Source organism: Pseudomonas trivialis, from assembly GCF_036864995.1.
Classification (GTDB): Bacteria; Pseudomonadota; Gammaproteobacteria; order Pseudomonadales; family Pseudomonadaceae; genus Aquipseudomonas; species Aquipseudomonas trivialis.
Genome location: NZ_CP142151.1, coordinates 1145884 through 1261226 on the forward strand (window position 1 = coordinate 1145884; position 115343 = coordinate 1261226).

A 115343-nucleotide genomic window follows, 5' to 3' on the forward strand; every position below is an offset into this window, starting at 1 on the left:
CGTGGAATACCGGGAAAAACCGGACAACCTGTCATTTGCCCGCGAAAGCGATTGGGCGGATCTGTTTGTCGGCTACTTTCCCAACAAGCATGTGTCGGTGGTGCTGGCCTACGCGCGCCTCGGCGAAATCGCCACGCTGGCTGACCAGAACGGCACCTATCTGTCAGTGCAGGGGAGTTTCTGATGCGCTTTCTACCGGTTGTACTGGCAGTGCTGCTCAGCGCCTGTGCCCAGCAACCGCCCAGGGATGACAGCCTGTACCGCGACCTGGGCGCGATGCCCGGCATTACGCGGATTGTGGAAGGCATGCTGCTCAACGTGGCCCGTGATCCGCGTATCGTCGAGCACTTCCGGCGCGTCGATATCCAGCGTTTGCGCAACAAACTGATCGAGAAATTCTGCGTGGAGGCGGGCGGGCCGTGCACCTACACCGGGGATAGCATGGCCGAGACCCACAAGGGCCAGAACGTGACCCGCAGTGACTTCAATGCGCTGGTGGAGGATTTGATTGCGGCGATGGACAAGGAAGGCATCGCCGTACCGGTGCAGAACCGCCTGATTGCGCGGTTGGCGGCATTGCGCGGTGAGGTGATCGAGCACTAGCCTGCGCTGTTGCACAACAAACTGGAGACGCTGTGGCAAGCCCGCTCGCCACAGGGATGGGGGTTGTGCCTGAAACTTCTCACATTGAGTGTTTATGCCCCATTAAAAAGGCGGCTACCTGTTGAGGGTAGCCGCCTTTTTATGACCGCCCGTGCCGCTTAATCAGGCAGTTTGAACGCCATCACGTAGTCGCCTTGCTTGGTGCCCAGGGAGCCATGACCGCCGGCCATGACCAGCACGTATTGCTTGCCGTCCTTGCCGGTGTAGGTCATCGGTGTGGTCTGCGCGCCGGCTGGCAGGCGACCTTCCCACAGTTGCTTGCCGTTTTTTACGTCGTAGGCACGCAGGTACTGGTCGAGGGTGCCGCTGAGGAACGCGACGCCGCCGGCAGTGGTGAAGGTTCCGCCCAGGCTCGGTACGCCCATGGTCAGCGGGATCGGAATCGGCGAGCTGTCACGCACGGTGCCGTTCTTGTGCATCCAGATGGTCTGGTGGTTGGTCAGGTCGACCGCGGCCACATAACCCCACGCCGGTGCCTGGCACGGCAGGCCCAGTGGCGACAGCAGTGCTTCGAGGATCACGCCGTACGGCGCGCCTTTGTTCGGCTGCACGCCTTCGGTTTCGCTGACGCGCGGGCCTTGTTTGGCGATCTCGGCGGCCGGGATCAGCTTGGATTTGAACGCCATGTAGCTGGGGTTCACAAACGCGATCTGACGCACCGGGTCGACCGAAATGCCGCCCCAGTCGAACACGCCGAAGTTACCCGGGTACACGATCGAGCCCTGCAGCGATGGCGGGGTGAACGGGCCGTCGTAGCGCATGGATTTGAAATCGATGCGGCACAGCATCTGGTCGAATGGGGTCACGCCCCACATGTCGCGCTCTTTGAGCGGCGGCGGCATGAAGTTCAGCTCGGATTTGGGCTGAGTAGGGGAGGTGCGATCACCTGCCACTGCGCCTTGCGGCACCGCCACTTCGTGGATCGGCACGACCGGCTGGCCGGTCGCGCGGTCCAGCACGTAGATGCTGCCTTGCTTGGTCGAGGCCATCACTGCCTGCTTGACGCCGGCTTCGGTCTTGACGTCGATCAGCGACGGCTGGCCACCCACGTCCATGTCCCACAGGTCGTGGTGAGTGAACTGGAAGCTCCATTTCACATGGCCGCTGTCGATGTCCAGGGCGGTGAGGCCGGAGGCGTATTTCTCGGATTCGTCGGTACGGTCGCCGCCGTACTGGTCGGGCATCTGGTTGCCCATCGGCAGGTAGAGCATGCCGAGTTTTTCATCCACGGCGAACATGGACCACATGTTCGGCGAGTTGCGCGTGTAGGTCTGGCCTTCGGCCAACGGGGTGGTGTCGTCCGGGTTGCCGCTGTCCCAGTTCCACACCAGCTTGCCGGTGTGCACGTCGAACGCGCGGATCACGCCGCTTGGCTCGTCCGTCGAAACGTTGTCGGTGACGTGGCCGCCGATCACTACGAGGTTTTTGGTGACCGCCGGTGGCGAAGTGGAGTAGTAACCGCCTGGCGCGAAGCTGCCGATGTTGGCGCGCAGGTCGATCTGGCCTTTGTCGCCGAAGTCTTCACACATCTTGCCGGTGTCGGCGTTGAGGGCGATCAGACGAGTGTCGGCGGTCGGTACGAAGATGCGTTTCGGGCAGGCCGTCGGCGCGGCGGCCGGGCTGGCGCTGCCGGTGGGGCTTTGCTCGGAGGCGTAGGCGGCGTCATCGTGATACGACACGCCACGGCAGGTCATGTGCGCCCACCCCTTGAAGTTCTCGGCGCCCTGGCTGCTGATCTTCGGATCGAAGCGCCAGATTTCCTTGCCGGTGTCCGGGTCCAGGGCAATGACCTGGCTGTGCGGGGTGCACACGTAGAGCATGCCGTTGACCTTGAGCGGGGTGTTTTCCGCAGTGGTCTCGCCCGGATCACCGGCGCCCGGGATGTCGCCGGTGCGGAAGGTCCACGCCGGCACCAGCTTGTGCGCGTTGGCCGGGGTGATCTGCGCCAGTGGCGAGTAGCGATCACCGAAGGCCGAACGGCCGTAGGAGTTCCAGTCCCCGTCGGCCTGGGCGGGTGCGGCGTTGGCCATGCCCGGCACTGCGTCGCGGTCGAGCTGGCCTTTCTTGACCATGACACCTGGGGTGGTGAACTGGCTGGCCAGTGCGGCGGCACCCGCCAGCACCACGGCCACGCTCAGCGCGCCGGTGCCCAGCGGCGCAGGTTGACCACGCAGCAACGGACGGCGAAACCACGGCAGCAGCATGACCAGACCCAGGGCGAACAGCAGCGCCAGGCGCGGCACCAACTGCCACCAGTCCAGGCCGACTTCCCACAAGGCCCACACGGTGCTGGCGAACAGCACCAGCGCGTAAAGACCCAGCGCCGCGCGGCGGGTGGCCAGCAGCAGGACGCCGGTCAGGATGAGGCCGATACCGGCCAGCAGGTAGTACAGCGATCCGCCGAGCATGCTCAGCTTGACGCCGCCGGCCAGCAAGGCCAGCCCCATGATCAGCAGCAAGACGCCAAGCAGCCTGGGCAGCAGGCGGCTTGGGCTCGAAGCACCATCAGTGCTCATAGTGTGTTTCTCCGTCACGTTGGAATAATTATGTAACCCCGCGCTTCACTGTAGATGACGATTCGACGCGGGCTTGGTTCAGGGTTTTTTTGCTATTTCTGGGGAACGCGAGGCTTATCCACAAGCGGACGATAGATTCCCCATACGCAGGCCGATTTAAGACAGCGCTGTCTTTATGCTTGGGGACTTTCGGCGAAAGGGGATGACCGGGAGGTGAAGCGTTTCAGATTGTTGCGAAGGATAATGCGGCGGGGCGTTTTGAGAAAGCGTAAATCGCAAGATGCATCATTTCAGATTTGGTAACAGTGACTGAATGTCGCGGCAAAAACTTAAGGGGTTAGCGGGCTCATGTGGGAGGGAGCAAGCCCCCTCCCACAGGGGAACTGCAGTGCGGGCGTTAGAAGATGGTACGCACGCCGACCTGCACACTGCGCCCCGGTGCCGGGGCGATGTCGCGCAGGATCGAGCTGGCGTAGCGCACGGTCTGGTTGGTCAGGTTTTCACCGTTGACGAACGCCAGCCATTGGCTGCCCCCCATGTTGAAGTGGTAACCGGCGCTGGCGCCCAGGGTGGTGTAGCCGTCGGTGCCGCTTTCGTTGTCCGGCACGCGGCCCTGGCCGGCGGCATGTTCCACGTCGATGCGTGCCTGCCAGCGGTCCAACTCCCACAGCAGGCCGCTGCTCATGCGTAATGGCGCAATGCGCGGCAGGGCTTCGCCGGTGTCGAGGTTGGTGGCTCGGGTGTAATCGCCCGACAGTTCCAGAGCGAACTTGCCGTAGGCGCTTTCGCCGAGTTTCCAGTGATCCTGGGCTTCGAAGCCGGCGAAACGGGCACGCACGCCGGAGTAGGTGTACTCGGGGATGCCGCTCGGGTCGGCTTCGCCTTCGTCGTTCAAGGTGCGACCGGTGCCCAGCAGGCCGATGTAATTGGAGAAGTGGCTGTAGAACACACCGAAGCTGCCCTTGTGGGTGCCGTTGTCGAAGCGCAGCGCCAGGTCGCTGGACACGGCCTTTTCTTTCTTCAGGTTGGCGTCGCCCAGTTCATAGGTGCCGGTGGCGACGTGGGCGCCGTTGGCGTACAGCTCGTAGAAGGTCGGTGCGCGCTCGGTGTAGCCCAGAGTGGCGGCCACCGACCAGATGGGGGTCAGCGTGTACACCGCGCCCGAGGACAGGCTGCCGGCGGTGAAATCGTTGCTATTGTCGGCTGCGGCAAAGCGTGCGTTGCCCTTGGCATCGGGGTCGACGCTGGTGTGTTCCAGGCGCCCGCCGAGGCTGAGTTTCAGGCGCTCGGTGGCTTGCAGCTCTTCGAGAATAAACAGCGCAGCGGCATTGGTGTCGGTCTGTGGCACGAAGGCTTCTTCGCCCAGTGCGGAGAACTCGTTGCGCGTTACCTGGGCGCCGACCACGCCGTCGAGCGGGCCGATGGGCTGGTGGCGCGCTTCGACGCGGGCCTCGTAGCCCTTGTTCTTGAAGATTGTTCCAGTCTCGCCACCCTCGATTTCGCGGTGCTCGTAATCGGTGTAGCCCGCGTCGAGTTTTACCGAGGTAAACGGGCCTTGCAGGTTGCGGATCTCGGAGGCGAAGGCGTAGTGGTCCTGCTTCATGCGGATACGCACCGCCTGTTCGGCCGGAGAGCCGTAATTGGCGTCGTAAGTGCTGTAGGACAGCCCGGCATAACCGTCGTCCCAGGTGTAGGAACCACCCACGGCACCGCCGTCCTGGCGCCCGTCGCTGTTGCCCAGTCGCCCGTCTTTGCCAGGGCCGTCCTCGCTGACCGGCGCGTGGCGGCTGCGTGCGAAACCGGGGATCTTCAGGTCGTCGAATTCCCGTGCGTTGGCGTCCAGGTGCAGCGCGAAGGCACCGTTGCCGGCTTCCAGTTTGCCTGCGCTGCTGCGGGTGGTGTCGGCGCCGCCGTAGCGCAACTCGCCGGCACCGTGGATGCCTTCGATGGCTTCGGTGGGGATGCGATTGTCGAAGGTGTTGACCACGCCGCCGATGGCGCTGCCGCCATACAACAGCGCCGCCGGGCCGCGCACGATTTCAACGCGCTCGACATTGACCGGGTCCAGCGGCACCGCGTGGTCGTAGGACAGTGACGAGGCATCCAGCGCGCCCACGCCGTTGCGCAGAATGCGAATGCGGTCGCCGTCCTGGCCGCGGATGATCGGCCGACTGGCGCCCGGCCCGAAGTACGAAGACGACACGCCCGGCTGCTTGTTCAGGGTTTCGCCAAGGCTGCCTTTCTGTTGCAGGGTCAGGTCATCGCCTTCGAGCACGGTGGTGGGCGAGGCGAGCTGTTGGCTGCCCAGCGGGTTGCCGGTGATGACCTGGGGTTGCAATTCAAGGGCGTGGGCTTCAGAGCAGATCAGCAGGGCGGCAGCGAGTGGGGTCAGGCGCCACAGAGAGCAGAGAGACATCGTACATTCCTTGGTAAAACGTTTGATATTTGTAGTTACAATATAACATCTCTTTTTTCGCCGGGAAGGGGAACTTTTTACCTGGATCGGCGCGGTGGTAAGGTGTGCCCCCTCGTGATCATTTCCCTGATAGGCCCCGCATGACCGCAACACACAACGACCCACTGCACGGCGTGACCCTGCAACACGTCCTCACTACCCTGGTGGAACACTACGAATGGTCGGGCCTTGCCGAACGTATCGATGTGCGCTGTTTCAAGAGCGACCCGAGCATCAAGTCGAGCCTGACGTTCCTGCGTAAAACGCCGTGGGCGCGGGAGAAAGTCGAAGGGTTGTACGTCAAGCTGATGCGCACCAAACGTCCGCTGGACTGAGCCGATGAAGCGTTTCATTGCGGCGGCGGCGCTGGCCGGTTGGGTGGGGCTGGCAATTCAGCAGTACCTGATTTTCCATTCGCGCTGGGAGACCGGCGCCAGCCTGTTGGGTGGGCTGGTCAACTTTTTCAGTTTCTTCACGGTGCTGACCAATACCCTGTCGGTGGTGGTGCTGAGCTATGCGCTGGTACCTCGGAGTGGCGCCGCCAAACGTTTTTTCCTGGCGCCCAGGGTCAGCAGTGGAGTCGCCGTGAGCATCGTCTTCGTGAGCCTGGCTTACAACCTGCTATTGCGGCATTTATGGAGCCCGCAAGGCTTTCAGTTTATCGCCGATGAACTGCTGCACGACGTGATGCCGCTGCTGTTCTTTATCTACTGGTGGCGCTGCGTGCCCAAGGACTCATTGCGTTTCAAGCACATTGCGGGTTGGGTGATCTACCCACTGGTGTACTTCGGCTATGTGCTGCTGCGCGGGGATTTGCTGGGACAGTATCAATACCCGTTCATCGACGTGGGCACGCTGGGTTATCCACAGGTGTTTGTGAATGCCGCAGGCATTCTGGTGGGGTTCGTGCTGGTCGCGCTGGTCATGGTGGGGCTGGGCAAGTATGCGAAGACTTGCGCGAACTGATGTGGGCTTGTTGTGGCGAGCGGGCTTGCACCGCGTTGGGCTGCGAAGCAGCCCCAAAACCAGGCTCTACGCACTATCAGTCACATTGCGCTGTCCTTGATTGGGGGCGCTTCGCACCCCAACGCGGGGCAAGCCCGCTCGCCACAGAGTTACAGCGTCGAGGCTTTCACATGGCCTGGCTCAGGCTTCGTCGCTGCCTTGCGCGCGCCAGTAGCCGGGGACCTTGAGGAATTCTTCGTTGACCTGATGAGGTTTGTGCTGGTCATGGTGGGGCTGGGCAAGTATGCGAAGACTTGCGCGAACTGAGGTGGGCTTGTTGTGGCGAGCGGGCTTGCCCCGCGTTGGGCTGCGAAGCAGCCCCAAAACCAGGCTCTGCGCAGTGTCAGGCACACTGCGTTTTCCTTGATTGGGGGCGCTTCGCACCCCAACGCGGGGCAAGCCCGCTCGCCACAGAGTTACAGCGTCGAGTCTTTCACATGGCCTGGCTCAGGCTTCGTCGCTGCCTTGCGCGCGCCAGTAGCCGGCGGCCTTGAGGAATTCTTCGTTGACCTGATGAGGTTCGTGTTAGTCGCGCTGGCCATGGTGGGTTGGGTAAATATTCAAAGGCTTGCACGAACTGAGGTGGGCATGTTGTGGCGAGCGGGCTTGCCCCGCGTTGGGCTACGTAGCAGCCCCAAAACCAGGCTCTGCGCAGTGTCAGGCACACTGCGTTTTCCTTGATTGGGGGCGCTTCGCACCCCAACGCGGGGCAAGCCCGCTCGCCACAGAGTTACAGCGTCGAGTCTTTCACATGGCCTGGCTCAGGCTTCGTCGCTGCCTTGCGCGCGCCAGTAGCCGGGGACCTTGAGGAATTCTTCGTTGACCTGATGAGGTTTGTGCTGGTCATGGTGGGGCTGGGCAAGTATGCGAAGACTTGCGCGAACTGAGGTGGGCTTGTTGTGGCGAGCGGGCTTGCCCCGCGTTGGGCTGCGAAGCAGCCCCAAAACCAGGCTCTGCGCACTATCAGTCACACTGTGCTGTCCTTGATTGGGGGCGCTTCGCACCCCAACGCGGGGCAAGCCCGCTCGCCACAGAGTTACAGCGTCGAGTCTTTCACATGGCCTGGCTCAGGCTTCGTCGCTGCCTTGCGCGCGCCAGTAGCCGGCGGCCTTGAGGAGTTCTTCGTTGACCTGGTGGGTGTCCAGCAGCACGCGACGCAGTTGGCGCGATAGCCTGGATTCGGTGGCGACGAAGCAGTACAGCGAGCCATCCGGCAGCGTCAGCTTCTGCACCGTATCCAGCAAGTCATTGCGGCCACGTATGACCCAGATCACTCGTACGTCCGCCGCACTTTGCAGGGCCTGCTGCTCCGCTTCATTCTCGATTTCAATCACCGCCAGCACCTGGCGCCCGGCCGGCAGTTCTTCAAGGCGTCGGCCAATGGCCGGCAGTGCGGTTTCGTCGCCGATCAGCAGGTAGCTGTCGAAGATATCCGGCACGATCATCGAACCCCGTGGCCCACCGATATACAGGTGCTGGCCGACCTTGACCTGCTCGACCAGGTGGAAGCGGGGCCATCGCCGTGCAGCACGAAGTCGATATCCAATTCACCAATGTCCAGGTCAAAGCGTCGTGGCGTGTAGTCGCGCATGGCCGGCTGCGGGCCGTCGCCCTTGATGCTGAACGTCGGGCTTTCCAGCGCGGCCTGCTCGGCGGCGTTCTGCGGGAACAGCAGCTTGATGTGATCGTCGCTGCCCAGGCTTACGAAACCCTCCAGTTCAGGGCCGCCGAGGGTGACGCGGCGCATGCGCGGGGTGATGTCGACCACGCGCAGCACCTCGAGACGGCGACGTTTGATTTCATGGGTCACGCGATGGATGGCTTGGGTATTCATTGGTCCTTCCCGTCGGCAATGGCTTGCGCGGTGCGGTTGAGCAGCGCCGCGACACGTTCGATTTCTTCCGGGCTCCAGCGCCCGTGGTGCGAATGCAGGGCATGGCGCACGTTGTGCACCGCCTCATGGATCTGCGGCGGGCGGTCCTGGCCACGCAATGAACGCTTGCTCACGTCGATGCGCATGCGCACGCCGTCCAGGGCCACCGCTTGCTCACTCAGGAAGAGACGACCGGCGTCGGTGATTGTGTAGCGTTTTTTTCCGCCCTCAGCGTCGCCGCTGATCAATTCGCTCTCTTCGAGAAAGGTCAGGGTGGGGTAGATCACACCGGGGCTGGGGCTGTAGGCGCCGTCGAACAGACCCTCGATACGGCGGATCAGGTCGTAGCCATGGCACGGCTGTTCGGCGATCAGCGCCGGCAGCAGCAATTTCAGGTCACCGGGTGCGAACACGCGGGGGCCGCGGCCCCCACGTTCGCGGCCTGGGCGTCTCTCAAAGCCGTCGCGGCTGTCGTGGTGGGGATGATGATGCTCTTTCATGTGTCTGCTCTCCGTCATGGTTAGATACAACTTAAGATATATCTTGAAACAGAGGCAAGCTGTGCTGACGGACGGTCACGCTGCCCCTCAGGCACATTCATATCTGGATACGCGTTGTTTAGTTCATCTTGGTGCAACTTGTAATACCGTTCTTACAGTCGCTATTAGGTACTAATAGTTCTTGATAACTTCAAGTAGTCCATTTCTTACAGTCAAATTCAAAGTTTTGGCAAAGTGCCAGTTTTTTCCCATAAGTTGTATTGACTTTCGACTACTCGAGTAAGCGAAAGCACCTGCTTACTTCCCACAAGTAACTCGGGATACTTCTCCGGCGCTGATCGAGCGCCCTGTTGTCAATGCAACTTGTTGGAAACACACGGAAGCCTTTCCGTGTCACTGGTCCTCAACGCCCGTAGTTCACGAGCAACGGGGCCGGGCTCCCTTACTGGCAATTTTATTAGATGGATATGTGCAATATGAAAACCAAAATGAAAACCGCGCTGTTGGCTATCGGTTTGTTGGCAGGTTCGGCGTCTGTTCAGGCGGCTGATGGAACAGTAACGTTCACCGGTTCAGTGCATTCGGGCGCTTGCTCCATCAAGCCTGAGTCCGTCGATCAAACCGTTCCGCTGGGTGCCATCGCCAAGCATCAGTTGCAGTCGGGAGGTCAATCCAACCCTCGACAGGTCCTGATCAAACTCGAAGGCTGCGATTTGTCCGGCCTCACCGACAACACCGTAACCACCACCTTCACCGCAGCACCGTCGACTGTGGTGCCGGGTGCGATCGGTACCGTCGGCAGCGCCGGCGGCGTGGGCATCATGATGAGCCACGGCGGCAGCCTGGTTGAGCTGGGCAAGCCTACCGCGCCGCAGATCATCAGCACGGGTGACAACACCCTGGAATTCGGTGCCTACGTGAAAGGCGCCGCCACCGACCCGATCATTCCGGGTGATTTCAGCGCCGTCACCAACTTCACCCTGGCTTACCAGTAAGTCTGTTCCCCCGCCGCAGCGGGTGCGGCGGGGAACCTGGCGGGAGATAAAGGTGAAAACATTCATAAGTCTCGCTGTCGCCTGTTCCCTGATGAGCTTCACCAACCCTGGCATCGCGGCGTCCCAGGGCGAAGGGATCGTCACATTGGGAGGGCAGGTGATGGACTCGGCCTGCGGGCTGGAACTGGCCAGTCGTGATCAAACCATCGAAATGCCGGCCGAGCCTGTCGGTCGTCTGCTGCGCAATACGCAGGGAAATCCTCATCCCTTCGAGCTGCGCCTGATCAATTGTTCGTTGAGTCGCCCCGATCCATTCCGCCCTGGCGCGAGCCTGCCGGATTGGGAGCACCTGCGCGTGATGTTCGACGGTGCCAGCGACATGGGCGGGCGCTCTTTTGCGTTGTTTGGTGAATCCCAGGGCGTTGCGCTGGATATCACCGATGCGGACGGTCACGGCAGCGTTCCAGGTGAAGCCTTGCCGCGCAAACCCTTGGTCGAGGGCGACATGACCCTGCACTTCACGCTTCGTCTGGTGGGTAACGGGCGCCCGATAGTTGTCGGGCCTCATCGTGCCGCTGTGCGGTTCAAGTTGGAATACTTTTGAAGAATGATGGGTTGCTTGCATGTGGAATACGTCGAAGGTCAGAAATACGCTTCGCCCCAGTCTCTTTGGCGGGTTGATGACACTGGCAGGATCAGCGCTGGGGGCCGGGGACATCGAGTTCAATACCGACGTTCTTGATCTGAGTGATCGTACCAATATCGACTTGTCTCGGTTTGCACGCAGCGGGTTTATCCTGCCGGGCACCTACTCGATGGTCGTGCAGTTGAATGGCCAGTCTATTCCTGAGCAATCGGTGGCGTTCCATGCCCCGGATGATGATCCGAAGGGAAGCCAGGCCTGTTTATCCGCAAGTCTTGTCGAGCAGTTGGGCCTCAAAGCGGCCGCAGTGGCCAGGTTCACCTGGTGGAAAGGCGGCGAGTGCCTGGATCCGCAAAGCCTGCCCGGCATGGAAGTCAGTGGCGACCTGGCCACCTCCACGCTGAGCATCAGTTTGCCCCATGCCTACCTTGAGTACAGCGCCATCAACTGGGACCCGCCCGCGCGTTGGGACGAAGGCGTTCCAGGGCTGTTGGTGGACTACAACCTGACGGCACAGTCCAACTACCGGAGAAACGACGGCACCCGAAACAACCTCAGTGGCAACGGCACTGTCGGCGCCAATGCCGGGGCCTGGCGCGTGCGCGCCGATTGGCAGGGTCGGGTCGAGCGCGCCAACGAAGGCGCGTATGGCAATCAGAAGCTGGAATGGAGTCGTTTCTACGCCTACCGCGCCATTCCTGCACTGAAGGCGCGGCTGGTGGTGGGCGAGGACTACCTGTATTCGGACCTGTTCGACAGCTTCCGCTTTACCGGGGCGTCGCTCAATTCGGATCAGAGCCAGTTGCCGCCGAACCTGCGCGGTTACGCCCCCGAAGTGATCGGGGTGGCCAAGACCAATGCCAAGGTCATCATCAGCCAGAAGGGCCGCGTGCTCTATGAAACCCTGGTGGCCGCCGGCCCGTTTCGTATCCAGGATCTTCACGATGCGGTGACGGGTTCGCTGGATGTGCGGGTTGAAGAGCAGGACGGTTCTGTGCACAGCTTCAAGGTCGATACCGCCGGCGTGCCTTATCTGACGCGGCCCGGACAGGTACGGTACAAGCTGGCGGCCGGGCGACCGACCAACCTTCATTACGGCTCTGACGGCAACATGTTCGGCACCGGGGAATTCTCCTGGGGTGTCAGCAACGGTTGGTCGCTGTTTGGCGGCGGCATGACGGACAACAATTATCGCGCGCTGTCCGTCGGAGCCGGTCGCGACCTGCTGGCATTCGGCGCTGTGTCGGTGGACGTCACGCAGTCCCGCGCCCAGCTCTGGGGCGATACGCTGACGGGCAAATCCTACCGCCTGCAATATTCCAAGAACTTCGAGGAGTACGACAGCCAGGTAACGTTCGCCGGTTACCGCTTCTCCGAGAAAAACTTCCTGAGCATGAGTGAATACCTGGACGCCCGCCATTACGGGTTGAACGGCGAGCGCGCCGGCGGACGCGGCACGCTCAATGAACACGGTGAATACGTCGAGAGCTGGAAGCCGATCGGCGGCAGCAAGGCGCTGTATACGGTCACGGTCAACAAGCAGTTTCGTGATCTTGGCGCTACGGTCTATGCCAGCTACAACAAGCAGACCTACTGGAGCCGGCCGGACACCCAGCGCTGGAACCTGTCGCTGTCGCGCTACTTCAACGTGGGCAGCGTCAAGAACATGAGCCTGTCGCTGAACCTGTACCGCAGCCAGGAATACCAGCACCAGGACAACGGCATGGCGCTCACGGTGAGCCTGCCGCTGGGGCGCACCGGCACCCTGGCGCTGGATTCCAACCGGGCGGGTGGCAACAACACCTTTTCATCGCGCTACAGCGACCGCATCGACGAGCGCAACAGCTACCAGTTGAGTGCCAGCAACCGTTCGGCCAGTGCGTACTTGAGCCACATGGGCGATCAGGCCGACATCGACCTCAGCGCCAGCACGCAGGAAGGCGATTACCGCACCCTCAGCGTATCGGCTCGCGGCGGTGGCACGCTCACGGCCCAGGGCGCGGCGCTGCACCGTACCGGCAGCACCGGCGGCACGCGGCTGATGGTCGATACCGGTGGTGTGCCCGATGTACCGGTGCGCGGCTACGGCTCGCCGACGCGCAGCAATGCGTTCGGCAAAGCGGTGATTTCCGATATCAGCAGCTATCAGCGCACGGCGGCGAGTGTCGATCTCGAACGCTTGCCGAGCAACGTTGAAGCCATGCAGTCGGTCACTCAGCTGACGCTTACCGAAGGGGCCATCGGCTACCGATCCCTGGATGTGATCGCTGGAGCCAAGGCGATGGCTGTGCTGCGCCTGGCCGATGGCAGCGCACCGCCGTTCGGCGCCACGGTGAAAAACGTCAAGCAGCAGGACACCGGCATCGTCAATGACGACGGCAATGTGTACCTCAGCGGCATCCAGGTCGGGGAGTTGATGATCGTCAGTTGGGGCGGACGCGAGCGCTGCATCCTCACGCTGCCCGCCGTCCTGCCCGACGATGGTTTGACCGATGCCCTGCAACTCGGCTGCCGCCCGGTAGCCGCTGAACAATCCTCACCCGAGCCAGCCGCGCTGCCCGGGAAGCACCTCGACATGGAGAACACCGCCACATGATGCTCACTACGCGTTTCACCCTGCTGGCCCTGGCGTTACTGGCCTTGAGCAACAGCGCCTTCGCCGCCGTTGGCCTGGACCGCACCCGCGTGATTTTCGACGGCGGCAAGGAGGCCACCAGCGTCAATATCACCAACAACAATACCCAGTTGCCCTACCTGGCCCAGGGCTGGATCGAAGATGAAAGCGGTAACAAGATCACCTCGCCGCTGATCGTGCTGCCACCGGTGCAACGCCTGGAACCGGGCAAGCAGAGCCAGGTGAAAGTGCAGGCACTGCCGGCGGTCAAGTCGCTGCCGCAGGACCGCGAGACGGTCTACTACTTCAACCTGCGCGAGATTCCGCCACGCAGCGAAAAGGCCAACACCCTGCAGATCGCCCTGCAGACCCGGATCAAGCTGTTCTACCGACCGCAAGCGATCATGCCCAGCCAGCAGGACTTGTCCAACCCCTGGCAGCAGAAGCTGACCCTGACCCGCGAAGGCGAACATTACAAGGTCAACAACCCGACGCCGTATTACGTGACGCTGGTGGATGCACGCAGCACCAAAGAGGGTAAAACCCTGCCCGGCTTCGAACCGCTGATGGTGCCGCCCAAAGGCGCGCTCACCCTGGGGCCGACGGCTCAGTCGCTGGGCAATGCGCCTTACCTGGCCTATGTGAATGACTACGGCGGCCGCCCGGTGCTGGCCTTCACCTGTGCCGGCAACACGTGCACGGTCGACGTGCAAGCGTCAACGCCCACTCAGTAATGCCTGCCGCTGGAGAACGTCATGAAGTCGCAACGTATCAAGGTGCTGGGCGGGCTGTTACTGGCCCTTACGGGGGGCGCGCAGGCCGAGGATATCGAGGGCATGCACGGGATGTTGAACATTCTCGGGTCCATGCACGAGGCCCCTTGCAGTCTGGAGATGAGCTCGATCCACCAGACAGTCGACCTGGGCGCAGTGTCGACCAGCCAGTTGCAGCGGCCCGGCGACCAAGCGCCAGCCAAGGCCTTTCAACTGCGTTTCCTGGATTGCCAGCGTAGCGAAGGCAGCATCCGTAGTGAACGAACCGGCAACCTGACCTGGAGTGCTTTTCAACCGGTGGTGTCGGTGGCGTTTGTTGCGCCCGCCGATGCCGATGATCCACGCCTGGTCAAGGTGCAGGGCATCAGCGGAGTGGGTCTGCAATTGACCGATGCGCTGGGCCGCGATGTGCAATTGGGGCAACGGGGCGAACCCCTGTTGCTGCCGATGGGCAACAGCACGCGCACCTGGCAGGTTCGGCCCACGCGCACTGCCGCGCCGTTGAGCAGCGGGGCTTTCAAGGCCGTGGTGGATTTCAGGCTCAATTATGAGTAAGGGCAGAACAATGGCTAAGTTAATCGGCGCTGGCGCCATGCTGGCGGGAGGCTGCCTGTTGTGGGCAGTCAGCCAGGGCGTGCAGGCCAACACCAACCTGATCATCCGCGCGGTGATCATTGCGCCGCCGCCGTGCGTGATCAACGGCGGCGGCACCCTGGATGTACCGTTTGGCAACGACCTGCAAACCTCACGGGTAGACGGTGTCAACTACCGGCGCAACGTGCCGTACACCGTCACCTGTGACTCGCCATTCAGCAATGCGTTGACGCTGGAACTCAGGGGCACCGGAGCGGCCTTTGACAGCCGCGTGCTGTCGACGCGCAAACCCGATCTTGGCGTCAAGCTGTTCGTCAATGGAGGCGATTGGCCGTTGAATACGCGGGTGAATTTCACCCATCCCAATTTCCCGCAGGTGCAGGCAGTGCCGGTCAAGCGCGCGGGCAGCCGGCTCACCGGCGGCGCCTTCGATGCCGCCGCCACTCTGGTGGTGGATTACCAATGAGTAAGCAAAAAGAGAAACGATCGATGACCGGTTGGCCGCCGCGAGCCTTGCTCGCCCTGTGCACCCTCGGCCTGGGCAATGGCGCCTCGGCCAACTTGACGTTCAGCGGAACGCTCAACGAGCCGCCGCCATGCACCATCGATGCCGGCAACACCATCGAAGTCGATTTCGGCGACGTCGGCATCAAACGTATCGACGGCGTGAAATACCGCCGAGGGCTCGGCTACACCATCAGTTGTGGCACCGACACGTTGCCCTGGGAACTGCGGTTGAGCGTTAACGGCACGCCGACCGGATTCGATGGCGCAGCGGTGCAGACCAGCGTGCCGTCGCTGGGGGTTCGGGTGTTTCAAAACAACCAGCCATTTGCGCTCAATAAACCGATGGACATCAACCTGTCGTCGCCACCGACCCTGGAAGTGGTGCCCGTGCAGCAGCCAGGTGCAATTCTGGCGCCGTCCAGGTTTACCGCGGTGGCCACGCTGCTGGCCGAGTATGAGTAGGAGTGAAGTCTATGCGACATCCAATACTTGAAAAGGCCGGGCTGACGCTTCTGCTCGCGTGCGGTCTGCTGCCCACTGCGCAGGCAGCGGACAACCTCAGCTTCAAGGGCAACCTGGTGGAAGAGGCCTGCACGATCCGCCCCGGCGACGAGGCGATCACCCTGGAACTCTGGGACCTGACCAGCAAGTACCTCTACCTCAACACGCGTTCGGTGGGGAAGGGCTTCCAACTGCACCTTGAGGACTGCGACACCAGCGTCGGCAACACGGTCACCATCACCTTCGGTGGCCGGGAAAACCGCGAACTGCCCGGATTGCTCGCACTGGACAGCGGCAGCGGGGCGTCAGGTATCGGGGTGGGGCTCGAGACACCGGCCAGCAAACCACTGCCGTTGAATGCCATCAGCGACGAACAGGTGCTGACCAACGGCGCCAATGTCATCGAGCTAAAGGCCTACGTAAAGGGCGAACCCAAGGCCATCAGCGACCAGACCATCGGGCATGGCGCGTACACGGTGACCTCAACGTTCACCCTCGATTATCCCTAGTGCGTGTCTGGTTGAGGAACAATGCGAGATGAAGATGAATCGACTCTATGAAGTCTCGGTGCTATTGACGCTGATGGGCGCCAGCATGGCGGCGAAAGCCGTTGACTGCCGGGTGAACGGTGGAGGCTGGTCCTCGGTGGGCGGTGGCCAGAATGTAAACCTGCAGGTGCCCGTCAACGTTCGATTGGACGCTGTCCAGAATCGAATCCTGCTCGAAGGTGCGCGGCTCGAATGCCGGTACACCCCAGGCCCCCAGACACCCTCCAGGGGAGAGGACTATTGGGCAACCGGCAGTGGATCTGGTGCGCCCTGGACACCGGGGCCGAAATTCTTGCGGGAGGCTACCGGCTTGCGCATCAATGGGTCGTATCAGAACAACCCGGTCCCATCGAATATTCGGGTGGCGACCCTGCCCGATAACGCGGTGACCTACCCGATCAACGTGACCCCCTACATATTGATGCGTAACAGTCCGGGGAGCCCCATCGACATCCGGATCGGCGACAGCCTCGGGTTATTGCGGCTTACCCAAACCAACAATGCCGGGGGTGGCTATACACAGCTCACGGTCACCTACATTGCCAACAACAACTTCACGGTGTCCCCGTCCACCTGCACGATCAACAACAACAACCCCATCGTGGTCGACTTCGGCAGTGTGCCTCAGCGGGCCATCGGCACCGATCCGCTGACCAGCTCTATCGTCAGCAACCGCAGGCTGACTTATTCCTGCCCGGACGGAGGGATCACCACGCCCATCACGATCACCTACAAAGGCACCTCTTCGTCATTCGACTCACGTCTGTTGATGACGACCAACCCCAACGTCGGCACGGCGATGGTCCGCGCCGGCGCTGCGGTCCCGGTGAATGGCTCGTTCCTGACGCGCATCACCAACAGCGTTGGCGGCGACGACGTGACGTTTTCGCTGGTGCGTCGCAATGGCTCGATACCCGCCGCCGGAGCCATCAGCGGCAGCGGGGTGCTGGTGATGGGTGTGCCATGACCCGCCACACAGTCAAATCTTACAGAGAGAGCACCATGAAACGCGGCTATGGAAAGGCACTTGCGCTTCTTGTCCTGTTGGGCGCCGCCACGACTGCGCACGCCGTCGATTGCCGGGTCAACGGCGGGCCCTGGGTCAACGGCAACCCCAACCTGCAGGTGCCCGTGACGGTCACCCTCAGCTCCGACCGCACGCGGATCATGCTGGAAGGTGCCAGGCTCGAATGCCGCTTTACCGCCGGTGCCGGCCCGGCATGGGGCGAGGACTACTGGCGCTCGGGCAGTGTGGCAGGCACGCCCTGGTCGCCCGGGCCCAAGTTTGCCGGAGAAGGAACCGGATTACGCATCAACGGGTCGTTCTACAACACGCCGGTGCCCGGTGGTATTCATCTGGCCACGATGCCCAACAACGGGGTGGGTTATCCGGTCAACATCACGCCCTATATCGTGATGCGCAACAGCCCGACCAACCCGATCAATGTTCGAGTCGGCGACAACCTCGGCCTGTTGCGTCTCACCAGTTCGAACAACTACGACGGTACACGGCCGCAGCTTACCGTGACTTACTCCGCCGCCAACAATTTCGAGGTCTCGCCGTCCACCTGCACCATCAATAACAACAGCCCGATCACGGTCTACTTCGGCACCGTGCACCAGCGCTCGATCGGGATCGACCCGTTGACAACCACCGCTGTCAGCAACCGCCGGTTGAGCTATTCATGCCCGGACGGTGGGATCAACTCACCCATCACCATCACATACCGGGGCACCCGTTCGTCCTTCGATTCGCGCCTGCTGCTGATGAGCAACCCGGACGTTGGCACTGCCATGATCCGCGCCGGTGTCCCGGTTCAAGTGGGCGGTTCGTTCCTCACGCGCATTACCAACAGCAGTGGTGGCGACGATGTGACCTTTGCGCTGACCCGCCGCAACGGGTCATTGCCTGCCGCTGGAGCCACCAGCGGCAGCGGGGTACTGGTGATGGGGGTGCCATGAGTCAGCGGCAACCGTTCTCAGCGTGAACGGTTGCTGCGTCCGCTCGCCTGGGTGAGTGCGCGTCGTGTTAGGCGGCGCATCCATTCCTGCCGGTCGTAGCCCTGGTTATTGAGCAGTCGGTTGTAGCGTTCAGTGTCCATTGCCTGCTCGGTAAATACCTCGCTTTCGGGCACGTGCGCTGCATCTGCGAGGTCTTTGAGCGTTTCCCGCAAGCGCTCGTGTTCGGGCGTTGGCAGGGCATCGGCATTGGCCCATTGTGGCTGGATCTCCTTGAGATCATCCAATGCCAGAAAGCGCTCGTTGTACTCGCGGTCGTTATCGCGATATTGGTTCTCATAGGCGGCCTGCAGATGTTGCTCCCACCAGGGATGAAGCAACATCTGGTTGACCAGACCGTCGCCTTCCGCCTGCTCAAACACACGGGTGTAGGCGTGGTCGATCTGTGACGAGCTGACATTGGCGGTGAGCCTGTAGAGCATGTGATCATTTATCCAGGGCAGGTCCAGGCGGCCAGCGAGGGAGGTCTGGTAGGCCAGATGAACATCGACTTCATCAATCTCGCCGGGCACCCCTTCGCGTATATCCGAACTGAACCGCTGCCCCAGGCCCCCTTCGGATTTCGGCAGGAGTCGCGTGGCGATATCCTCGCCGACAACCCGGGCCAGTAGCTTGAAGCGCGCGCTGCCTTTGGCCAGGGTGACGAGGCGGCTTTCGAGCTCAGTGGCGCTTGCAGTGTCACGCATGATCTCGCTGGCCATCACTTCAATTCCCATTTCATTGAAGATCTGCGTCGCAGCGTCGGGGCACAGGCCGGGAAAGCTGGACATCTTGAACAGATGCTCACGCAACGGCGTGTCCGCGTGTGCCGCCCGCAGTACGCGCCACACCTGTTGCCTGAGCAGCGGCGTGTTGGTGATGAAGCGCTGTCGGTCGGCTCCGGTTTGAAACACGTCATCAATCTTCAACCCTGCAATGACCTCGAAAAAGCCCTGAGAACCATGCTCTTTTTCCAGCGCGCCCCATAATTCACCAGCCTTCTTGCGCTCATCGGTCTCCAGGCCCTGGAGCCAGAAATCGTTGGTTCCCTGGGGCTCATAAGTGCGGTTCGGGTCCAGGCCGGCAGCCTCGCGAAGGGCTTCGTAACGTACGCGGTCTTCGTCAATCAGGGTGGCGCGATCCAGGCGTGCGCGTGCCACGATTCGCGCCTGGAGGGAACCCGCTTGCACCTGCGGCAAACGCTCGATCCGGGTGCCGTGCAGGTCAAGGATGAAGTCTTCGTTGCGCGGCTGTGCGAATAGCCCTGCCGGCCAGGTGTCGATGGGCGTGTTTGCGAGGTAAAGCCGGCGCAGGCCGGGCATCCCACCGATGTCGGGGATCTGAATCAGAGGGTTGTTGTTCAGGTCGAGGCTTTTGAGGTGTCGCAGTGTGTTCAACGTGGCTGCGTCCTCGCCGGACAGCTCAAGACGGTTGCCGGACAGTTTCAGGTCTCTGAGGAAATGCATCTGTTGCAAGGCCTCGGGTACCCGCGTGAGGCCGTTATCGGCCAGGCTGAGCCCACGTAACGAAGGGAAGAGTTTCAGGAAGTCACTGTGGGCCAGGTTAAAGCCGCAATTGTTGCTCGTCAGTACCGTCACGTGGTCGAAATTGGCGCTCAAGACCGGCAGTTCGGGGGGCATGGTGATACCGTCGAGGTTCAGCACGGCCCCTCGCTGAACGTGGCCCCAACTGTCCGTGTACTCGGCGAACCGATCACCCCAACAGCGTTCGAGCCGTCTGGCCAGGTGCTTTCTCGAATGACGAATCTGCCGATCCGACAGGGGATACGAGTGGGTATTGATGGATGACTTCTTCCAGTTGTACAGATCGACGTGCAGTTGCTGTTTTTCCTCCGTCAGCCTGTTCAGCGTGTTGCGTAGATCAAACGGCGGAATTTCGTCCAGGAAGACATTCAGCCGTGCTTCGCTCATCTGCGGGAACAGCAGTTGCAACGTCATCCGTGCGTGTTCAGGGTTGGTCCAAGGCTGCGCGTTGGTGCAGCGGCTGTACACCGGGCCACCCAGCAACTCGCTGGTTTCCCGGCTCTGGATAACGGGCACCGGCGCTTCGGCGAGGACCACGCGGCGCTCGGCCAGGGATTCAACGTGTTGTTTGATCCACTGCTTGAGCGCGGCACCATCGCCAGGTTTAACGCCCAGTGCTTCACGCTGATCAGCCGGCAGTGCGAGCAGAATGGCCTGATACAGGTCAGTGCGTGGCGCGCTGCCGGGCTCGTGCACTTCATATCCCTGCGCGTTGCGAATCAGCACGCGCGTTGTGCTGCCCGTCGACGGCCCGGCTGCACACCGCAGTGGGCCGGTGGCGGAGTTTTCGCGGATTTCGATACGCAACTGGCCAAAGGTGTCGCTGTAGAACTTCAGCGCGTTCAGCGCCATGCGCTCTGTGGCCGTCGGCAGTGGCGAGGGGCGGTCCAAACCTTCGAAGGCCAGGACTGATTGGTTGGCAAACGCCAGCTCCCGGGCCCGGTTGTGCAGGCGCAAGGGGAGTTGTCGTTGGGCTAGCGCCTGCTTTTCTTCGGCGGTGGCACTGGCGTGCACGGCACGTGCGGTATTCGAATCCAGGTGCTTGAACGGTTCGCGCAAGGTGGCAAGGCTGGGGTCGTCGGTTATATCGCGAATCCGGTACACCGTGTCTGCGATGTCGGCGGTGTGGCTGAGTACATGGTTGGCCAGCTTTTCGCGCAGTATTTGTACGCGAAACTCCTTCGCGAAATTACCTTTGAGCAAGCTGCGGACGTCCGCTTCATCGAGAAACGCCAGCACGTGTTCCGGCAAGGTGCCGGACAAGGCCTGGGACAGGCTGAGGTTGAGTGTCTCGGCCTGGGTGGCTTTCTGGTTGCCATGCGTGAGCGCTGGCCCTGTCAGATCATCGTTGAGATACACCTTCAAGGCTTTGGACTCGGGCCAGCCGGGCAGTTCGGTGATGTGCTGTGGGAACCAGTCCATCGATGGTCCGTCCGGCAGGGCGTCGCCTGTGCGCACCCTGCGGCTGATGGCTTCGGGAAAGGCCCGGGCTTCCAGGCGTTCCAGGCTGCCGGCCAATAGCGTTGGCATGCGTTCATTGTTGCAGTACATGGCGCGTAGCACGCCTTCGTGGGTGCCGCTGGTAACACGCAGGTCGGCCAGTTGTTGGTCGGTAAAGTCCTTTACCCGTGGGCCGAGACGCCGCATCAGGGTCTGGTTGTCCCAGCTTTGCGGCTGTTCGCCCTCATGCATAAAAGCCCCATCGCCATTGAATAAAATGCGCGGTCGGTAAGCGTCCGGGCGGCTGGGGTGCACGATGCGATGTTCATCCAGCTCGGCATCGTGGCGCACCTCGAAGTGCTGGTCTTGCAGCGGCGTCAGGGCGCTTTCCGCCGGCACGTCTGCCGGGGATTGTGCGTAAGGTGAAAGGTCCGGGTTCCACAGCTTGACCTTGCCTTCACTCGTTTGTACGGGGTGCAAACCCTCGACAAACGACGACAGCTTGAGCGCTTCAAAGGCTTTCCCGGCCGCGCCAAACAGGGCGAACTGGGCCACGGCGTCAGTCACGCCCAACAAGTGGTCGACGGCCTGCGCGCCATGGCCCTGAGCCCAATCGAGCAGCCCTTCGAAAACGTCGTTGCACACCTGGTAAACGCTGCAGACCAGCATCATCTGGCCCAATACTGGCACGAAGGGCGTGGCCACCAGCAAGGCCGCGTTGAGTACGTCCGAGACGATCTGCTCCACGTTGTCCCACCAGGCCCAGCGGGCCAGCCGGTCGGCATAGGCGCTGGACACCGCCAGCTCCCGGGCATCGTTGACGATCTTGTTCAGCTTGACCCGGTACAGGTAGAGCCAGGGAGTGTCCTGCTCAGGGCGGGCGGCGCGGTTGGGATGGTCCAGGCTGATGTCCAGCAGGCTGAATACCAGATTGGTACCTGACGTCACTTTCGAGAAAAACGCGCCGCGCTCGGCGTGTGCTACAAACTGGCTGAAAAAAACCTGATAGGCAGACCCACTGCGCAACTGGCCGGTGAGTGCTTCGGCAAAAGCCTGTGGCGAAGGGTATTGCTTGAGCGGATGCTCGGGGTCTTGCGGGACCCAGGCGATCACACGCCCGGCGCTTGAGTGTGGTTCCGGCGACGTGGCGAACACCATGATGCCGGCCAGTTGGATGCCGCCCACCTTCAACGTGTAGCACGCCAATGGGCGGCCATTGAGTGACAGGCCCACGGGGTGGTCGATGAATCCGAGCAACGCCTGATGCGCGTCGCTCGGCAAGTGCGTGTGTTGCAGGGCCAAATGGGCGCTGCTGCGCAAATCGGCCTTGAGCTGGCTGAGCACTTCGTGGCGCACGACGCTAGACAGGGCCGGTTGATCAAAGCCCAGGGCGCTTCTGAGTCGAGCCTGGTAATTGCCACCGATATCCAGCGTTCGACACACCGACTTGAACCCTTCGACGGTCAAATTCTGCCCGTTGCGACGATGACGGATCGACAGGATCTCGCGTTGGCCGCGAGCGTCTTCAGGGCCCAGGAAGGCGTGATCGACGAAGGTATCGCTGGCGGCGAAGTTGTGCAGGCTCATGTCCAGCAGTGAGACGGTTTTGCTTTGTATGCCGCCCTTGATATCGATCACCCACCAGGCCTTCGGTGCCTCCACATACACCCGTAGCCAGGTGTTGCGTACATCGATCTCGCCGTAGTCAGGCAGCAGGGCACGCTTGAGTTGCCGTTCGGCAAAGGCACGCAGGTCATTGAGTGCGCCGAGGCGTTTATCCAGCGGCGCCTGCGCGTGCCAATGGGCGGCGACGGCGCTGTTGAGCTGTCGATGTTGCTCGGGCGTGGCGTTGGGGTAAGGCGCCAGGTTGGGAAGGCTGTTGCGTTTGAGCGCCTGTATTCGCGCAGGGGTGGCCTGTCTGACCCAATTGGGCAGGGCGTTCTGGATCAGTTCGAAGTGACGGCCCTGGAACGGGGGTGAGTTGATCGGCATGGTGTGAACCTGAATAAGGGAGTGGAAACTCCCTGAGTCTATTCAGTGTCCTTGCCCGAAATAGCCTAGAAAAATACAGGTTTCTGTGCCCTGAAATATGCGCAGGCGTGTCTGTTCAACGCGCTATGCAGAGTGTCTGCGTCCCCGGTTGCAGGTACGGCGTGAGCATCGGCGCCATGCCCTTGAGCACCTGCACCGGCAACGCCGAGGTAAAGGTGAAGTGCTGCGCCGTCGCGCCAGGCACGAACGCGGTGAGGGTGCCGAAGTGGTGCTCGCCGATGTAGAACACAAAGGTCGCAGTGCGGTTGATCGATTTGGAACTCAGGATGCGCCCGCCGGCACCCATGGCTTCGATGCGGTTGTCACCGGTGCCGGTCTTGCCGCCCATGGCCAGCGGTGTGCCGTCAGCCAGTTTGAAACTGCCGGCCACGCGCTTGGCGGTACCGGCGTCCACCACTTGCGACAGGGCGCCGCGCAACGCGCTGGCGACTTCGCTGGGCATGACCCGTTTGGCGCGGTCGGGATCGTTGGTCACGCGGGTTTCGTAGGGTGTGCCGACGGCAAATTGCAGGCTGTCGATGCGCAACACCGGCAGGCGCACGCCGTCGTTGAGGATGATCCCCATCAGGTCGGCAAGGGCTGCGGGGCGGTCGCCGGAGCTGCCGATGGCGGTGGCCAGCGACGGCACCAGGTGATCGAACGGGTAGCCCACGGCCTGCCAGCGCTGGTGGATGTCGAGGAAGGCTTCGATCTCCAGCATGGTGCGAATACGGCTGTCGCGGGCGCTCTGGTGACGGCTCTTGAACAGCCAGCTGTAGACTTCCTGGCGCTCGAATTCGCTGGCCTTGATCACCTCGGTGAACGTCGCCTCGGGGTGGTTGAACAGGTAGCCGAGCAACCACAGGTCCAGCGGGTGCACCTTGGCAACGTAGCCCTGGTCCGGCAGGTCGTAGGCGCCGAGACCGTAGCTCTGGTAAAGCGTGGCCAGGCGCTGGTCACTGAGTTTGTCGCCGGTTTTGAGGTGCGCGCGCACAAAGCTGTTGAAGCTTTCCTGGCTGGCGCGGGGCAGCAGGTAGCGGTGCACGGCGGCCAGGCGGATGGCGGTGGGGTGCAGGCTGTCCATGAACGTGTCGAGCCGCGCCTGGGTGTCCTTGTTGCGGTATTTTTTCCAGAACTTGAGCAGAAACGCGCTGCCTTCACGGTCGGCAAATCTGGCCAGGTATTCCTGGCGACGCGGGTCGCTGTCGTCCTTGAGCAATTGCGCGCTGGTGCTCTCATTGGCGTAGGTGACGTAGCGCACCACGTCACGCATCAGGCGGATGAATGGCAGGTTGATCGACTCGCGCAATGCATCGCGCAGGGTCGGGTTGCGGCCGTTATCTTCGTTGCGAAAGTTGTGAAAGCGGTGCAGGCCGCCACCGGTAAAAAACGCCTCGCCGGGATTGGCCGAATAGGTGCGGTCGAGGGCCGCGTCGAGCATCTTCGACAATGTGCGCTCGGGGTTGCGTATCAGGTAATCCAGGGCCCAGCGCGACAATACATCCTGTTCGGCCACTGCGACTTTTTTCAGCACCGCGGCCGATTGCGTGGCATGGCGCCCGTGCAATTCGCTGATGATCTGCAGGTAGGTGGTCAGCAACCGCAGCTTGGCGGTGGAGCCCAGTTCCAGCTTGCTGCTCTGATTGATGTCGAAGGGCTGGTCGGTGTTGTCCGTTTGCACCCGCACGCGCGCACCGCCTGGTGTCAGTTCGAACAGGGTAAAGCTGTAACGCACCTGTGGCGTGCTTTGCGCGGTGAGCAGGCGCGGGCCGAGCAGGCCGATCTGCCCGGCGAAGGCCGGGTCGGCCAGGCGCTTGAGGTAGTCGGTGGTCTGGGTTTGCAGGTCGTATTGCAGGGTGCTGGTGGCGGCCAGGTCGAGGCGGTCCAGGTCGTACAGAGGGAGGTCGAGCAGGCTGGCCAGGCGGTTGCGCGCTACGGTAATGGCTTTGTTGGTTTCCACCGGCTGCAGCGTCGGTTGCTGTTGCCAGTCGCGGTAGGTGACATGCCCGGCGAGTGCGGCCGCGGCCAGCGCAGGGTCGATCACCTTGCTCTGGGCCAACAGGCGGATATGGCTGTCGGTCAATTGCGCCAGTTCGTCACGGCCCTTGTTCAGATAGTGCGAGGGGCGCCGCTGGGCGATCATCAGCGACAGCACCTGGCGCAGGGCCAGGCCTTTTGGCGCAAGGTCCTGCGGTGCATCGTCAGCCAGCAGCGCATTGACCTGATTGAAGTCGGCGCCGAACCACACCCGCAAACCTTCGGCCATGCCATGCACTTCACCGTGCCCCGGCACGGCCGAGAGCGGCACGGTGTTGAGGTAGTCGCGCACGATGTTGCGGCGGCTGCCCAGGGTATCTGGCCCCGGTTGGTAGGCCCGCACACTGGCGGACATCATCTGGCGCAGTTTCTCGCTGCCCGACGCAGTCAGGCCGTCGGGCGAGTGGCGGTACTTTTCCAACTGGGTGGCGAGGGTGCTGCCGCCGGCCGTTTGCCCAGGCAGATGCAGGAGCCTGGCTAGCTGTGACCAGGCGGCCTTGGCGAAGCGTGGCCAGTCCACCGCCGGGTTGGCCGTTGGGTGTGCGGGGTCGAGCAGGTCGCGGTCTTCGATGAACAGCAGGCTTTGCACCATCAGCGCAGGGATCGCGGTAAAGCTGGTGTACAGCTGCTGCGGGTAGCTGAAGCTGTACAGCGGCGCCGCGCGGCAATCGGTAAGACTCAGGCCGGCCTGGAGCTTTTCGACGTAGGGCACGTACAGCCCGCGCTGGGCGTAGTTCATCAATGGCGCAGAGAAACGCGCCTGGGCCTCGATGAGGTAATTGCGCTTGAGCAAACGCGGCAGGAATTCGTCGAGGGCGCTGTAGCCCAGGCGCTGATCAAACGGGCCGGCGCCAGGGTACACAATCGCGTCGCTGGCGCCGGGTTCCACGCGATAGCTCAGAGAAGCGGCGAACGCGCTCAGGTGCGCAGCTTGCAGGCGCGAGCTGTGCATCTCCCTGACGGCGGCCCAGGACAATGCCAGCAGTGCGACCAACAACACCAGCCACCACCATCGCTTTCGCGAACGGTGGCCTTTCGGCAATGGCGGTTGATCCGTGCTGTCGTCGAGTACCGCAGCTTTTTTCGAATCGGTTTGCCATAACGCGCCCATGGTCGATTGATCCATTCCCTCAGATTGATCGGACTTGGGTGAAGCGTAGTCGCTGGTGGCGCTGTGTGAAAAATTACTCCTGGCGCGTTCAGTTAAGCGCAGATCCCCTGTGGCGAGCAGGCTTGCCCTGCGTTGGGCTGCGCAGCAGCCCAAAACCAGCCTGCGCGTAGTATCAGGTATACCGAGGGTTTCCTGATTAGGGGCGCTTCGCGCGCCAACGCGGGGCAAGCCCGCTCGCCACAGGGCCTGGGTTGCCGGGCAGCTGGAAGAAAGGCGGGTCCCATTGTTTAACGCTTTGAAGCAGGCAAGTCTGTCTCGTAGAATTCTTTTTTATCCAGATTTATCGCTGAATTTTGTCGCTTATAGAGTGAAAATACCCTCATGCGGGTTTTTATACTGCACGCCCCACCGGTCTTGCGATGCAACGCCGGTGGATCAATCCAATAACAAGATGAGGTTGTACCCTTATGCCTGTCGGCAACCCCCTGCCCCCTGGCGAGACCGTCCAGAACGGCCCGCTCAAACGTGAACTGGGCGAACGGCACATTCGCCTGATGGCCCTTGGCGCCTGCATCGGCGTCGGCCTGTTCCTCGGCTCGGCCAAGGCCATCGAAATGGCCGGCCCGGCGATCATGCTCGCCTACATCATCGGCGGTCTGGCGATTCTGGTGATCATGCGCGCCCTCGGCGAAATGGCGGTGCACAACCCTGTTGCCGGTTCGTTCAGCCGTTATGCCCAGGATTACCTCGGCCCGCTGGCGGGCTTTCTTACCGGCTGGAATTACTGGTTTTTATGGCTGGTGACCTGCGTGGCGGAGATCACCGCCGTGGCGGTGTACATGGGCGTGTGGTTCCCCGACGTACCGCGCTGGATCTGGGCGCTGGCGGCGCTGGTGAGCATGGGCACCATCAACCTGATCGCGGTAAAGGCCTTCGGCGAATTCGAGTTCTGGTTCGCGCTGATCAAGATCGTCACCATCATTGCGATGGTGATCGGCGGCGTCGGCATCATCGCGTTCGGCTTTGGCAATGACGGCGTGGCGCTGGGCATTTCCAACCTGTGGGCCCACGGCGGCTTCCTGCCCAACGGCGTGCAGGGCGTGTTGATGTCGTTGCAGATGGTGATGTTCGCCTACCTGGGCGTGGAAATGATCGGCCTCACCGCCGGTGAAGCGAAGATCCCGCAGAGGACCATCCCGAATGCCATCGGCTCGGTGTTCTGGCGCATCCTGTTGTTCTACGTCGGCGCGTTGTTCGTGATCCTGTCGATCTACCCGTGGAATGAAATCGGCACCCAGGGCAGTCCGTTCGTGATGACCTTCGAGCGCCTGGGCATCAAGACCGCCGCCGGCATCATCAACTTTGTGGTGATCACTGCCGCGTTGTCGTCGTGCAACGGCGGCATCTTCAGCACCGGGCGCATGCTTTACAGCCTGGCGCAGAACGGTCAGGCACCGGCCGCTTTTGCCAGTACCTCCAGCAACGGCGTGCCGCGCAAGGCGTTGCTGTTGTCAATGGGTGCGCTGCTGCTGGGCGTATTGCTCAACTACCTGGTGCCGGAAAAAGTCTTTGTGTGGGTAACCTCCATCGCCACCTTCGGCGCGATCTGGACCTGGGTGATGATCCTGCTGGCGCAGCTCAGGTTTCGCCGGGGCCTGAGCCCGGCTGAGCGCGACGGCCTCAAGTACCGCATGTGGCTGTTCCCGCTCAGCTCGTACCTGGCACTGGCGTTTCTGCTGCTGGTGGTGGGCCTGATGGCGTACTTCCCCGATACGCGCATCGCACTGTATGTAGGCCCGGTTTTTCTGTTGCTGCTGACGGTGCTGTTCCACGTATTCAAGCTGCAACCCAAACCGGGCGGACACAGCGCCTTGCGTTCTACGTAAACCGGCCGCCGGAGCCTGTACGCAGGCTCCGGCGGCATCGGCTCAGGCGCGTTGCAATGCCGCCTGTGTAGCGAGTGTGAGTTGGCGCACCAGGCGGTTGTGCTCGTCCTTCTCCAGGTCGACCAGGGACTGGCGTCGCTCCAGGTAGATATCCGACTGTTTATCGGGCAGTTCCCTGTTCAGCGTTTCGACTTTGTACTGGATCGTGTCCTTGATGGTATTGAAAGGCTCCGGATGACTTCTGGCCAGGTATTCGATCCAGAAGCCTTCCATCAACAACCATTCCTGCAGGGCCGGGCTTTGGCCCATCAGGCGCAGTTTAGTGCGTGCACCATCAAGGATCTGCGAAGTCACGTAGCTGTCGACGCTGTACAGCAGCTCCAGGCGGCTAAAGGGCAGGTTGAATTCCGTGGCCAGTTGGGCACGAAAGTAAATGGTGGTTTCGGCCGGGTCGACATGCTGACCGGCAGCTTCGCGTGCGTGGATGAATGCATCGGAAATCAGATCCAACTGGTTCAGGTAGAAATGCCCGGTGGACAAGGCAATCAGAGCCCTGTCGCTGTCGTAGCTTCGAGGTTTCATCTTTGCCTCATGGATGAGGTGTTCAAGCTCCATGTTGGTGAAAGCTAGCAGGACGCTGTCACCACAGTTCCCGGCGCCGTAGGTGTTCAGACACACCTTGTTGCGCAGTTCGGTGGAATCGGCCATGGCCAGCAACAAATTCCAGACCCGAGCGCTCAGCGCTTGCCTTGATTCCTTCGAAGCCGTGTAGGCAATGGTTTTCGGCAGGTCACGCAGCACCTGGAACACGTCGTCGGCGCGTACCTCCTCGTTGGCTTGCAACTGTTTCCACATTTCTCTACAAGCCTCATGTTGGGCTTTGGGGATGTCGACCAGCCAAGGATCAATGGCCTTAGCGCTCTGCGCAACGTGCGGCACGCTGTGCGGGCTTCGTCCGCGAATACCCAGGCTGCGTTCATGGTCTGCAATTCGTTGGCGTGTGGCCCGGGTAAGCGGATTGCCATGGAGGAGGGTGTTGACGGGGGTCATTGACCCCTGCGGGTTGGTGAACACCTCGTCGGGAATGGTCTGGATGAGGTTGTGCTCCAGATTCAGCGTCAGCGAGTCAGAAGGTAGCGCTCCGGTCGGCCACTGGCGGATTTGTGTATCGGTGAGGTCCAGGACGTTCAACTGGCTGAGTCGGCTGACGTCCGGTGCTCTGCCGAGCACGTTGTAACTCAAGTCAAGGTGCCTCAGACCGACCATGTTTGCCAGGCGAGCCGACGACTCTGCGGTCAGGATGAGATTGTTGAAGGGCAGGCGCAGGTACCGAAGTTGAGTCATGTCGGTGACGGCCGTGGGCAGATCCACCAAGTTGGCCCTGATGCTCATGGAGACGAGTCCGGGGAGCTGTCTCAACAGGCGATCGGTGTTAACCGGATAGGTGTGCGCCGTCAGTGACAGATGTTCGATGTGTGCCAGCCCCGTCACCCCAGAGAAGACAGTGGTTGGGGGAAGACCGCTGGCACCCAGATCCAGATGCAACCCGTGCATATGACCAAGATCATTGTAATAGTAACGCGGACGTTCGCGCCGCCAGGCACTTCGGAACTCGCTGGCGATGGTACGACGCCGACGCTGGTGGATGCCGGCAGGGCCTCTATCATCAATCGCCTGGTGGGTTTCCGACCAGCGGGTCAACGCCGTGTCCATGCTCTGGTACTCCGCCTGAAGCCGGTTCACCTCGATCAGCGCTTCGGATTCGCTCCTGTTCAATGTGCGAATAAATACATTGGCCTCACTATTGCTCATGCACGGGTACAGCTCTTGTACCCTGGAGATCAGGTCTGGTGGACGGTTTGCGCCAAATGGCCAGCGCCCGCTCCAGACCGGATAGGCCAGAAACGAGCGGTCGACCTGCATCGGCGGTTGCATCCAGGGTTGCAGGTGCGGCAAGTCGAGCAACCCTTTGATCTCAACCCGGCGACCCAGCGCCAGGGCAACTACCTGTTCGCGCCACGCCGACACGCCCTCATTCTCGGTGATGCCCAGTGCGGTCTGTTCAGCAGCCGACAGGAACTGCGCCAGCGCATTCAGCACTGAATGAACGCGGGCGCCCATTGGCATATCCGAGGTGTCATAAGCCTGGTAGCCCTCCTGGGTCCTGCCCAGTTTGCGGCGCACGCTCGCGTCCAAGTGCCCCGCGCTTTCCAGCAACGCCCCTTTGTGATCGTCTTGATGAACATCCACGCGCAGCTTTTTTGGCCAATCCGGCAAAAACTTGAGCAAATGCAACGTGATTTTGTCGCTGTCGGCATTGGCGCAGGACGGCAGGTAAAGCCCCTCATAGGCACGGTTCAAGCGCAAGTCGTGGCCCGACAGGCGAGCCTGTTCCGACAGACGCAATCCCACCTGATTTTTTTCATGCAGCTGGTTGAGTTCCCAGGGCGTCGCATGGTCGAGAATAGCCTTGACGGTACTGGTAGGCAGATTCGGATGTTTGGCCTTGAAGCTTTTTTCTTGTGCGCAGCCACCGAGCTCGCTGTGTGCGTAGATTGAATTGAACACCTGAGTGTGCTCAGGCTCTGTGAACGCGACGATTTTTTTCACCAGTTTGAACAGGCGATCATCGTGGGACGTGGGGGTTTCGCCCAGCAAACCCTGGCAAACAGCATCGTTCCTGATCACCGTGCCGAGCAGTTTGCCGCCGTTGTACTCCTGCTGCGTCACCGTGATCATTTTGGCATCTGCCGGGGTGTCGGCCGGGTACTGTTGGAGCACGCGCTGCTGGCTGTCGACAATTTGCAGCACATGGTCGGCGGGCCAGCCGCGGATCCCGTTCAGTATCAGCAATTGCAGCGCCGGTCGCGCATGAGCGGAGGTGGGGTTGGCGCGCATTGCCTTGATGAACAGTTGGATCTGCTCATCGATCTTGAAGCGTTTGCAAGTGTCGGCCAGTAGAGGGGGCGCGGGGCGTCCCGAGCAATGGACCTGACGCAAGTGCCTCGGGTGATGTATCGGTCAGGGCCATGATTTTTCCGGCCATGTCCTGAGTAAAGGCGTAGGTTTGATTGCCCAGCCGGTAAAGCAGGCTGTGGTCGTCCCAGGTCATGGGGTTTTCACTGGACAGTCGCCAGGCGCCTTCGTGATTGTGCTCCAGGGTAGGTGTGTTGACCCCGGTTTTTTTCGGATGGACCAGGCTCCATTTTTGCCGGCTTTTGTCAAAGACCACCTCATACAACGAACCGAACAATGGCAGGTAGTGCTTGGCGTTGATCGAGTAGAGACCGTTGTGCTCGGGTGCCTTGCCAGTCAGCAACTGCGAGCGCTGTTCGTATTGCATCAGGGAACGGTCGGCCAGGCTGACGAGGCCTTGCGGATTGCGCCGGGCAACCATGGCGTCGCCCAGAGTCTTGCGTAAACCCTTGGCGTCGCTGGCGCCACTCATGCCCAGCAAGGCGTGTTCATGGGGCTGCAGCACCGAGGCGATGGCCAGGTAGAAGCTGTCGGCCACCGGCGACACCGGGATCTCGCCGCCGTTGCGCATGTCGTAGGCCCGGTAGGCACCCTTGCCATAGTGACGCAGCTCAACGGTAAGATCATCGGGGCCGGTGGAGGTGTAGGTTTCTGCGGCCGCAATATCGTTGATCACGAAAGGGCGCTTGAGTGTCTGACTCATAAACGACGAAGCGAACTCCCGCGCCCATTGGTCGGTATCTTCGGCAAACTCACGGGGGTGATACAGCGCATCGATTATCGCGTCGATCCGCAGTGCGGTGCGCTGGCGGTCGAGCACGTCGCGAAACTCCAGCGGCAGCGTGCCGTTTTGCAGGTAGTCCTGCTGTTGGCGGGGCGTCAGCGGTTCCTGTTCCAGCAGCCGTTGGAAATTAGCGGCAGATAACGGGCGGTTGAGGTCGCGCAGTTTTTTCAGCAGAGGGGTAACTGCCACCTGGGGCGGTGTCGTCTTGTGCGGCAAGTAGCGGCGGGTTTCGGTTGGAGCAGTGAGGTCCGTGTTCTCATGACCCGCATAATTGACGGCAGCACTGAACAGCTTGTGGCGCTCCTTGCCTGCCAGCTCCGCAACCTCGCTACGCAGGGTGCTGATGCGTTGATCTTCGGTGTGCGTGAGGCCATCTTCCTTGCCCAGGGTCGATGTGCCGGGCTGTTGCCTAATGATCAGGCGCATCACGGAGTCCTGGGTGCCAGCGGGCAACGCCTGGTTGTCCACATCGGTATAGCGGCCATCTTCTCGACGTGTGAGGCTTACGGTATGCGGGGTGGCGGATAGCTCGGCGGATGGGCTGTAGCGCTCGATCAACACGCCTTGCTCATCCTTCACGTTCAGCACGCAGTCAGCTGGCCAGTTGGGCAATTGCGTCAACAACCCGAACACCAGGGCGTCACCATGAGGCGGCAGGTAGCCTGGCTCGTTGAAACGCTCGATGATCAGTTGGATCGCCCAGTCAGCCTGCAGGCGGCGGACGCCCTCAATCAGGCCCAATGGTGCTGGCTGTGCGCTCCAGACAGCATCAAGGTCGGCACGGCTGGTGGCGGTGCCGCGTAGCATCTGTTCCACGTTTGTGTCGGGGATGATTGAAGAACCATTGGGCAGCATACGTTGCAGCAGTTGGCTGTCGGACAGCGTGTGGGCGTTTTTCAGGTCGAAGACCCACGCCTGCACGGTGGGCTCGAACACGATGGCCGGCATATAACTGTCGCTATTGGCGTGCTTGAGGACATATCGCATGCTTTTCGGGTTGTGGCTGACCTCGGCCATCACGGTCTGGTTGCCCTCTCGCAATTTGGCGTAGGTTTTGTCTCCCACGGTATAGAGACCCAGCGCATCGGGGCTGCGACCATCGAGCAGCTTTGGATGTGGGATTGCGTAGAGGCGCGCGTCGGGCCTCCATAATTCATCGACTCCGTCCGTGCGCGTGATCTTGCGCGGGTTGCCGAGGGTTTTCAGATAGCCTTGCATCCGCTGGCTGTGGGCACGGCTGGCGGTCTTGATAAGGTGGCCGCTGACCACCAGATCAGCGACATCCGACATGGCGGAGGCGAAGCTGCCGGGCTCTCCTGCTATGGCGGCAACCAGGCCCTCACCAATGCTGTAGGTCATGCTGCCCAGCACGGCCAGTTGCATGATCCGGTTCATCCCGGTGACACCTCCGGGCATGGGGGTCATGAGCACTTGCAGGATTTCGCCAGCGAGCGCCGCCGCTCCGTCCCTGAGCGCTTGCCAGTCCGCGTCGGAACGGGTGGTTGCGAGCGTATCGAGATCGGACTGGTAACGCTGGATATGGTGACTGGTCAGCGCGTCAGTGAGGGACACTGAAACGCCCGCCTTGAGGTCCCTGGAAAAACGCACGTTATCCAACGTACGCGCTGGGAATGCCTGATGAAACCCGTCGTATAAATGTTCGGCGAGCCAGTTCAAGCCTTCCGGACGTATGTTGTTGTTCAGCAGGGCGATGAAGGTCGGCAGGCCTCTGAACGGGAGTTGTCGGGATAGCCAGCCAAGGTCGTTCTTCTGATGGCTGTCTTTGAGCTGTTGCCGCAGGTCGACTTCCGCAGCCTGGGTATCAATGTGATAACGGAATGCACCACCTGGTCGAAACGGGAAATATGACACCACTCCCAGGCTTGCAACGTGAATCAGCAACAGTGGCAGCGGCACCGCGCTGGCGACCAGGCTGGGGGGCGGCGCGTTCAGGCGGTACGTATCGAATTTAAGTGGCGCGTCGGTCGCCGATACAGCATTGAGCAGCGCGTCATACATCTGCCGGGTGAGACCCGTGGTGCTCCGTGCGCGCCAGGTGTCCAACAGCTCGAACTGCAACGCTGCCTTTGTGGCGCTGGCGAACAAATTGCGCAGTTTGCCGTTAAGGGCCAGCCCCAACCTGATGCGCTGCTGCAATTGCGCGCCGAGGTCCAGCTCACGGGTAATCCTGACGAAAGCCGAGGTGTCCAGCGGTTCTCCGGGGCCGCTGATGGTACTGGCCTCGACCAGGCTGTACCCGGAGTCCTGGCGAATGGAGTGGGTAAAGCCAAAGTTAAGGCACGCGGCTTCCCAGAGCGTCATGCTTTTGGTGTGCAGCTTGAAGCGCGCTTCGTCGTAAGCGCGGCGTGGCCGGTTCCCCACCGGGGTTGGGGCTGGATCCCATGGGAACGGTAGCTCGCGTTTTTCCATGTAGGTGGTTTCGATCCGGTATTGCTCCGGGTCCCGGCCATCAAGGCTGGCACGCAGTTGCGCCAGGCCCTCGGTCTTGAAGGCTGTGATCAATACATTCTTTTCGGTTTCCAGGGCGACGAGCGCTTTCTGCGCTTCGCGCTGCAGTCTGATGTAGTCGTTTTTTTCCTGCGCACTCAGGCTGTGCATGGCTTGTTCGACATTGCGCTGGATCTGCTCCAGCGCCTGTTGCTGAGCCCAGTCGTCACTTGATTGCAGGTAGGGGGAGGGACCGAGGAGGTTGTAGACGGTCATGTGCATTAGCCTTTCACGAAAAGTGGAAGGCTAATGGGAGCATGCGCTGTTTTGCTGTCGGGCCTAACTATGTAGCCGTTGCCGGGGCAACGCAGATTGGCTCAAATGCTTGTTGAACTCCAGCCAGGCGCCCAGCATTGCCATCAACCCGGCACCCACCAGCGCGGTGAAAATCTGCATGGCAAAGGCATCGCCGGCCAGGGCGTTGATCATGTCCGCCAACGGTGCCAGCAGCACACCCAGACAGAACACTTCCAACGAAAAGCGCCCCGTGCGGCAGGTCTGCCGGGCCAGCCAGTTTTGCGTCCAGGCGCGCCCTGGCAACAGCTTGGCGGTGACGTAGAGCCAGGGCGAGAAAATGCACAAGGCGCACCGGTGAGAGGTCGGTTTTGCTGATCGGGTACAGCAGGTCGCTGAGGGCCGATGGCATCCACGCATCGTGGACCTGCGGCCAGCGCCAACTGAGCGTGATCACAGCTGCCAGCAGCGCATACAGCGCCGCAGCCACGAACAAAGGCTGGCGCAGCAGCGCCCGCGTCTCGGGCTGGCGCGGCCGTTGTGCGTATATGGCCGCTGCGCCACCGAGCACAAACAGGAACTGCCAGGTCACCGGGTTGAAGTACCACACGCCGTCGGCAATCGCCCGAAGGTTCCAGCCCATCCATGGCGCCAGCAGGTACACCGTGGCCGAGGCGGCGACTACCCACCAGGTATTGCGCAGCATCAATGGCAATATCAGCGGCAAGCCCGCCAGCAGCACGATATACAGCGGCAATGGGTCCATCAGGTTGGGCTTGAAGCGCAACAGCAATTCATCGGTGAGCGCCTGTTGAGGATGGGTGACGAAGTGCGTCAGGCCCATCTCCTCCACCAGGTCACGGGTTTCCACATGGCTGTTGGCGAAAAACACAATGCCCATCAGCATTGCCAGCAGGAAGATATGCACCACGTAGAGCACCCAGGTGCGCCGCAGGATCTTCAGGCTGGCCATCCAGTAACCTTCGCGCTGCAGCACCTTGCCGTAGGCCAGCACCGAGGCGTAACCGGCCAGAAACACGAACACTTCGGCGGCGTCGCTGAAGCCGAAGTTGCGCAAGGTGATTTGACCGAGAGGATTGTGGGGGACGTGATCCCAGAAAATGAAGATCAACGCCAGGCCCCGAAAGAAATCGATGCGCGGGTCGCGTCCGTTCAGCATGGCAGCGGGCTCTATGAACAAATTGTTTGGGACAGGCACGTGGCAGGCTGGTGCACGCCGTGCGTCGGGCGGGCGCAGGTTGGCGGTATTTGTAAGCAATTGCAAAGTCTGGATATTACTGAATGTCTCAAACGCTTCGCCTCGTTCGCTTCTCTTCATGAAAACCCAACTAAACTCTTCACTGTCCGCCAGGAGGCAGTTGCCCAGACCGTAAGGAGCGCACACCGACGATCCGAGGTATTGCATGGGAGAGTCCGTTACGTTCACCGAGGCCGAGCGCCCGGTGGTGCTGTTGATCGATGCCCACCCCGACGTGCTGCAGCGCCTCACGCAGTTGCTGCGCCTGGAGCCTGTTGCGCTGCACAGCGCAACCTGTGCCGTCGAGGCCCTGGCCATTCTTGCCCGCCATCCCGTCGACCTGGTGATGAGTGCCGCGCGCCTGCCGGACATGGACGGCGCCTCGCTGCTGGCGCATATCCATCAGGCATACCCGCACACCGTGCGCATTCTGTTGACCGGTGAAACCGACCTGACTCTGATCGTCAAAGCCATCAACGAAGGCGAGATCTACCGCTACCTGAGCAAGCCCTGGAAGGATGAGGAACTGCTGCTTGCCCTGCGCCAATCCCTGGCCCACCAACACTCCGAGCGTGAACGCGCGCGCCTGGAGCAGTTGATCCAGCAGCAGAACGAAGAGCTGAAACAGCTCAACGCCTCCCTGGAAAAACGCGTGGCGGCGCGCACCAGCGAGCTGCAGCAAACCGCCGACATGCTCGACCTGGCCTATGAAGAGCTCAAGCACAGCTATGCCACCGGCACTGAAGTGTTTTCGCTGCTGGCCAACCTGCGTCTGCCGCGCGCCAAGCAGACCAACCGGCAAATCATCGAACTGGTGCGCACCTGGTGCGTGTCCCACGGCGTTGATAGCGCCAGCAACCGCGACCTGACCATGGCCGCCGCGCTCTACAACATTGGCAAACTGAGCTGGAGCGACAGCATGACAGCCGCGCCCTCGGACCTGCTGCACAGCACCGACCGCGAACGCTATCGGGCCTATCCCGGCCAGAGCGAGTCGCTCCTGATGACCCTGGAGCCCATGAAAGATGCTGCGCGGCTGATCCGCCATCACCAGGAACGCTGGGACGGCAGCGGGTTTCCCGACCACCTCAAGGGCGATGCAATTCCCGCGGGCTCGCGTTTGCTCAAGCTGGCGGTGGACTTTATCGAGCTGCAAAAGGGCCTGATCCTGGAGCGCCAGATGAATAGTGACGAAGCGTTGCTGTACATCCGCAAATACGCCGGGCGGCTCTACGACCCCAATCTGGTGGAAGATTTCGTGCGGGTCTGCGCCACCTACCTCAATGACGTGACCCTGGGCGATCCCAACGTCAAGGTGCTGGGCACCCGCGAGCTGGAAGAGGGCATGGTGCTGGCGCGCAACCTGAATGCAGACAACGGCATGTTGCTGCTCAATGCGGGCAAGTCGCTCAATTTGCCGTTGGTGGACAAGTTGATTGCGTTCGAGACGATGGAGGGTGCGCGGTACAGCGTGTTCATCAAGGCTGAGCCCGATTGAGGAAATGCGGGAGGCTATGGGCAGCTGAATTGTTGTGGTGAGGGGGCTCGCGAGGTGGCTTAGGGGGCCACCCTTACGGCGGGTCACTTTTGTAAAGTCCGGAAGCCGGCCCAGACGAAAGTAACCAAAAAGCCTGCGCCCCAACACTCGCACCTCGCCCAGGCTCGGTGTGCCCGAACGCAGGCGTGTTTGACGGGGCGCCTCAGATCAACATCAAGAGCGCGGCGACCTGAAAGCCGACCGGTATGGAGGAGTGTGAGCGCGGTCAACTGTGGGAGCTGCGGTGCGACGATTCGACTTGCCTGCGAAGGCGTCGGCCCGGCAAACGTTGATGCTGTTGACCCACCACTTTCGCTGGCAAGTTGCACCGCAGATCCCCTGTAGCGAGCGGGCTTGCCCCGCGTTGGGCTGCGCAGCAGCCCCAAAACCAGGCTCTGCAGAGTGTCAGGTACACCGCGTTTTCCTTGATTGGGGGCGCTTCGCACCCCAACGCGGGGCAAGCCCGCTCGCCACGAAACGCCCGCTCAGGCAGAAAGCCCTCCTGAATTTGCGATAAAGCCCTGGGCCATGTGATCCTTGCGCCTTTGCATTCAAGGCAGCCTGTCCATGACCTCAACCATTCGCATCGCCGCCGCCCTCCTGATCGGCAGCGACGGCCAGACCCTGCTGGTGCGCAAGCGCGGCACCCAGGCCTTCATGCAACCGGGTGGCAAGATCGACGCTGGTGAACAACCCGTGCAGGCCCTGGCCCGTGAGCTGTTCGAAGAGTTGAACCTGCGCATCGAGCCGGATGCCGCCGTCTACCTTGGCCACTTCTCGGCACCTGCTGCCAACGAGCCAGGCTTCACCGTCGAAGCCGAGCTGTTTCAGGTGAATATCGATGTGGCCGTAACGCCCGCCGCAGAAATCGAAGAAATCCGCTGGATTGACCCCACCGGCGATGGCGGCCTGCAACTGGCACCGTTGACCCGGGACCTGATCCTGCCGTTTTATCGCGCCGCGCTCACCGCATGATCCTGCGCCCGCTGCAGGCCCAGGACGCCGAAGCCTACCGCGCGTTGATGCTGCAAGCGTACGGCGCCTATCCCCAGGCGTTTACCTCCAGCGTTGCCGAGCGTGCGGCGATGCCTCTGAGCTGGTGGGAAAAACGCCTCGACAACCCGCTGGACCGGCTGCTCGGCGCTTTCGCCGGGGACATGCTTGCAGGCATTGTCGGCCTGGCGTTCGAGCCTCGGGAAAAGGCGCGGCACAAGGTGACCTTGTTTGGCATGTACGTGATCGAGGCGTATCAGCAGCAGGGCCTGGGCCGTCAGTTGGTGGAGGCGGCGCTGGCTGAAGCGCGCCGGCATCCTCGTCTCAAAGTGATCCAGTTGACCGTCACCGCCGGCAATGACGCTGCGTTTGCGTTATACCGGCGCTGCGGCTTTATCCAGTACGGCCTGGAGCCTCTGGCGGTGCGGGTGGGCGTGGAGTATTTCGACAAGATTCACATGTGGCGTGAACTCAAGGCCGAGTAAGGCCGTGGTTATCACACCGCTCAATGTGGGCGCTGGCCTCATTGTGATGTTCAGCGCACGGCGCTCACGCCATCCAGCGTGGAAAACGACGTGTCCTTGGCCGTCAGCAGAAAATCGCGCATATACGGTGCGTCCAGCATGTCGGCGCGCACCCCCGCATACAGCGTGGCAAACAAGCCTTTCTCGCCCAGGCGCTTGGCTTTCACATAACCGCGCGAGCTGTATTCATGCAGCGCCCAATGGGGCATGCCGCACACGCCACGGCCGCTGGCGACCAGTTGCATCATCATCACCGTCAGCTCCGAGGTGCGCACTTGCGCAGGCTCCACGTCGGCGGGCTCCAGAAAGCGCGTGAAGATGTCCAGGCGATCGCGCTCCACCGGGTAGGTGATCAGGGTTTCGCTGAGCAGGTCTTCGGGCACGATGTACGACTTGCCGGCCAGCGCGTGCTGGTTGGCCACTGCCAGCATCGCTTCGTAGGTGAACAACGGCACGTAGGTGATACCCGGCAGTTCCAGCGGGTCGGACGTCACCACCAGGTCAAGGTCACCCCGGGCCAGCGCCGGCAGCGGCGCGAAGGCGAAGCCCGAGGCCAGGTCCAGCTCGACCTCCGGCCACGCATCGCGAAACTGGTCGATGGTCGGCATCAGCCACTGAAAGCAGCTGTGGCACTCGATGGCCATGTGCAGGCGCCCGGCGGTGCCACCGGCCAACCGTGCAATATCGCGCTCGGCGCCGCGCAGCAGCGGCAGGGTGGCGTCGGCCAATTGCAGTAGGCGCAGGCCGGCGCTGGTAAAGCGCAGCGGCTTGGTCTTGCGCACGAACAACTGCATGCCCAGGCGCTCCTCCAATTCCTTGAACTGGTGCGAAAGCGCCGACTGCGTCAGGTGCAGGCGTTCGGCGGCTTCGACCAGGCTGTCGGCTTCACGCAGGGCGTGCAGGGTCTTGAGATGACGGATTTCGAGCACGGGCTTTCCATGAAGGTAATTTGAGACAAACACACATAGAGTGAGTTTGTCTCATGTTCCCATGGGTGTCGACCGTGATCTGGCTTACAGGTTTTTGAAATGCTCAAGAAACAGGACTCGGCTGATGTCGCCGCGCCAGATCGGCGCGTGGCCGGGCTGCTGTTTTTGCCATTCCAGCCCCAGACGTCGTTGCTCCGGCAGTTTCAAATGCGCCTTGACGACGTCGTCGAACGGCGCTGTGGCCGAGTCGTAATGCGCATGGACATACCACAGCACCGGTTCATTCGGCCGGGTCAGGTCATGTACGGCGTACTCCTGAAGAAAGTCGGTGCGACCGTCCTGGCGTTTCCCATTGGCGATACGCTCTGCCAGCTTGCTCAGGCGGATCGCTTGCCGATCATCCTTATGGGGCGCAAGCAGGTAAGCGAGGAAGCCGCCGGTAGGCTGTTTGCTGCTCATCGATTGTTGGACACGCAGTTGCCGCCCGGCCACGGTCAACTCAGCGGCCTTGCTGCGCAGTTGGCCGATGATCGCCTCGTCAGGGGCCACACGCCCGATCCGATTGGCGCGGACGGTCAACTCCGCGGCTTCGCTGACCAGCATGTGCTCCAGGTTCACAGGGCTCATGTTCTGTTGCGCGTAGCTCTGGACTTTGCTCCGGTAGGTGTCCACGGCGTTGAGCCGGGACTGCGCTTCATTGACCAGTGTCGAGTGCGCAAGATTGAGTTCGGGGACCGGCGTCGATGGCTTGGGTGCGGCAAGGCGGGCCCGATTGGAGTGTGGATCAAGGTGCCAGGTTTCGACCTGACCTGTAGGCGCTTCGACGATGTATTGGCGGGTGCTGGTAGTTGGGTTGATGGCTTCGGTGCCCACCAGCAATCGATTTTCTTCGGTGGTAAAGACTTTGAGCGCCGGGTCTCGAGCGCGGCCGGGCCTGATGCCGATATCTTTTTGAGCAAGCTCGATCATTTTCTCCACGTCATCGAGCAGTGTGCTCAGGCGAGGCTGATCGAAGTGCTGCGGGTATCCCAGATTCCAGGTTTTCAGATCGCGACTGAAGTGCTGGTAGTCCTGAATACAGGCCTCGAGCATGGCCAGGCGTTGAGTGCGGGTGGCGGGTGAGCGGTCGAGGAGGAAGTGAAGGTTGAGCGCGCGCGAAATATTGACATGGCTATCGAGTGTCTGTCGGAACAGATAGAACCAGGACACCTCATTGATGCCGTCGTAGCGATTGAAGCTTTCCAGACTGAAACTGAGTGTGACGTGACGACGATAATCGGTGCCGAAATTGGCGTTCAGTTCTGCGAGGTCTGCGTCCAACGTTTTGTAAGCACTCAGCGTGCCTGCGTCAGTCTCGGTGAACTTGAAGTCACGGTCGTGCATGATTTTCTGATGCCAGGTGTTGGCCGTCTGTGCGCACTGTTCCACCTCATCGAGCGCCTCGCGAATCCTGAGGCTGATGGCCTTGCGTCGCATGGCGTGATTGATCAGGTCGCCAGCCCGGACTCGTTCCAGGGTCAGCGTGGTGAACTGCTCGATGGGCGCCAGCATCTCCTTTCGCGCATAGTTGGCAAGCTCGATGTTGTTTCTGACGATGCTTGCAGCGTTCGCTCGGCGCATGCCCTGATGAACGGTGATGGCCTGACGGCCGGCTGGCCGGGGCAGTTGAGCGAGTGCGCGGTCGTGCTCAAGGGCAAGCTCGATTGATTCGCGCAGGGACTGGCGCAGGTCGGTCAGAGCGGCGGATTTGCCCTGGGACTGGGCGTTCAAGTACAGCACTTCCAGGCGTTTTGTCCTGTTGAGCTGGTGGCTGACGCGCCGACCAAGGGCCATGGCTTCACCTTGCAGACGCAACTGCTGGCGCCACGCGCGATCAGTCCACCAGAGGGGTAAGCGTTCACGAATCGTCAGCGGCCAGACGGGATCGAGGCGGTCTGCCAGATGCCCGAGCACGCCGCCGCCGCCAGCGAGGCCACCGTTGACCAGGGTGCCGTAGACCGCGCCGTGGGTGTTCCAGTCGCCAGTCTCATCGAGCACGATGGGCTGTTTGTAGGTTTTGGTGCGAGTCCCTTTCAAGCGCAACGTGTGCAGGCTCTGATCCAGTTCAACCTCACAGATACGACCCTGGCTGAGCATGAAATCCCCTTGCGCGTGGCGATAGATGTTGCGGTAGATCCCTTCGCTGTGAGGTTGCAAGCCGTGCAGGGAAATCGGTTGTTCGTACTCGTACCCGGCGAAGCGTTTTGCGATGGCCGACGACTTGCGCAACGACGGCGGCGAGAAATTGGCCGCGCTGCGGCCGAGCCGATCCAGCTGATGCAGGCGAACCTTGGGGCGGGCCGCACTGGAGGAGACACCCAGCCCCGTGCCCAGATCGACGCCGGCGTCGATCAGCGCGTGCAGGCTGGATGCCAGCGCGTCGATACCCTCCTGAACATCGCCGCGCAGGAACGCCGCGACAGCCATGTTGGCTTGCACCCACGCGTCATACAGGCCTATAGCCGTGCCGACAAACGGCACGAATCCCATGGCCAGTTTTATGAAATACATCGCCTGCGCACCTTTGCCCGCCGATTCGCGCAGACGCTGTGCGCTGTTGGAGCGTGATGTAGTGCGATGAGCTTCCAGCAGTTGGCCCATATGCACATTGAGCAGGTTTTTCGAAAGAGAGGTGGAGGCTGGCCAGGCAACGCCGACACCGATGATGGCATCGTAGTGTTTGAGCAGCGCCTGCTTGATGCGGTGAGCGTGTAGCTCGGTTTTACCACCCAGTGCCCGCCCCGCCAGGTACTGGTGCATTTCTTCGCGAAAGCACCAGTTGAACAGGGCTTTTCGGGCCGCTTCCAGGGTGTCGAAACGGTAGAAAAACCGACCGTCGACGCGGTCGGGCAGGTACAAAAGGGTAACGCCGCTGTTCAATTCCTCGATAAAGGTCACGCCCAGCAGCGTTGAACTGAGACCCTCTGTGTCGCTGCCTCCCACCGTAAGGAATGCCGGTTTGATCACGATCCGGCGGTTGCCCTGGCGCCAGGCCTGGTCGGTGCTGGCGTCGATGGCGATGTCGAGTATCTGCAGCGCGTCGTCCTTGAGGTGCCCGCGTACCTTGGCAATGCTGCGTTGCAGTTTGAGCAGCAACCGCCAGTTTTCCAGCAGGGTTTCCTGCTGGTAGGCGTCACTGAAGGAGGGGGCGACAGGCGTGCCCAGGAAAGTTCGGGTGATCAGGTCTTCATATTTCTGCGCGACGTCCAGTTGCGCGATGATCCGTTTGACGTAGGGGGCGGTGATGCCCGTGAGCAGTCGCTGGCGCTCGGCTTCATCGTCGTTTATCACCTCGACCTTCATGAACTCCAGGCGGTCCTTGAGTGTGTCGTCAACGGTGAACAGGGCGAGTTCGTGCAACTTCAGCGTGCTGCGTACGGTACTGGCCCTGTTCACGGTGCGCGGTGAAAACGAGCCGGGCGCGCCTGAACCCAGCAGCGGTTGCTTTTCAACCGTCACCGGAAGGTCAAGCGTGAGTGTGAAGGGCTTGAGCAGCGAGAAATCCTCACGCAGACGCTGGTCGACCTGGCCCTGGCTGAAGCGGCTGGCGGACGGCAGATCGCGTTGCACCAGTACTTGCGATCGGCGCAATGCATCCACACTGGCCTTGATCATTGGCCTGAGCTCGGCTGCTTGCGCGTCGGACAGTTCATTGACCCATTGCGGCCGCTGTTCGGCCAGCGTGACGCTGCGCTGTTGTTCGACCAGTTGCGCATAGGCAAGGTCTCGCGCGTCATGGCGGTGCACCTGCCATTCGAGCCTGCATTTTTCCGGCAGCGCCTGCAGCTCGGCCGCGCGTTCGCGCAGCACGGCTGGGTCGGCGTCGGTTTGTATCAACAATGCGGCTTTTTGTGAGCATTGATGGGTCTGTGACTGCAGACCGTAGTCGAGCGCCTCGCGCAGCACCTCGGTCAGTTGCAGGCTCAGCTCGGCATCATCCGGTTGGATGTTGAACAGCGCGGTGTGCAGCGTCTCTCGTGAGGCGAAGCGTTGCAGCCCGCCTGACCGGCCCGGCCACCAGAGCAGCACACCGTGGTCGCTTGACGGATCTTGCAGGTCAGCCGCATCAACGATTGCCAGCAGCCCTCGCAACTCCTGATGTTGCACCACGGTCTCGCCATATTCACCGTTGGTGCTGCGCTTGCTCACGAGCAGGCGGCAAGCCGCAACCGGCAGGGTGCGATCCTGGCGGTCGGGGTGGTTCAGAACGGCCTGCAGCCTCAGGTATTCGTCGTTGCTGATCTGCTTGAGCAGTCGTTGTATCTCGGCTTCAGCGCGCAGGCCTTTGACGCGCGCGGTATAGAGTTCGCTTTTTGCTCGTGAGGCAGTTTTGTGCAGGGTCTGCAACTGCAGGCCTGTCTTGTTTTCCAGCAGTGAGGTCAGTGCGCTGTCGGCCGAATTTTGTGCCGCGCTCAAGTCATCAATGTGGGGCTTGAGCCTGTGCAGGGGGTCGGCCTGCCCTGGGTCCAGTAAGGTTTCCAGGGCCAGGCGCTGCTGCTTGAGCGTGGCCAGGCGTGTCGCCAGCGGCAGGTCGGCGCTGAGTAAACCGAAAGGTGTGGGTGGGATGCCGCTCTCTTCGTCGGCCCCTGCCGTGACCGGTGAATCAGACGGCGCCGGGAAGAGCCCATCGTCGCGCAGCTGTCGGTAAGTCAAATCAATGGCGTGCATCGCGTTCGCACCTTGTGTGGCGAAGTCTGTGCCGCTGTTTTGGGTCAATGCTGCCAGCAGGCGGGCCTCGGCGTCGGCGAGCCAGGCCTCCATTGCGTCGGTAAAGGGGTTTTCGATCAACTCATAGTCGATCTCCGACGCTGGCCTCGGGCGGTCCGATGCAATCAGTTGGCCTTGTTCGGCCAGCATCCAGCTTTCCAGCGCGTTGCGTTCCCTGAAAATCTGTAACACCGGTTGCCTGAAGGGCGTGTACAGCAACTGTGCGGTGAGGGGGACGGTGTCGATGGTCAGCACCAGTGCCGCGTGCAGAGGGACGCAATGGCCGTCGGCCCACTTGAAGCGCAATCGCTCGGCGTAGACGGCCCTGTCGGAGTCCTCGGGCAAACCCAGTTTGGCCAGAGCCGGTTTGAGTTGCTCGGTACTCAGTTGCCCGAGGGCGAATGCCACTTGGGCGGCGGCTTCGAAGTGGCCTTTATACAGCTGGTTGGCACGTGTGCGTCGCGACACCGGCGTGTGTGGCGCGCGGTCATCCCAGTAGCGTTTCCAGCCATGGGTGATGAAACCCCGCAGGTCCAGCGCGTCCAGGTGCTCAAGCATTTCGCTGGCCGTCAACGCAAACAAGGGATGGGTGCTGCGCAGGCCCACCACAATGAAGTCCTGGTTAATGGAGGCCGGCATCTCAGGGCGTTGTTGCATCAAGGCAAGCGCGTTGTTCAAGTTGATGAAGGGTTTATCCGTGCTGCGCAGGCCAACCGTGTCGCCGTCCAGGTCCAGGTTTTCCAGGATTAGTTGCGCCACCAGACCTTGGGGGAGGGAATGGCGTGCATGAGATCGAGCATTGCCTGACGGCAGTCTGCCCAGCGTTGCAGGGCTGAGAGCAACAGGCTGTCGTCAACCCACAGACGTCCCAGGAGGGAGTCGTAGTTGAAGTCATCCAGGTACGTCGCCGGGGTCATTGGGGGATGTTCGTGGGGCATGATCAGCGGGCCTCGTCGGGAGGAGCGGGCTGCTCCTCTTGCAAAGTCGCCATTGCACGGGAATTTGCGATGCGTCAGGCGGTATCCCTGTCTGGCATCCGGCGTAAATGACCGCTGGGCACTCTTCATCAAACTGTCATGCAACTGTGGCAGCGCGCTTGAACAAACTTCATCAGACTCGCGCTCTACTGGGGTTCTGCGTTTCGGTGTTTTCCATGCGTGTGTTGCTTTTACTGGCCGCTCTTTTATTCGGCCTGCCGTCTTTTGCGGCGTCTCGATGCGATGTCAATGTCCCGACCCAAACTGTCGATCTGGCGCAGGTGAGCATCGCCTACCAGAGCATCGGCCGTGCGTCCGACCCTGCCTTGCTGCTGGTGATGGGCCTGGGCGGGCAGTTGATCCACTGGCCTGACGAAGTGGTGGTCGCCTTGTGCGAGCAAGGCTTTCGGGTGATCCGTTATGACAACCGTGACGTCGGCCTGTCTACCTGGCGCCAGGCGCCGGCCAACGCCAACCTGACCTTCGAGGTGCTGCGCTACAAGCTCGGCCTGCCGGTGTCGGCGCCTTATACGCTGACGGACATGGCCGATGACGCCCTGGGCTTGATGGACGCCTTGCAGGTCCAGCAATTTCACGTACTCGGCGCGAGCATGGGCGGCATGATCGCCCAGCACCTGGCGGCCATGGCGCCGCAACGCGTGGAAAGCCTCACGCTGATCATGACCAGCTCCGGCGCCGAAGGCCTGCCGGCGCCGAACGCGGCACTGGTGCAATTGCTGGCGCGGCGCAGCGCGCCCAACCGCGAAGTGGCGCTGGAGCAGCAGGCGGACCTGCTCGCGGCCCTGGGCAGCCCGAACGTGAAGGATGATCGCCAGGTGTTGCTGCATCAGGCTGCGCTGTCCTATGACCGCGCTTTCAACCCGGATGGCGTGAAGCGCCAGATCATGGCCATCCTCGCCGAACCGAGCCGCGTGCCGTTGCTCAACCAACTGCGCGTGCCGACGCTGGTGGTGCACGGCACCGCCGACCCGCTGTTGCCGGTGATGCACGGCATCCACCTGGCTGCGCATATCCAGGGCAGCCAGTTGAAGTTGATTCCGGGCCTGGCCCATCGTTTCCAGGAAGCGTTCAAGGCGCCGCTGCTGGCGGCGGTGCTGCCGTATCTGCAAGCCCATCGCGAAGATGTGGCGCACTGGGCGCAGATCGATGCGGTGGCGCCTTCGAAGGTGCTGTGACATTGGTGTATCGTGCAACCTTTCCGGCACATTTTGCCTGCGAGGTTGCCTGCCATGAGTACTCCCCTGAAAATCGATTTCGTCAGCGACGTGTCCTGCCCCTGGTGCATCATCGGCCTGCGCGGCCTGACCGAAGCACTGGACCAGCTCGGTGCCGAGGTGCAGGCCGAGATTCATTTCCAGCCGTTCGAACTCAACCCGAACATGCCTGCCATCGGGCAGAACATCGTCGAACACATCACTGAAAAATACGGCTCCAGCGCCGAAGAATCCCAGGCCAACCGCGCGCGTATCCGCGACATGGGCGCCGCGTTGGGCTTTGCCTTCCGCACCGACGGCCAGAGCCGTATCTACAACACCTTCGACGCTCACCGCCTGCTGCATTGGGCCGGCCTTGAGGGCTTGCAGTACAACCTCAAGGAGGCGCTGTTCAAGGCTTACTTCAGCGATGGTCAGGACCCGTCCGACCATGCCACCCTGGCGATCATCGCCGAAAGCGTCGGCCTGGACGTGCAGCGCGCCGCCGAGATTCTCGCCAGCGACGAATACGCCGCCGAGGTGCGCGAGCAGGAGCAGCTGTGGATCTCCCGTGGCGTGACCTCGGTGCCGACCATCGTGTTCAACGACCAATACGCCGTCAGCGGCGGCCAGCCGGCCGAAGCCTTCGTCGGGGCGATTCGCCAGATCATCCAGGAAGCCAAGGGCTGAGTCCTTGGGCGGCGATCAGTCGAATTTATAGCTGATCGCCGTCTGCAACTGGCCCTGGTCGACATGACCGGTTTGCTTGACGAGGCTGCTGTTGGCCGCCGAGCCGACCAGGTGCACCCAGCTGGCGCTGGTCAGCAGCGACCAGTGTGCGGCCAGGGGGAATTCGAAGCTCTGTGTCAGTGTGAGGTTCTGGAACCCCGCACTGGCGTTATAGGCGCGGATCCCTGAAGCGGCCGACTCCCTGGCATCCACGCCGAAAAAGGTCTGGGTCTGACGCGCATCGGCATAGTGCGCCATCAGGCCGGTGCTGCCGATAACGCCGCCCAGCGGGTAGCCCAGCTCACCGCCGAGCTTGCCGAGCACGCCACCCTGTTCGTGACCGCCGCCGACGGCCTGGCCCACTTGCGCATACACGCGCCAGAAATCGGCCGGGGCGTACTGGACGAAGCCACCGATTTCGGCCATGTCCGGCACATCGCGTAGGCCGCGCAACGGGCCATTGCTTTCCCGGCCCTGCACGTAATTGACATAGGGGCCGGCGCTGATGCCCTGGCTGTTGAGTGCGCGCCAGGTCAGGCCGTCATCGGTGTCCAGGCTGAGCGTGCCCCAGTCCAGGTCGAAGTAGGGAATGGGGCGCGCTTCGTAGTGGTTGCCGCTCGGGTCGTGGGGCTGATAGGCAAGGCCCGCGCCGACTTCACCGCTGATGCCGGCGGCCAGCACCGCGCTGGAAAACACCCACGATAAACCGGCCAGTACAGCCGTCGTAACCTGGCGCATGGTGCGCACTCCTTGATCGGAACATGCGCGCATTCACGCGCGAAGGGCTGCTGCGGCGCAAGCACTCATCTTGTTTGTAGCAAGCTACAAAAATTGTAGCTTGCCGGGTACAAAACCCTCGCCAGAATCCGCCGAAAGCCCGGCCCCGTTGGGTTTTGTTCACTTGGCACATTCCCTGCTCTATCCCTGGTGCAAGCGCACAGTGCGCGCTCTCACAAGGTACGACGCAGATGATCCACTGGCATATCGTGTGTGACTTCGACGGGACCATCACCCCCACCGACGTCATCGACAACGTCCTCCAACGCTTCGCCGGGCCCGAGTGGGAAACCATCGAACAGGAATGGCTGGACGGACACATCGGTTCACGCGAATGCCTGAGCCGCCAACTGGCGCTGATCAAGGCCACGCCCGCCGAGCTGCTGGCGTATTTCGACAGCGTGGAGATCGACCCGGACTTCCCGGATTTCGTCGATCACGTCATGGGCCTGGGCGCGACCATCGAAGTGGTCAGCGACGGCATCGAACAAGGCATCGCCCGCATCCTGTCACGCAATTACGTGACCCTGCTGCCGATCCTCGCCAACCGCCTGCGCCAGGTCGACCAGAACAGCTGGCGCATCGACTTCCCTTACTCAAGCGACGCCTGCCGCGCCGCCTCCGGCAACTGCAAGTGCAAGTCCACGCCGGGCAACAAGCGCGTGCTGGTGATTGGCGACGGCAAGTCGGACATGTGCGTGGCCGCCACCGCCGACTTCGTGTTTGCCAAGGGCAGCCTCGCCGACTACTGCGTCGCCCACCACATTCCCCATGCGCGTTTCGACACCTTTGCCGAAATGCCCGCATTGCTCGCGCAATTGCCCCAGGGCATCGCGGCCAACGCCACCTCCTTTACTGCTGCCGACAACCAGGAACTCTTCCACCATGTCTGATATCCGTATCGCCACCGCCGAAGACCAGATTCTTCTGGATAAAGAAGCCAAGTACTGCTCCTACGGCGACACCGTTCACTACATCGAGCCGCCACGCATTTTCAGCCGCTGCGAAGGCTCCTACGTGTGGGACACCGAAGACCAGGCCTACCTCGACCTGCAGATGTGGTACTCGGCGGTGAACTTCGGCTACGCCAACCCACGCCTGAACAACGCGTTGAAGCAACAGATCGACACCCTGCCGCAAATTGCCAGCCAGTACCTGCACAAGGGCAAGATCGAGCTGTCGGAAATGATCGCGGTCGACGCCAAGAAGAAGTTCGGCCTCGACGGTCGCGTGCACTTCAACGTCGGCGGCTCGCAGTCCATCGAAGACTCGTTGAAAGTGGTGCGTAACGCCTCCAACGGCAAGAGCCTGATGTTCGCCTTCGAAGGCGGCTACCACGGGCGCACCCTCGGCGCCTCGTCGATCACCTCCAGCTTCCGCTACCGTCGCCGCTACGGCCATTTTGGCGAGCGCGCCAACTTCATCCCGTTCCCGTACCACTTCCGTGGCCCCAAGGGAATGACCAAGGAAGAGTACGGCAGCCACTGCGTGCAGCAATTCGCGCGTTTGTTCGAGACCGAATACAACGGCGTCTGGGATCCGAAAACCAACCAGTGCGAATACGCGGCGTTCTACGTCGAACCGATCCAGGGCACCGGCGGCTACGTGATCCCGCCGATGAACTTCTACCGCGAGCTCAAGCATGTGCTGGATCAGCACGGCATCCTGATGGTGTCCGACGAAATCCAGATGGGCTTCTACCGCACCGGCAAACTGTGGTCCATCGAGCACTTCGACGTGCAGCCGGACGTGATCGTGTTCGGCAAGGCGCTGACCAACGGCCTCAACCCGCTGGGCGGCATCTGGGCCCGTGAAGAGTTGATCAACCCGAAGATCTTCCCGCCGGGTTCCACGCACTCCACCTTTGCCTCCAACCCGCTGGGCACGGCGGTGGGCCTGGAAATGTTCAAGATGACCAATGAAGTCGACTACGGCGCCATGGTCATGAACAAGGGCAAATACTTCCTCGAAGGCTTGCAGGACCTGCAGAAGCGTTTCCCGATCATCGGCGACGTCGACGGCCTGGGCCTGGCGCTGCGCTGCGAAATCTGCGGCCCGGATGGCTTCACCCCGGACAAGGCGACCCTGGACTACATGGTCGAGGAAGGCATGAAGGGCGACATGGTGGTGGACGGCCGCAAACTCGGTTTGATTCTCGACGTGGGCGGCTACTACAAGAACGTGATCACCCTGGCACCGTCGCTGGAAATCAGCTACCCGGAAATTGACCTGGGTCTCAAGCTGCTCGAGCAACTGCTGGTGCGGGCCACCCAGCGGTGAACGGCGCAGGGATCGACCTCGGCGAAGGTACTGCCGGCTTCGTTCTCGGTGACGGTCCGGTCGGGATCCTGTTGATCCATGGCCTGACCGGCACCCCGACGGAATTGCGCCAGGTCGCCAAAGGCCTGGTCAAGGCCGGTCACTGCACAGTGTACGTGCCGACCCTGGCCGGGCACTGCGGTGACAACAGCGACCTGCAGGCCACCGGCTGGCGTGACTGGTACGAAGGCGTGCGCAGGGCTTTCGTACAGATCAAACAGCGCCATGCGCAGGTGTTTGTCGGCGGCCTGTCGATGGGCGCGGTGATGTCGATGTACGTGGCCGCCGAGCACCCAGGCCAGGTGGCCGGCCTGTTGATGTATTCCACGACCCTGAAGTACGACGGCTGGAGCATCAGCAAGCTGGCGTTTCTGTCGCCGTTGCTGATGAAGATTCCGTTCGGCGTGCATGTCTGCCGCTTCGAAGAGAAGCCGCCGTACGGCATCAAGAACGAACGCCTGCGGGCCGTCGTGGAACGCCAGATGAAGGAAGGGGAGAGCAGCGAGGCCGGCCTGCTGACCATGGAGGGCATCACGGTGCGCGAGCTGCACCGCATGAACGCCGTGGTCAAAAAACGCATGCGCGAAGTGATGGTGCCGGCGCTGGTGCTGCATTCCATCGAGGACGACATCACCAGCCGCTGGAACGCCGACTACGTGGAGCGCCACCTCGGCGGTCCGGTGACCAAGATCCTGCTGGACAACTGCTACCACATGATCACCGTCGACCTGCAATACCGGCGGGTAATCGAGTTGAGTGCTCGGTTCGTTGAACAACACACGGCGATCAAAACCAATCTGGTCAATGTGGGAGTTGGCTTGCCTGCGATTGCATCACTGCGGTCTGCCTGATCCACCGAGGGGCCTGTATCGCAGGCAAGCCAGCTCCCACATGGGTTCGGTGCTCAGTACACAAATAAGGGAAATCCGTGATCACCACGCAAGCCTTCTCGACCATCCGGGCCATCCAGCGCAGTGCCTGGAACGACTGTTTTCCGGGGGCGCTGGAGGATTGGGACTATTACGTGGTGGTGGAAAACGCCGCCATCGCCGATTTCACATGGCGTTACCTGGCGGTCTATGAAGACGGCACGCTGGTGGCGGTGGCGGCCGCATTCATCACCCGTTATCGCCTCGACACTACGGTTTCGGGCGCCGGCAAGCGTTTTACCGAACGCCTGGAGCGACTGTGGCCGGGTGTTTTGCAATTGCCGCTGTACGCCATCGGTTCGCCGATGGCCGAGCACTGTGACGCAGGCATTGCCAGCCGCGTGCCGCCGGCAAGGCGCCCGCTGTTGCTCAAGCAGTTGATCAAGGCCGCGCGCCAGGATGCCAGTGAGTTCGGTATCAGCCTGGTGGCGATCAAGGACGTTGCCTCACAGGATTCACAATGGGCCGCGAGTTGCCGCAGTGCAGGTTTCAAAAGCATGCCGGGCCTGCCGGGCGGGGTGTTGAAGGTGCCCTACGGCTCGGTGGACGCCTACCTCGGCTCGTTGTGCAAGTCGACCCGCAAGGACCTGCGCCGCAAGCTGCGGGCGCCGGGGCCGCGCCTGGAGTGGCGGCGCAACATCGATGATGTGCTGCCCGAGGTCATGCGCCTGTACGATGCCACGCTCAGCCGCGCCGACCTGCAATTCGAGCGCCTGCCGGCCAGCTACTTCACCGGGCTGCTCGAACGGATGCAGGGGCGGGCGGTGTGTGTGCTGTATTGGGTGGGCGAACACCTGGTGGCGTTCAACCTGATCCTGGTGGACGAGCACCGGCTGATCGACAAGTTTTTCGGGCATGACAGCGAGTTCGGTCGCGAGTACAACCTGTACTTTCGCAGCTGGCTGACCAATGTCGACTATTGTATTGCGCACCGGATCCCGCTCTATGAGTGCGGTCAGGAAGGCTATGCCAGTAAACTGCGCCTGGGTTGCGAGTTCCAGGGCAGGCATTTGTTCTTTCGCCATCGCAACCGGGTGGTCAACGTGCTGCTCAATCTGGTGAAAGCGTTTCTTCGACCGGACCGTTCCGACCCCGCCATGGCTGCCGTGATAAGCGAAACCTGATGATCAACAAGACCCGCCAGAAAGCCCGTCCATTTGCCATTTCGCGCTGGAGTGTCCAGCGCAAGCTGGTGCTGGCGTTCTGGCTGGTCAGCGTTATTCCAACGATGATCGCCGCCGAACTGGCCGCGACCACGCTGTCGCAGATTTTCGACAGCAACGTGCGCATCTGGCTGCAGGAGTCGACCAAGATCGTCAAGGACGAGATTGGCGATATCCTTCACGACAACGCACGCATGGCCAAGCTGTTCCTGCGCTACACCAGCCCGCCGTCGAGCCCGCAGGCGGCAAGGCACGACCGGCTGACCGCCGACATCGCCGATGCCACTGATATCGATGTGGTCGCGCTGATCCGCAGCAGCGACCAGAAGGTGGTGTTCAGCACCGCGTCCGAAGACGTGGTCAGGCAGATCAACCTCACCAGCAAAGCGGTCCTGCAAACCGTCAAGGTGGCTGGGGTGATGACCGGTCTGGTGGTGTCGACCTTCGAAACCAACCGCGATGGGGTGGACTACCAACTGCTGGTGGCCACCTACCTGGACAGCAGTTTCCTCACCAGCGTGGCCGACGTGCATTCCCTCGACCTGCGCCTGTACCTGGCCAACCCCGAGGGCTTTTCGGAAATATTCTCGACCCAGCGTTTCGACGATCATCCGTTGCGCATCCCGGCAAATATCGAAACGGCCATGCGTGCCAGCCGCCAGCCGAGCGAGCAGTTCACCAGCAACTACAGCGGTTTGTACTGGCCGATCTTCAATGATGCCGGCGAACTGCAGGGCGTCATCTTCAGCGGCTTGCTGCGCCACACCAGCCTGGTGGGGCTGGTCAATCAGAGCAATTTGTTCGTGCTGATTTTCCTGCTGAGTTCGGCGCTGTCGCTGGCCGCCGGTGTGCTGGTGTCGCGGCGCCTGACCCGGCCGCTGCGCGACCTGTCCGAGGGCGTCGATGCCGTGATCGCGGGGGATTATCAGCACCGGGTGCGGGCCAGCGGCGGTGACGAACTGGCGCAATTGAGCAGCACCTTCAACCACATGACCGAGCGCCTGGGCGAGCTGCATCACCTCGAAGCCCAGTTGCGCCGGCGCGACCGGCTGCATGCCCTGGGCGAGGTTGCCATGGGCCTGGCCCACGAAATCCGCAACCCGCTGGGCATCATCAAGACCGCCACCCAACTGCTGCACCGCCGCGTCGACCTGCCGGACAGCGACAAGCGTCACCTGGAATACGTGATCAACGAAGTCAGCCGTATCAACGAGCTGATCACCGAGTTTCTCGACTTCGCCAAGCCCAACCCGCCGCTGCGGGTGCAGCAGGCGGCACGCCCGCTGGTGGAGGAAATCCTCGGTTTTTGCAGCCCGGAACTGACCACCCACAACATAGATGCGCGCATCGACGACCAGGCGCCCGGTGCGACGCTGTATGCCGATGCCAAGCAGCTCAAACAGGCCTGCCTCAACCTGATCCTCAACGCCATCGACGCGATGCCCGACGGCGGCCGCTTGACCCTGGGCATTCGCAGTCAGGGCGGCAATACGGTGATCAGCATCGCCGACACCGGCCAGGGCATTGCGGCGGATATGATCGAGCGCATCTTCACGCCCTTTGTCACCACCAAGGCGTCGGGCACGGGCCTGGGCCTGGCCAAAGTCTATTCGATCATGGAAAGTCACGACGGCAGCATCGAATGCACCAGCGAGAAAGATGCCGGCGCCACCTTCAGCCTGTACATTCCGGCTGACGGTGAAGACGACGGCGACGATGAGGAAGGTCATGACGCATAACGTATTGGTGGTCGACGACGAGCCCAAGCTCTGTGACCTGCTGTCATCCGCCCTCAGCCAGAGCGGCATCCAGGTGTTCACGGCGGGCAACGGCCTGCACGCGCTCAAGGTATTGGAACAGGAAGACATTGACCTTGTGATCAGTGACTGGCGCATGCCGGGCATGGACGGGCCGGCGCTGCTGGCCGAAATCCGTGTGCGCTACCCGCAGGTGCCGGTGATCGTGATGACCGCCTACAGCACAGTCAAAAATGCCGTGCAGTCGATGCGCAACGGCGCCTACGACTACATTGCCAAGCCGTTCGATATCGACGAGCTGGATATCACCGTGGCCAAGGCCCTGCAGTTTCGCGACATCACCCGCGACAACGCGCGCCTGCGCGCCGAGCTGGACGAACATGCCCAGTTCGACAGCCTGGTAGGCGACAGCCCGGCGTTTCGCCAGGTGCTGCAAGCGGTGGATTCGGTGCGCGACAGCACCGCGACCATCCTGCTGACCGGCGAAAGCGGCACCGGCAAGGAAATGGTCGCCCGTGCCATCCACAAGCATGGCAGCCGCGCGGACAAGCCATTCGTGGCGGTCAATTGCGCGGCCATTCCCGAAGGGCTGCTGGAAAGCGAGATGTTCGGCCATCGCAAGGGCGCCTTCACCGGCGCCGTGGCGGACCGGGTCGGACGCTTCATGCAGGCCGACAAGGGCACGCTGTTTCTCGACGAAGTGGGCGACATGCCCCTGGCGCTGCAGGCCAAGATCCTGCGTGCCCTGCAGGAACGGGTGATCGAGCCGGTGGGCGATCCGCGCGAGCGCAAGGTGGATGTGCGGGTGATTGCCGCCACCAATAAAAACCTGCTGGAGGCGGTGGCCAGGAAAGAATTTCGCGAAGACCTGTATTACCGCCTCAACGTCTTCCCGATTCCGCTGCCGTCGCTGCGCGACCGCGCGGAAGACATCGCGCCGCTGGCCCGTCACTTTGCCCACACCATCAGCGCGACGGCCGGCAAACGCATCACCGGCTTCAGCCCCGAGGCGTTGCAGGCGATGGCGGCGTATCACTGGCCGGGCAACATTCGTGAGCTGCAGAACTGCGTCGAGCGGGCGACGATTGTGGCGGCATCGCCAGTAATTGAAGATATCGACCTGCCGGGTTACCTGTATGCCTCAAGGCCCACCGAGACGGTGCTGCGCAGCGACGCTCCGGGCGTGCCCCAGGATCTGGATGCGGCGCTGGCGGAGGTGGAGAAGGGCTACATTCTGGCTGCGCTGCAGGAGAGCAACGGTGTGCAGGCCGCAGCGGCGGCGAAGATCGGGATTTCCGAAAGGAGCTTCTGGTATCGGCTGAAGAAGCTGGGGATTCAAGTGGACAAAATAGTGCGCTGAGAGGGGTTTCCTGTGGGAGCGGGCTTGCTCGCGAAAGCGGTGGATCAGTCAGCACTTGTATTGGCTGACACGCCGCCTTCGCGAGCAAGCCCGCTCCCACATGGTTGACGGCAGTGTGTCAGGTGTGAACCCTGACCCATACGCTCACCAGCAGCGTTGCCGCCATCAGCCAGGCGACAGTGGCGACGGCCAGCGAGGCTTCAAGACGCATCCGATCCACCATCACATACAGCGTGGCCAAATACACAAAATAAGGAATGATCGACCACATCCCGAACAGGATGGTGGTCTTCAAGTCGTCCACCGACCGGCCCTTGCCGACGATGTAGTGGGCGATCAGCGCAAAGGTCGGGAACAGCGGCACCAGGCCTGCGATGTAATAGTTTCGGGTCTTGGCCAGTGCGGCGAGGATCAACACCACCGCCGCGCCCAGGGCGGCCTTCAACAATAGATCCATCAGTGGCTCAACCCGTATTTTTTGACCTTGTCGAACAGCGTGGTCTTGGCCATCCCCAGTTCCTGGCTGGCCTGAGTCAGGTTGCCGCCGCTGCGCTGCAGGGCATCGGCGAGCAGGTTGCGCTCGAAGGCTTCCACCGCTTCGGTGAAGGCCAGCCCATGGTTGCTGCCGCCCGCGCCGGACTTTTTGAAGGCCGGCAGGCCCAGGGCGAAGCGTTCGGCGACGTTGCGCAGTTCGCGCACATTGCCCGGCCAGTCGTGGCTCATCAGGCTCGACAGGGTCTGATTGTCGAGGTCCGGTACGCTGCGGTCGAAGCGCAGGGATGACTGCTGCAAAAAGTGTTCGAACAGTTGCAGGATGTCTTCGCGACGCTCGCGCAGCGGCGGCAGCTCCAGGGTGACCACGTTGAGCCGGTAATACAGGTCGCTGCGGAACAGGCTGGCGCGGCTCAGTTCGTCGAGGTCGGACTTGGTGGCGGCGATTACCCGGCAATCCACCGCCACGCTCTGGTTCGAGCCCAGGCGTTCGAGGGTGCGTTCCTGCAATACCCGCAGCAACTTGATCTGCAGGTTGATCGGCATGCTTTCCACTTCATCGAGGAACAGCGTGCCTTCATGGGCGTGTTCGATCTTGCCGATGCGGCGTTTGCCTGCGCCGGTGAAGGCATTTGCTTCGTGGCCGAAGATCTCGCTTTCGAACAGGTTCTCCGGCAGGCCGCCGCAATTGAGCGCGACGAACTGATGGGAGTGGCGCCGGCTGAAGTCATGCAGGCAACGCGCGACCAGTTCCTTGCCGGTGCCGGTCTCGCCTTCGATCAGCACATTGGCCGAGGTGTCGGCGACATTGGCGATCAGTTCGCGCAGGTTCTGCATGGCCGGCGAACGCCCGATGATGCGGCCTTCCAGCGAGTCGCGCTCGGCCAGCTGGCGACGCAGCGCCCAGACCTCCCGCGCCAGAGCGCGCTGCTCCAGGGCGCGGCGGGCGACGTCGACCAGGCGTTCGGGGGAGAACGGTTTTTCCATGAAGTCGTAGGCGCCATTGCGCATGGCGCCGACCGCCATGGCGATGTCGCCATGCCCGGTGATCAGCACCACCGGCAGGCTTTTATCCAGCGCCTTGAGGCGCGCCAGCAGTTCCAGCCCATCGATGCCCGGCAGGCGAATGTCGCTGATGACGATGCCGGCGAAGTGTTCGCCGACGCGTTCGAGTGCCTCTTCGGCGCTGCCAACGCCGACACTGGCAATGTCTTCCAGCGCCAGCGCCTGTTGGCAGCCGAGCAGCACATGGGGGTCGTCTTCGACGATCAGCACGGTGAGGTCTTGGGGCGTGATATTCATGTCGACTCAGTGGGTTGAGTGCCCGCCAGTGGCAGGCTCAGGACAAAGGCCGTGCCACCACTGGCCGGGTGTTCCACGGCAAGGTTACCGCCGGTGGCCGCCGCGAGGCTGGCCGAAAGGGTCAGGCCAAGGCCAAGGCCCTGCTCGCCGGGTTTGGTGGTGAAGAACGGTTCGAACAAATGCTTGCGCGCTTCGGCGTCGACGCCGTGGCCGTTGTCGCGCACCCGCAGGCGGTATTTACCGTCGCTGCTGCTGCCTTCCAGCCACAGTTCGGGCATCGGCTGGGCTTGCATGGCATCCAGCGCGTTGCCGATCAGGTTGACCAGGATCTGCTCCAGGCGCGTCTGGTCGATCTGCAACTGCACGGCGGCGAAGTCACGGTGCACGCTCAGCGGCAGGCTGTCCAGGCGCGCGCCGAGCACCTGGAATGCAGCGTCCACCGCCTTGCTGAGGCTGGCCTGGCTCTGGTCATCGCCGCGCCGGGCAAACGAGCGCAGGCTGGCGGTGATGCGGCCCATGCGGTCGATCAGCTCGTTGATGGTCTTGAGGTTGGCGCTGGCGGTGTCCAGCGCGCCTCGCTCAAGGAAGCGCACGGTGTTGCCGGACAAGGTGCGCAGCGCGGCCAGGGGCTGGTTCAGTTCGTGGGCGATGCTGGTGGACATCTGGCCGATGGCTGCCAGCTTGCCGGCCTGCACCAGTTCATCCTGGGCGCGGCGCAGGGTTTCTTCGGCCTGGCGGCGCTCGCGAATCTGGCCCTTGAGCCGTTCGTTGCTGGCGCGCAGGTCGGTGGTGCGCTCGGCGATCCGCCGTTCCAGCTGGCTGTTGGCTTCCTGCAAGGCTTCCCGCGCGGCGAGGCGGGTGGCGATCACCTTGCGCCGCTCGTTCCAGGCGATCAGCAGGAACGCCACCAGCCCGAACGCAACCGCCACCAGGATGCCCTGGTTGATCGCGGCGCGGCGCAGGTCGTTGAGCGGGGTGAGCAGGGTGAAGTTCCACGGCGTATCGAGGAGCGGGCGGGTTTGCGCCAGGTAGCTCACCTCGTGGGCGTCGTTGACCACTTCACTGTTGGCCGGGAAGGTCAGTTTTTCACTGACCTCGTTGAGGCGTTCGCGGGCCAGGGGTTCGAGTTCGTTCAGTGTCGCCCAGTAATATTGCAGGCTGTGGGCCAGGCGGTCGCGGGTGTCATCGCTCAGCGGGCGCACGGCCTTGAGGCGCCGGGCCGGGTCGCTGGAGAGGATGATGATGCCGTTCTCGTCACTGACGAACGCTTCCAGGCGCGCGCGCTGCCAGCGTTCTTCCAGAGCTTCGAGGCGCACCTTGACCACGGCCACGCCGATGATCTTGCCGTGTTCTTCCAGACCGTGGGCCAGGTAGTAGCCGGGTTCGCCATTGGTGCTGCCGATGCCGTAGAAGCGCCCGGGCTGGCCGCGCACGGCATTCTGGAAGTAGGCACGAAAGGACAGGTCTTCACCCTGATAACTGTCGGCATCGCGCCAGTTACTGGTGGCCAGCACACGGCCGGTGGTGTCCATCACATAGATGGCCCGACTGCGACTGCGTCGGTTCAGGCCTTCGAGGTAATCATTGACGGTCTTGCGGGTTTCCTGATTCGGCTCGGCCAGCAGTTTGGATACGCTGGATTCCAGCTCCAGCAGGCTGGGCAGGTAGGTGTATTTGCCCAGTTCACTCTCGACTGTGCGTGCGTGCAGCTCAAGCTGACGCTCGCCGGTGTCGCTGAGGGTACGGATGCCGTAGTACTCACTGATCCAGAAGCCGATGAAACCCAGGCCGATCATCAGGGCGACGACCAGTGGCGGCAGGAACAGTTGGCGTATCAGACGAGGTTTCACGGCAAGTGATGGCGGTGCGGCGCGAAATTGGTTGGGGTCGCATTTCATCACAGATGCCTTGGGTCAACCAGTTGTGCTTACGGTGCTTGCCCGTTGGCGAGCGGGCTGGTTGTGGCGAGCGGGCTTGCCCCGCGTTGGGCTGCGAAGCAGACCCAGTTCAGGCGCCGCGTCTATTCAGATAGCCGTGGTGCCTGGTTTGGGGACGCTGCGCGTCCCAACGCGGGGCAAGCCCGCTCGCCACAACAGGTGCGCTCACAACAAATAGCCACACTCACAAAGTGATGCAGTACTTAGTGCTGCAGGATTTTCTCGAGGAAGTGCTGCGCGCGTTCGGAGCGGGCGCTGATGTCGCCGAAGAATTCCTCTTTCGGGCAGTCTTCGATGATCTTGCCGGCGTCCATGAAGATCACGCGGTCGGCCACTTTGCGCGCAAAACCCATTTCGTGGGTCACGCACATCATGGTCATGCCTTCCTGCGCCAGCTGTACCATCACGTCGAGCACTTCGTTGACCATTTCCGGGTCAAGGGCCGAGGTCGGTTCGTCGAACAGCATGACGATCGGGTCCATGGCCAGCGCGCGGGCAATCGCCACACGTTGCTGTTGCCCACCGGAAAGTTGGCCAGGATGCTTGTGGGCGTGTGCCGACAGGCCGACCCGCTCAAGCAGTTGCAGGCCCTTTTTGGTGGCCTCTTCCTTGCTGCGGCCCAGTACCTTGATTTGCGCGATGGTCAGGTTTTCGGTGATGGTCAGGTGCGGGAACAACTCGAAGTGCTGGAACACCATGCCCACCCGCGAGCGCAGTTTGGGCAGGTTGGTCTTCGGGTCGGCAATGGAGGTGCCGTCGACGACCACGTCGCCCTTCTGGAACGGTTCCAGTGCGTTCACGCATTTGATCAGGGTGGATTTGCCCGAGCCGGATGGCCCGCACACCACGATCACTTCGCCTTTCTTAACCTCGGTGCTGCAATCGGTCAGCACCTGGAAGTCGCCATACCACTTGTTGATGTTCTTGATAGAGATCATACAGCAAACCTTTTTGCAGACGCTTGACCAGCAGCGAGGCGGAAAAGCTGATGATGAAGTAGACGACACCGGCGAAGATCAGGAACTCATTGGAGCGGCCGATGATGTCGCCGTTGGAGCGGGCGGAGTTGAGGAAATCCACCAGACCCACGGTGTAGACCAGCGAGGTGTCCTGGAACAGGATGATCGACTGTTGCAGCAGCAACGGGGTCATCTTGCGGAACGCCTGGGGCAGGATGATCAGGCGCATGGTCTGGCCGTAGGTCATGCCCATCGCTTGTGCGGCGGCCATCTGGCCCTTGGGGATCGACTGCACGCCAGCCCGCACGATTTCGCAGAAGTACGCGGCTTCGAACATCATGAAGGCCACGACGCAGGAGGTGAATGCGCCAATCGGTGTGTCTTCGCCGGTGATCCAGCGCAACACGAACGGCACCGCCAGGTAGAACCAGGTGATCACCAGCAGCAGCGGGATCGAGCGGAAGTAGTTCACGTAGGCGCCGGCAACACGCGACAGCAGTTTGCTCGACGACAGGCGCATCAGCGCCAGCACCGTACCCAGCGCGATGCCGCCGATGACGCCCATGACCATCAACTGCAAGGTCATGACCATGCCGTTCCACAGGCCCGGGATGGCGGGGATGATACCGCTGAAATCAAGTTCCATTATTTGCCCCCCACGGAGATCAGGCCGGGCACGGCGACTTTCTTCTCGACCACGCGCATCAGCAGCATCAGGCTCATGTTCAGGGTGAAGTAGATCAGCGTGGCCAGGGTGAAGGCTTCAAACAGGTTGGCCGAGAATTCGGCGGTCTGTTTGGTTTGCGCCAGCAGTTCCATCAGGCCGATCAGGGACGCCACGGAGGAGTTCTTGAAGACGTTGAGGAATTCGGAGGTAAGCGGTGGAATGATGATGCGGTAGGCCTGGGGCAGCAGCACGTTCCAGTAGATCTGCGGCAGCTTGAAGCCCATGGCGCGGGCCGCGGATTCCTGGCCGCGTGGGAGCGCCTGGATACCGGTGCGCACTTGTTCACACACACGGGCGGCGGTGAACAGACCCAGGCACACAACGACGCTGAGGTAGGCCGAGGTGGTCGGGTTGAGGTCCTGTTTGTACCAGTCCTGCAGGGTTTGCGGCAGCAGGTCGGGTATCAGGAAATACCAGATGAACAGCTGAACCAGCAGCGGCACGTTGCGAAACAGTTCGACGTAGCAGGTCGCGATGCCCGCCACGAGGCGGTTTGGCACAGTGCGCATGACGCCCAGAATGGACCCCAGCAGCAAGGCGATAATCCATGCCACGACGGCGATGGCAATGGTCCAGCCCAGGCCTGCGATGTACCAGTCGAGATAGGTCTCGCTGCCAACGCCGGTGGACTTGAAGAACACGCCCCAGTCCCAGTTGTAATTCATTAGGGTCTCCCCTCGAAATCGATCGATGTACAAGCACCCGCTTGGGGAAAGTCCATTCCCGCCCGACATTGAATGCCAGGCACACGCGATCGGCTCGGAAACCGCCAGGTCGAGTGTTCCAAAAATACTGCCAGCAGGTAGTAACAGATGCCTGAGGGAGGGTGAGCTCCCTCAGGCGATAAGGTTAGTTCAGTGTCAGATTTTTACGTCGGGCGCTGGCTTGTCGCTTGGGTTGGCGATCAGCTCTTTAACCTTGTCGCTCATCGGGAAGTTCAGGTTCAGGCCTTTGGGTGGGATCGGGCTTTCGAACCACTTGCTGTAGATCTTGTTGATCTCGCCGGATTTGAACAGGCCGACGATGGCGTCATCCACGGCTTTCTTGAAGGCCGGGTCGTCCTTGCGAACCATGCAGGCATAGGCTTCGAACGATTGCGGCGTACCGGTGATGACCCAGTCGTCCGGCTTCTTGGCCTTGGCTTCTTCACCGACCAGCAGCGCGTCGTCCATCATGAACGCAACGGCGCGGCCGCTTTCGAGCATCTGGAAGGATTCGCCGTGGTCCTTGGCGGAGATGACGTTCATGCCCATCTGCTTGTCGGCGTTCATCGCTTTGATGATGCGCTCGGACGTGGTGCCGGCGGTGGTCACGACGTTCTTGCCTTTGAGGTCGGCGAAATCACCGTAGGACGGCTTGCCATCCTTGTCTTTCTTGACCAGCAGGCGAGTGCCGATTTCGAAGATATTGGTGGTGAAGTCGACTTGCTGGGCGCGTTCGGCGTTATTGGTGGTGGAGCCGCATTCCAGGTCCGCGGTGCCGTTCTGGATCAGCGGGATACGGGTTTGCGAGGTGACCAGGTTGTACTTGGCCTTCAGGTCGGGTTTGTTCAGGTCTTTTTTCAGGGCTTCAACGATAGCCAGCTGAATGTCGTGGGAGTAGCCCACAGGTTTGCCCGAACCATCCGCGATGTAGGAAAACGGAATGGAGCTGTCGCGGTGCGCGAGTGTGATGGTGCCGGAGTCGTTGATTTTCTTCAGCGTGCCGGTGAGTTCGGCGGCGAACACTGGAGTGCTGATCAGAGCAGCAGCGATAGCTGCGCCCAGGATATGGGGAACGATGCGCATCAATACTTCCTCGACATTTGTTTTTTTTATGAAGCCGGATAGGCGGCTCTCTTGTACGGCGAATGCCCATAACGGCTGCTGGGAGGCCCTGGGCAATCGTTGGGAAGTGTAGAGCATGAGTCGTGCCAGTCAGCCGTTAAAAGATTAACGCGCTGATTTGTATAGGAATTAACTTTATGTGACAGCGGATTTGCCATGTTTGAGTACGGCAAACCGAATGGGGGAGGGAGGTAGTGTTCGGAAAACCGAATGGTGTGGGAGCGAGCAGGCTCGCCCCCACACACGTCAGGCGGCTTCGATCTTGCGGTTTTGCTCGACCTTGGACAGATAACGCTGCAGCTTTTCCTGTTCTTCCGGCGTAGTGAACAGGCCAAGTTTGGTGCGGCGCCACAGCACGTCCTGTGGCTGGGTCGCCCATTCTTCGGCGCACAGGTAATCGACTTCGCGGGTATACAGGCCGCCACCCAGGTGTTCGCCCAGGTCTGCCAGCGACTGCACGCCTTCCAGCAGACGCCAGGTGCGGCTGCCGTAGGTCACGGACCAACGGCGGGCGATTTCGCCTGGCACCCAGTCGAATTTCTTAAGAATGGCGTCGGCCAGCGCTTGCGGCGTGGTCATGTCCTCACCGCCCGGCAGGCTGGCGGTGGCGGTCCAGCTTGGGCGCATCTGCGCGAAATAAGGTGCCAGTTGGGCCATGGCCGACTCGACCAGCTTGCGATAGGTGGTCAGCTTGCCGCCGAACACCGACAGGATCGGCGCCTCACCGGTGCCGCCGGACAGCGACAGGGTGTAATCGCGGGTGATGGCCGATGGGTTGTCCGACTCGTCGTTGCACAGCGGGCGCACGCCGGAGTAGGTGTGGACGATGTCGTCGCGGCTCAGTTGTTTCTTGAAGTGCGCGTTGACCACCTTGAGCATGTAGTCGGTTTCGCCTTCGGTCACTGCCACCTTGGCCGGGTCGCCGGTGTATTCACGGTCGGTGGTGCCGATGATGGTCAGGCCGTTCAGGTACGGAATAGTGAAGACGATGCGCTGGTCTTCGTTCTGCAGGATGTGTGCGTGGGCGCCTTCGTAGAGTTTGGGCACGATCAGGTGGCTGCCCTGGATCAGGCGGATGCCGTACGGCGAATCCAGCTTGAGGTCGTCGCGGATGAACTTGGCGACCCATGGGCCAGCGGCATTCACCAGCGCCCTGGCACGAATCGAGAACAGGCTGCCGTCGGCGCGTTCCATGTTCATTTCCCACACACCCTGGCTTCGGTGTGCGCTGACACAACGGGTCTGGGTGTGGATATGCGCACCTTTCTCCCGTGCCGCCATGGCATTGAGCACCACCAGGCGGGCGTCGTCGACCCAGCAATCGGAATATTCGAAGCCCTTGGTGATTTCGCTTTTCAGCGGGCTGTCGGCGCCGAAGGTGAGGCTTTTGGAGCCGGCGAGCTTCTCGCGCTTGCCCAGGTTGTCGTACAGGAACAGGCCGGCACGAATCATCCACGCTGGGCGCAGGTGTGGGCGGTGGGGCAGCACGAAGCGCATCTGCTTGACGATGTGCGGCGCCTTGGCCAGCAGTACTTCACGTTCGGCCAGCGCTTCGCGCACCAGACGGAACTCATAGTGTTCCAGGTAGCGCAGGCCACCGTGAATCAGCTTGCTGCTGGCCGACGAGGTATGGCTGGCCAGGTCGTCCTTTTCGCAAAGGAATACCGACAAACCGCGCCCGGCTGCGTCTGCTGCGATCCCGACGCCATTGATGCCGCCACCGATTACGGCAACGTCATAGACTTCTGCAAGGGGTGGAGCAGGCAAGGTAGAAGGGTTCATCGGCTGGCCTCGCAATCTTTTCGTATTGGAATTCGAACATTAATGTTCATTTGCGAAAATGGTAGCTGATAAACGCGGGCACAGCCAGTCGACTTCGATTGAAAAAACTCATCGAAGGGCAGGGGAGGGGAAATTTGTGAACATTAGCCTGGGGAAGGGCTTAACGAAAAGGTGACTCTCGGATTGTCATCGGGAGCAAGCCCCCTCCCACATGTTGACCACATTCCTTCTATTGGAAACGGGTCAAGTGTGGGAGGGGGCTTGCTCCCGATGGCGGCAGTCCTGGCGCTACACCACTTCCAGCCTGACCTTGTGCTCATTTAACAACTGCACCAACGCCGGCACCGGCTGCTGATCGGTCACCAAGCAATCCACCAGACTGATCGGCCCCAGGCGAATCATGGCATTGCGCCCGAACTTGCTGGAGTCCGCTGCCAGGATTACCTTGCGCGCATTGGCAATGATCGCCTGTGACACCCGCACTTCCTGGTAATCGAAGTCCAGCAGGCTGCCGTCTTCGTCAATCCCACTGATACCCACCAGTGCGAAGTCGACCTTGAACTGGTTGATGAAATCCACACTGGCCTGGCCCACTACGCCGCCGTCACGGCGCACGTTGCCGCCGGTCAACAACACGTCAAAGTCATCCTTGGCGCTGAGCATGGTGGCGACATTGAGGTTGTTGGTGATGATTTTCAGGTGGTTGTGATTGAGCAGCGCACGGGCGATGGATTCGGTGGTGGTGCCGATGTTGATGAACAGCGAGGCATGATCGGGGATTTGCGCGGCGATGGCTTCGCCGATGCGCTGTTTCTCGTCGCGCATCTGGTCAGCCCGCATGGCGTAGGCGGTGTTTTCGACGCTGGAATCATAGGCTGCGCCGCCGTGGTAGCGGCGCAACAGATTGGCATCCGCCAGTTGGTTGATATCGCGGCGGATGGTTTGCGGGGTGACAACGAACAACTGCGCCATTTCCTCGATACTGACGTAGCCGCGTTCGCGGACCAGTTCGAGGATTTGTTGCTGGCGGGGAGGCAGATTCATGGGGCGTCCTTTGGGCTGCCATACAAAAGTGGCCCATGATGACGCAGGAATCCGCTCCCTGCCAGTTACAACCCCAATAGGGATCGGCGCCCGGCTTATTCGGCGCCTTCGTGCGGCTCCCAGTCGCGGGTGCGGCTTACCGCTTTCTGCCAGCCGGCGTAGAGTTTCTCTTTGGCGGCTTCATCCAGTTGCGGTTCGAATTCGCGCTCGATCACCGCTTTGCCGCGCAGTTCGTCCAGGCTGCTCCAGAAACCGCAAGCCAGGCCCGCCAGGTAAGCGGCGCCCAGAGCCGTGGTTTCGCGCATTTGCGGGCGCTCCACCTGGGTGCCGAGGATGTCAGCCTGGAACTGCATCAGGAAGTTGTTGGCCACTGCGCCACCGTCCACGCGCAGGGCCTTGAGACGTTCGCCCGAGTCCTGCTGCATGGCGTCGAGCACGTCGCGGGTCTGGTAGGCAATCGATTCGAGGGCTGCACGAATGATGTGGTCCACGCGTACGCCACGGGTCAGGCCGAACAGCGCGCCACGGGCATACGGGTCCCAGTACGGCGCGCCCAGGCCGGTGAAGGCGGGCACTAGGTACACGCCGTTGCTGTCCTTGACCTTGCCGGCGAAGTATTCGGTGTCGGTGGCGTCGGCGATGATTTTCAGTTCATCACGCAGCCATTGCACGGTCGAGCCGCCGTTGAATACTGCGCCTTCGAGGGCGTAAGCCACTTCGCCACGCGGGCCGCAGGCGATGGTGGTGAGCATGCCATGCTTGGATTTGACCGCCTTGTCGCCGGTGTTCATCAGCAGGAAGCAGCCGGTGCCGTAGGTGTTCTTGGCCTGGCCGGGCTCCACACACATCTGGCCAAACAGCGCCGCTTGCTGGTCACCGGCGATGCCGCCGATGGCGATGCCGCTTTTGGTGCGGCCGTAGATTTCCGACGACGACTTCACTTCTGGCAGCATTTCGCGCGGTACGTCGAGAATCTCCAGCATCTTCGCATCCCATTCCAGGGTGTGGATGTTGAAGAGCATGGTGCGCGAGGCGTTGGTGTAGTCGGTGACGTGGGTTTTGCCGCCGGTAAATTTCCAGATCAGCCAGCTGTCGATGGTGCCGAACAGCAGTTCGCCGTTGCGCGCACGCTCGCGGCTGCCTTCGACGTTGTCGAGGATCCACTTGAGCTTGGTGCCGGAGAAGTACGGGTCGGTGACCAGGCCGGTGGCGTCGTTGATGTATTGCTCATGGCCGTCGCGCTTGAGCTGTTGGCAGATCTCGGTGCTGCGGCGGCACTGCCAGACGATGGCGTTGTAGATCGGGCGGCCGGTGTTCTTGTCCCACACCACGGTGGTTTCACGCTGGTTGGTGATACCGATGGCGGCGACCTGGTCATGGTGCAGGCCGGCCTGTGCCAGGGCTTCGACCATAACCGCGCTCTGGGTGGCGAAAATTTCCATTGGGTCGTGCTCGACCCAGCCGGCTTGCGGGTAATGCTGGGTAAACTCGCGCTGGGCGGTGCACACCACGTTGGCGTCACGATCGAAGATGATCGCTCGCGAACTGGTGGTGCCCTGGTCGAGGGCAATGATGTAGTTCTTATTCTGAATGTCGGTCATGTCAATTGCCTTGTACGAAAAAGGGAAGTCGGAAGTCAGCCTGGACCGCAAAGGGCAGAGGAACAGGCTGGCGCTTTCAGGAAATACGCGTGTTGCCGTTGACAGCCGTGTCAGGTGTTTCAGCTGTAGCAGGGACAGCGCTCGGCAGATGGCGGGCGATCAGCCCGCGGTAGGCCGCAGCACCCAGGCATGCGCCGACAATCGGCGCGAAAATCGGCACCAGGAAATAGGGAATGTCGCGACCACCGGTGAAGGCTATTTCACCCCAACCGGCGAAAAAGGTCATCAGCTTGGGCCCGAAATCCCGCGCCGGGTTCATCGCAAAGCCGGTCAGCGGGCCCATGGCGCTGCCGATCACCGCAATCAGCAGGCCGATCAGCAGGGGGGCGAGGGCGCCGCGTGGCAGGCCGTTGTTGTCGTCGGTCAGGGCCATGATCACGCCCATCAGGATGGCGGTGATGACCATTTCCACCAGGAACGCCTGGGCCGTGCTCAACAGGGCATGAGGGTAGGTGGAGAACACCGAGGCCAATTCCAGGCTGGCTTGGGTGCCGCGCACCAGATGGTGGGTTTGTTCGTAATCGAAAAACAGGTTGCTATAAAGCGTATACACCAGCGCCGCGGAACAGAAGGCACCGGCGACCTGGGCGAGGATATAGAAAGGCAGTTTGCGCTTTTCGAAATCGGCAAACAGGCACAGGGCAATACTGACCGCCGGGTTGAGGTGGGCCCCGGAAATACCGGCGGTGAGGTAGATCGCCATGCTGACGCCGATCCCCCAGATGATGCTGATTTCCCATAAACCGAAGCTGGCACCTGCGACCTTGAGCGCAGCGACGCAACCGGTACCGAAGAAGATGAGCAGCGCGGTGCCGAGGAATTCGGCCATGCATTGGCTCGAAAGTGAAGGCTGTTGAAGAGCAGTTGTCATGGAAAACCTCATTTGTTGTTCTTGTCTGGCGTACGGCCTCGTTGGGCCTTGCGCGATTTTCACCAATGACGAGGATCCCCATCCAAGCCACGGCTTACTGCTTGAATACTGCGGAAGCCATTCCTACAGTATTCGGAAACGAAAAAATATAGACAAGAATGACGGCTGTCAAAGGTCGAAAGTGAACTATCAGTCATTTTCCAACTATTTGTCTGATGAATGATCATGCTTGTGACAGCATTTATTGGTGCAAGCGTGGGCCGCGCTAGAGCGTTTTACGTGGGCTTGGCTTAACATCGGCCATCTGTTTGCCCGACCGGAGACATCATGACCCCTGCATTGGACCTGCTGAAGAAAGTTCGTGCCGAACATCGCATCCACAGTTACGAACACGATCCCAAGTCGGCGTCATATGGTCTGGAGGCCGCAGAAAAATTGGGTCTCGACCCGGCGCGGGTGTTCAAGACCCTGCTGGCCAGCACTGAAAAGGGCGAGTTGCTGGTGGCGGTGGTGCCGGTCGTCGGAAGTCTGGACCTCAAGGCTCTGGCGCAGGCGGCGGGAGCGAAAAAAGTCGAAATGGCCGACCCTGCGGCGGCGCAGCGCGCTACCGGCTATTTGCTGGGGGGGATCAGTCCGTTGGGGCAGAAAAAGCGGTTACGCACGTTTATCGATGTGACGGCGCAGCCGCTCGAGACGATTTTTGTGAGTGCGGGGAGGCGAGGGCTGGAAGTGGAATTGACAGCTTCGGCGTTGGCTGAAAACACCCAGGCCACCTTCGCACCGATTGGCAGAATATGATTTCGGGGCACTGAACATCCAAGGTGGGAGCGAACTCCCTTCCACTTTCAGAGTGCTGCCTGAAACAGCACCAGATGTTCTGCCGCAACCCGAATGCCTACATCCACGCCCACCTGATGGTCCGCATGGCTGGGGAAAATCGACTCCAGTTGCGCGCCCGTCGGCAACTGCAGACGGTAGAGCGTCGAGGCGCCGAGGAAGGTCTTGCCGATAATCCGCGCTTTGAGGGCGCTGTCCGGCGCATGGACGATATCGTCCGGGCGCAGCAATACATCCACCGCTCCACCTGCAGAGCCAGGTGTAGGCACGATTGCCGCGCAGCTCACCCAGTTCGGTGCGCACGGACTCCGGCGAACTCAATTGGCCACGGATGAAGTAACCCTGGCCGATAAAGCTGGCGACGTAAGGGGTCTGCGGTTCGTGATAAAGGTTGTAAGGCGTATCCCACTGTTCCAGCCGGCCTTCCTTGAACACGCCCACCTGATCGCTCACGGCAAACGCTTCTTCCTGATCATGGGTGACCAGAATCGCACTGGTGCCGCGTGCCTTGAGAATCTCGCGCACTTCATGGCTGAGCTTGCGCCGCAGTTCGCCATCGAGGTTGGAGAAGGGCTCATCGAGCAACAGCAGTTGCGGCTCCGGCGCCAGGGCGCGGGCGAGGGCGACGCGTTGTTGCTGGCCGCCGGAGAGTTCGTGGGGGAAGCGCTTGCCCAGGTTCTTCAGGTTGACCAGTTCCAGCAGTTCGGCAACCACGCGGTCTTTGTGCGGGTGCTTGCGTATGCCGAATGCAATGTTGTCGGCCACGCTGAGGTGGGGAAACAGGGCGTAGTCCTGAAACACCATGCCGATACGACGTTTCTCCGGGGCCAGGGTGAAACCGGCGCTGGAGATGACTTCACCGGCCAGGCTGATTTCACCTTCGTGCACCGGTTCGAACCCGGCAATCGCTCGCAGCGTGGTGGTCTTGCCGCATCCCGAGGACCCGAGCAGGCAACCGATATCACCGGCGTTGAGGTGCAGATTGAGGTTCTGCACCACCCGTTGATCGTGATAGCCGCATGCCAGATTGCGCAGGTTCAGCAGTAGGGGCTGGCTCATGCGTGGTGGTACGACGGCGGCACAAGAAATTCGAGCAGGGCCTTTTGCGCGTGCAGGCGGTTTTCGGCCTGGTCCCACGCCACCGAGCGCTGATCGTCGAGCAGGTCAAGGCTGATTTCCTCGCCACGGTGCGCCGGCAGGCAATGCATGAACAGCACGTCGGGCGCGGCCAGGTCGAGCAGGGTGCGGGTGACCTGATACGGCGCGAAGCGGGCCAGGCGCTTGGCGGTTTCTTCTTCCTGACCCATGGAGGTCCACACGTCGGTACTCACCAGATGCGCGCCGGCCACGGCTTCACGCGGGTCGCGCACGAGGGTGACGCGGCTTCCGGCTTGTTCGAGGAAGCGCGCGTCAGGCTCGTAGCCTTCAGGGCAGGCAACACGCAGTTGGAAGTCGAACTGGATCGCCGCTTCTATATAGCTGTTGCACATGTTGTTGCCATCGCCGACCCAGGCCACGGTCTTGCCTTTGATGGAGCCACGATGCTCAAGGAAGGTTTGCATGTCGGCCAGCAACTGGCAGGGGTGCAAGTCATCGGATAGGCCGTTGATCACCGGCACCCGCGAGTTGGCGGAAAATTCGGTCACGGTGCTGTGGGCAAAGGTGCGGATCATCACGGCGTCGAGCATGCTCGACATGACGATGGCGCTGTCGGCGACGGTCTCGCCCCGGCCCAGTTGCGTATCGCGCGAGGACAGAAAGATGGCCTGGCCACCCAGTTGAATCATGCCGGCTTCGAACGACACGCGGGTGCGAGTCGATGACTTCTCGAAAATCATGCCGAGCACGCGGTTTTTCAAAGGCTCGAACAGTACGCCGCGGTTACGCAGGTCTTTAAGCTCAATGCCTCGACGGATCATGCCGACCAGCTCTTCGGGCGTGCAATCCATCAGGGAGAGAAAGTGCCTAGCGCTCATCATTAACTACCTTTTGCAACAGACCGCAGATACTCAAAGCCTTGTTTATTGTGACAACGGGCGAGACCTGCGGCGAAAGCCGCACGGGGCGACGAAATAGGGGAAGGCGCGATCTTATAATTAAATGTCGCGTCTTACCAATAGGGCTACGGTTTTTAAGGGTGTTCAGCGAGGCGTCAAAGCGCGTTTGAAGACAACTTCCTGACAGCAGCGGGCCATTTGTACACTGGCGTCGTAACCTTTTGCAATGCGCGGTGGCGGGGCCAGGCCAGGCTGCGTCGGTTTTCTGCGACGATGCGTGCACCGTTGAAACATTTGCTCACTCTCTCGGCCATGGCCTGGCCTGATGCCAGTCGATTCATGCCGCGAAGGTTGCTGGTGCCAAGGTTCCCGGCGGCCCATAGTTGCCCCAAAGCCCCTATAAAGAGACTGGCCATGACCAAGACTCTCCACCACCGTGCCTGCCATCTGTGTGAAGCCATTTGCGGTCTGACCCTGGAAACCACCCAGGCCGACGACGGTAGCCTTGCGATCACGTCCATCAAGGGCGACGCCCAGGACAGCTTCAGCCGTGGGCATATCTGCCCCAAGGCCGTGGCGTTGCAGGATATCCAGAATGACCCGGACCGCCTGCATCAGCCCATGCTGCGCGTCGGCAGCCAATGGCAACCGATCCCGTGGAAAGACGCCTTCGCGCTGGTGGCTGAACGTCTGTCAGGCATTCAGGCACGTCATGGCCAGAACGCGGTGGCGGTCTACCAGGGCAACCCCAGCGTGCACAACTATGGGCTGATGACCCACAGCAACTATTTCCTGGGGCTGTTGAAGACGCGCAATCGGTTTTCCGCAACCTCAGTGGACCAGTTGCCCCATCATCTCACCAGCCACCTGATGTACGGCCATGGCCTGTTGTTGCCGATCCCGGACATCGACCACACCGATTTCATGCTGATCCTCGGTGGCAATCCGTTGGCCTCCAACGGCAGCATCATGACCGTGCCGGATGTGGAAAAACGCCTCAAGGCCATCCAGGCCCGGGGCGGCAAAGTGGTGGTGGTCGACCCTCGGCACAGCGAAACCGCGGCGATAGCGGACCAGCATCTGTTCGTGCGGCCCGGCGGTGATGCGGCGCTGCTGTTCGGCCTGCTTAATACTCTGTTTACCGAGAACCTGACCCGTACCAGCCATTTGCCGGTAGCCGGCCTTGAGGAGGTGCGCCGCGCCATTGCCGGGTTTACCGCCGAGGCCATGAGCAGCCAGTGTGCCGTGCCCGCTGAACAGATCCGCCAGCTGGCACGTGATTTTGCCGCCGCGGACAAGGCGGTGTGCTACGGGCGCATGGGAGTGTCGACCCAGGCGTTCGGCACGCTGTGTCATTGGCTGGTGCAGTTGATCAACCTGGTGACCGGCAATCTGGACCGGGTGGGTGGCGCGCTGTGCACCACGCCGGCCGTGGACTTGGTAGCGTCCACCGGTGGCGGGCATTTCAATCGCTGGCAGAGCCGCGTATCCGGGCGTCCGGAGTATGGCGGTGAATTACCCGTGTCGGCCCTGGCTGAAGAAATGCTCACGGCAGGCGAAGGGCAAATCCGCGCGCTGGTGACGGTGGCGGGCAACCCGGTGCTGTCCACGCCCAATGGCCGCCAGTTGGAGCAGGCGCTGGAGGGGCTGGAGTTCATGGTCAGTGTCGATCTGTATATCAACGAGACCACGCGCTATGCCGACCTGATTCTGCCGTCCACCTCGGCCTTGGAGAATGATCACTACGACACCACGTTCAATATGTTCGCGGTGCGCAACGTCACCCGTTTCAATCGCGCGATCCTGCCCAAGCCGGCGGGCGCTCTGCATGACTGGGAGATTTTCGTCGGTTTGGCCAAGGCCTTTGCCGCGCAGGCCGGCGTGGCGCTCAAGCCGACGATGGCGCCGGCGCAGATGATCGATGCCGGCCTGCGCGCCGGGACCTATGGTGATGCATCCGGTCACAAGCTGTCGGTGGCGATGCTGGCGGACCACCCCCATGGGCTGGACCTGGGGCCGCTGTCGGCCAACCTTGCTGCACGCTTGAAAACCGCGGATGGCAAGGTGCAGGCGGCCCCGGCGGTGATTCTTGCGGACCTGGTGCGCTTTGCGGCACAGCCGGCGCCTGTGGCTGACGAGCTGCTGCTGATCGGCCGTCGCCATGTGCGCAGCAACAATTCGTGGATGCATAACTATCATCGGCTGGTGAAGGGCAAGCCGCGGCACCAGTTGCACATGCACCCCGAGGACCTGGCGAGCCGGCAGTTGACTGATGGCCAGCGCGTGCGCGTCAGTTCGCGCATCGGCATGATCGAAGTTGAAGTGCTCGCCAGTCTGGAGATGATGCCTGGGGTGGTCAGTCTGCCCCACGGTTGGGGCCATGGCCGCCCGGGCGTGCGGATGACAATTGCCAGCAGCCAGCCGGGAGCGAGCGCCAATGACTTGACTGACGAGCGGCAATTGGATGAATTGTCCGGCAACGCCGCATTGAACGGAGTGCCAGTGCAGGTAGCGGCCGCATAAGGAGCCTGAGCATTGTGCCGGGATTTTGCGTTACAATGCGCCACCGTGCCGACCTGTGAGTCGCAAAGTTCCAGCCGAGGTGTTCCATGGATATCATCGAAACGATCAAAGAGCAGATTGCCAATAACACCATCCTGCTTTACATGAAGGGCGCACCGAACGCGCCTCAGTGCGGTTTCTCCGCGAAGGCATCCCAGGCCATCATGGCGTGCGGCGAGAAGTTCGCCTACGTGGATATCCTGCAGAATCCTGAAATCCGCGCCAACCTGCCCAAGTACGCCAACTGGCCTACCTTCCCGCAACTGTGGGTAGCTGGCGAACTGGTCGGCGGCAGTGACATCATTACTGAAATGGCAGCGGACGGTTCGTTGCAGGCGCTGGTCAAAGATGCAGCAGCCAATGCGGCGGCCAAGACCGACGCTTGATTGGCCCGCAATAAAAAGCCCCGCTTCTCGAAAGAGAGCGGGGCTTTTTTGTACCTGCGTGGTGTGGGTTATTCGCCCATCTGCGACTGCAGGTAATTCTCCAGGCTGACTTTGACGATCAGACCCAATTGGGTTTCCAGCCAGTCGATGTGCTCTTCCTGGTCTTCCAGAATGTCTTCCAGAAGCTCACGGCTGCCGAAGTCACCGTGGGTTTCGCAGTGGGCAATGGCGGCCTTGAGGTCGCTGTGGCTCTTGCGCTCAAAGCCCAGGTCGCTGTTGAGCATTTCCTGGGTGTGTTCGCCGATGTTCAGCTTGCCCAGGTCCTGCACGTTCGGCAGGCCTTCCAGGAACAGGATGCGCTTGATCAGCGCATCGGCGTCCTTCATGGCCTTGATCGACTCTTTGTATTCACGCTTGCCGAGCTTTTCCAGGCCCCAATCGTCGTACATGCGGGCATGCAGAAAGTACTGATTGATCGCGACCAGTTCATTGGCAAGGATTTTGTTGAGTTGCTGGATGACTGAGATGTCGCCTTTCATGACTGGGGTCCTGCCCTGTAATAGCTGTGTATAAGGCAGAGTTTGAGCGGCGAAAACCCTAGTGTCAAACCTAAGTTATTGAATAATAAATGAAAATTAATCGGAATAAGAATGTTTGTGTTCCGCGTCTTGGCGCTAACTAATTGAATTACAGGCATAAAAAAACCGGACTCCAGGTCCGGTTTTTTAAAACACGCCTATTTAAGCGTGTGTAAATTCTGCTGAGTAGGGGAGCGCGCTCTGCGCTGTCTGCAGTTGCGTCAGCGTTTCCCGTACCACTTGCTTGGCGAGGCAGGCACATTTACCACACTGGCTGGCAACGCCGGTGGTTTCGCGCACTTCCTTATAGCTGCAGCAACCTTCATAGATTGCTTCGCGGATTTGTCCGTCGGTGACGCCAGTACAAAGGCACACATACATAGGGAGAACCATCGCGGTGTGAGGCTTGAATGCGTTGGATCTTAATGTTAACGAGAATGATTGTCAAAGTACATTCACAGGGTATTTCCCGGCGCGGCGCCCGCACTGACGAACGGTTTTTTCAGTGTATGATGCTCGGTCTTCACGAAGCGTGACTGCGTCACAGGTCTGTCGCTTGAACGCGGCAGACTAAAGGCCGGTCCTGTTACTTCAATCTTCACCCTTAACATCAGGAGATACCCAATGAGCGTACTCGTCGGCAAACAAGCCCCGGATTTCGACGTACCTGCCGTGCTCGGCAATGGCGAAATCGTAGACAGCTTCAAGCTGTCTGAAGCCATCAAAGGCAAATACGGCCTGGTGTTCTTCTACCCGTTGGACTTCACCTTCGTCTGCCCGTCCGAGCTGATCGCTCTGGACCACCGCATGGACGATTTCAAGGCGCGCAACGTTGAAGTGGTTGCCGTGTCCATCGACTCCCATTTCACCCACAACGCGTGGCGCAACACGGCCATCAACGATGGCGGCATCGGCAAAGTCAAATACACCATGGCTGCCGACATGAAGCACGAGATTGCCAAGGCCTACGACGTTGAGTCCGAAGGCGGTGTGGCGTTCCGTGGCGCGTTCCTGATCGACGACAAGGGCGTTGTGCGCTCGCAGATCATCAACGACCTGCCGCTGGGCCGTAACATGGAAGAGCTGATCCGCCTGGTCGACGCGCTGCAGTTCCACGAAGAGCACGGTGAAGTCTGCCCTGCCAACTGGAAAAAAGGCGACAAGGGCATGACCGCTTCCACCGAAGGTGTTGCGGCTTACCTGACCGAGAACGCCGGCAAACTGTAAGCCGAAGTCGAGGTACAAAAAAACCGGCCTGTGAGGGCCGGTTTTTTTATGCTTGGGAGATGGTTTTTGTGGGAGCCGGCAAGCCCACTCCCACAAGTTTCAGTCGCCGAAGTCTTCCCAACCGCCCATCTGCTTCCAGCGGTTAACGATGCCGCAGAACAGCTCGGCGGTCTTCTCGGTGTCGTAGCGCGCCGAGTGGGCCTCGCGGCCGTCAAAGTCGATACCGGCGGCCTGGCAGGCCTTGGCCAATACCGTTTGACCATAGGCCAGGCCGGCGAGGGTGGCGGTGTCGAAGCTGGAGAAGGGGTGAAACGGGTTACGCTTCATGTCCAGGCGCGCCACGGCGGCGTTGAGGAAGCCCAGGTCGAAGCTGCTGTTGTGGCCAACCAGGATCGCGCGTTTGCAGCCATTGGCTTTCAACGCCTTGCGTACTCCACGGAAGATATCGGTCAGCGCCGCTTCTTCACTGACCGCCATGCGCAGCGGATGGTCGAGCTTGATTCCGGTGAACTCCAGGGCGGCAGCTTCGATGTTCGCGCCTTCGAACGGCTCGACGCGGAAGAAATGCGTGTGTTCCGCAAACACGAAACCCTGCTCATCCATGCCGATGGTGGTGGCGGCAATTTCCAGCAAGGCGTCGGTGGCGCAGTTGAAGCCACCGGTCTCTACGTCGATGACAACCGGCAGATAGCCGCGAAACCGCTCGGCCATCGGATGGCGAGAGCCGCCACCGCTGTGCTCGTGTTCGTCATCGTAATGGTCTTCACTCACTTGCTTTCCTCCAGCAGGCGCCAGCGCAGTGTTTCACCGGCGCGCAGCGGGATTACGGTCAGCTCGCCGAACGGCAGGCTGACAGGGGCAGTCCAGTCTTCACGGACCAGGGTGATGCGGTCGGTATTGGCCGGCAGGCCGTAGAAGCGCGGGCCGTTGAGGCTGGCAAACGCTTCGAGCTTGTCCAGCGCGTTGCGTTGCTCGAAGGCTTCGGCGTACAGCTCGATGGCAGCAAATGCGGTGTAGCAACCGGCGCAGCCACAGGCGGCTTCCTTGGCGTGCTGGGCGTGGGGCGCCGAGTCGGTGCCAAGAAAGAACTTCGGGCTGCCGCTGGTGGCGGCGTCCAGCAAGGCGACCTGGTGGGTGTTGCGCTTGAGGATCGGCAGGCAATAGAAGTGCGGTCGAATCCCGCCCACCAGCATGTGGTTGCGGTTGTACAGCAGGTGATGGGCGGTGATGGTCGCGCCGACGTTTTCCGAGGCTTCGGTGACGAACTGCACGGCATCAGCGGTGGTGATGTGCTCGAACACCACCTTGAGGGTCGGGAACAGCTCGACCACGCGCCGCATGTGCTCGTCGATGAAGATCTTCTCGCGGTCGAACACATCCACGTCGCCACGGGTGACTTCACCGTGGATCAACAATGGCATGCCGACCTCTGCCATGGCTTCGATGGCCGGCAGAATCTTGTCGATGCTGGTCACGCCGGAGTCGGAGTTGGTGGTGGCGCCCGCCGGATACAGCTTGGCTGCGTACACAAAACCGCTGGCACGGGCTTCGCGAATTTCTTCAGGCTGGGTGCGGTCGGTGAGGTAGAGCACCATCAACGGTTCGAAGTGGCTGCCGGCCGGTCGTGCAGCGAGGATGCGCTGGCGATAGGCGTCGGCTTGCGCGGCATTGCGCACCGGAGGTACCAGGTTGGGCATGATGATGGCGCGGCCAAACGTGCGCGCTACATCGGCCACGGTGTGGGGTAACGCAGCACCATCGCGAAGATGAATATGCCAGTCGTCGGGACGCAGCAGGGTCAGGCGGTCGGACATTGGGGATTCCAGGCGGGTCAATCTGGTGGGAATGCTACCGGAAAAGACTGTTGCAGGCACTCGCTATCAAGTTTTGCAGGATGCGACCGATAGCTGGGGGTATGCCTTAACGACGTATGACGCCTTGATGTGTTGTAGAAACCAGTGGAGCCGCCCGTGCGCCAGCATTATCTAGCCCTGCTCAGTGTGTTCGCCAGCCTGCCTGCAATGGCCCTCACGTTCCAGACACGTCTGGAGAATATTGAGTGGAAGGTGGAAGGCGATCAGTTCGAGTGCCGCCTGACCCAGCCGATCACCGATTTCGGCTCGGGTGAGTTCGTGCGCCGTGCCGGCGAGCAGGCGACGTTTCGCCTCAAGGCCTATAACGGTGCACTCGGCGCGGGCTCGGCGACGCTGCTGGCGGCCGCTGCACCTTGGCAGCCGGGGCGCGGCGACATCAATCTGGGCGCGGTGCGGGTCGGCAGCGGCGATGTGCTGTTTAACAGTTCCCAGGCCCAGGCCGGGCGCCTGTTCACTGGCTTGCTGGAAGGGCGCAGCCCCACTGTGCGTCATTACGGGCGCGAGGGCGGCTACTCGGAGGTTCGCCTGTTGCCGGTGAAATTCAACAAGGCCTACAACGACTATCAGGTGTGCACCGCCAAGCTGTTGCCGATGAATTACGACCAGGTCAAACAGACCGAAGTCGGTTTCCCTGGCGGTGGCGTTGAACTGGACTCCGCTGCCAGGCAGAAGCTGTCGGTGATTCTTGCGTACCTCAAAGCCGATCCCACGGTTAACCATTTGGAGTTGAACGGTCACTCCGACAACAGCGGTAATCGCCTGACCAACCGCGACGTATCGCGCCGTCGTGCCCTGGCGGTGATGGACTACTTCAAAGCCAATGGCATCCCGGAGTCGCAGATCACTCTGCGATTCCACGGTGAAAGCTACCCGCTGGCGCCCAACACCAACGCGGCCAACCGCGCGCGCAACCGTCGTGTGAACATTCAGCTTGAACGCGTGGCGGCCCCCGAAAAACCGGCACCGCAGGCTACCGCTCCAGGCAATCCGGCACACACTTCATAAGGTGCGACCCTCGGTCGCGCCGTCGACATAATCTGTCGCTTTATCTTCATTTGCTGTCGCGCCCCTGTAAATTCACGGTTTTGATCGGTAGAATCGTCGCCTTTCCGTACAACCCCGTGGAGTGATGGCATGGCCGACGTAAACAAGGTCGTTCTCGCGTATTCCGGCGGCCTGGACACTTCGGTGATCCTCAAGTGGCTGCAGGATACTTATAACTGTGAAGTGGTGACCTTCACCGCTGACCTGGGTCAGGGCGAAGAGGTCGAACCGGCACGTGCCAAGGCGCAAGCCATGGGCGTGAAAGAGATCTACATTGACGACCTGCGCGAAGAGTTCGTCCGCGATTTCGTCTTCCCGATGTTTCGCGCCAACACCGTCTACGAAGGCGAGTACCTGCTGGGTACTTCCATCGCACGTCCGCTGATTGCCAAGCGCCTGATCGAAATCGCCAACGAAACCGGCGCCGACGCCATTTCCCATGGTGCGACCGGCAAGGGCAACGACCAGGTGCGTTTCGAACTGGGCGCCTACGCCCTCAAGCCAGGCGTGAAAGTGATTGCACCGTGGCGTGAATGGGACCTGCTGTCCCGTGAAAAGCTGATGGATTACGCTGAAAAGCACGCAATCCCGATCGAGCGCCACGGCAAGAAGAAGTCCCCGTACTCGATGGACGCCAATCTACTGCACATCTCATATGAAGGCGGCGTGCTGGAAGACACCTGGACCGAGCACGAAGAAGATATGTGGAAATGGACCGTCTCCCCGGAGAACGCTCCCGACAAGCCGCAATACCTGGAGTTGACCTACCGCAACGGCGACATCGTCGCGCTGGACGGCGTCGAGATGACCCCGGCCACCGTGCTGGCGACCCTCAACCGCATCGGCGGCGAGCACGGTATCGGCCGTCTCGACATCGTCGAGAACCGTTACGTGGGCATGAAGTCCCGTGGCTGCTACGAGACGCCCGGCGGCACCATCATGCTGCGTGCCCACCGCGCTATCGAGTCCATCACCCTGGACCGCGAAGTGGCTCACCTCAAAGACGAACTGATGCCCAAGTACGCCAGCCTGATCTACACCGGCTACTGGTGGAGTCCTGAGCGTTTGATGCTGCAACAGATGATCGACGCCTCCCAGGCCCACGTGAACGGCGTGGTGCGTCTGAAGCTGTACAAGGGCAACGTGATCGTCACGGGTCGCAAGTCCGAGGAGTCGCTGTTCGACGCCAATATCGCCACCTTCGAAGAAGACGGCGGCGCCTACAACCAGGCGGACGCGGCGGGCTTCATCAAGTTGAACGCACTGCGCATGCGCATCGCGGCCAATAAAGGTCGCAAGCTGTTCTGAGTGTTCCAGGTAATCTGAAAAAGGCCCCTTATTCAAGGGGCCTTTTTTTGACCGGAATTAATGTAGAGCGAACATGCTGTTTACTTATGTTTAAGATTGTTTGCTATTAAACACGGCACCCCCTGATTTACGCCTCCTGTTCTGAAACTTCACAGGGACGAATGAATTGTTTACACCTGAGCAGGAACTGTTTCTTACAGAAAAATCACTCAAAGAAGTACAGCGTGAATGTAATGCGCTGAAATTTCTGTAGGAATTTTAAGGTGTGGACACCTATGTTGAATGGAACTGAATCAGAGGGAGTGTTTTCACCTGTGCGATCTCGTGAATGCCACAAGCAAGGGGCATTTCCTGAAAGTCGCGTGCGCCACGTTTACAGCCGCCCCTTTAATCGGTGCGTATTTCACTCAAAATATGTAGGGAAACGGAAAGGTCTGAAAGGCTGCATAAAATCGAATGCATCCTCATTGTTGTTTTTTTGTAGGCTGATTCCGATATCGTTGTGGCTTGGGTCTCTGCTTGCTGTTGCTCGGGGGGGAACACTATGCCAACTAGGAAACGACTAGGCTATTGTGTTTGCTCTGAATAATTCGAACAGCGAAATTGGACTTTCTTATGAATAAAGTGCTGATCGTGGATGATCATCCGGTGATTCGTCTTGCTGTGCGTATGCTGATGGAACGTCATGGTTATGAGGTCGTTGCAGAGACCGATAACGGTGTCGATGCGTTGCAACTTGCGCGGGAGCATATGCCGGACATTGTCATATTGGATATTGGAATTCCCCAGCTCGACGGGCTGGAAGTTATTTGCCGACTGTCTTCCAGCAAACAGCCATCGCCGTTCAAGGTGCTGGTGCTCACCTCGCAGGCGCCTGGCCATTTCTCCATGCGCTGCATGCAAGCCGGGGCGGCGGGTTACGTGTGCAAGCAGCAGGACCTGACCGAGCTGCTGAGTGCCATCAAAGCGGTGCTTTCCGGCTACAGCTACTTCCCGAACCAGGCATTGAACTCGGTGCGCTCCACCATCGGCAACGCCAGTGAGGCTGACATGGTCGAGCGCCTTTCCGGGCGCGAGATGATGGTGTTGCAACAGTTGGCTCGCGGCAAGACCAACAAGGAAATCGCAGACGGCATGTTCCTCAGCAACAAGACCGTCAGTACCTACAAGACGCGCCTGCTGCTCAAGCTCAACGCGCGCTCACTGGTGGACCTGATCGAACTGGCCCAGCGCAACGGGCTGGTCTGAGGCACGTAATGCCCTGCTATACCGGCAGAAAAAAGCCTCCGTAAGGGAGGCTTCTGGCCGTTTTCGGTTACATCAGAGGTCGAAGTCGTAGTCGGCCAACTGTTTTTGCAAGCGTCGCTCTTCCAGGAGGTTGTCGATGGTGCGGCGTTTGCTCAAATTGGTCTTGGCCACCTCAACCACAGGCGTCTCTGCCACGTCGTCATCCGACTCAACGAGATCGTCGTCCACTTCCAGTTGTTCTTTGCCAGTGCTCATAAGGTTAACTCCGGGCTAAGACTGCCGTTGGCGCTCCTTATAACGATAATCCACGGGCGGGTAAAAAAGATTTTTTCAATCGTCGAATCAATAAAACCAATGATTGCTCAATCGTCGGAGGTTTTTTCCTTGTACTCACACAGGTCTTCGATGCGACAGCTGCCGCAGCGTGGCTTGCGTGCCTGGCAGACATAGCGCCCGTGCAGGATCAGCCAATGATGGGAATCGAGCAGATACTGTCTGGGCACAAATTTCATCAACTGCTTTTCCACTTCCACCACGTTTTTCCCGCGGGCAATACCGGTGCGGTTGCTGACCCGAAAAATATGCGTATCCACCGCCATGGTCAGTTGCCGGAACGCGGTGTTGAGCACCACGTTGGCAGTCTTGCGTCCCACGCCGGGTAGGGCCTCCAGGGCCTCGCGGGTTTGTGGCACTTCACCGCCATGCAGTTCCATCAGCATCCGGCAGGTCGCAATCACATTTTTTGCCTTGCTGTTGTACAGGCCGATGGTCTTGATGTATTCGGACAAACCTTCAACACCCAGCGCATGGATCGCTGCCGGCGTGTTTGCAACGGGATACAGCCTGGCCGTGGCCTTGTTGACGCCGACGTCCGTGGACTGCGCCGAGAGAATCACCGCAATCAGCAACTCGAATGCCGATGAATAGGCCAGTTCGGTCTTGGGTTCCGGGTTGTCTTCGTGAAGCCTGCGGAAAATTTCCAGGCGTTTGGCGGCGTTCATCGGGCGGGTGTTCCTTGCTGGGGGTCAGCGTGATGTTGAGGTTGGTTCAAACAGTGCGGCCAGTGCGCGTTCCGCCGCCTCGAATTGCTGCTGCAGGATGATCAGTTGTGACTGCTGTTCGAACGTTGGCGGGTGACCGAACGCCTTCAGGGATTTATGCAGCTGCGCACGACTCATCGCGACGCCGACTTTGGCTTTTTTGACGGCCGCGTCAGCGGCATCGATAGGTTTTGGGGTGGCAGGGAGCGGCCGCTGGACCCGCGCCAGGCGTTCGGCAATCCGGTGTGTGTCTTCCCGCTTCAGGCGTGCGTTGCGTTGTTCAAAGCGACGCCGCGCCCGGTCGCGCTTGATGCTGCGCAGATGGCGTTGATGATCGTTGGCCGCGAGGTCGCCGACAATCGGCAGCGCGGTGGTCAGGGGACGCATTTCGATGCAATCGACCGGACAGGGCGCCACGCAAAGGTCGCAGCCTGTGCATTCATCGATGATCACGCTGTGCATCAGCTTTGCGGCGCCGACAATGGCATCCACCGGGCACGCCTGAATGCATTTGGTACACCCGATGCACTCGGCTTCGCGGATATAGGCAACCTGTGCCGGGGCTTCGCCACGGGCCGTGTCCAGCTCCAGCACCGGCACATTCAGCAGGCGTGCAAGCCCAACGACCGTCTCCTGTCCGCCGGGCGGGCACTTGTTGATCGCCTCGCCCAGAGCGATTCCCTCGGCGTAAGGCTTGCAACCCGGGTGCCCGCACTTGCCACATTGGGTCTGCGGTAACAGCGCGTCGATACGTTGAATCAGGCTCATGCGTTGAAACCTGTCATCACTACTTGATGCGCTGTCCCGGCTTGGCGCCGCTGTCAGGACTCAGCAGGTAGATTTCCTCACCACCAGGGCCGGCGGCCATCACCATGCCTTCCGAGATGCCGAACTTCATTTTCCGCGGCTTGAGGTTGGCGATCATCATGGTCAGGCGCCCATCGAGCTTGGATGGGTCCGGGTACGCGCTCTTGATACCGGAGAACACGTTACGCTGCTCGCCACCCAGGTCCAGCGTCAGGCGCAGCAGTTTGTCGGCACCTTCCACGGCTTCGGCCTTGAGAATCAGTGCCACACGCAGATCCACGGCGGCAAAGGCGTCGAAGTCGATTTCCGGTGACAGCGGGTCCTTGGCCAGTTCGCCGTTGCCGGCGGGGGTAGATGCACCCGTGTCGGTCTGGCTGGCGATCAGGTCTTCTTTCGAGGCGTCGGTCATGGCCTGGACTTTCACCGGGTCGATGCGGGTCATCAGGGGTTTGAACGCGTTCAATTGATGATCAGCCAGCAGTGTGGCGTGATCGTTCCAGGTCAACGGCGCGACGTTGAGGAACGCCTCGGCATCGGCCGCCAGCAACGGCAGCACCGGTTTGAGGAAGATCACCAACTGGCGGAACAGGTTGACGCCGGTGGCGCAGATCGCCTGCACTTCAGCTTCTTTGCCTTCCTGCTTGTTCAGCGACCATGGCGCCTTGTCGGCGATCCACGCGTTGGCGCGGTCGGCCAGACCCATGATCTCGCGCATGGCGCGGGCGAAGTCACGGGCTTCATAGGCTTCGGCGATGCCTGGCGCAGCGGCCAGGAAAGCCTCGGTCAGCTCAGGCGCGGCGTTGTCTGCCACCATGACGCCGGCATTGCCCTTGTGGATGAACCCGGCGCAGCGGCTGGCGATGTTGACGACTTTGCCTACCAGATCTGAGTTGACCTTCTGTACGAAGTCCTCCAGGTTCAAGTCGAGATCATCGACGCCACGGCCCAGCTTGGAGGCGTAGTAGTAACGCAGGTATTCCGGCGAAAGATGGTCCAGGTAGGTGCGCGCCTTGATAAAGGTGCCACGGGACTTGGACATCTTCTGGCCATTGACGGTCAGGTAGCCGTGTACCGCAATGCCGGTCGGCTTGCGATAACCCGAGCCTTCGAGCATCGCCGGCCAGAACAGGGCGTGGAAGTTGACGATGTCCTTGCCGATGAAGTGGTACAGCTCGGCGGTGGAGTCTTTGGCCCAGAAGGCATCGAAGTCCAGGTCCGGCGTACGGTCGCACAGGTTCTTGAAGCTGGCCATGTAGCCAATTGGCGCGTCCAGCCACACGTAGAAATACTTACCCGGCTCGCCCGGAATTTCGAAGCCGAAATACGGCGCATCGCGGGAAATGTCCCACTGTTGCAGGCCGGCATCCAGCCATTCGGCGATCTTGTTGGCGACGGCATCCTGCAGGGTGCCGCTGCGGGTCCAAGTCTGCAGCATCTCCTGGAAATCCGGAAGCTTGAAGAAGAAGTGCTGCGAGTCCTTGAGCACCGGCGTGGCGCCGGAGATGGCCGACTTCGGATTCTTCAGGTCAGTGGGGGCGTAGGTGGCGCCGCACTTCTCGCAGTTATCGCCGTATTGGTCATCGGTGCCGCATTTCGGGCAGGTGCCCTTGATGAAGCGGTCGGCCAGGAACATTTTCTTTTCCGGGTCGAAATACTGGGTGATCGAGCGCGTATCAATGTGCCCGGCATCACGCAGTCTCGTGTAGATCTGGCTCGACAGCTCACGGTTTTCTTCGGAGTGGGTCGAGTGGAAGTTGTCGAAATCCACCAGGAACTCGGCAAAATCGGCGCTGTGTTCAGCCTGCACGTTGGCGATCAATTGTTCCGGGGTGATCCCTTCCTTTTCGGCGCGAAGCATGATGGCCGAACCATGGGCGTCGTCCGCGCAGACATAAATGCATTGGTTGCCGCGATGCTTCTGGAAGCGCACCCACATATCGGTCTGGATGTACTCAAGCATATGGCCAAGATGGATGGAACCATTGGCATAGGGCAGGGCGCTGGTGACGAGGATCTTGCGTGGCTCGGACATGGGGCTCGGCTACTTGATGAAACGGAGGTCGGCCACTATAAAGCGCCGGGCGATTTATTTCACCCCGTGGCGCTGTTTCAGTCTCTTGCGCACAGCCGAAAGCATGCCGTTGAGCGGCCGGAACGGTTAGGATAGCCGCCTGTTTCAGTCAGTCTTTTTTCGGGAGTAGCCCATGAGCGCCGTCAATCGCGCAGCGGTGGAAGCCGTTCTTCGCCAGTACACCGACCCCTACTTGAACCAGGATCCGGTGAGTGCCGGTTGCGTACGCGCTATCGAGGTCCGGGGTGAGCAGGTGACCGTTCAGTTGGAACTGGGCTATGCCGCAGGCCTGTTCAAGCGCGGCTGGGCGCAGATGCTGCAGATGGCCATCGAAGGCCTGGATGGCGTGCGCACAGCCACGGTCGACATTCAGTGCTTGATCGCGCCGCACAAGGCCCAGGCGCAGATCCCTGGCCTGGTCAACGTCAAGAATGTCATCGCCGTGGCGTCTGGCAAGGGGGGCGTGGGCAAATCGACCACCGCTGCCAACCTGGCCCTGGCTCTGGCCCGTGAGGGTGCTCGGGTGGGTATTCTCGACGCGGATATCTACGGCCCCAGCCAGGGCGTAATGTTCGGTATCGCCGAAGGCACGCGGCCGAAGGTCAAGGACCAGAAGTGGTTTGTGCCGATCGAGTCACTGGGTGTGGAAGTCATGTCCATGGCCTTCCTCACCGACGACAACACGCCGATGGTGTGGCGCGGACCAATGGTGTCGGGCGCGTTATTGCAATTGGTCACCCAGACCGCCTGGGGCGACCTGGACTACCTGGTGATCGACATGCCGCCCGGCACAGGTGATATCCAGTTGACCCTGGCGCAGAAAGTGCCGGTGGCTGGCTCGGTCATCGTCACTACGCCCCAGGACTTGGCGCTGCTTGACGCCAGGAAGGGCGTGGAGATGTTCCGCAAGGTCAACATCCCGGTACTGGGTGTGGTGGAAAACATGGCCGTGCACATCTGTTCCAACTGCGGGCATGCCGAGCATCTGTTTGGCGAAGGCGGCGGTGAAAAGCTGGCGAGCCAATACGGCGTCGAGCTGCTGGCCTCGTTGCCGCTTTCGATGAGCATTCGCGAGCAGGCCGACGGCGGCAAACCCACCGTGGCAGCAGAACCCGACGGTCAGATTGCCATGGTTTATCAGGAGCTGGCGCGTCATGTCGGGGCGCGCATCGTATTGCAGGAAGCGGCAGCGCCAGCAATGCCGACCATTACGGTCAGCGACGACTGATCCTCACACTGCAGGCGCGAGCACGCTCGCGCCTGCACAACTACGCTTCAAGCGTGTCTTTTCGCTTTTACGCAATCGCTGGTGTAAGCATTGGCTTACTTTTCCGTAAGTGTTTGGTTTTTTTGCTCGCCATGTCTGCCTTGAATCGCTGCGAGAGTTTTCTATCCTGTTGAAAAACAACAATTATTTAAAGAGTCTTGAATTCCGGCACCTGTCAGCAGCTCCGTAGCATCCGGTTGAACATCCCTTGGAACTCTTTAACATCAGCCCTGTGTCCACGGAATGACACGGCCATCAAGGAACGGTGGTTTGAAGGAACGTCGCAGGATGCGATTCATCAGGACGATGAAAAAGGAATACAGGGACAGGGAAGAAATGTGGGCGGGTCATACCGCCCCTTTTTTTCGCCTGCAGAAAAGTGAAATACCTGCCCGTTAAATACCTGCCCCTGGAATGCAAAAAAGGCCCGCAAAGGGCCTTTTTTATTGGGACGGTGGCGCGTTTCAGCGCTCCAGGAATTCGATCTTGCCTGTCTTGCCGTCCCACTCGGCCGCGTCCGGCAGCGAGTCTTTCTTTTCGGTGATGTTCGGCCAGATCTCCGCCAGCTCGACGTTCAATTGAATGAAGTTTTCCATACCTGCCGGAATTTCATCCTCGGAGAAAATCGCGACGGCCGGGCATTCAGGCTCACACAGGGCGCAGTCAATGCACTCGTCCGGGTGGATGACCAGGAAGTTCGGGCCTTCGTAGAAGCAGTCCACCGGACACACTTCTACGCAGTCGGTGTACTTGCACTTGATGCAGTTGTCGGTGACGACGAAGGTCATTTCTAATTCTCTCCTCAGGCGGCGGCAGCGAAACCCCTTGTGGCGGGGCTCGCGAGGTTCGGGAGCGATAGTCTGCAGGCCAGGCTAAGAGCCTGCAGCATCCCAAACCGCGCGAGAGTCTACCAGCTTGCAAGCGTCTGCGTTATATCCGAGTCTTCAGTGCATATAACATTTCGAGCGCTTTGCGCGGCGTCAGGTCATCGATATCGAGTTTGGCCAGTTCGTCCAGCACCGGGTGGGGCAAACTGGCGAACATGTCGCTCTGATGCGGCGCAGCGGGTTTCCTGCTGGCCTTGGCGGGGCTGGCCACCACGTTTTCGTGGGGCAGCGCCGTGGTTTCCAGACGGCTGAGGTGCTCGCGGGCACGGGTAATTACGTCGCCCGGCACGCCGGCCAGTTGTGCCACGGCCAGGCCGTAGCTCTGGCTGGCCGGGCCTGGCAGCACATGGTGCAGGAACACGATGCGCTCGTTGTGCTCAGTGGCGTTAAGGTGCACGTTGGCCACCAGCGGCTCGCTTTCCGGTAGTACCGTCAGTTCGAAATAGTGGGTGGCAAACAGCGTATAGGCACGCAGGTGCGCCAGGCGCTCGGCAGCCGCCCAGGCCAGGGACAGGCCGTCGAAGGTGCTGGTGCCGCGTCCGACTTCGTCCATCAGCACCAGGCTGCGCTCGGTGGCGTTATGCAGGATGTTGGCGGTTTCGCTCATCTCCACCATGAAGGTCGAACGGCCACCGGCCAGGTCATCGCTGGAACCGATCCGCGTGAAAATGCGGTCCACCAGGGATAATTCACAGCTCGCTGCCGGCACAAAGCTGCCGATATGCGCCAGCAATACAATCAACGCGGTCTGACGCATGTAGGTGGATTTACCACCCATGTTGGGACCGGTGATCACCAACATGCGGGTATCGTCGTCCAGCGCCAGATCGTTGGCCACGAACGGCGTGGTCAATACCTGCTCCACCACCGGATGGCGTCCCTGCACGATGCGCATGCACGGCTCGCTGACAAAACGCGGGCAGTTCAAGTCCAGGTTCAGCGCACGCTCGGCCAGATTGCTCAGCACATCCAGTTCCGCCAGGGCGGCTGCGGTGTCCTGCAGGGGCGCCAGGCGGCTGATCAGGTCTTCGAGCAGGGCTTCATAGAGCATTTTTTCCCGCGCAAGGGCCCGGCTCTTGGCCGATAGCGCCTTGTCTTCGAACTCCTTTAGCTCAGGCGTAATAAAGCGCTCGGCCCCTTTAAGGGTTTGGCGACGCTGATAGTCGACGGGGGCCGACTCGACCTGCTTGCTTGGCAACTCGATAAAGTAGCCGTGCACGCGGTTGTAGCCGACTTTCAGGTTGGCCAGGCCCGTGCGCGCTTTTTCGCGGGCTTCCAGATCGATCAGGAACTGACCGGCGTTTTCGCTCAAGGATTGCAGCTCGTCCAGCTCGCTGTCGTAGCCGGTCTTGAGCACGCCACCGTCACGGATGATGGCGGGCGGGTTGTCGATAATGGCTTTTTCCAGCAGCGCGGCCAGATCCGGGTACGTACCGGCCGTCACCGCCAACTGTTGCAGGTGCGGTGTGTCCAGTTCGGTCATCGCCTCTTGCAACTGCGGCAGCGCGCTCAAGGCATCACGCAGTCGCGCCAGGTCACGGGGCCGCGCATTACGCAGGCCAATCCGCGCGAGGATGCGCTCGATATCACCGATTTCCTTGAGTTGCGGCTGCAGCTTTTCAAAGCGATAGCCGTCCAGCAGGCAGGTGATGGACGTCTGCCGCGCTTGCAGCACGCGCAAATCCCGCAGCGGACGGTTCAGCCAGCGGGTCAGCAAGCGGCTGCCCATGGCGGTCTGGCAACGGTCGACCACCGATTGCAGGGTGTTGTCACGCCCGCCGCTGAGGTTGGTGTCCAGTTCCAGATTGCGACGGCTGGCGCCGTCCAGCACCACGGTATCGTCCAGCCGCTCATGACGCAGGCTGCGCAAGTGCGGCAGCGCGGTGCGCTGGGTTTCCCTGGCATAGCTGAGCAGGCAACCGGCCGCACCAATGGCGAGGGTCAGGGTTTCACAGCCGAAGCCTTTAAGGTCCTGCACCGAGAATTGCTGACACAGGCTTTTCAGCGCCGAGTCACGCTCAAAATCCCACGGCGCGCGACGCTTGGTCCCACGGCGCTTTTCCGCCGGCAGGTCTTTGGGCCAGTCATCCGGGATCAGCAGTTCCACCGGATTGATGCGCTCAAGCTCCGCCAGCAGATTCTCCCAGCCCTTGATCTCCAGCACGCTGAAATTGCCGCTGGTGATATCCAGTACCGAAAGCCCGAACAGACGCTCGTCACCCAGCACCGCCGCGATCAGGTTATCGCGCCGCTCATCCAGCAGCGCCTCATCACTCACCGTGCCTGGCGTGATGATGCGCACCACCTGACGTTCCACCGGCCCTTTGCTGGTGGCCGGATCGCCGATCTGCTCACAGATCACCACCGACTCGCCCAGCTTGACCAGCTTGACCAGATAGCCTTCCAACGAATGGTAAGGAATCCCGCACATCGGAATCGACTGCCCCGCCGATTGCCCGCGCGCTGTCAGGGTGATGTCCAGCAGCTTGGCGGCCTTCTTCGCGTCTTCGTAGAAGATTTCGTAGAAGTCGCCCATGCGATAGAACATCAACTGATCAGGGTGCTGGTTTTTCAGGCGCCAGTACTGCTGCATCATTGGGGTGTGGCTGGATAAATCTGAAATTGCTTTATTCATCAGTGTTTTGAGAGCTGCTTGCTTAAAGGCTGGGCGAATGCTGGGCGTTTTTGCCGAGACGTTTAACCGCGTGGTTTCGTCGAAAGACAAGATTGTGAGGAAGGGTATCACGCAGACAGGAGGCGTGTTGAGCGGCAGATGGTCGTGGTGACGACCGTTTACGAAGGATGAGGCGTCTCACGGAAGATGGCAAAAGAGGTGCAGGCCGTTCCCCATCAGTTAGGTGGAATTCTGAAAATGCGATATTCTTTCGAGTTATTACAGTGGGGCGGATAGCTGTCAATGGGGTATTACGCAGACTTTCGCTCTTTGTGATGTTCATGCTGGTGACAACTTGAGCACTGCCAGCAGGCTAACCACATAAGAAATCAAAACTTTATGAATAAGATAGTGCAACGAATTGATCGCCACACGCTGATGGGTTGCCTGGGCGTGTTGTTTATGGTGTTCTGGTTTTGCTTCAACTACAACCATGGTGAAAGAATCCAACACAACAATGGTCTAGGTTGGGACGGTGCACTGTATGCTGCCTGGGTGCAGCAAGATACGATGGAAATTCTGAACAGTCATTCAGTGAATGAATATTATGTCGGTCGCTTGCTGCCGTCTGTCGTTATTCATCAGGCTGCCAATCTGCTCGGGTACAAAGACCTTTCGGTTCCTCAGGTAATACATGCTTTTTACTTGTTTAATGTGGGCCTGCTGATCGTTGCAGCCGCACTTTTAGTATTGATTGGTCGCCACTATAGGTGGCGGAAACCTATTTATTTTCTAGGGTTCAGCGCGCTGTTTTTCAATTATCCGGTGCTCACCAATCTTTCCTATAATCCTACGCTTACGGATATATCCGGCTATGTTTTGGGGTTGGGGATTTTCTATGCCTATATAAGTGGTCGCTTTTGGCTCCTTGTGCTGCTCAGCTTTCTCTGCTGCTTTGTCTGGCCCACGATGCTATATGGCGCATTGCCGATGATTATCCTGGGGCGGACTCCATTCGCTGTGCGCCGACCCGCACTGCATAGCCATCTTCTCGCGTTACTCGTTGCGTTATCATTGATCGCACTCGCGGGTTACCTGTATTTCGACGGATTGCGACAGGCCCCGGGAACCACTTTGTTCAAGGTCGAAATTCTCCCACTCAGCATACTGTTGTTCATCGTCTATATTTATTTTTCTTTAAAAAACATGATCGACGTGCCCGCGGCCTTGCGTGCGACAAGGCACATCAAGGTAGTGCCTGTTATCGTGGGCGTTTTACTCTATGTCGCCGTCAAATTTGTGGTGTACCATTATTCCGACAAAACCCCCGGTCCGTTGACAATAAGCAGTTACTTAGGACTATTCACACAGGCAGCGTTATCCAATCCACTCATTAATGTGGTGGCGCATGCCATGCACTATGGACCTTTCTATTTGATTGCTCTTTTGCTGTGGTCGCGTATCGCGGCTCAAGCTAAAGAAGAAGGATTCGGTCTGACCATTTATATTGCGCTGTTCGCGTTTCTATCGATTGGTCCCGAGTCGCGCCAGCTGCTCAATGCCTGGCCAGCATTTGTCATGCTGACCTGCCAGGTCCTGAATCGAATGGCTAACGAGGGCAAAATCGACTGGTGGTTTACCTACGCCATTGCAGCAATGGCCCTGATTCTTTCGAGATTCTGGCTTACCATCAACGTCGGCCCTTGGACTGGCAATTTCCAGGCATTCCCCGATCAGATGCTGTACATGTATTCCGGCCCGTGGATCTCTCATCAGATGTATGGCGTGTTCCTCGCCGTGACTCTGCTCTGTCTTATCAGCCTGCTTACGCTGCTGCGCCCGGCTCTCGGCTCATCCGCGACCCCACCAACACAGGAAGTGTGATTGATGAAAAAGCTGTCCATCGTTATTCCGGTCTATTACAACGAAGGCTCTTTACCCGATCTTTTTACCAAGCTTCTGTACGTTGAGGATTTGCTTAAGCAACAGGAAATGTTGCTCGAGTTAATTTTTGTGGATGACGGCTCAAGAGATAATTCTATCGGTTTACTTCGTCAACTGGTGATCACGCGGCCACACACCAAGGTCATCAAGTTAAGTCGCAACTTTGGTGCGATCAGTGCGGTTAAAACAGGGCTCAATTACATCACCGGGGATTGCTTTTTGTTCCTGGCTGCGGACCTGCAAGACCCGCCGGAACTCATCCCCGAAATGGTCGGGCGGTGGCAGCGAGGCGCCAAGTACGTAATTTGTGAGCGCACGGATCGGGTAGATCCCCTGGGGTCGAAAATTTTTTCTGCGGTGTACTACAAGTTGCTGAGAAAGTTTGTGCTTGCCAGCTATCCAAAAAATGGCTTTGATCTCGCCCTTATGGATAAACGGCTTTTGCCCTATCTAAGAGACAGTGGCAAGCACATCAACTTTCCCTTGTTTCCCTACTGGCTGGGCTTTACCCCGGAGAAAATACCTTATGTCCGTCAAGCGCGTCAGCATGGTAAATCTCGCTGGACCTTCGGCAAAAAGTGGAAACTGCTGATTGACTCCATTTTCTCGTTTTCATTCGCGCCGGTCAGATTAATCTCCGCGATAGGGCTGGTCGTCTCCCTGGGAAGCTTCGGTTACGGTACGGTGGTGATACTCAGTGCGTTGTTCGGCAAGGTTGATGTACCTGGATTCGCTACATTGGCGACGTTGATCTCTTTTCTGCTGGGACTGATTATCGTCATGCTTGGGGTTATAAGCGAATATATCTGGAGAATATTTGATGAGGTCAATCGTCACCCTTACGCAGTTATTGAAGAAGAAATTCTTTAACCTTGAATTTATAAGGTTTCTTTTGGTTGGGTGTGTTAACACCTTTGGCGGGTATGTTTTTTATTTAGCCTTCATTCAAATAATGGCGTATCCATACGCCTATTCAACATCCTTTGCGTTGAGCGTGGTTGTTGCGTATTTGCTTAACAGTTTTTTTGTTTTCAGAGAGCCACTGTCATTAAAAAAATTTCTAGCGTTCCCGTTGATCTACATTTTTCAATACCTGAGCGGCCTCTGCATCATTTATGTGGCCGTTGAAATGTTTTCAGTCCCCGTGGTCCTGGCCCCGCTGATCGTCGTGATCATCACATTGCCAGCTACGTTTTTACTGGCGCGCTTCATTATCAAATAGCAGAGGGCGCTCGTTGCTCGAAGGGCGGGCTTCAGTCAGGTTTTTGCCTGGACCGGAACGCCGCCACTTTCATGCGATTGCCGCAGGTCGCCATGCTGCACCAGCGGCGACGGTGGGATTTGCTCAAGTCGTGGAAGAGCAGAATGCAGTCATGCGCCTCGCACTGGCGTACGAATTCGAACTTGTCGCCCGTCACCACATTCACCAACGCATCGGCTACCGGCCACAGCAAGCTTTCCGGGCTGTTGTCCGTTCGGTGAACGCCCAGCTGATATCCCTGCGCCAGGCTCTCCCATTCCAGCCTGCTGAACGGGCGACCAGCCTCAAGCACCTGGTTGATCACGCCGAGATCCACCGCAACGCCATTCATTGCAGCGTTCACCAGCGCCCTGGCACCGTCACGCAGCTTGCGTGCCTGAGCGAGCAGCCCCTCGGGCGCTTGCAGCTCAGCGCTCTCGGGCAACAGGCTTGCTGTCTTGAGCCAGTCCATAACACTTTGATCGTCGCTGAGGCAGTCATGCTGTTGCTCGCCCACGCCGTACTCACTGTTGATGAAGTCGAGGGCGAGGTTGTCAGCCAGGAAGAGAGCGCCGGAGGCGGTAGGGGTCGAGGTCATCATTTTTGTAACTCATAAAATATATTTGACAGGTTACCAAAATCCTACGTAACCTTCAAATCTCAAATTTAACGGTTACAAGGGAATCGCCATGACATCTTCCAAACCCATTGCCGCTGCCGCGCTTGCGGCTTCCCTGTTGGCAGGCGGCGCGCAAGCCGCCGATGCAACGCGCCAGGTTCATTACCGCTACGAGCAAGTCGGTGATGTGAAAGTGTTCTACCGCGAGGCAGGCAACCCCAGCGCACCGACGGTGCTGTTGCTTCACGGTTTCGCCGCCTCGTCATTCATGTTTCGCGACCTGATTCCCGAACTCGCCGACCGCTATCACGTGATTGCCCCGGACCTGCCGGCGTTCGGCTTCACCGAAGCGCCTGCGCGGGGTGCCTATCCCTACACGTTCAGCCAACTGGCGAAGACCGTCGGCCAGTTCACCGAACAGCTCAAGCTCAAGAAATATGCGCTCATGGTTCACGACTACGGCGCGCCAGTAGGATGGCGTCTTGCGGTCGCCCATCCGGAGCGAATCACGGCCATCATTTCGCAGAACGGCAACGCGTATGAGGAAGGCCTGGGTGACAGCTGGGCGCCTATCCAGAAGTACTGGCACGCACCCACGCAACAGAACCGCGACGCGCTGCACGACTTCCCGACACCGGCTTCCATCAAGTGGCAATACCTTGAAGGGGTGGCCGACAAGAGCACGGTGTCGCCGGACGGCTACACCCTGGAAGGGCTGCAGATCACGAAGCCGGGCAATGCGGATATCCAGCTCGACCTGGTTCTGGATTACGCCTCGAACGTCGCCATGTACCCCGCGTTCCAGGCGTACTTTCGCAAGTACCAGCCACCGCTGCTGGCGGTATGGGGGAAAAACGATCCGTTCTTCCTGCCGACCGGGGCACAGGCGTGGAAGCGCGATCTGCCCAAAGCGGATATTCGCTTTTACGACACGGGGCACTTCGCGCTGGAAACCCACGGCCGGGAAATCATTCCGGTGATTCGTGAGTTTCTGGATAAAAACGTTCGTTAGCAGCGATGTGCATGCCTGGCCAAGGACAGGAATGGCGCTCGGTTTGAAAGCTGTATTCACTTCCAGGTCGAGCGCAAAGAGTGCGGTAACCCGGCGAGGCCGAGAATGGATATTCTCGGTCTCTGGCCCTGGGGCATTTCTGATCTGTTAGCGATTTCGACGTCAGATGCTTTTTGATTAGCAAATCAAAGTGACGCTAAGCGCTTTCATGCGCGGCATTATCGCAATGCCGAATCAGCATTCGGCCATAACGCATAAAATATGCAAATCAGCATTGCCAAGCGCCGAATCTCCCGGCACTATCTGCCGTTATGCAAAAACGCAATGTTTCAATCGTCCTCAAAGAGCTGCTGGATCGCGACCGGATCTCCCCCACGGAGCTTCACCGGCGCACTGGTGTGCCTCAATCCACCCTGTCCCGGATCCTCAACGGCAAGATTGTGGATCCGTCGGACAAACATATCTCGCGCATTGCCGAGTACTTTCGCGTCAGCACCGATCAGTTGCGCGGACGCGCGGCCGTAGGCGCTCTGCGGGACGAAGAACGCGACCCGATGCATTCGGAACTCAAGGACATAAGCCTGTGGGACGACGACACCCCCGTGAATGACGACGAGGTGTCGATCCCCTTTCTGCGTGAGGTTGAATTGGCTGCTGGATCAGGAAGATTCGTCATCGAGGAAAGCGAGAAGGCCAGCCTGCGGTTCGGCAAGCGCAGCCTGCGGCATAACGGCGTGCAATTCGACCAGGCCAAGTGTGTGACGGTGCGCGGCAACAGCATGTTGCCGGTGTTGCGTGATGGCGCCACGGTTGGGGTGAATGCAGGCAAGAGCGGCATTGGCGATATCGTTGACGGCGACCTGTATGCAATCAATCACAACGGGCAATTACGGGTTAAACAGCTCTATCGCCTGCCTTCCGGGATTCGCCTGCGCAGCTTCAATCGCGATGAGCACCCGGACGAGGACTATAGCTTCCAGGATATCCAGGACGAGCAGATCAGCATCCTCGGTCATGTGTTCTGGTGGGGCATGTACGCTCGCTAACCTTCCTCTGTAAGACAAAACCTGCCAACGAGCAGGTTTTTTTTCGCCTGTAAAACGCCTCAAGCCCCAGGCTGCCATGGCTGAAAATGCGTTCATGCATTTCATCAGGGAAAATAAATGCATTTATGCATTGACTGTATATGCATACATGCATATTCTTCACCTCAAGCCAGCCAACAATGTCTGGTGGAGGCGGCAAGGATGCCGCCAGGGAAGACAAGGAAGGCACGCAACATCGGCAAGGATGCCATCGAAGCGATGGCAGGGAAGCCAGGCAACACCGGCAAGGATGCCGACGCTCTTTAGGGGTACCGCTTCAAAAACAGGCAGCGATGAACCGGCCTTAACGGTTCAGAGGGTTGGCAACTGACCCGGGTGTGCAGCGTAAAGCACCAGAAGCAGTTATCCGGCAGACAGGGATCGTGGTCGGAAAAACATTGAGGAAAGGACCGTACCGCGCCAGTAGCGCCGAAAGTCCGCGGACAGCATTACTGAAAAGCCCGGGCGACCGGGCTTTTTGGAATGCCTACCCATCGAACTATATGCAAATGAAAAACGGACTATCCAGTACTCAGCCAGGAGGCGTGACATGACAAACGAACAACAAGCGTTAGCGGAAATGCCTATCTGGCTGGTCATCATATTGGCGGTGATCGGCGGGGTATCCGGCGAAATGTGGCGTGCCGACAAGGAAGGCGCCCGTGGCTGGTCGCTGATTCGGCGCCTGGCGCTGCGCTCCGGGGCCTGCATGGTCTGCGGCGTTTCAGCCCTGATGCTGTGTTACGCCGCCGGCATGTCGATCTGGACGGCCGGCGCCATCGGCTGCTTGACCGCCATGGCCGGCGCCGACGCCGCCATCGGGCTCTATGAGCGCTGGGCGGCCAAACGTATCGGGGTCAACGAAGGCCCGCGCCAGGATCCGCGTTAATTGCTGCAAGGAAGCCACTGACATGACGTTCATCGAAAAACCATCCCAATTGCCGCAAGCCATCGGCCAGGCGCTGCACGCTGCCTTTCCCGACCTGAAAATCGGCAGCCATCAGGACTTTCAGGAGGGCGGCGTAAACACCGGCGTGCTGGTCACGGTCGAGGGCAATAGCCCCGGCATTCGCTCGCCCGAAGGGCGCAAGGCGCACGCCTTGGCCCTTTCACTCAAGGCCATGGTTGCTGCGGGTGCCTTGCCGTTTGATGCCTGCGACCTGGCCAGTCAGTTGATGGACCTGGTACTGGACAACCGATGGGGCTTGCCCCAGGCACAGTGTGATTTGCCGACGAACATCGTTGCCACCCCGTCTTCGCGGACCGGTGCAGGAACGGACTACGACACCTGGACTGTTTCCTTCACCCAAACCCTCTACATCGGACCGGTGTTGCTCAACGACCCTACAGGCCAACCCTTGTTTGCCCGCACCTGGGAAGTCACCAACATCAACGACCCTGACCAATACAAGCCACTGGCGGAGTAACTCATGTTCGACGCGCTCTTACGCATGCAACTGGGGCCGATTGTCGAGCGTCTGGCAGAAATGGAAGCCCAGCTCGAAGACCTGTATCGACGTGCCGACAGTTTCTGCCGAATCGGCGTTTGCCAGCAGGTCGATGCTGCCGCCAATACCTGCAAGGTCAGCCATGGCGATCTGCTCACGCCGGCTATTCGCTTTTTCAATCCCAGCGCCGGTGCGCAAACCGAAACGCGCATTCCATCGGTGGGTGAGCAGTGCCTGTTGCTCAACTATGGCGGCGGCGAGGGGGGCGCGCAGTCCGTGGCCTTGTTCGGCCTCAACAGCAGTCTGTTTCCGCCGGTCTCCAGCGTTGCGTCGTTAACCCGGCGCCGCCATCAGGACGGTACGCAGAGCGACTACGACGACGCCAGCCACACGTTCAACTGGGTCAACGGCCCGACCACCTTTACCGGCTCGCGCGAACAGATCGAGGCCCGAGTCGGCGCCGCCAGCCTGATCCTCAACGCCCAGGGCATCGCGCTGCAAATCGGCGGCACCGCGTTGTTGCTCGACGCCGGTGGTGCCCATTTCAGCGGCCCGGTGGTGGACCACCAAGGGCGCCTCATCAGCCCCCGATAAGGACATCCCATGATCGGTATCGACCGAAACAGCGGGGCAGCCGTCGATGACTGGCTGCAATTCGTGCAGCGCGCCACCCGAGCGCTCACCACTCCCTTGGGCACTCGCCAGAAGCGTCCGTTGTACGGCTCGCGGGTGCCGCAACTGCTGGGCCAGAACCTTGGCGATGACCTGCTGATTCTTGCGCAGAGCCACGCCGCCCAGGCGTTCTACAACGCGCAGAACGGCATCGGCGACTTTCAACCCCAGGTCATCGTCGCCACTCGCCAGGGTGCCGGCTTGTTGCTGCGCTTCTCCGGCACCTGGAAAAACCGCCAACAAACCTTCGAGGTCGTGACATGAGCATGCTGATCCCAGGCCAGAACCAACTGGCGGAACCGGCCATCATTGCGGTGGACGAGTTCGAACCCTTGCTGGCCGAATTCAAGGCGTTCGTGGTGGATTATGTTGCCACCCGCGCGCCGCAAAGCGCGGCCAAACTCAAGGTCAGCCTCGACAACGAAAGCGAATTGCTGACCCTGGCTCTGGAAGCCTTTTGCGTGCGTCTGCAAACCCATGAGCGCAAATACAACGCCCGCATCAAGCAGATGCTGGCGTGGTGGGCCACCGGCAGCAACCTGGATGCACGCCTGGCCGATATGGGCCTGGAACGCCAGGTGCTGGACCCCGGCGACCCGGCCGCTTTCCCGCCGGTGCCGCCGACCCTGGAAAGCGACGACGACGCCAGGCTGCGCTACTACCTCGCTCCCCACGCCCCGGCCGCCGGCTCACGCATGCAGTACCGCCGCGAAGTGTTCACTCTCGGCGAACGCCCTGCGGTGAATGTGCAGAGCGCAACACCGGGCGTGGTCACGGTCACGTATACCTTCGACCCGGATGGTTATGCGGTGCGGGTCAAGGATGGCAATGGGCGGCGAACCGCACCGGGTGAAGTCATGGTCACCGTCCTGGCGCGCGAGGGCGATGGCACACCGTCTGCCGACTTGCTGGACGGCGTGCGACGGCATTTCGCACGGCCGGATGTACGTCCGGAAACCGACCTGGTCAGTGTGCAAGGTGCGCACATCCTGCCGTACAAAATCCGCGTGGTTGCGAAGATCAATGCCGGACCGGATTCCGGACTCACCCAGGTCGCCGCGCAAAAACTGCTGCAGGAATACGCCGAGTCCTGCCATCGCCTGGAAGGGCGGGTGGACCCGAGCTGGATCGACTATGCCATCCACAGTGCTGGCGCGGCGCAATTGCAGATCCTTGAACCGCTGGAGCCGATTGTCAGCTCGGCGTTCGAGGCCCCTTATTGCACGGGTGTCGAGGTGGAGGTGCGCACGCTATGAGTGAACCCAAAGCGAGTTTGTTGCCGGCCAACAGTTCACCGCTGGAAAAGGCGCTGGATTTGGGTTTTGGGGTATTGCTCGACCGGGTCATGCCGCCGTTTCCGGCGCTGATGAACCCGCTGCACACCCCGAGCGAGTTTCTTCCTTATCTGGCTGCCGATCGCGGTGTCAGCGAATGGGATGCCGACGCCAGCGAGTCTGAAAAGCGACTCACCGTGGCCCTGTCCTGGCAAATCCAGCGTCAGGCTGGCACTTCCAAGGCGTTGAGCCATGCGGTGGAGTCACTGGGTTTTACCCCCGACATCAGTGCCTGGTTTCAGCAGCAACCCATCGGTACGCCGTATACCTTCGACGTGCAGGCGATCATCGGGCGCAGTTGGTCCAGTGGCGATCACAATCGGCTGATCCGCCGTGTCAATGCCGCGAAAAGCGAGCGGGACCAGGCCACGATCACCCTTGTTCACGAGACCGAAGGTCAGCTTGCACTCACACAGGTTCTCGATGCCCCGTTAAGCGACGGGGAGTTGTATCTGGACGGCGCGTTGCCGGAATTGGCGCTGACTGCCCGGCTTAACAGTACCGGGCTCGCCCGGCACTACACCATTAACGACTACGACCTCAGGGCGCAGCCATGACAGATGACATCACGCGCCTGGTGCGCTTCACCTCCAAGGGATTGGATGAAGTGCTGCAGGCAAAGAACCAGGGCTTGAAAGGCGAAATCACCCACATCGGCGCCGGCACCGGCCGCTACAACCCCGACGGCACTGAAGTTGCCCTGCGCGATGAGCGCCAGCGGGTCGCCATTGTGGATTACGAAGACCTGGGCGATCACCAGCTCAGGATGGCGGCGCTGTTTGACGGCGACGGCGAGTATGAGATTGGCGAGTTCGGATTTTATCTCGCCAGTGGAACCTTGCTGGCGGTGTATGCCGTGGCCGGAAAGTTGCTGACGTATAAAGCGGCGGCGGCGCGGGTGCTGCAGAAGTTTACGCTGGATGTTTCGCCGTTGCCGGCGGACAGCGTGACGATTGTGGTGGGCAGTGACAACTTGAACCTGTTGTTGGGCGAGGAGATCGCGATCATGGCGGCCGCGTCAGTGGGCAATATGTCCCGGCACGTGGATTTAATGTTCAGGGTAAGGCAACTGGAAGCAAAGTAAGGGCACTTGCAAAAGTGCTGGAAAGACTAATTGACAGGGAGTTGATGATGGGAATTGAAGCGACTATTACGAAAGTTGTGGATGCGTGTAATAAACTCACCGATGAGGTGACAAACCAGATCGGCAAAATCGATGCGCGTGTAGAGGCTGCTCAAGCACAGTTTTCTGCCTGGCGAGCCACTGTGCAAGCCAAGGATATCAATGGCCGTGCGTCTTACACTCAGGAAATTGATCTGACGGGACTGTCCACCGACATTTTTTACCCTGTCTGGTGGCGTATGCCGGGTAATGAGCAAGGCGTTTCGGAGATTATCATCTCCAGAAATTACGCTCAAAATCAGGAGTTGAACCCGTTCAAAAATAATTTTGACGCTCACGTTGCCGGCTTGAACCTTCAGATGGAGGGCTGCGGTATTCCCTGGAACGGAGACGCAAACTTTCTGACTATAAAGCGCATTTCCCAAACTTATCGAGAAACGGCGCGTAAAGCGCAGTTCGGCATGTTTTGTATTGTTCGACCCGTGACCGGTCTTAAGCCGATCTGGCTGAACTTTACCCCGGGTGCCTTTACTACTTCGCCGCTGGAGTCAGGTTGCTACCTGCGTGGAGGGTTGACTTATCTCGTCACTAAAAGTTTCCAGGCGCCTGTGAACTTCAGCCGTGTGGATGAAGAAGTGGAGCTGAGTCGATCGGTTACGCCAGAGTATGAAATTTCCTGGAAGGTCAAACCGTTCGCGATGACAGCTTCGGAGTTGGGTGCAACCTATCCGGAAAGTAACACCGCCTACACGTTGGATAACGATAAGCGCTATGCGGTAAAAGGAGTATGACCATGGCTCGCACTATCAAAAAGCTGCTTTTGGCCTCGGGCGAAACACTTATTAACGTTCCTGCGGATCGCCCAATCTTGATTTCGCTGGGTTTCAGCGAACTTCGCGCCAACGAACTGTGCGAGGTCGCCGAGAGCGATGCCAGGCTCGAAGAGGTCATCACTGCACGTCGTACGCTGTACATGACCCAGGCCGATCCTCTGTTTCTGGAGTGGCAGTACGACGAAACCCCGGAAAAGGAAAAGGCCTGGCGCGATAAAGTGGCCGAAATCAAGGCGCTCTATCCGCTGCCTGACCGTACCTGAAACCCCACCGCGAAAGCGGTTTTTTTCGCCTCCCAAAGCCCCTCCCGCAGGGGCTTTGGCGTTTTCCACCTGGAGAATTTCACCATGCCCATCCGCCAAACCTACACCGTCCTCATCCCATTCCCCATCGGAGGTGGCCACTGGTCCACCGCCGGCGAGGAACTGGAACTGCTGGACGTCGAAGCATCCGCGCTGCGCACCGCCGGCCGTCTGGAACTGACCAGCGTCCTCAACTCCACCCCCAAGAAGGCTGAATAATCATGGCTGAGGTTTTGAACTTCGAGCACAACGGCATCACCGTCAACGCCACCGAATCCCCCGAGGCCATGGGTGGCCTGGGCGATAACGTGATCGGTCTGGTCGGCACCGCGCCGAACGCCCACGCGTCGATCCCGAAAAACGCGCCGTTCCGTATCAACAGCTTCACCACTCAGGCGCTGCTGGACCCCACCGGTACTGAGTCGGGCACGCTGTTTCAAGCGGTGTACCAGATCCTCAAAGTGGTGAAGGTGCCGGTCTACGTGGTGATCGTGGAGGAGGGCGCAACCCCGGCCGACACCCTCAACAACGTGATTGGCGGCAACGAATCCGTTACCGGTCGCAAGCTGGGCCTGGCGGCCCTGAGCAGCGTCCCTGAAGACCTGACCATCATCGGCGCCCCGGGCTTCACCGGCACCAAGGCCGTGGCCAGCGAGTTTGCCGCCTTCGGCAAGCGCATCAAGGCCCGTGTGGTGCTTGATGGCAAAGACGCTAGTGTTGCCGACCAGGTGACCTACAGCGGTGAACTCGGCGGTGCCGACCTCGGCTTCGACCGCTGCCTGCTGGTGCACAACATGCCGTCGGTGTACTCCAAGGCGGCGAAGAAAAACGTGTTCCTGTCGCCGTCGTCCCTGGCCATCGCCGCACTGGCCAAGGTCAAGCAGTGGGAAAGCCCGGGCAATCAGGTGACCTTCGCCGAAGACGTTTCCCGCGTGGTCGAGTACAACATCCTCGACACCTCCACCGAAGGCGACCTGCTCAACCGCTATGGCGTGAGCTACTACGCCCGCACCATCCTCGGCGGTTTCTCGCTGCTGGGTAACCGTTCCCTCACCGGCAAGTTCATCAGCTACGTCGGCCTGGAAGATGCCATCAGCCGCAAGCTGGTCAAAGCTGGGCAGAAAGCCATGGCCAAGAACCTCACCAAGTCCTTCATGGACCAGGAGGTCAAGCGCATCAACGATTGGCTGCAAACCCTGGTGGCCGACGAAACCATTCCCGGCGGCAGCGTGTACCTGCACCCGGAATTGAACAGCGTCGAGAAGTACAAAAACGGCACCTGGTTCATCGTCATCGACTACGGCCGCTACGCGCCGAACGAACACATGGTTTATCAACTCAACGCCCGCGATGAAATCATCGAGCAGTTCCTGGAGGACGTTCTCTAATGTTTACCAACCGAGTCAGACAGGCCATTGCGGCCACCCTTCAAGGCCTGCCGTTGTCCGCGACCGTTGAGGAATTCACCCCGCCGAAGATCGAATTCGACATGGAGCCCATGTCCGGTGGCCGCTTTATTGCCGAGGAAATGGCCAAGAGCGGCAAGGTGCTGGGCGCCACACTGGTGCTGCAAGGTGCCGGCCCGGAAATCATGCTGGCCCTGGGCGTACGCACGGGCGACGACATCCTGCTGAACGTGCGTGAAGCCGGCCAGGATCAGGACGGCAAGACCTATTTCACCTACCACACGGTCGGCGGCAAGTTGAAATCCCTGGGCGAAGCCAAGCTGAAAATGGGTGACAAGGCGCTCACCACGCTGGAGCTGTCGTGCCGCACCTACAACCGTCTGGAAAACGGCATTTCGGTGATCGACATCGACGTACGCACCCAGAAATTCGTGCTCAATGGCGTCGACATTCTCGGCGACGCGCGCCGCGCCGTGCTGATGCCCTAAACACTCCGGCAACTTGAAGCGCGCACGGTTTATGTGGGAGCTGGCTTGCCGGCGATGGCATCACCTCGGTTCAAATACACCGAGTCGCCTGCATCGCAGGCAAGCCCGGCTCCCACATTGGCCGCGCCCGGCTTCACGGTTGCGGTGCTTTTATCCCACTTTCATCAAGGAATAGCCCCATGGCCTGGATGCCACCGCTGCATCGCCTGCTGTCCTCGATCACCGCCGACACCGGCGCTGCGATCGAGCAAGTGCAACTCAAACCGCTGTTCTACGCCGCGCAGAAAGACGCGCTGGCCCGGGCCGGTGATGACGAGGACGACCAGTTTTTCGAACTGGCGAAACTCGCCACCGGCCTGTCGGAAAAAGAGCTCGACCAGCTCAAGCGCCCGGATTACGTGAGCATTGCGCAATACGTGCATGAAATGTCGACTCGCCCGGCGTCGTTCTTCCTGCAAACGCACGAAGAAAGTCGCCACGACCAACCCGTCCAGTTGCTGCTGCCGCTCAATGCCGCCGGCCGCACGCTGACCGAACTGCCCCTGGAAATGCCCGCCCTGCGTGCCACCAAGGTGATGAAAAAACTCGCCACCAACAAAGAGCGCGCCGAGTTCATCACCGCTCACTGCACCGGCCTGATGATCCCTGACCTGGGCGACTTGACCGTGCCCGACTGGACGCAATTGCAGGAGCGCATCGACGATTTTTTAAATCAACCGGCGGACTTCTTTCGCAGCGCGACATCGAAGTGATCCTTGATGTGGTACCGCTGGTTTACTCGGTAAATGAAGCGGACATCCTCGATTGGGATGCCGCAAAAGCGTTGCGCCGCTACGACATCGCGATCACTCGCCTTGGCGTCAAACAGGAGTAAGCGGGATGCAGAATACCTATTCGCTCGCCTATGCCGTGGCCAGGGATGGCCAGGGCGTTTTCGGTCGCGCAGAGGGCGCCAATGATGCCGATATTGCCAGTCCAGGCGCGCTGTCAGCTGACAGTTCAGGCCAACTCGCGGGCTTGCCTGCGCTGTCCGAAACAGTGGCTGCGCTGACCAACGCGAATCTGAAGCTTGATGAACTCGCGCAGTCGCTGGGCACCTTGCGCGAGGGTGTGGACTCGCTCGACACCGTCTTGTCATCGTTGAGAACCCTTGATCGGCAGCCTGTGCGCAGGGATGAGCGGACAGAATCAACAACGCTGTCTGAGTCCACTTCGAGCACGTCTGTGGATCAGCGGCAAACCCGCGAGGCCCTGACGCTGGGCAGCGCGCAGATCATCGATCTGGCCAGTGCGCTGCAGCATTCAGGCAGCAACCTGACGCTTGATAAAACAGCCCGCTCGGAACAGTCGATCAGCGTGCTGCGTGAAGCATCCAGTGCAAGCGAAAAACGCTTTTCCACGACCCTGGACGCCGCACCGGTGTGGGGCGAAGCGCTGTGGTTGAAGGCCAGGACCGGCCTGACGCAGAGCGCCAATAGCGTTGTTGAAGGTTCACCGGCTTTGGCCAGCGCGGCCAAAACGGCGCAGGCCGTGGTATCGACCACGGTGACACCGGTGATTTCCGAAGTCCTTTCAGGATTGGGAGAAACGATTAAAAGCCGGGTTGCAGGAAATGTGGTCGATGCCACCCTCGGCAGGCTCCCCGGCATTGGCAAGCTGTTCAAGGACGGCGGTTTTGATGGCGAAAAGGGCAAGGACGCGCACTGTTGCTGCGCCGGACCATTGTCCCTCGGCGCGCCGGGTGCGTTGGGCGGATCTGCGGCGCAGATGCCCGAGAGCGTTGGCGATACGGTACGCAGGAAAGACAAGGCCAAACCCGCCGCGAACAAGAAGCGGCGCGTCGGGCTTCCCAGGCCGGGCCAACCGGTTGCACGCCAGCCCCTGGCAGGCGGCCCCGAGCAATCGGTGCAACGCCAACCCCGATCAGCCGGTCCCCAGCAATCCGCGCAGCTCCAACCATTGCGTCCAGCGCCGGTGATCAGGCCTGGCACTGCACTCAGTGCAATGGGCCAACCGCCAGTGCCGTTCGACGCGGCCCGTGTGACCCCGCCGTCGACCCAGGTTCCCGGCAACTCGGTTGCCGCCCCTGTTGCGCCGGCATCCCTCCGGCCGTTGGCTCGCAGCAGCGAAAAAGGCCTGGCGGCAGCTCTGTCCGGCACGCTGGCCAGGCTTGAGTCCGGCGCTGCCCGTCGCCTGGGCCCATTGAAGTACGTCGACACGGCCATCGATGTGGTGCAGGGCGTACGCAATGGTGACGTCAATGCCGTCGGCGCCGGTTTGAGTACTGCCGGCGGCGCCTGGGCTGGCGCTTCCGCTGGCGCCGCGCTTGGCACCCTGGTCTTCCCGGGTGTCGGTACCGCCATCGGCGGCGCCATTGGCGGCCTGCTGGGCAGTGAAGCGGGCGCCTGGCTCGGGGACAAAGTGTTTGGCTCAAATGATCGCCTGCCTGCGCCCAATGCGCTGAGCAAGGAACTCACCCGCGCAAGCACGGATAACGTCCAGGTCACCCTCTCGCCGAGCATCCAGATAACCGGCGTGAACCCGGCAGATGCCCAGCAGGTGGTCAATCAGGTGATCCAGGCCCTGCAGTTCCAATGCCTGCCGATGGTGACCGACACCCTGGGCATCCGACGTAACGCGGCACTGGCCGATCCATCAGGAGGTGATTGATGCGACAACAAATGGTGCTCGGCGACTTTATTTTCGGCCTGTCACGAGGGTTCGCCTATTCCACGCTGTCCCGCGCCAGCGATGGCGGCTGGCAGGACCTGGCGATTATCGCCAGCAAGCCGCAGTCGCGACAGAACGGCCAGAAGCTGGAAAAGCTGACCTTCGGCGGTACCGCGATGTATGCCGTGGGCATGCAGCGACTGGACGAACTGCGCGCCTTGCAGAATGCCCGCGGGCCGCTGCCGCTGGTCGACGGTATCGGCCGCAATTGGGGCCTGTGGCGGATCAATTCGGTGACGGAAGCCCAAAGCAACGTGATCGATGACGGCACCGCCATGGTCATGACCTGGACCCTTGAACTGGAGGAATTCGTCAATGCGTAGAGTGCGAAGTATTGCCGGGGATTCGGTCAACCTGCTGCTCTACCGGGAGCTGGGCCGTTGCGACGATAGCGCGGAGGAAACGCTTTGGCGTCTGAACCCTGAGCTTGCCGAGTACGGCCCGGTGCTGCCGGCAGGTGTGTGGGTGATTGTGCCTGAGCTGGCGTCGCGGCCTTCTGCCGTGCGTCCCGTTTCGGCCTGGGATTAAGGAGGCGGCATGGCACAGGGATTTACCCCCAGCGTGGAGTTTTACGGCGCCAATGCGGCGCTGCTCAATCAACGCTTGATGCACTGGAGTCACACCGATGCGGCGGGCATTGAGGCCGATCGGCTGGAACTGACCCTCAATATCGAGGGCCTGGAGGGCTTGCCCAGCCTGAGCGGCAAGATCGGCCTGCGAGTCGGTTATCAGGAGTCAGGACTGGTGGAAAAAGGCGAGTTCGTGATTACACAAAGAACGCCGGTGCTGTTTCCCATGCGCTTGATGATCGTCGCCACTGCTGCACCTTTCAGCGTGCAGGATGCCACTGGCTATCGTCAGCGCCGCTCTGCCAGTTACGGGCCGACCACCCTGGGCGCACTGTTTCGCCAACTGGTCAGTCGCCACGGTTACTCACCGCGCGTGGCGCCCGAGCTGGACAGGATCGCGATTGCCCACGTCGACCAGTCCAACGAAAGCGACATGGCGTTCATCACCCGTTTGGCCAAGCGTTATCGTGCGGTGACCAAGCCGATCAACGAGCTGTATGTGCTGGCGGAAGCCGGGCGGGTCAAGTCGCTTTCCGGTCAACTGTTGCCGGACGTCACGTTATCGGTGACCCGAGACAATCGACCCGGTGAACCGGCCTTCATCACCGCCACGCTCGACGAAAAATCGCGCTCGAAGTACATGGGCAGTCGCGCTGCCTGGTGGGATGCCGCAGCGGGCAAGCAACGTGTGGCCCAGGTTGGCGTCGCGCCGTTCAAGACACTGCGCCAGCGCTATCAGAACCAGGCCGAAGCGCAGTCCGTTGCTGAAGCGGAATTGCGTCGGGTCGGCCGCGAGGGCCTGACATTGATGATCGATTGTCCCGGTAATCCGCTGCTGGCTGCCGAAGGTCTGTTGCTGCTGGATGAATCCTGGCCGTCGTACATGCAGGGCCGCTGGTCCATCAATAAGGTGACGCACGTGGGGGACCCGGCGACGGGCTATCGCAGTTCCATCATTGCAGGCGGTTTGTCGGCCTAGACTTTTCCAGAGTAATAACCATGGTGATATCACTCGCGCAGCTTATTAATGTCATGCCCTTGTCCCGCCCCAGAGCGGGCTTTTTTTTAACCGCGTTGAATGACGCCAGCGCCTGCTATGAGATCAATACCGCAAAACGCTGGGCGGCGTTCCTCGCACAGATCGGCCACGAGTCCGGCCAACTGCGCTATGTGCGCGAACTGGGCAGTGATCAATACCTCAGCAAATACGACACCGGTACCCTGGCCGCGCGCCTGGGCAATACGCCCCAAGCCGATGGCGACGGCCAGAAGTATCGGGGCAGGGGACTGATCCAGGTCACCGGGCGGCGCAACTACCTGGCCTGCAGCCAAGCCTTGTTCGGTGATGACCGTCTGCTGCAACAACCTGAACTGCTGGAGCAGCCGCAGTGGGCCTGTGCGTCTGCGGCGTGGTTCTGGCAGAGCAATGGCCTGAATGAGCTGGCAGATATAGACCAGTTCACCACCATCACGCGGCGTATCAATGGCGGACTTAATGGCCTGGAGGATCGTTTGCAATTATGGGAACGGGCGAAGGCGGTGTTATGCGCTTTCTAGCGGTGTATCGACTGATCGGTCTGGGCCTGTTGATTGCCGTGGTGTGGCAGGTGCAGGCCTGGCGCTTGGGCGCGCAGCTTGAGCGCCAGTCGGCAGCCCATGCGCAAGCGCTCAGCCAGCAAAGCCAGGCGGCGTTGCGCCAGCAACAGGCAGAACAGGATAAACGCCTGGCCCTTGAGCAACAGCTCAGCGCCAGCGACAAACAACATGCACAGGAGTTGAGCGATGCCCAACGTAACCAGACTGCTCTGCGTGACCGCCTGGCCACTGCTGATGTGCGGCTGTCAGTCCTTCTCGACCCCGCCGACGCCATCAGTTGCAGTGCAGTGCCTGCCCCCACCGCCACCGGCAGCGTGGTTCATGCAGCCCCGCGAGCCCGACTTGACCCGGCGCATGCTCAGCGAATTATCGGCATCACCGATGACGGTGATAACGCCCTGATCGCCTTGCGTGCGTGCCAGGCCTATGTGCGAGCGATTGCGCGTTAGCGTCTTGATGCACTCTGCAACTTGCATGGTTGATCGGCTCCTGTAGGGTAGGCGAACGCCCGCCCACTCATGGAGACGACCGTGAACGAAATCACCCAGCTTGCCGCTGAACTTGGCCGCCGTCTGCAGGTGCTCAATGCCCATGTCACCACGGCCGAGTCGTGTACGGGCGGCGGCATCGCTGAAGCCATCACGCGAATCCCCGGCAGCTCGGCCTGGTTCGAGGCGGGTTATGTCACCTATTCCAATCGGCAGAAGACTCGGCAATTGAATGTGCCGGAGCCGTTGTTCGCTAAGGTTGGGGCCGTCAGCCAGCAAGTGGTGGAAGCGATGGTGCGTGGCGCGCAGGAGAAAAGCCTGTCGCGCTTTGCCGTGGCGGTCAGTGGCGTGGCCGGCCCGGATGGCGGTTCGCCGGACAAACCGGTGGGCACCGTCTGGCTGGCTTGGGGGGTAGGCGATGAGGTTTCGGCGCAACTGGCACACTTTCCCGGCAACCGTGATGAGGTCCGCCGACAAACGGTAAAGGCGGCGCTGGAGGGCTTGTTGCGACGAGCTGCAGCAGAAATGGAAAATCAGGGGTAGGCGATCTCTGATCTTTGTGGAACAATACTGTCTACTTATACAGGTGTTGGCCGTCAGGCCTTATTGATTACGTGAGGACTTTAATGGACGACAACAAGAAGAAAGCCTTGGCTGCGGCCCTGGGTCAGATCGAACGTCAATTCGGCAAGGGTGCCGTAATGCGTATGGGCGATCACGACCGTCAGGCGATCCCGGCTATTTCCACTGGCTCTCTGGGTCTGGACATCGCGCTCGGCATTGGCGGTCTGCCAAAAGGTCGTATCGTCGAAATCTACGGTCCTGAATCTTCCGGTAAAACCACCCTGACCCTGTCGGTGATTGCCCAGGCACAAAAGATGGGCGCCACCTGCGCGTTCGTCGACGCCGAGCACGCCCTCGACCCTGAGTACGCCGGCAAGCTGGGCGTCAACGTCGACGACCTGCTGGTTTCCCAGCCGGACACTGGCGAGCAGGCCCTGGAAATCACCGACATGCTGGTGCGCTCCAACGCCATCGATGTGATCGTGGTCGACTCCGTGGCAGCCCTGGTACCCAAGGCTGAAATCGAAGGCGAAATGGGCGACATGCACGTGGGCCTGCAAGCCCGTCTAATGTCTCAGGCGCTGCGTAAAATCACCGGTAACATCAAGAACGCCAACTGTCTGGTTATCTTCATCAACCAGATCCGTATGAAAATCGGCGTGATGTTCGGCAGCCCGGAAACCACCACCGGTGGTAACGCGCTGAAGTTCTACGCATCGGTCCGCCTGGATATCCGCCGTACTGGTGCGGTGAAAGAAGGTGACGAGGTAGTAGGTAGCGAAACCCGCGTTAAAGTCGTGAAGAACAAGGTCGCTCCGCCGTTCCGTCAGGCTGAGTTCCAGATTCTTTACGGCAAGGGTATCTACCTGAACGGCGAGATGATCGACCTGGGCGTGCTGCACGGTTTCGTCGAGAAGTCCGGTGCCTGGTATGCCTACAACGGCAGCAAGATCGGCCAAGGCAAGGCCAACTCGGCCAAGTTCCTGGCGGAGAACCCGGATATCGCGGCCACGCTTGAGAAGCAGATTCGCGACAAGCTGCTTACCGCAGCGCCGGATGTGAAGGCTGCCGCCAACCGTGAGCCGGTTGAAGAAGTGGAAGAAGCTGACACTGATATCTGAAGCAAACGATGACCGTTGTATTGGATACACTCGTCGCCGTTCGGCGCACTGCAATGGACCTGCTCGCTCGCCGCGAGCATGGTCGGGTCGAGCTGACGCGTAAATTGCGTCAGCGCGGCGCAGAGCCCGAAATGATCGAAACAGCCCTGGACCGTTTGACGGAAGAAGGGCTGCTGTCGGAATCCCGTTATCTCGAAAGTTTCGTGTCCTATCGAGCCCGCTCCGGTTATGGCCCTGCGCGAATCCGCGAGGAGCTGAGCCAGCGCGGTCTGCAACGTGCCGATATCGACCTTGCCCTGCGCGAGTGTGGTATCAGTTGGCAAGCACAGCTGGAAGACACCTGGCGTCGCAAGTTTTCTGGCCATCTGCCAATTGATGCCAGGGAGCGCGCGAAGCAAGGGCGTTTTTTGAGTTATCGCGGTTTTTCGATGGACATGATCAGTCGCTTGTTAAGCGGCCGGGATATGGACGATTGAACAGCATATAAGTAGGTGGGAGGGTTAAACCTCTTCGTACCCTGAACACGCTTGTAGTTAGAGCGCGGTGCAGAAAAAGCCCACTATGAAAATAGTGGGCTTTTTTTTGGTTCTTCACGGAATCCCGGGAAACACAGAAACAAGAACGCCGATTTGATTGATGATGTTCGTGCGAGCAAACACATCTACCAAACCGGCGTTCTTATGCACGATATTAATACTTTCCTTCCTTTTTGGGAGGGCTTTTCTGTCGTCAACATCAAGCCTGATGGTGACGGTCTCCAGATCGATCTCACACCCCACACCACCCGCTTCCCTTCCTGCGGAGGGTACCAAAAAACCTGTTCAACCACTCATGAGTATTGCGAGCGAGTGATTCGTGATCTACCCATTCTCGGTCGTGCGGTGCGCCTCAGCGTTTTGCTCAGGCGTGTTGGTTGCCGCGACTGTGGCAAACGCATGGAGGCCGTCAGTTGGCTGGATCGCTATGCCCGCATGACGCGTCGCTTGGCCGATGCGGTCATTCAAGCCTGCGAGCGACTTCCCACCCTGCACGTGGCCCAGATGTTTGGGCTGCATTGGGACACCGTTCGGTTGCTGGAGCGTCGAGCCTTACAGGCGGCGTTGGCCACGCTGCCAAAGGCGCACCCACGACGCCTGGTGATGGATGAATTCGCGCTGTTCAAAGGGCATCGCTACGCCAGTGTGGTGTTGGATGCCGATACGCGAAGAGTGCTATGGATTGGCGAAGGCCGTAGCCGGACGGCGGTTCGGCCCTTTTTCGAAGAGCTGGGGCCAGAGGGATGTGCTCGAATCGAAGCGGTTGCGATGGACATGAATACCGCTTTTGACCTGGAGGTTCGTCAACACTGCCCGAGAGCGCGAGTGGTGTACGACCTCTTTCATGTGGTGGCCAAATATGGCCGAGAGGTGATTGATCGGGTCCGCGTCGATGAAGCTAATCGGCTGCGCCATGACAAGCCTGCCCGAAAGGTCATCAAGCAAGCGCGATGGCTGTTGCTACGCAACCCGCAGAACCTGAAAACGCCGGAGCAACAGGTACGTTTAAAGGACCTGCTGGCGGCCAACCAAGCATTGATGACAGTCTATCTAATGAAGGCTGAACTCAAAACGCTTTGGGCACCTAGCAGCGCCTGGGGCTGGCGATCAGCCTGGCAGCAATGGCTGCATCATTCTCATGAAAGCGAGATACCACCTCTGATCCAGTTTGCCAAACGCCTAAAGGGTTACTGGCGGGGCATCGTCAGCCGGGTTCGCTGGCCGATGCATACGGGTCAGTTGGAAGGAATAAACAATCGAATAAAGGTCATCAAGCGGATGGCGTACGGTTACCGGGATAGCGAGTTCTTTTTCATGAAGATCAAGAGCGTCTTTCCCGGTAATCCGTGAAGAACCTTTTTTTGCTCAAAAATCAAGCTGGCTCCGGCGCCACTCGCTGCTGCGCTTTCCCTTGGGCCTCTGCCCAGTTCTCCGGCAAGTTGATGTAATCCACCAGCTCACGCAAACGGCCTTGATCGCGACCATTGAAGTTGAACACCAGTCGCGTCAGGTGGCTGAACTTCGGTTCATCGTGATCCTCCCCGGTGTAGGCTCGTTGCTGGAATTCTCCGCTCAAGCGCAGGCTGGCGAACTCATCCTGCAGGTGAGCCATTGCACGCTCGCTGAGGGCGTGATGCATGCGCAGCACAAATTCCCGCTTCAGCCAGCGTGTGGAGTGGAAGTTAGCGTAAAACTGGTTGATTTCTTCCACTGCTTCTTCTGCGCTGTACACCAGCCGCACCAGCTTGAGGTCGGTGGGCAGGATATAGCGGTTGGCTTCCAGTTGGCCGCGGATAAAGTCCAAAGCGCCTTGCCAGAAACCGCCGCCCGGCGCATCCAGCAACACTACGGGTACCAGCGGGCTTTTGCCGGTCTGGATCAGCGTCAACACTTCCAGCGCTTCATCCAGCGTGCCGAACCCGCCGGGGCACAGTACCAACGCATCGGCTTCCTTGACGAAGAACAGTTTGCGGGTAAAAAAGAAATGGAAGGACAGCAGGTTATCGGTGCCATCGATGGTCGGGTTGGCGTGCTGTTCAAACGGCAGGGTAATGTTGAACCCCAGGCTGTGCTCCAGGCCTGCACCTTCATGCGCCGCAGCCATGATGCCGCCACCGCCACCGGTGATGACCATCAGGTCCGAGCGCGCGAGCGCGGCGCCGACTTCCCTTGCAAGTGCGTACAACGGACTTTCCATCGGCGTCCGGGCTGAGCCGAATACGGTTACCTTGCGCCGGCCCTTGAACTGCTCCAGCACGCGAAAAGCGTGATCCAGCTCGCGTATGGCGCGCAGGGTGATTTTGGCATTCCAGCGGTCACGGTCGTCCTGGGCCATGCGCAGGACGGTAAGAATCATGTCGCGATACAAAGGGATATTCTGACTGTTGGGCGCGATCAGTTGGAGCTGTGCGTCGACCTGCTGCGTGAGATCAGTCCCGTTTTCTTCAAAGTGACGTAATAGAAGCTCATTCGATTCATAAGGCATTCAACTTCTCCTTTTTTGCCCTGAAAATATTACAGAACAGCAGTGAAACTGCTGCGAGCGAAAGGATGGGATGGCTTGATCATGGGCCGAAAAACCCTTGGCTGGCAACCGCTTATTGGCGGTCAAGCAAGAGTCTGGCTGTTCGGGAGAAGCTGACGCGGGGAAGTCACGCGCCCTGGGAGCTGGGCGCGAGGGGATCAAGCAGGGCTTACTTTTTCTTCTTTGCGGCAGTCGGTGCCGGGCAATCCGCTTCCACGAACTTGACCGACGCCACAGGGCGGTTGGTCTTGTTCTCGGTAATCTCGTAGCGCATCACTGCGCCCTTGGCCATCAGTTCGCGGTAACCCGGATTCAGGCACACGCTCTGGCCCAGCTGGAAATACACAGCCTTGGGGTTGGCACGCATCTGTTCGGCGCGGTCAGGCAGTACGCTGAGGTGGTCGATCAGTTGCATGCCTTCAACGGTGTAGGCCACTTCCAGGGTTTTTTCGTCGATTTCCCGGGGCAGGTCCTTATTGCTTTCGGCCGCGACGCTTTGCAGCTTCCTGTTCATTTGGGCCTCCAGCAGCGAGGCCGCCTGGGCGCCAACAGGCAGCACCAGCGCGAGGGCGATGGACGGGGCAGCAAGGCGCAGCATGGAACGCAGCATGAAACTCTCCTGATTCGGTTACTGGTGCATAGACCCGCCACAGGGCTGTGCGTTCAGTGGCGCGAGATTATAGGTGAGCCCTGGCCACTACAGCCAGGCGTATCGCTGGTAAACTGCGGCCACTTTTGCCTTTCACGAGTTTTTCCCGTGTCGATTGACCCGATTTTGCGGCGCACCCGATGAGCCACGCCGTTTTCCGCCTGCGCACCGGGCGCCTGGCGCGAGCCGTGCGCCCCTTCCTCAACCGTGGTTCACGCGCCGAACGTTGCCCCAACTGTCGTGTGATTCCCGAGTATTGCCTGTGCGCCTGGCGACCAGAGGTTCACGCCCGTTCGGCCATGTGTCTTTTGATGCATGATGTTGAACCGATGAAACCCAGCAACACCGGCTGGCTGATCGCGGATGTCATTCACGACACCAGTGCATTCGCCTGGTCACGCACTGAGGTTGATCAGGGGTTGCTCACCTTGTTGGCCGACCCGCAGTGGCAACCCTACATTGTGTTTCCCGGTGAGTTCGTGACGCCTGAGCGGGTGGAAAGCGAGGTTCGCGTGGAGGAGGGCAAGCGTCCGTTGTTCATCCTGCTCGACGGTACCTGGAGCGAGGCGCGCAAGATGTTTCGCAAGAGCCCCTATCTGGAGCATCTGCCGGTGCTGAGCCTGGCGCCGGAACAACTGTCGCGCTACAAGCTGCGGCGTTCCAAACGTGACGATCATTTCTGCACGGCCGAAGTTGCAGCGCTGTGCCTGGAGCTGGCCGACGACCTGGCCGCCAGCGAAGTGCTCGACGCCTACCTCGACGTG

Annotated in this window: 98 protein-coding genes and 5 pseudogenes (2 of these 103 only partly in view); 64 read left to right on the forward strand and 39 right to left on the reverse strand. The window is 60.5% G+C overall.

Features of this window, described 5'->3' with window-relative positions:
* Positions 1-184, forward strand: the 3' portion of a protein-coding gene (locus VRB54_RS05000; RefSeq protein WP_338479757.1) for a DUF3034 family protein. Its footprint begins 671 nt before the window's first position; the window shows 184 of its 855 coding nt (coding positions 672-855); the start codon falls outside the window, past its left edge; the stop codon is at positions 182-184.
* Positions 184-603: a group 1 truncated hemoglobin gene (locus tag VRB54_RS05005; RefSeq protein ID WP_338479758.1), complete on the forward strand. Its 420-nt coding sequence runs from the start codon at positions 184-186 to the stop codon at positions 601-603. The genes VRB54_RS05000 and VRB54_RS05005 overlap by 1 nt, the downstream gene beginning before the upstream one ends.
* 158 nt (positions 604-761) lie before the next feature.
* Here VRB54_RS05005 and VRB54_RS05010 read toward each other — a convergent pair whose 3' ends face one another.
* Both VRB54_RS05010 and VRB54_RS05015 read right to left on the reverse strand, forming a co-directional pair.
* Positions 762-3179, reverse strand: coding sequence for a glucose/quinate/shikimate family membrane-bound PQQ-dependent dehydrogenase (locus VRB54_RS05010; protein ID WP_338479759.1), 2418 nt, complete (start codon positions 3177-3179; stop codon positions 762-764).
* Positions 3180-3576: 397 nt separating this feature from the next.
* The gene (locus VRB54_RS05015; RefSeq protein ID WP_338479760.1) at positions 3577-5595 is read right to left on the reverse strand and encodes a TonB-dependent receptor; all 2019 of its coding nucleotides are present in this window, start codon (positions 5593-5595) and stop codon (positions 3577-3579) included.
* Positions 5596-5735: 140 nt separating this feature from the next.
* On the opposite strand from VRB54_RS05015, the gene VRB54_RS05020 reads away from it, so the two are divergent.
* Together VRB54_RS05020 and VRB54_RS05025 are read left to right on the forward strand one after the other, a co-directional pair.
* Positions 5736-5969 carry a VF530 family DNA-binding protein gene (locus VRB54_RS05020; RefSeq protein WP_015371321.1) on the forward strand — a complete coding sequence of 78 codons (234 nt, stop codon included), beginning with the start codon at positions 5736-5738 and terminating at the stop codon, positions 5967-5969.
* 4 nt (positions 5970-5973) lie between these two features.
* Positions 5974-6600: a Pr6Pr family membrane protein gene (locus VRB54_RS05025; RefSeq protein WP_338479764.1), complete on the forward strand. Its 627-nt coding sequence runs from the start codon at positions 5974-5976 to the stop codon at positions 6598-6600.
* A 1106-nt stretch (positions 6601-7706) separates the two neighbouring features.
* Here VRB54_RS05025 and VRB54_RS05030 read toward each other — a convergent pair.
* Positions 7707-8473, reverse strand: a pseudogene (locus VRB54_RS05030) (siderophore-interacting protein).
* The gene (locus VRB54_RS05035) at positions 8470-9012 is read right to left on the reverse strand and encodes a PadR family transcriptional regulator (protein WP_338479766.1); all 543 of its coding nucleotides are present in this window, start codon (positions 9010-9012) and stop codon (positions 8470-8472) included. The pseudogene VRB54_RS05030 and the gene VRB54_RS05035 overlap by 4 nt, the downstream one beginning before the upstream one ends.
* A 476-nt stretch (positions 9013-9488) precedes the next feature.
* On the opposite strand from VRB54_RS05035, the gene VRB54_RS05040 reads away from it, so the two are divergent.
* The 10 genes from VRB54_RS05040 to VRB54_RS05085 are packed head-to-tail and all read left to right on the forward strand — an operon-like array spanning position 9489 to position 18149.
* On the forward strand, positions 9489-10007 hold the full coding sequence (locus VRB54_RS05040; protein WP_338479768.1) for a fimbrial protein: 519 nt from the start codon (positions 9489-9491) through the stop codon (positions 10005-10007).
* Positions 10008-10059: 52 nt separating this feature from the next.
* Positions 10060-10611, forward strand: coding sequence for a fimbrial protein (locus VRB54_RS05045; protein WP_338479769.1), 552 nt, complete (start codon positions 10060-10062; stop codon positions 10609-10611).
* A 19-nt stretch (positions 10612-10630) separates the two neighbouring features.
* Positions 10631-13246, forward strand: coding sequence for an outer membrane usher protein (locus VRB54_RS05050; RefSeq protein WP_338479770.1), 2616 nt, complete (start codon positions 10631-10633; stop codon positions 13244-13246).
* Positions 13243-13998 carry a fimbria/pilus periplasmic chaperone gene (locus VRB54_RS05055; RefSeq protein WP_338479771.1) on the forward strand — a complete coding sequence of 252 codons (756 nt, stop codon included), beginning with the start codon at positions 13243-13245 and terminating at the stop codon, positions 13996-13998. The genes VRB54_RS05050 and VRB54_RS05055 overlap by 4 nt, the downstream gene beginning before the upstream one ends.
* Positions 13999-14019: 21 nt before the next feature.
* The gene (locus VRB54_RS05060; protein WP_338479773.1) at positions 14020-14592 is read left to right on the forward strand and encodes a fimbrial protein; all 573 of its coding nucleotides are present in this window, start codon (positions 14020-14022) and stop codon (positions 14590-14592) included.
* 10 nt (positions 14593-14602) lie between these two features.
* The gene (locus tag VRB54_RS05065; protein WP_338479774.1) at positions 14603-15097 is read left to right on the forward strand and encodes a fimbrial protein; all 495 of its coding nucleotides are present in this window, start codon (positions 14603-14605) and stop codon (positions 15095-15097) included.
* Between the two features lie 23 nt (positions 15098-15120).
* Positions 15121-15600, forward strand: coding sequence for a fimbrial protein (locus tag VRB54_RS05070; protein WP_338481056.1), 480 nt, complete (start codon positions 15121-15123; stop codon positions 15598-15600).
* Between the two features lie 11 nt (positions 15601-15611).
* Complete coding sequence (locus VRB54_RS05075; protein WP_338479775.1) at positions 15612-16148, forward strand: fimbrial protein; 537 nt, start codon at positions 15612-15614, stop codon at positions 16146-16148.
* 34 nt (positions 16149-16182) lie between these two features.
* On the forward strand, positions 16183-17154 hold the full coding sequence (locus VRB54_RS05080) for a fimbrial protein (protein WP_338481057.1): 972 nt from the start codon (positions 16183-16185) through the stop codon (positions 17152-17154).
* A gap of 35 nt (positions 17155-17189) precedes the next feature.
* The gene (locus tag VRB54_RS05085; protein ID WP_338479776.1) at positions 17190-18149 is read left to right on the forward strand and encodes a fimbrial protein; all 960 of its coding nucleotides are present in this window, start codon (positions 17190-17192) and stop codon (positions 18147-18149) included.
* A gap of 17 nt (positions 18150-18166) precedes the next feature.
* Here VRB54_RS05085 and VRB54_RS05090 read toward each other — a convergent pair whose 3' ends face one another.
* Both VRB54_RS05090 and VRB54_RS05095 read right to left on the reverse strand, forming a co-directional pair.
* The gene (locus VRB54_RS05090) at positions 18167-23161 is read right to left on the reverse strand and encodes a dermonecrotic toxin domain-containing protein (protein ID WP_338479777.1); all 4995 of its coding nucleotides are present in this window, start codon (positions 23159-23161) and stop codon (positions 18167-18169) included.
* A 115-nt stretch (positions 23162-23276) separates the two neighbouring features.
* Positions 23277-26348: a biosynthetic peptidoglycan transglycosylase gene (locus tag VRB54_RS05095; protein ID WP_338479778.1), complete on the reverse strand. Its 3072-nt coding sequence runs from the start codon at positions 26346-26348 to the stop codon at positions 23277-23279.
* A 467-nt stretch (positions 26349-26815) separates the two neighbouring features.
* Between VRB54_RS05095 and VRB54_RS05100 the strand changes: the two genes are divergently transcribed.
* Positions 26816-28234: an amino acid permease gene (locus tag VRB54_RS05100; protein ID WP_338479779.1), complete on the forward strand. Its 1419-nt coding sequence runs from the start codon at positions 26816-26818 to the stop codon at positions 28232-28234.
* Positions 28235-28276: 42 nt separating this feature from the next.
* Here the strand turns inward: VRB54_RS05100 and VRB54_RS05105 are convergent, their stop codons facing one another.
* The 3 genes and pseudogenes from VRB54_RS05105 to VRB54_RS05115 form a co-directional block, all read right to left on the reverse strand.
* A complete protein-coding gene (locus VRB54_RS05105; protein ID WP_338479780.1) occupies positions 28277-31234 on the reverse strand; it encodes an NEL-type E3 ubiquitin ligase domain-containing protein in 2958 nt (985 codons plus the stop codon).
* Positions 31158-34718: a dermonecrotic toxin domain-containing protein gene (locus VRB54_RS05110; RefSeq protein ID WP_338479781.1), complete on the reverse strand. Its 3561-nt coding sequence runs from the start codon at positions 34716-34718 to the stop codon at positions 31158-31160. Before VRB54_RS05110 ends, VRB54_RS05105 begins: the two co-directional genes overlap by 77 nt.
* 63 nt (positions 34719-34781) lie before the next feature.
* Positions 34782-35916: pseudogene (locus VRB54_RS05115) on the reverse strand (OpgC family protein).
* Positions 35917-36160: 244 nt separating this feature from the next.
* Here VRB54_RS05115 and VRB54_RS05120 point away from each other — a divergent pair.
* The 3 genes from VRB54_RS05120 to VRB54_RS05130 all read left to right on the forward strand — a co-directional run bounded on the left by VRB54_RS05120 (position 36161) and on the right by VRB54_RS05130 (position 39009).
* Positions 36161-37492, forward strand: a complete 1332-nt coding sequence (locus tag VRB54_RS05120; RefSeq protein WP_338479782.1) for an HD domain-containing phosphohydrolase — start codon at positions 36161-36163, stop codon at positions 37490-37492.
* A 606-nt stretch (positions 37493-38098) separates the two neighbouring features.
* On the forward strand, positions 38099-38506 hold the full coding sequence (locus VRB54_RS05125; protein WP_338479783.1) for an NUDIX domain-containing protein: 408 nt from the start codon (positions 38099-38101) through the stop codon (positions 38504-38506).
* The gene (locus VRB54_RS05130; protein WP_338479784.1) at positions 38503-39009 is read left to right on the forward strand and encodes a GNAT family N-acetyltransferase; all 507 of its coding nucleotides are present in this window, start codon (positions 38503-38505) and stop codon (positions 39007-39009) included. The genes VRB54_RS05125 and VRB54_RS05130 overlap by 4 nt, the downstream gene beginning before the upstream one ends.
* Before the next feature lie 50 nt (positions 39010-39059).
* On the opposite strand, the gene metR is transcribed toward VRB54_RS05130, so the two are convergent.
* The 3 genes from metR to VRB54_RS05145 all read right to left on the reverse strand — a co-directional run bounded on the left by metR (position 39060) and on the right by VRB54_RS05145 (position 45661).
* Entirely contained in the window at positions 39060-39977 is a 918-nt protein-coding gene (gene metR / locus VRB54_RS05135; protein ID WP_338479785.1) for a transcriptional regulator MetR, read from the reverse strand.
* Positions 39978-40061: 84 nt separating this feature from the next.
* The gene (locus tag VRB54_RS05140) at positions 40062-45482 is read right to left on the reverse strand and encodes a dermonecrotic toxin domain-containing protein (RefSeq protein WP_338479786.1); all 5421 of its coding nucleotides are present in this window, start codon (positions 45480-45482) and stop codon (positions 40062-40064) included.
* Positions 45470-45661, reverse strand: a complete 192-nt coding sequence (locus tag VRB54_RS05145; protein WP_338479787.1) for a hypothetical protein — start codon at positions 45659-45661, stop codon at positions 45470-45472. Before VRB54_RS05145 ends, VRB54_RS05140 begins: the two co-directional genes overlap by 13 nt.
* A gap of 215 nt (positions 45662-45876) precedes the next feature.
* Between VRB54_RS05145 and VRB54_RS05150 the strand changes: the two genes are divergently transcribed.
* Together VRB54_RS05150 and VRB54_RS05155 are read left to right on the forward strand one after the other, a co-directional pair.
* Positions 45877-46896 carry an alpha/beta hydrolase gene (locus VRB54_RS05150; RefSeq protein WP_338479789.1) on the forward strand — a complete coding sequence of 340 codons (1020 nt, stop codon included), beginning with the start codon at positions 45877-45879 and terminating at the stop codon, positions 46894-46896.
* A 54-nt stretch (positions 46897-46950) separates the two neighbouring features.
* Positions 46951-47604 (forward strand): DsbA family oxidoreductase, encoded by a 654-nt coding sequence (locus tag VRB54_RS05155; RefSeq protein ID WP_338479790.1) that lies wholly within the window; start codon positions 46951-46953, stop codon positions 47602-47604.
* A 15-nt stretch (positions 47605-47619) separates the two neighbouring features.
* On the opposite strand, the gene VRB54_RS05160 is transcribed toward VRB54_RS05155, so the two are convergent.
* Positions 47620-48381 carry a MipA/OmpV family protein gene (locus VRB54_RS05160; RefSeq protein ID WP_338479791.1) on the reverse strand — a complete coding sequence of 254 codons (762 nt, stop codon included), beginning with the start codon at positions 48379-48381 and terminating at the stop codon, positions 47620-47622.
* Between the two features lie 230 nt (positions 48382-48611).
* On the opposite strand from VRB54_RS05160, the gene VRB54_RS05165 reads away from it, so the two are divergent.
* From VRB54_RS05165 to VRB54_RS05190, 6 genes are all read left to right on the forward strand, one after another.
* Positions 48612-49313 carry an MtnX-like HAD-IB family phosphatase gene (locus VRB54_RS05165; protein ID WP_338479792.1) on the forward strand — a complete coding sequence of 234 codons (702 nt, stop codon included), beginning with the start codon at positions 48612-48614 and terminating at the stop codon, positions 49311-49313.
* The gene (locus VRB54_RS05170; protein WP_209989219.1) at positions 49306-50700 is read left to right on the forward strand and encodes an aspartate aminotransferase family protein; all 1395 of its coding nucleotides are present in this window, start codon (positions 49306-49308) and stop codon (positions 50698-50700) included. Before VRB54_RS05165 ends, VRB54_RS05170 begins: the two co-directional genes overlap by 8 nt.
* A complete protein-coding gene (locus VRB54_RS05175) occupies positions 50697-51590 on the forward strand; it encodes an alpha/beta hydrolase (protein ID WP_338479793.1) in 894 nt (297 codons plus the stop codon). The genes VRB54_RS05170 and VRB54_RS05175 overlap by 4 nt, the downstream gene beginning before the upstream one ends.
* A gap of 77 nt (positions 51591-51667) precedes the next feature.
* Positions 51668-52792, forward strand: coding sequence for a GNAT family N-acetyltransferase (locus VRB54_RS05180; protein ID WP_338479794.1), 1125 nt, complete (start codon positions 51668-51670; stop codon positions 52790-52792).
* Positions 52792-54570 carry a sensor histidine kinase gene (locus VRB54_RS05185; protein WP_338479795.1) on the forward strand — a complete coding sequence of 593 codons (1779 nt, stop codon included), beginning with the start codon at positions 52792-52794 and terminating at the stop codon, positions 54568-54570. The genes VRB54_RS05180 and VRB54_RS05185 overlap by 1 nt, the downstream gene beginning before the upstream one ends.
* Complete coding sequence (locus VRB54_RS05190) at positions 54560-55948, forward strand: sigma-54 dependent transcriptional regulator (RefSeq protein WP_338479796.1); 1389 nt, start codon at positions 54560-54562, stop codon at positions 55946-55948. Before VRB54_RS05185 ends, VRB54_RS05190 begins: the two co-directional genes overlap by 11 nt.
* A gap of 118 nt (positions 55949-56066) precedes the next feature.
* Here the strand turns inward: VRB54_RS05190 and VRB54_RS05195 are convergent, their stop codons facing one another.
* The 11 genes and pseudogenes from VRB54_RS05195 to VRB54_RS05245 form a co-directional block, all read right to left on the reverse strand.
* Positions 56067-56396 carry a GlpM family protein gene (locus tag VRB54_RS05195; protein ID WP_173670288.1) on the reverse strand — a complete coding sequence of 110 codons (330 nt, stop codon included), beginning with the start codon at positions 56394-56396 and terminating at the stop codon, positions 56067-56069.
* A gap of 8 nt (positions 56397-56404) precedes the next feature.
* Positions 56405-57742: a sigma-54 dependent transcriptional regulator gene (locus tag VRB54_RS05200; protein WP_338479797.1), complete on the reverse strand. Its 1338-nt coding sequence runs from the start codon at positions 57740-57742 to the stop codon at positions 56405-56407.
* Positions 57739-59640, reverse strand: coding sequence for a sensor histidine kinase (locus tag VRB54_RS05205; RefSeq protein WP_338479798.1), 1902 nt, complete (start codon positions 59638-59640; stop codon positions 57739-57741). The genes VRB54_RS05200 and VRB54_RS05205 overlap by 4 nt, the downstream gene beginning before the upstream one ends.
* Before the next feature lie 242 nt (positions 59641-59882).
* Positions 59883-60617, reverse strand: a complete 735-nt coding sequence (locus tag VRB54_RS05210) for an amino acid ABC transporter ATP-binding protein (RefSeq protein ID WP_003208734.1) — start codon at positions 60615-60617, stop codon at positions 59883-59885.
* 4 nt (positions 60618-60621) lie between these two features.
* Positions 60622-61284, reverse strand: a pseudogene (locus VRB54_RS05215) (amino acid ABC transporter permease); the annotation flags it as partial.
* A complete protein-coding gene (locus VRB54_RS05220) occupies positions 61284-62030 on the reverse strand; it encodes an amino acid ABC transporter permease (protein WP_338479799.1) in 747 nt (248 codons plus the stop codon). The pseudogene VRB54_RS05215 and the gene VRB54_RS05220, both read right to left, overlap by 1 nt.
* 195 nt (positions 62031-62225) lie before the next feature.
* Positions 62226-63152 (reverse strand): glutamate/aspartate ABC transporter substrate-binding protein, encoded by a 927-nt coding sequence (locus tag VRB54_RS05225; RefSeq protein ID WP_338479800.1) that lies wholly within the window; start codon positions 63150-63152, stop codon positions 62226-62228.
* A gap of 285 nt (positions 63153-63437) precedes the next feature.
* Positions 63438-64973, reverse strand: a complete 1536-nt coding sequence (gene glpD / locus VRB54_RS05230; protein ID WP_338479801.1) for a glycerol-3-phosphate dehydrogenase — start codon at positions 64971-64973, stop codon at positions 63438-63440.
* Between the two features lie 288 nt (positions 64974-65261).
* On the reverse strand, positions 65262-66017 hold the full coding sequence (locus tag VRB54_RS05235; protein ID WP_049709759.1) for a DeoR/GlpR family transcriptional regulator: 756 nt from the start codon (positions 66015-66017) through the stop codon (positions 65262-65264).
* 95 nt (positions 66018-66112) lie between these two features.
* Entirely contained in the window at positions 66113-67618 is a 1506-nt protein-coding gene (glpK, locus tag VRB54_RS05240; protein ID WP_003231438.1) for a glycerol kinase GlpK, read from the reverse strand.
* A 76-nt stretch (positions 67619-67694) separates the two neighbouring features.
* Entirely contained in the window at positions 67695-68549 is an 855-nt protein-coding gene (locus tag VRB54_RS05245; protein ID WP_338479802.1) for an MIP/aquaporin family protein, read from the reverse strand.
* A gap of 327 nt (positions 68550-68876) precedes the next feature.
* Here VRB54_RS05245 and ybaK point away from each other — a divergent pair, with 327 nt between their 5' ends.
* On the forward strand, positions 68877-69347 hold the full coding sequence (ybaK, locus tag VRB54_RS05250; RefSeq protein WP_231423652.1) for a Cys-tRNA(Pro) deacylase: 471 nt from the start codon (positions 68877-68879) through the stop codon (positions 69345-69347).
* A gap of 47 nt (positions 69348-69394) precedes the next feature.
* Here the strand turns inward: ybaK and VRB54_RS05255 are convergent.
* Both VRB54_RS05255 and argF read right to left on the reverse strand, forming a co-directional pair.
* Positions 69395-70445 (reverse strand): annotated as a pseudogene (locus VRB54_RS05255) (ABC transporter ATP-binding protein).
* Positions 70442-71362: an ornithine carbamoyltransferase gene (gene argF / locus VRB54_RS05260; protein ID WP_338479803.1), complete on the reverse strand. Its 921-nt coding sequence runs from the start codon at positions 71360-71362 to the stop codon at positions 70442-70444. The pseudogene VRB54_RS05255 and the gene argF overlap by 4 nt, the downstream one beginning before the upstream one ends.
* Before the next feature lie 435 nt (positions 71363-71797).
* Here argF and VRB54_RS05265 point away from each other — a divergent pair, with 435 nt between their 5' ends.
* Together VRB54_RS05265 and grxD are read left to right on the forward strand one after the other, a co-directional pair.
* Positions 71798-73906: a molybdopterin oxidoreductase family protein gene (locus tag VRB54_RS05265; protein WP_338479805.1), complete on the forward strand. Its 2109-nt coding sequence runs from the start codon at positions 71798-71800 to the stop codon at positions 73904-73906.
* A gap of 86 nt (positions 73907-73992) precedes the next feature.
* Positions 73993-74331, forward strand: a complete 339-nt coding sequence (gene grxD, locus VRB54_RS05270) for a Grx4 family monothiol glutaredoxin (RefSeq protein WP_057007688.1) — start codon at positions 73993-73995, stop codon at positions 74329-74331.
* 68 nt (positions 74332-74399) lie between these two features.
* On the opposite strand, the gene bfr is transcribed toward grxD, so the two are convergent.
* The gene (bfr, locus tag VRB54_RS05275) at positions 74400-74870 is read right to left on the reverse strand and encodes a bacterioferritin (RefSeq protein WP_003231421.1); all 471 of its coding nucleotides are present in this window, start codon (positions 74868-74870) and stop codon (positions 74400-74402) included.
* A 201-nt stretch (positions 74871-75071) separates the two neighbouring features.
* Entirely contained in the window at positions 75072-75290 is a 219-nt protein-coding gene (locus tag VRB54_RS05280) for a bacterioferritin-associated ferredoxin (protein WP_078047118.1), read from the reverse strand.
* A 243-nt stretch (positions 75291-75533) separates the two neighbouring features.
* On the opposite strand from VRB54_RS05280, the gene VRB54_RS05285 reads away from it, so the two are divergent.
* Positions 75534-76136, forward strand: coding sequence for a peroxiredoxin (locus VRB54_RS05285; RefSeq protein ID WP_003231418.1), 603 nt, complete (start codon positions 75534-75536; stop codon positions 76134-76136).
* 99 nt (positions 76137-76235) lie between these two features.
* On the opposite strand, the gene rnt is transcribed toward VRB54_RS05285, so the two are convergent.
* Together rnt and pyrC are read right to left on the reverse strand one after the other, a co-directional pair.
* Positions 76236-76907, reverse strand: a complete 672-nt coding sequence (gene rnt / locus VRB54_RS05290; protein ID WP_003231417.1) for a ribonuclease T — start codon at positions 76905-76907, stop codon at positions 76236-76238.
* Positions 76904-77950 (reverse strand): dihydroorotase, encoded by a 1047-nt coding sequence (pyrC, locus tag VRB54_RS05295; RefSeq protein ID WP_338479807.1) that lies wholly within the window; start codon positions 77948-77950, stop codon positions 76904-76906. The genes rnt and pyrC overlap by 4 nt, the downstream gene beginning before the upstream one ends.
* Before the next feature lie 156 nt (positions 77951-78106).
* Here pyrC and VRB54_RS05300 point away from each other — a divergent pair, with 156 nt between their 5' ends.
* The 3 genes from VRB54_RS05300 to VRB54_RS05310 all read left to right on the forward strand — a co-directional run bounded on the left by VRB54_RS05300 (position 78107) and on the right by VRB54_RS05310 (position 81610).
* Positions 78107-79015, forward strand: a complete 909-nt coding sequence (locus tag VRB54_RS05300; RefSeq protein ID WP_338479808.1) for a flagellar protein MotY — start codon at positions 78107-78109, stop codon at positions 79013-79015.
* A gap of 129 nt (positions 79016-79144) precedes the next feature.
* Complete coding sequence (locus VRB54_RS05305; protein WP_209989284.1) at positions 79145-80362, forward strand: argininosuccinate synthase; 1218 nt, start codon at positions 79145-79147, stop codon at positions 80360-80362.
* A 615-nt stretch (positions 80363-80977) separates the two neighbouring features.
* On the forward strand, positions 80978-81610 hold the full coding sequence (locus tag VRB54_RS05310) for a response regulator transcription factor (RefSeq protein ID WP_003231407.1): 633 nt from the start codon (positions 80978-80980) through the stop codon (positions 81608-81610).
* A 72-nt stretch (positions 81611-81682) separates the two neighbouring features.
* On the opposite strand, the gene VRB54_RS05315 is transcribed toward VRB54_RS05310, so the two are convergent.
* From VRB54_RS05315 to metG, 4 genes and pseudogenes are all read right to left on the reverse strand, one after another.
* On the reverse strand, positions 81683-81865 hold the full coding sequence (locus VRB54_RS05315; protein WP_003231405.1) for a PA3496 family putative envelope integrity protein: 183 nt from the start codon (positions 81863-81865) through the stop codon (positions 81683-81685).
* A gap of 107 nt (positions 81866-81972) precedes the next feature.
* Positions 81973-82611, reverse strand: a complete 639-nt coding sequence (gene nth / locus VRB54_RS05320; RefSeq protein ID WP_338479810.1) for an endonuclease III — start codon at positions 82609-82611, stop codon at positions 81973-81975.
* Between the two features lie 51 nt (positions 82612-82662).
* Positions 82663-83418 (reverse strand): annotated as a pseudogene (gene rsxB, locus VRB54_RS05325) (electron transport complex subunit RsxB); the annotation flags it as partial.
* A gap of 19 nt (positions 83419-83437) precedes the next feature.
* Positions 83438-85489, reverse strand: a complete 2052-nt coding sequence (metG, locus tag VRB54_RS05330; protein ID WP_338479811.1) for a methionine--tRNA ligase — start codon at positions 85487-85489, stop codon at positions 83438-83440.
* Between the two features lie 172 nt (positions 85490-85661).
* Here metG and apbC point away from each other — a divergent pair, with 172 nt between their 5' ends.
* Positions 85662-86756, forward strand: a complete 1095-nt coding sequence (gene apbC, locus VRB54_RS05335) for an iron-sulfur cluster carrier protein ApbC (protein WP_338479812.1) — start codon at positions 85662-85664, stop codon at positions 86754-86756.
* 503 nt (positions 86757-87259) lie between these two features.
* Here apbC and fdxA read toward each other — a convergent pair.
* Complete coding sequence (gene fdxA / locus VRB54_RS05340) at positions 87260-87583, reverse strand: ferredoxin FdxA (RefSeq protein WP_057007697.1); 324 nt, start codon at positions 87581-87583, stop codon at positions 87260-87262.
* Positions 87584-87725: 142 nt separating this feature from the next.
* On the reverse strand, positions 87726-90305 hold the full coding sequence (gene mutS / locus VRB54_RS05345) for a DNA mismatch repair protein MutS (RefSeq protein WP_338481058.1): 2580 nt from the start codon (positions 90303-90305) through the stop codon (positions 87726-87728).
* Between the two features lie 390 nt (positions 90306-90695).
* Here mutS and VRB54_RS05350 point away from each other — a divergent pair, with 390 nt between their 5' ends.
* Genes VRB54_RS05350 through VRB54_RS05360 form a run of 3 tightly spaced genes read left to right on the forward strand, consistent with a single transcriptional unit; the run spans position 90696 to position 93462 of the window.
* Entirely contained in the window at positions 90696-92180 is a 1485-nt protein-coding gene (locus tag VRB54_RS05350; protein ID WP_338479813.1) for a hypothetical protein, read from the forward strand.
* A 3-nt stretch (positions 92181-92183) separates the two neighbouring features.
* Positions 92184-93110: a glycosyltransferase family 2 protein gene (locus VRB54_RS05355; RefSeq protein WP_338479814.1), complete on the forward strand. Its 927-nt coding sequence runs from the start codon at positions 92184-92186 to the stop codon at positions 93108-93110.
* Entirely contained in the window at positions 93061-93462 is a 402-nt protein-coding gene (locus tag VRB54_RS05360; RefSeq protein WP_338479815.1) for a GtrA family protein, read from the forward strand. The genes VRB54_RS05355 and VRB54_RS05360 overlap by 50 nt, the downstream gene beginning before the upstream one ends.
* Before the next feature lie 31 nt (positions 93463-93493).
* On the opposite strand, the gene VRB54_RS05365 is transcribed toward VRB54_RS05360, so the two are convergent.
* Positions 93494-94081 (reverse strand): CGNR zinc finger domain-containing protein, encoded by a 588-nt coding sequence (locus tag VRB54_RS05365; protein WP_338479816.1) that lies wholly within the window; start codon positions 94079-94081, stop codon positions 93494-93496.
* Positions 94082-94169: 88 nt separating this feature from the next.
* Here VRB54_RS05365 and VRB54_RS05370 point away from each other — a divergent pair, with 88 nt between their 5' ends.
* The 26 genes from VRB54_RS05370 (at position 94170) to VRB54_RS05495 (ending at position 112756) form a co-directional block, all read left to right on the forward strand.
* On the forward strand, positions 94170-95111 hold the full coding sequence (locus VRB54_RS05370; RefSeq protein ID WP_338479817.1) for an alpha/beta hydrolase: 942 nt from the start codon (positions 94170-94172) through the stop codon (positions 95109-95111).
* Between the two features lie 311 nt (positions 95112-95422).
* On the forward strand, positions 95423-96157 hold the full coding sequence (locus VRB54_RS05375; RefSeq protein WP_338479818.1) for a LexA family transcriptional regulator: 735 nt from the start codon (positions 95423-95425) through the stop codon (positions 96155-96157).
* Between the two features lie 589 nt (positions 96158-96746).
* On the forward strand, positions 96747-97085 hold the full coding sequence (locus tag VRB54_RS05380; protein ID WP_057007701.1) for a phage holin family protein: 339 nt from the start codon (positions 96747-96749) through the stop codon (positions 97083-97085).
* 22 nt (positions 97086-97107) lie between these two features.
* Positions 97108-97623 carry a hypothetical protein gene (locus VRB54_RS05385; RefSeq protein WP_338479820.1) on the forward strand — a complete coding sequence of 172 codons (516 nt, stop codon included), beginning with the start codon at positions 97108-97110 and terminating at the stop codon, positions 97621-97623.
* 3 nt (positions 97624-97626) lie between these two features.
* Positions 97627-98238 (forward strand): phage baseplate assembly protein V, encoded by a 612-nt coding sequence (locus tag VRB54_RS05390; RefSeq protein WP_338479821.1) that lies wholly within the window; start codon positions 97627-97629, stop codon positions 98236-98238.
* Between the two features lie 9 nt (positions 98239-98247).
* On the forward strand, positions 98248-98580 hold the full coding sequence (locus VRB54_RS05395) for a hypothetical protein (protein ID WP_015371360.1): 333 nt from the start codon (positions 98248-98250) through the stop codon (positions 98578-98580).
* Entirely contained in the window at positions 98577-99572 is a 996-nt protein-coding gene (locus tag VRB54_RS05400; protein WP_209989326.1) for a baseplate J/gp47 family protein, read from the forward strand. The genes VRB54_RS05395 and VRB54_RS05400 overlap by 4 nt, the downstream gene beginning before the upstream one ends.
* Positions 99569-100207 (forward strand): phage tail protein I, encoded by a 639-nt coding sequence (locus VRB54_RS05405; protein ID WP_338479822.1) that lies wholly within the window; start codon positions 99569-99571, stop codon positions 100205-100207. The genes VRB54_RS05400 and VRB54_RS05405 overlap by 4 nt, the downstream gene beginning before the upstream one ends.
* The gene (locus VRB54_RS05410; RefSeq protein WP_338479823.1) at positions 100204-100734 is read left to right on the forward strand and encodes a hypothetical protein; all 531 of its coding nucleotides are present in this window, start codon (positions 100204-100206) and stop codon (positions 100732-100734) included. The genes VRB54_RS05405 and VRB54_RS05410 overlap by 4 nt, the downstream gene beginning before the upstream one ends.
* A gap of 47 nt (positions 100735-100781) precedes the next feature.
* Entirely contained in the window at positions 100782-101564 is a 783-nt protein-coding gene (locus VRB54_RS05415) for a phage tail protein (protein WP_122457889.1), read from the forward strand.
* Between the two features lie 2 nt (positions 101565-101566).
* Positions 101567-101869: a hypothetical protein gene (locus VRB54_RS05420; protein WP_338479824.1), complete on the forward strand. Its 303-nt coding sequence runs from the start codon at positions 101567-101569 to the stop codon at positions 101867-101869.
* A gap of 84 nt (positions 101870-101953) precedes the next feature.
* Positions 101954-102127: a hypothetical protein gene (locus VRB54_RS05425; protein ID WP_338479825.1), complete on the forward strand. Its 174-nt coding sequence runs from the start codon at positions 101954-101956 to the stop codon at positions 102125-102127.
* A gap of 2 nt (positions 102128-102129) precedes the next feature.
* A complete protein-coding gene (locus VRB54_RS05430) occupies positions 102130-103296 on the forward strand; it encodes a phage tail protein (RefSeq protein WP_338479826.1) in 1167 nt (388 codons plus the stop codon).
* Positions 103296-103802, forward strand: a complete 507-nt coding sequence (locus VRB54_RS05435) for a phage major tail tube protein (protein ID WP_338479828.1) — start codon at positions 103296-103298, stop codon at positions 103800-103802. Before VRB54_RS05430 ends, VRB54_RS05435 begins: the two co-directional genes overlap by 1 nt.
* 179 nt (positions 103803-103981) lie before the next feature.
* Positions 103982-104554 (forward strand): phage tail assembly protein, encoded by a 573-nt coding sequence (locus tag VRB54_RS05440; protein ID WP_338479830.1) that lies wholly within the window; start codon positions 103982-103984, stop codon positions 104552-104554.
* Positions 104551-104676 (forward strand): hypothetical protein, encoded by a 126-nt coding sequence (locus tag VRB54_RS05445; protein WP_015371366.1) that lies wholly within the window; start codon positions 104551-104553, stop codon positions 104674-104676. Before VRB54_RS05440 ends, VRB54_RS05445 begins: the two co-directional genes overlap by 4 nt.
* Positions 104677-104681: 5 nt before the next feature.
* Positions 104682-106472: a phage tail tape measure protein gene (locus tag VRB54_RS05450; protein ID WP_338479833.1), complete on the forward strand. Its 1791-nt coding sequence runs from the start codon at positions 104682-104684 to the stop codon at positions 106470-106472.
* Positions 106472-106855: a phage tail protein gene (locus VRB54_RS05455; RefSeq protein WP_338479834.1), complete on the forward strand. Its 384-nt coding sequence runs from the start codon at positions 106472-106474 to the stop codon at positions 106853-106855. The genes VRB54_RS05450 and VRB54_RS05455 overlap by 1 nt, the downstream gene beginning before the upstream one ends.
* Entirely contained in the window at positions 106848-107060 is a 213-nt protein-coding gene (locus VRB54_RS05460) for a tail protein X (protein ID WP_057007712.1), read from the forward strand. The genes VRB54_RS05455 and VRB54_RS05460 overlap by 8 nt, the downstream gene beginning before the upstream one ends.
* Before the next feature lie 9 nt (positions 107061-107069).
* Positions 107070-108080, forward strand: coding sequence for a phage late control D family protein (locus VRB54_RS05465; RefSeq protein WP_338479835.1), 1011 nt, complete (start codon positions 107070-107072; stop codon positions 108078-108080).
* Between the two features lie 20 nt (positions 108081-108100).
* Positions 108101-108658: a glycoside hydrolase family 19 protein gene (locus tag VRB54_RS05470; protein ID WP_338479836.1), complete on the forward strand. Its 558-nt coding sequence runs from the start codon at positions 108101-108103 to the stop codon at positions 108656-108658.
* Entirely contained in the window at positions 108646-109146 is a 501-nt protein-coding gene (locus VRB54_RS05475; protein WP_338479837.1) for a lysis system i-spanin subunit Rz, read from the forward strand. The genes VRB54_RS05470 and VRB54_RS05475 overlap by 13 nt, the downstream gene beginning before the upstream one ends.
* 81 nt (positions 109147-109227) lie before the next feature.
* The gene (locus VRB54_RS05480; protein ID WP_209989366.1) at positions 109228-109728 is read left to right on the forward strand and encodes a CinA family protein; all 501 of its coding nucleotides are present in this window, start codon (positions 109228-109230) and stop codon (positions 109726-109728) included.
* Between the two features lie 83 nt (positions 109729-109811).
* Positions 109812-110870: a recombinase RecA gene (gene recA / locus VRB54_RS05485; RefSeq protein ID WP_003231359.1), complete on the forward strand. Its 1059-nt coding sequence runs from the start codon at positions 109812-109814 to the stop codon at positions 110868-110870.
* A gap of 8 nt (positions 110871-110878) precedes the next feature.
* Positions 110879-111346, forward strand: coding sequence for a recombination regulator RecX (recX, locus tag VRB54_RS05490; RefSeq protein ID WP_338479838.1), 468 nt, complete (start codon positions 110879-110881; stop codon positions 111344-111346).
* A 204-nt stretch (positions 111347-111550) separates the two neighbouring features.
* The gene (locus tag VRB54_RS05495; RefSeq protein WP_338481059.1) at positions 111551-112756 is read left to right on the forward strand and encodes an ISL3 family transposase; all 1206 of its coding nucleotides are present in this window, start codon (positions 111551-111553) and stop codon (positions 112754-112756) included.
* Positions 112757-112778: 22 nt separating this feature from the next.
* Here the strand turns inward: VRB54_RS05495 and VRB54_RS05500 are convergent, their stop codons facing one another.
* Both VRB54_RS05500 and VRB54_RS05505 read right to left on the reverse strand, forming a co-directional pair.
* Positions 112779-113891, reverse strand: coding sequence for a TIGR00730 family Rossman fold protein (locus VRB54_RS05500; protein WP_338479839.1), 1113 nt, complete (start codon positions 113889-113891; stop codon positions 112779-112781).
* Positions 113892-114099: 208 nt separating this feature from the next.
* A complete protein-coding gene (locus VRB54_RS05505; RefSeq protein WP_057007719.1) occupies positions 114100-114540 on the reverse strand; it encodes a PA3611 family quorum-sensing-regulated virulence factor in 441 nt (146 codons plus the stop codon).
* 179 nt (positions 114541-114719) lie between these two features.
* Between VRB54_RS05505 and VRB54_RS05510 the strand changes: the two genes are divergently transcribed.
* Positions 114720-115343 carry the 5' portion of a tRNA-uridine aminocarboxypropyltransferase gene (locus VRB54_RS05510; RefSeq protein WP_338479840.1) on the forward strand. 102 nt of this gene lie beyond the right edge of the window, so only the first 624 of its 726 coding nucleotides appear in the window; the start codon lies at positions 114720-114722; the stop codon falls past the right edge of the window.

Coding starts and splice junctions, on each gene's coding strand:
- VRB54_RS05060 (WP_338479773.1), top strand. CDS start 14,020: ATGAAGTCGCAACGTATCAAGGTGCTGGGCGGGCTGTTACTGGCCCTT.
- VRB54_RS05035 (WP_338479766.1), bottom strand. CDS start 9,012: ATGAAAGAGCATCATCATCCCCACCACGACAGCCGCGACGGCTTTGAG.
- VRB54_RS05185 (WP_338479795.1), top strand. CDS start 52,792: ATGATCAACAAGACCCGCCAGAAAGCCCGTCCATTTGCCATTTCGCGC.
- VRB54_RS05395 (WP_015371360.1), top strand. CDS start 98,248: ATGATCGGTATCGACCGAAACAGCGGGGCAGCCGTCGATGACTGGCTG.
- VRB54_RS05470 (WP_338479836.1), top strand. CDS start 108,101: ATGGTGATATCACTCGCGCAGCTTATTAATGTCATGCCCTTGTCCCGC.
- VRB54_RS05040 (WP_338479768.1), top strand. CDS start 9,489: ATGAAAACCAAAATGAAAACCGCGCTGTTGGCTATCGGTTTGTTGGCA.
- VRB54_RS05190 (WP_338479796.1), top strand. CDS start 54,560: ATGACGCATAACGTATTGGTGGTCGACGACGAGCCCAAGCTCTGTGAC.
- VRB54_RS05280 (WP_078047118.1), bottom strand. CDS start 75,290: ATGTATGTGTGCCTTTGTACTGGCGTCACCGACGGACAAATCCGCGAA.
- VRB54_RS05200 (WP_338479797.1), bottom strand. CDS start 57,742: ATGAATATCACGCCCCAAGACCTCACCGTGCTGATCGTCGAAGACGAC.
- VRB54_RS05055 (WP_338479771.1), top strand. CDS start 13,243: ATGATGCTCACTACGCGTTTCACCCTGCTGGCCCTGGCGTTACTGGCC.
- VRB54_RS05155 (WP_338479790.1), top strand. CDS start 46,951: ATGAGTACTCCCCTGAAAATCGATTTCGTCAGCGACGTGTCCTGCCCC.
- VRB54_RS05020 (WP_015371321.1), top strand. CDS start 5,736: ATGACCGCAACACACAACGACCCACTGCACGGCGTGACCCTGCAACAC.
- VRB54_RS05310 (WP_003231407.1), top strand. CDS start 80,978: ATGAATAAAGTGCTGATCGTGGATGATCATCCGGTGATTCGTCTTGCT.
- VRB54_RS05505 (WP_057007719.1), bottom strand. CDS start 114,540: ATGCTGCGTTCCATGCTGCGCCTTGCTGCCCCGTCCATCGCCCTCGCG.
- VRB54_RS05110 (WP_338479781.1), bottom strand. CDS start 34,718: ATGACCGTCTACAACCTCCTCGGTCCCTCCCCCTACCTGCAATCAAGT.
- VRB54_RS05315 (WP_003231405.1), bottom strand. CDS start 81,865: ATGAGCACTGGCAAAGAACAACTGGAAGTGGACGACGATCTCGTTGAG.
- VRB54_RS05050 (WP_338479770.1), top strand. CDS start 10,631: ATGTGGAATACGTCGAAGGTCAGAAATACGCTTCGCCCCAGTCTCTTT.
- ybaK (WP_231423652.1), top strand. CDS start 68,877: ATGACCCCTGCATTGGACCTGCTGAAGAAAGTTCGTGCCGAACATCGC.
- VRB54_RS05355 (WP_338479814.1), top strand. CDS start 92,184: ATGAAAAAGCTGTCCATCGTTATTCCGGTCTATTACAACGAAGGCTCT.
- VRB54_RS05420 (WP_338479824.1), top strand. CDS start 101,567: ATGGCTCGCACTATCAAAAAGCTGCTTTTGGCCTCGGGCGAAACACTT.
- VRB54_RS05065 (WP_338479774.1), top strand. CDS start 14,603: ATGGCTAAGTTAATCGGCGCTGGCGCCATGCTGGCGGGAGGCTGCCTG.
- VRB54_RS05015 (WP_338479760.1), bottom strand. CDS start 5,595: ATGTCTCTCTGCTCTCTGTGGCGCCTGACCCCACTCGCTGCCGCCCTG.
- apbC (WP_338479812.1), top strand. CDS start 85,662: ATGAGCGCCGTCAATCGCGCAGCGGTGGAAGCCGTTCTTCGCCAGTAC.
- VRB54_RS05360 (WP_338479815.1), top strand. CDS start 93,061: ATGAGGTCAATCGTCACCCTTACGCAGTTATTGAAGAAGAAATTCTTT.
- VRB54_RS05025 (WP_338479764.1), top strand. CDS start 5,974: ATGAAGCGTTTCATTGCGGCGGCGGCGCTGGCCGGTTGGGTGGGGCTG.
- VRB54_RS05465 (WP_338479835.1), top strand. CDS start 107,070: ATGGCACAGGGATTTACCCCCAGCGTGGAGTTTTACGGCGCCAATGCG.
- nth (WP_338479810.1), bottom strand. CDS start 82,611: ATGAACGCCGCCAAACGCCTGGAAATTTTCCGCAGGCTTCACGAAGAC.
- VRB54_RS05380 (WP_057007701.1), top strand. CDS start 96,747: ATGACAAACGAACAACAAGCGTTAGCGGAAATGCCTATCTGGCTGGTC.
- VRB54_RS05165 (WP_338479792.1), top strand. CDS start 48,612: ATGATCCACTGGCATATCGTGTGTGACTTCGACGGGACCATCACCCCC.
- VRB54_RS05225 (WP_338479800.1), bottom strand. CDS start 63,152: ATGCGCATCGTTCCCCATATCCTGGGCGCAGCTATCGCTGCTGCTCTG.
- fdxA (WP_057007697.1), bottom strand. CDS start 87,583: ATGACCTTCGTCGTCACCGACAACTGCATCAAGTGCAAGTACACCGAC.
- VRB54_RS05400 (WP_209989326.1), top strand. CDS start 98,577: ATGAGCATGCTGATCCCAGGCCAGAACCAACTGGCGGAACCGGCCATC.
- VRB54_RS05450 (WP_338479833.1), top strand. CDS start 104,682: ATGCAGAATACCTATTCGCTCGCCTATGCCGTGGCCAGGGATGGCCAG.
- VRB54_RS05005 (WP_338479758.1), top strand. CDS start 184: ATGCGCTTTCTACCGGTTGTACTGGCAGTGCTGCTCAGCGCCTGTGCC.
- VRB54_RS05415 (WP_122457889.1), top strand. CDS start 100,782: ATGGGAATTGAAGCGACTATTACGAAAGTTGTGGATGCGTGTAATAAA.
- VRB54_RS05455 (WP_338479834.1), top strand. CDS start 106,472: ATGCGACAACAAATGGTGCTCGGCGACTTTATTTTCGGCCTGTCACGA.
- VRB54_RS05245 (WP_338479802.1), bottom strand. CDS start 68,549: ATGACAACTGCTCTTCAACAGCCTTCACTTTCGAGCCAATGCATGGCC.
- VRB54_RS05210 (WP_003208734.1), bottom strand. CDS start 60,617: ATGATCTCTATCAAGAACATCAACAAGTGGTATGGCGACTTCCAGGTG.
- VRB54_RS05430 (WP_338479826.1), top strand. CDS start 102,130: ATGGCTGAGGTTTTGAACTTCGAGCACAACGGCATCACCGTCAACGCC.
- VRB54_RS05100 (WP_338479779.1), top strand. CDS start 26,816: ATGCCTGTCGGCAACCCCCTGCCCCCTGGCGAGACCGTCCAGAACGGC.
- VRB54_RS05070 (WP_338481056.1), top strand. CDS start 15,121: ATGACCGGTTGGCCGCCGCGAGCCTTGCTCGCCCTGTGCACCCTCGGC.
- VRB54_RS05285 (WP_003231418.1), top strand. CDS start 75,534: ATGAGCGTACTCGTCGGCAAACAAGCCCCGGATTTCGACGTACCTGCC.
- VRB54_RS05220 (WP_338479799.1), bottom strand. CDS start 62,030: ATGAATTACAACTGGGACTGGGGCGTGTTCTTCAAGTCCACCGGCGTT.
- VRB54_RS05475 (WP_338479837.1), top strand. CDS start 108,646: ATGCGCTTTCTAGCGGTGTATCGACTGATCGGTCTGGGCCTGTTGATT.
- VRB54_RS05265 (WP_338479805.1), top strand. CDS start 71,798: ATGACCAAGACTCTCCACCACCGTGCCTGCCATCTGTGTGAAGCCATT.
- VRB54_RS05365 (WP_338479816.1), bottom strand. CDS start 94,081: ATGATGACCTCGACCCCTACCGCCTCCGGCGCTCTCTTCCTGGCTGAC.
- VRB54_RS05405 (WP_338479822.1), top strand. CDS start 99,569: ATGAGTGAACCCAAAGCGAGTTTGTTGCCGGCCAACAGTTCACCGCTG.
- VRB54_RS05435 (WP_338479828.1), top strand. CDS start 103,296: ATGTTTACCAACCGAGTCAGACAGGCCATTGCGGCCACCCTTCAAGGC.
- VRB54_RS05350 (WP_338479813.1), top strand. CDS start 90,696: ATGAATAAGATAGTGCAACGAATTGATCGCCACACGCTGATGGGTTGC.
- VRB54_RS05080 (WP_338481057.1), top strand. CDS start 16,183: ATGAATCGACTCTATGAAGTCTCGGTGCTATTGACGCTGATGGGCGCC.
- VRB54_RS05150 (WP_338479789.1), top strand. CDS start 45,877: ATGCGTGTGTTGCTTTTACTGGCCGCTCTTTTATTCGGCCTGCCGTCT.
- recX (WP_338479838.1), top strand. CDS start 110,879: ATGACCGTTGTATTGGATACACTCGTCGCCGTTCGGCGCACTGCAATG.
- VRB54_RS05375 (WP_338479818.1), top strand. CDS start 95,423: ATGCAAAAACGCAATGTTTCAATCGTCCTCAAAGAGCTGCTGGATCGC.
- VRB54_RS05440 (WP_338479830.1), top strand. CDS start 103,982: ATGGCCTGGATGCCACCGCTGCATCGCCTGCTGTCCTCGATCACCGCC.
- VRB54_RS05010 (WP_338479759.1), bottom strand. CDS start 3,179: ATGAGCACTGATGGTGCTTCGAGCCCAAGCCGCCTGCTGCCCAGGCTG.
- VRB54_RS05235 (WP_049709759.1), bottom strand. CDS start 66,017: ATGAATCTGCCTCCCCGCCAGCAACAAATCCTCGAACTGGTCCGCGAA.
- recA (WP_003231359.1), top strand. CDS start 109,812: ATGGACGACAACAAGAAGAAAGCCTTGGCTGCGGCCCTGGGTCAGATC.
- glpD (WP_338479801.1), bottom strand. CDS start 64,973: ATGAACCCTTCTACCTTGCCTGCTCCACCCCTTGCAGAAGTCTATGAC.
- VRB54_RS05410 (WP_338479823.1), top strand. CDS start 100,204: ATGACAGATGACATCACGCGCCTGGTGCGCTTCACCTCCAAGGGATTG.
- VRB54_RS05205 (WP_338479798.1), bottom strand. CDS start 59,640: ATGAAATGCGACCCCAACCAATTTCGCGCCGCACCGCCATCACTTGCC.
- VRB54_RS05090 (WP_338479777.1), bottom strand. CDS start 23,161: ATGCCGATCAACTCACCCCCGTTCCAGGGCCGTCACTTCGAACTGATC.
- glpK (WP_003231438.1), bottom strand. CDS start 67,618: ATGACCGACATTCAGAATAAGAACTACATCATTGCCCTCGACCAGGGC.
- VRB54_RS05305 (WP_209989284.1), top strand. CDS start 79,145: ATGGCCGACGTAAACAAGGTCGTTCTCGCGTATTCCGGCGGCCTGGAC.
- VRB54_RS05095 (WP_338479778.1), bottom strand. CDS start 26,348: ATGGGCGCGTTATGGCAAACCGATTCGAAAAAAGCTGCGGTACTCGAC.
- VRB54_RS05125 (WP_338479783.1), top strand. CDS start 38,099: ATGACCTCAACCATTCGCATCGCCGCCGCCCTCCTGATCGGCAGCGAC.
- VRB54_RS05370 (WP_338479817.1), top strand. CDS start 94,170: ATGACATCTTCCAAACCCATTGCCGCTGCCGCGCTTGCGGCTTCCCTG.
- VRB54_RS05390 (WP_338479821.1), top strand. CDS start 97,627: ATGTTCGACGCGCTCTTACGCATGCAACTGGGGCCGATTGTCGAGCGT.
- grxD (WP_057007688.1), top strand. CDS start 73,993: ATGGATATCATCGAAACGATCAAAGAGCAGATTGCCAATAACACCATC.
- metG (WP_338479811.1), bottom strand. CDS start 85,489: ATGTCCGAGCCACGCAAGATCCTCGTCACCAGCGCCCTGCCCTATGCC.
- VRB54_RS05130 (WP_338479784.1), top strand. CDS start 38,503: ATGATCCTGCGCCCGCTGCAGGCCCAGGACGCCGAAGCCTACCGCGCG.
- VRB54_RS05085 (WP_338479776.1), top strand. CDS start 17,190: ATGAAACGCGGCTATGGAAAGGCACTTGCGCTTCTTGTCCTGTTGGGC.
- VRB54_RS05145 (WP_338479787.1), bottom strand. CDS start 45,661: ATGCCCCACGAACATCCCCCAATGACCCCGGCGACGTACCTGGATGAC.
- VRB54_RS05460 (WP_057007712.1), top strand. CDS start 106,848: ATGCGTAGAGTGCGAAGTATTGCCGGGGATTCGGTCAACCTGCTGCTC.
- VRB54_RS05170 (WP_209989219.1), top strand. CDS start 49,306: ATGTCTGATATCCGTATCGCCACCGCCGAAGACCAGATTCTTCTGGAT.
- bfr (WP_003231421.1), bottom strand. CDS start 74,870: ATGAAAGGCGACATCTCAGTCATCCAGCAACTCAACAAAATCCTTGCC.
- VRB54_RS05385 (WP_338479820.1), top strand. CDS start 97,108: ATGACGTTCATCGAAAAACCATCCCAATTGCCGCAAGCCATCGGCCAG.
- VRB54_RS05120 (WP_338479782.1), top strand. CDS start 36,161: ATGGGAGAGTCCGTTACGTTCACCGAGGCCGAGCGCCCGGTGGTGCTG.
- VRB54_RS05075 (WP_338479775.1), top strand. CDS start 15,612: ATGCGACATCCAATACTTGAAAAGGCCGGGCTGACGCTTCTGCTCGCG.
- pyrC (WP_338479807.1), bottom strand. CDS start 77,950: ATGTCCGACCGCCTGACCCTGCTGCGTCCCGACGACTGGCATATTCAT.
- VRB54_RS05500 (WP_338479839.1), bottom strand. CDS start 113,891: ATGCCTTATGAATCGAATGAGCTTCTATTACGTCACTTTGAAGAAAAC.
- VRB54_RS05160 (WP_338479791.1), bottom strand. CDS start 48,381: ATGCGCCAGGTTACGACGGCTGTACTGGCCGGTTTATCGTGGGTGTTT.
- VRB54_RS05495 (WP_338481059.1), top strand. CDS start 111,551: ATGCACGATATTAATACTTTCCTTCCTTTTTGGGAGGGCTTTTCTGTC.
- VRB54_RS05425 (WP_338479825.1), top strand. CDS start 101,954: ATGCCCATCCGCCAAACCTACACCGTCCTCATCCCATTCCCCATCGGA.
- argF (WP_338479803.1), bottom strand. CDS start 71,362: ATGAGCGCTAGGCACTTTCTCTCCCTGATGGATTGCACGCCCGAAGAG.